Genomic DNA, 110,731 nt, shown 5'->3' with positions numbered 1-110,731 from the left:
GTCGTGGACCATCGAGAAGGGGATGGTGAACTCGACTTGCTTCGCGCGGTGGTGACCCGCCGAGTACGTCGCCGACCCGATCTTCGGGACGAACGCGGTCGTCTCCTCGACGCCGCCGTAGGCGACCCCCTCGCGCTCGAGCCGTCGAGCGAACGCGTCGTCCAGATCGGGGTTGTCGTCGTGCATCTGGGCGTACTCGTCCTGGGGGTCGAACTGGACGACCGCCGGGCCGACTTGGCGGCCGTCGGGCATGGGGTAGGTCCGTTCGTCCGCGAGGAACTGCCGGAGGACGTTCTTCGCGCCGTGGGTCTTCCCCGATCCGGTGCCGCCGGCGATCAGGGTGTGTCTGTACACGAGCGGATCGCCGGAGTCGTAGTCGTCTTTCAGCCGGTAGTCGATCGTCGGCGGCGTCGCGGCCGTCCGCACCTTCTCGCCGCCGACCGAGAGGTGGCCGAGAAAGACGCCCTCGTCGGGAATTTTGAGCCCGGTCTTGATCTTCTCCGTATCGTCGGCCGTGCGGATCACCGTCTGCGGTTTCGGCACGCGGTCGGTCATCCGCCGTTTGAGCTCGTCGTCATCCTGATACAGGACGGCGACCGGCTCGAGCGAGGCGACGAACTTGTAGTCGGCCTCCTCGATTTCGTCGGTACGCATCGCTCGCCGGGCGTGGATCTCCGTGGCGTCGTCGGCGTGGTACTGCTGGGCGTACTCGAGGGCGGTGATCCGACAGAATAGCGTCTCCCCGTCGGGGTAGGGGGCGAGCAGATAGCTCCCGATACGGATCGACGATCGGTTACCTCGGGTGACGTACGCCCGCAACGCGGTCTCCTCGCCGTCCTCGGCGACGCGCAGGCCCTGGGAGACACAGAGGGCGCCTATTCCGACGTCGTCGCCGTGGGGTTCGACGGCCGTCCGCTCGAACTCGTCGCTCACGCTCGCGTCGTCGACCCTGCTCGAGTCGGTGTTCGTCACGTCCTCGGCCTCGCTCGAGCCGGCGCTCGCGGTCGACGACGGCGACGAGTCGTCTGAATCGGCATCGAATTCGCCGAAGTCGCCCAGATCGGTCATACTCATGTAATCCGACCGGTTCCTAAAACGCGTTTCCCTCCCGGTCGGACGAACGTCACTCGAGGCAGATGGTCGTCACTCGAGGCAGATGGTCGTCACTCGAGGTCGATAGTCGTCTTCGTCGACTGCTCGAATCCGATTTGACCTGCGAGGGCGCCCACAGCGCTCTAGGCGTCGATTAGCGCCGATCGTACGAACTGCTGTCAGTCAGTACCGGCGACACTGAATCGTTGTTTCGTCGGTAAACAGTTACGCCGATCCGTATCAGGCGTAAAACGGGACCTCTTCTGCGAGGGTGACGAGTTCGGATTCGCGGTCGTACTCGAGGACGCCGAGGTCGGCGAGCGCGGGAAGGTGATTGTGGTGGAGGGCGATCTTCGATTCCGTCGTGTCGCCGAGACCCGCGGTTCCGTGGCCGGCGAGGGCGGCCGCGAGTTGCTCGAGCGAGACCGGGCGGTCGGAGGAGTCGAGTTTCGTGAGGAGGTGGATGCGGGCGGGGTCGAGCAGTCGATCGAGCGACTCGTGACCGTAGGCCGCGATCAACGCCTCGAGTGTGGGCGTCCGAATCGGCGGTTCCTCGACGAGTTCGACGCCGTCGTCGACGCTCCAGTCGACCAGTCCGTGATCGGCGAGACGAGGGAGATGATTGTGGACGAGATCGATCCGGACCTCGTGGCGGGCTTTTCCGACGGGGCCGTCGACGGACTGTCTATCGATCAACTCCGTCGTCAGGTCGGCAAGCGAGCGGCGAGTACCCTCCTTGAGGACGTCGAGGAGATAGAGACGGCGCGGGTGGCTGAGGATTTCGTATCGCTCGGCCGGCACGCTGTCGAGGGGGGCGCTGTCGCCGCCGCGGTGAACGTCCGAACTCATTATCGATACACACCAGTGCAACGAGGATAAGCCCGTTTCCAAAACGATTTGGGTCGGTAATTCGATGAAAACTCCCGTAGTCCGGGAATACCCGGTTTTGAACGGTGTATTGTGGCGATAAATGATTATATTACCTGGCCGAGTTGCTCGCCACTCACTGCTCGCGCGTCGTCGCTCCGAATCGCCCTTCGTGCGATCGGGCCATCCGTGATCGAATCGGGCGGGCCGAAACTGCCGCGGTCCGTCCGTATCGCCGTTGCCGGATACCGTTACAGTAACTCGTTTTCGGCGTCACCGCGATCCGGAGCGGTTGGGCCGGGAAATCGGGACAGCAAACCGTCTGACTCGTTCCATCGCTCGCGTTCGGTCACGGGCTTTTTGCGTCCTGAGACCGTACGATTACGCATGCTCATCGTACGCGGTCTGGCGGGCGGAACCGACCTGACCGGAACACTGTACGAACGGGGTGAGCAGGCACCCTCGTTCCGTGGCGCGCCGGACGAAGACGCCGCGTACGTCTGGGTCTGCGACGAGTTCTACGAGGTCTCGAGCGGAGGCACGGTCCAGGTCGTCGACGATCGGGAGATCAATCTCGCGTTCGAATCCCCGATGCCCCGCGGATTCGACACCCGTGAGCAGGCCCTCGAGTGTGCCAAAGAACACATCAGGACGCAGTTCGCCCGGATTGGCCTCGACCCCACACACGTCGAGTTCGAAATCGAGGACGGGAGTATCGAGGCAGAAAACTTCGGGTGACGGCGGGCGCTAGGCCTCCCAGCGGAGGTCGTCGTAGTTTCGTCGCTGGCTCGTATCGAACTGCGTCTCGAGGGTCTCCCGGAGTGATCGCTTCTCCGAGCGGCCGATTCGTGCGAGTTCGTCCGCCTTCGCGACGATCGTCGGTGGCCCGTGGGCGACGGCGACGTCCTGAAGCAACTGTCTCGTCAACCGCTCGCGCACCTCGGGGTCGCGGGTGAACGCGTACGGCGCTTCGATCCGGTAGACGAGGTCGTCCCGTGGGTCGTAGACGACGAAGAACGTGACCTCGTACGCCGCCGGCTCGAGTCGACGCTCGACGCCGAGTGCGTCACCCTCGATCGAGAGCGGTCGGTCGACGCCGCCACGCGAGCGAAACCAGTTCGTGTACGAGAGTGCGGACGTCTCACGCTCCCAACGGTCGCCGTCGACGTCGTCGACGTACTCGCCACGCTCGAGTAAGCGGGTGAACATCGCCGTATCGTCGGCCCAGGGGACGCTAACGTCGACGCTTCGGTCGGACTTCAGCGTCCGCGTGATGACTCGCGTCGCGGGGTTCTTGACGAACCCGACGAGCGGCACGTCCCGTTCGACGAAGTCCTCGACCAATCGTACGTAGTTCTCGAGGACCGTCGTCGGCCGCGGATCCTCGAGTAAGAGGTCGGCCAGGTCGGGGTGCTGGTCGGTCCAGCGAAGCAATCCGCGGGGATACAGCGGGCCGTCGAGGACGAGCAGATCGGTAACGTCCTCGGCGTGATCCAGGGCGTGTCTACTCTCGGCGAGGTACAACGCGAGCGCGTGGACGACGCCCTCGGCGAAGCGGGGGAGCTGTGGCACCTTCACCGCCCGACTTCGACTGTACCCCGCGTCGAACTTCCCCCACGCCTCGTCGACGGTCATCGTCTCGTCGTTCGAGTGAACCGTCATCACGGTGGTCCGCGACCGGTGTAACTCGAGGTCGGATGGCGTCGAACTCATCGCCGCCTGGGCGATGTCGATCACGAGGCCGTTTTTGAACGTCGTCGGGTTGATCGTCCCCGCGTCGAGGCCGTGCTCGGTCGGGAACTCGGGCTCAGCGAGTGCGATCTCCTCGCAGTCGACGAGCCGACGCGTTTGCTCGTCGACCGGCTCGAGGATCGTCCGCCCGTCCGAACGAAGCGGGTCGAGAAACTCCGCCCAGACGGTCTCGGCGAACGCCCGGCGGTCGCGCTCGTCGGCCCCGTGGTCGATCCGTCGCGCCAACTGGGCGATGCCGTCGAAGTGGACCGGATCGAGAGTCATGCCCCATGGCTCCCAGCGCACCCGCAAAAATCCAGCGCCATTTCGCCGGCGCACGATTCGAACTCGGCGCGCCGTCTCTTCGAGCGCAGTCTCCGGTCGGCCATCGGTCGTCTCACGAGCACGAACGGCTCTCGACGATCGCGTACGTGTCGGGTTCCGGATTCTCTCCCTCGAGTTCGATCGGCTGATGCGTGTAGGTCACGGTCACGCGCTCGACCGCCACGTCGTGTCGTTCGTCGACCCGTTCGCAGACTGAGGCCGCGAACTGCTCCTTGCGGACGTCGCTTCGGTCGAGCGCGACGAGGTAGCGGCGCCACCGGAAATCGGGAACCGTTTCGGCGGCGTCGGGCGGCGGCGCCGTCCAGTGTTCCGACGCGCCGAGGACGTCGAGTTCCCCGCCGTCCTCGAGGTCGGCTGTGACGGTGTACCAGCCGTAGCTCGCGGTCGGATCGGGTGCGAACATCTCCCACTGGTGTTCTTCGGGGTCCGCGGCGTCGACCGACTCGAAGACGGGTGCGTACCCGAACGTTCCGAGCGTCCACACGACGATACCGACGAGGACGCAAGCGTGGACGACGGGCCCAGCCCGCGTGCGGACTCGTCCGAGCGCTCTGCGGACGCGATCACGGTGGTACTGGCCGGGAACGCGGTCGGTCGGCCCGTGGAGACGCTCGAGCGTACCGGCTCCGGCCAGCGCCCCCCGGCCCGGGGTGCCCGGCTGGAGTGCCGTTGCCCATCGCCGCGCGTCGGCGGCCCCCAGTTTCGCCTGCCACCCCGCTTGTCGCGCCCTCGGGGGGAACCGCTTGCTCGCGGCTCTGGCCGCCGCCGTCGCGACTCTCGTGACGGACTCGAGGCCGTCCCAACCTCGCCGCGGGAGAAACAGCAGGATCGACGCCGCGAGAAGCGGCGGAAAGAGGCCGACCGCGACGGAAAGCGCCATGCCGGCGATTGTCCCGAGGAAGACGGCCACGTAGCCGATCCGGAACCGCCCCGCGAGGACGAACAGTAGCGGCGAGCCGACCAGTAATCCGAGCCAGACGTACGTGGCGACCGCGAGCACAATCGGCTGTGCGGCGAGGTAGTTGCCGAGCAGGATCGTCACGTGGTCCTGTGCCAGCGCGTAGGCCAGCGCGTCGCCACCGAGCCACGTCTCCCCCTCGAGTTTGTGGACCGCGTTGTTTGCGAGGAGGCCGACGACGTAGAGCAAGACGGCCGCGGTCGCGGGCGTCGCGACGGGTTCGGCCGGTTCGTCAGACCGACCGCCGGTCGCCCACCGGGTGCCGAGCGGGAGAAACACCGCCAGGAACAGCAGTTCGCGAAACAGTCTATCCCCGCCGTTCAGGACGTAGGGATTTCTGACGTGAACCGAGACGACCAGAATCACCGCGAGGCCGGCGGCGAGTCTGGGTCGGTAGCCGACGATCAGGGCGACCGCTAGGAGCGCCGTCGCGGCGAACAAAAACGCCTGGAACGACGCCCCGCCGGACAGCGCGTGAATCGAGTAGACGCCGTCTAGACCGTACGCCTCGAGAGCGACGTCCCTGGGCAACACGCCGTCGTCCGTGTAAAACGCCCGCAGGTGGCGAGCCCGGTGAAGCACGTCGAACAGGAGGACGATGCCGAGCGCGATGCGGAACGCGACGAGCGCGCGCGGATCGATGCCGAATCGGCGCTCGAGCGCCTCACGGAGGCGTCTCGACCGGGTGCTCGACAGCGGGGAGGGGACCATAGTGGGGCGGATGAGCGGGTGTGGGTGGAGGCGGGTGGGTTGGGGCGAGCCGAGTGGCGTTCGAACGGGCGGGTCGTGCCCGTTCGAGGGCCGTATGGAGGGAGTTCGCCGTCGTTCCCAAAGTCTTCAATAAGGTGCCATATATCTTGTGTATCGTCTGACTCGACCGATCGTCCGTATCGTTCGCCTCTCCCGTAGCGATACGACGGCTGTCGCGCGTGCGGCCGGAAGCCGACCGCCGCGTTGCGTACAGCCGACAACGATAGGTAATTAGGCGAGGATGGGCATCCCTCGGATATGGAAGCTGCGCTGATCGTACTCGACGGCTGGGGACTCGGTACCGGCGACGGCCGGAACGCGGTCGAGGCGGCCGAGACGCCGAACTTCGACCGACTCGCGGAGACGGGTGCCTCGGGCCGCCTCGAGGTGGCCGGTCGACGCGTCGGTCTGCCGGACGGACAGATGGGCAACAGCGAGGTCGGCCACCTCAACATCGGTGCTGGACGGGTCGTCTACCAGGAGTACACCCGGATATCGGACTCGATCGCCGACGGATCGTTCCGGGAGAACGACGCGATCAACGCGGCCTTCGACGACGCGCGCGACCGTGATGGGCGCGTCCACTTCCTCGGTCTGGTCAGCGACGGCGGCGTCCACTCCGACCAGGACCACCTCCACGCGCTGATCGAACTGGCGGCCGACCGCGGCGTCGAGGCGGTCACCCACGCCATCACCGACGGCCGGGACACCTCCCCGACGGGGGGTCGGAAGTACCTCGAGACGCTCGAGGAGGTGATCGACGAGTACGGGACGGGTCAGGTCGCCACCGTCTCCGGGCGGTACTACGCGATGGATCGCGACCAGAACTGGGAGCGGACGAAACGCGCCTACGACGCGATCGTAAACCGGGAGGCGGAGTACGAGGCGGCGTCGGCCCTCGAGGCGGTCGAACAGTCGTACGACCGCGGCGAGACCGACGAGTTCCTCGAGCCGACGCTGATTCGCGAGGCGCATAGCGCCTCGGATGGCGACCGACGAAGTCGTGAGCGGGACCGACCGGCGCTCGAGGACGGCGACTCGGTCGTCTGGTTCAACTTCCGGTCGGACCGTGCACGCCAGCTCACCCGAATGCTCGCGGATATTCGCTCCGAAGACTGGACTGGCCAGTTCGAGACGAGTCCACCGGACGTCGAGGTCGTGACGCTGACCCAGTACGACGAGACGTTCGACCTCCCGGTCGCCTATCCGCCGAACCAACCGAAAAACGTCCTCGGGGAGGTACTCGCCGACGAGGGCAAGACGCAACTGCGGATCGCGGAATCCGAAAAGTACGCCCACGTCACCTACTTTTTGAATGGCGGCCGGGAGGTCGAGTTCGACGGGGAGATCCGCGAGATCGTCGAGAGCCCGGACGTGCCGACCTACGACTTGCAACCCGAGATGAGCGCGCCCGAGGTGACGGATACGGCGATCGCTTTCATCCAGGGGGAGACGCGACCGGAGGAAGCGTCTCTGAACGGCGAACGAGGAGGGACGATCCGCGAGCGAGGCGATCCGGACGTGCTCGTGCTCAACTACGCCAACCCCGATATGGTCGGCCACACCGGCGACTACGAGGCCGCGATCGAAGCCGTCGAAGCTGTCGACGAACAACTCGGCCGCCTGGTCGACGAACTCGAGTCGGCGGGTGCACACGTCCTGATCACCGCTGACCACGGCAACGCCGACGAGATGGGAACGGAGGCGGAGCCACACACCGCTCACACGTACAACGACGTGCCGTTCGTCTACCTGGCTCCCGGAGCGAGCTCGGGGACCGACCTCGAAAACGCGAACGGGGAGGAACGACCCGTGAGCGACGGAACTGATGGGGGCTACACGGTTCGCGAGGGCGGCACGCTCGCCGACCTCGCGCCGACGCTCCTCCGAGCGATCGGCGTCGATCGACCGCCGGAGATGACCGGCGAGCCGTTACTCGAGTGACGGCGGGGACGACGGAACCCGGTCGAACCACGGACGGTCGTTCCCGGCGACCGGTCGGACGGTCGTTGTTCGATCGACCTACCGTCGGTGAAACGGTTCTCCTCGCTGGTGTAACTGTCGGCCGACGGTGGGAGTGGACGGCCCCGACTTTAGGCGAACAACCGACCGACGGGACCGCAATTCGCTGGGTTCGTCGTCCGTGCTGATGGCCACAACACCAAAGAGCGTGTATTCAGAGGTCTGACCTATATGTTACCGTTCCCCTGGCCCGTGGTCGGATCGGTGCTCGCGGGGATCGGAACGGCGGCGGTTCTCGGCTATCTCTGGCAACATCGCGGGAAACCCGGCGCAAACTGGTTCCTGTTGACGCTCGTGGCACAGACGTCGTGGTGTCTCTCGTACGGATTGTCGTTGCTCGTCTTCGATCTCGCGGTCCGGTGGCTGTTCGAGGTTGCGTCGTGGATTGCAATGGCGTGGATCGGACTGACGTTTCTGGCGTTCGCACTCGAGTACACCGGCCGTGGCGCGTTCGTCCGCACCCCCTGGTTCGGTGCGTTGACCCTCGTTCCCGCGGTGACGACGGTACTCGTCGTGACCAACCCGGCACACGGTCTCGTCTGGACCGGATTTCAGTTCGATCCGGCGTTCGGCGCCGCGACCGTCTCCTACGAGTTCGGCATCTGGGCGTACGTCGCGATCCTCAGTGGGGCCCTGTTCGCTTCGTTCGGGGTTCTCCTGTTGGTCGAGACGGTCGTCAACTACGGTCCGCTCTACCGGTCGGAAGCGCTCGCGGTCGCGATCAGTACTGCTCCGCCCGGGATCGCCGTCCTCGTCTGGCTGTTCGAACTCGGACCCGCGACGCAACTCAACCTCGCGCCGATCATGTTCCTCCCCCACGCAGTGTTGGATGCGTACGCCTTCGTCGGCGGGCGGATGTTTACGTTCAATCCGACGACCCGTCGGGCGGCCGAACAGTCCGCGATCGAGGAACTCGAGAGCCCGTTCGTCGTCGTCGACACCCGACACCGGATCGTCGATCTGAATCCCGCCGCCGAGGCGGCGTTCGACGTGACGTCGCCGGCCGTCTTGGGCGAGCGCCTCGAGAGCGCGATCGACTTCGACGTCGAACTGACCGCCGGCGATCAGATCGTCACCGCCGCCGGCCCCGGCGGTTTCCGGGAACTGGCCGTTTCGATCTCGGAGCTTCACGATCCCTCCCAGCTTCGCGTCGGCTACACGATTCTCGTCCAGGACATCACCGGGCAACGGCGACGGGAACAGCGTCTCGAGATTCTCAACCGGATCCTCCGACACAATCTGCGAAACGACCTGAACGTCGTCGAGGGATACCTCGACATTGCGGCCGACCGGACGGACGACGAGGAGATACGCGGAACGCTCGAACGGACTCGGGCGAACGTCGCAGACCTGGCCGATATGGCGGAGAAGGCGTGGGCGTTCGAACAGGCGCTCGACTCGATGGAGGAGTCGTCGTCGACGGTCGTCGTCGAGGACGTCCTCACGGAAATCGCGACGGAAGCCGAGGCGACGACGGCGGGGCGCGTCGAGATCGACGTTCCAGGGGACCTCGTTCTATGGACACAACGGGAGCTGTTCGTTCAGCTGTTCGAGAACCTCGTCGAAAACGGGATCGAACACGTGGAAGCCGACGCGCCGGTCGTCACCGTCTCTTTCGAGGGGATCGTCGACGGCCGGATGGCGGCCGTGGCGGTCAACGACGACGGTCCGGGCATTCCCGACCACGAACTATCCGTTCTCGAGCGGGGCGAGGAGACGGCCCTCGAGCACGGGAGCGGACTCGGCCTGTGGCTCGTGACGTGGTGTGTGCGGATGCTGGGCGGCGATCTAACGTTCGAAACCGAGGACGGAACGACCGTTACCGTTCATCTGCCGACCGTCGCTGAACCGATCGATCCGCCGTCGACCGGGTCGTTCGAGGATCCGCCCCACTCGCAAACTCGAAGCTATAGTAGTCACTGAACGTCATTGCACACCTGATCGCCAGACGAGCGCGGTTCGGAGCGAGCGCGGTTCGGAGCGAGCGCGGTTCGGAGCGAACGGAGTGAGCGAGAACCGCGTCAATGCGAACGGGGAGGAACGACCCGTGAGCGAACGGAGTCGTTCGAACGATCAGCGGTCGTTCGTGATGACGAAAATCTTCGATTTTCGAACCATGAGCGAGAACCGCGAGAATGCGAACGGGGAGGAACGACCCGTGAGCGAACAAAGTGAGCGAGAACCGCGGGAAAGCGAACGGGGAACGAACGTGACCCGTGAGTTCGGCGACCAGTGTGTGAATCGCTTCAGTTGTTACTATAAACGAGGGCCGGGGAACTCCCGGAAGTCGGTTGATCGTCGCCGAGACGATGGCCGAACCGGTTGGCGAACGACGCTACTATTATGTCTGCGTAGCTGAAACGCCTCGGTATGAGCAACGGAGGGTCACTCATGGCCGCCGACGACGAGGAGTTCGTTCGAAAAGTGATGTACATTATGATCGTCTGGACCATCGTCGTCGTTCTTGCGGGCGTCCTTCTGGTCGCCCTTCGCGATCCATTCGCCGGAATCTTTGCGTTTGCCGGTTTGCCAGTGTAATCACCACCCTCGAGGCGGTTTGCCACCCGTCAGTTCCGGTGTGGCCGTAACTCGTCCCGCGAGATCGCCCGCCCCGATTGCGGTTTCGCTGTCGTTCACGACGCCGGTCTGGCGGTCCGTATAGCCGTTATCTTTATCGTAATTTGGCCGACCTTTCTTACTATCACGAGAGTTGGATGGAGCGAAAGATGCTGATCGCCATCCGTGCAGTGGTCTTTCGCGGGTCGAACGCCGTGGACATGGTGCGTTCGACCGCGAGACGAGGCCGGGGGCATGGTTTCGTGACTGGTGGCGCGAGCACCCGCGAGCTCCGTCGCTCGAATCGGCGACGACGTATCCGACGTCGGCGATCCGACGGTGGGGCCTGTATCGCGGCCTCACACCCCGCAGTTCGACTGTCGAGGGACGGTCACTCCGGACCCGTTCGGCACATCGGAGGTGTGAGATGAACCGCGAGTCTCCACAGGAATCACACGATGATCGATCCGGCGGGACGGGGAGGCCCTGGCGCCCGTTTCACGTCGTCTCCGTCAGTGCGCTCGGGGCTAACCGAAAACGGATCGCCGAGGAACTCGAGTCGACTTACGAACTGCAAACCGCCGACTCGGCATCGGCCGCTCGCGACGCACTCGACGACGAGACGGAGTGTCTGATCGTCGGGTCCGATCTGGACGACGACGGGGTAGTCGACCTCCTCGAGTACGTCCGCGATTCACACTCCGACGTCTCGGTCGTCTACTTCGCCGCGTCGCCGAAGCCGGCCGTGCTCCGTACGTTACTCGACGTCGAGACCGTCGAACTCGTCTCGAGGCGACAGGAGGGGCCGATCGACGATCGCGACGCGGACCGCCTCCGAACACAGGTCGACGAGTACTATCACAGATCGATCTCGGACATCAGGGAGACCGTCTTCGAAATTTCTCGGTCACTGATGGGTGCCGCGCCGGACGAGACCGACATCGAAATCGAGTGGGGGCTCCGGCTCGTCGGCGAACAGCTCGACGCGGATCGGTGTCTGGTGTTCGAATGCGCCGAGGATACGCTCGATCCAACCCACGTCTGGGACCGTCACTCGGAGCTGTCGGTCGACCTCGATCCCGTCTCGCCGTCGGCGTTTCCCGGTTTCGACACGCTCTCGAAGTCGTTCGATCCCTACGCCGTGCCCGCCGAGGTCGACGATCTGGATTTCGACGTCCCGGACGGGTTCGTCGGCAACCTCGGAACGCCAGTCGACCGAAGCGAGACCACTTCGCCGGACCCTAACGATCATCAGTACTTGCGGGAACGAAACCTGGAGTCCTTGCTCGCCGTTCCGATCGTCGTCGACTGGGAGCTGATCGGCGTTCTCGCCGTCGAACAGGAGGCCAGACGACCCTGGCCCCGTTCGTTGCGCCAGCAGGTACTGACCCTCGGCGAACTCGTCGGCTACACGCTCGATCGCGAACGACGCAGACGTGAACTCGCCCGACAGAACGAACGGCTCGAGCGGTTCGTCTCGGTCGTCAGCCACGACCTGCGGAACCCGCTCAACGTTCTTTCGGGGTACGCCCAACTCATCGAGGAGACGGGCGATCCGACACACATCGAGGACGTCTCCGTGGCCGCGAATCGCATGGAAACGATGATCGACGACCTGCTGACGCTCGCTCGACAAGGTGGCGGCCTCGAGGAGCGTCGGCCGGTCGACCTCGAAAACGTGGCTACAAAGGCCTGGGACGCCGTGGAGACGGCGGATGCACGACTGAAAACGAGGGATCTGGAAACGGTCGACGGCGATCCGGGCCGGCTTCAGCAAGCGTTCGAGAACCTCTTTCGAAACGCCATCGAACACGCGGGAACCGAGGTGACCGTCTCGGCGGTCGGGACGGACGACGGGTTCGCCGTCGAGGACGACGGCCCCGGGATTCCGGCCGAACAGCGCAACCGAATTTTCCGAGAGGGGTACACCAGCGGCGACGGCACGGGTCTGGGGCTGTCGATCGTCGAGACGGTCGTCGACGCACACGACTGGTCCGTCTCGGTTGGAGAGAGCGCCGACGGCGGTGCGCGGTTCGCGTTCGTCACGATCGACGATTCCGACACTCGAGGCCGTCTCGGCGCTCGTTCGGAGACGGTTCACGACGCGTCGAAAGATACCATCCACGACGCGTCCGACGAGCGCTCGAGTGGGCCCGGATGAGTCACACCGAAACCGATCGCAACAACGTTTTACTCCCTCCCCTGAGTGGGACACAGATATGAGCGACGATCCAACCGACCACGAGTTCGCGACCGACAGCATCCACGCCGGACAGGAGGCCGATCCGACGACGGGTGCACGCGCCCCACCGCTGTACCAGACGACATCCTACGAGTTCGAGGACACCGACCACGCCGCCGCCCTGTTCGGTCTGGAGGAAGCCGGCAACATCTATTCGCGCATCATGAACCCGACGAACGCGATGTTAGAGGAGCGCATCGCGACCCTCGAGGGCGGCGCCGCCGCACTCGCGACCTCGTCGGGGATGGCCGCGTTCGACCTCGCGACGTTCATTCTGGCGGACGTCGGCGACAACATCGTGAGCGCGTCGTCGCTGTACGGCGGCACCTACACCTACCTCACCCACACCGTCGCGAAACGGGGCATCGAGACGAAATTCGTCGACACGCTCGACTACGACGCCTACGAGGAGGCCATCGACGACGACACCGCGTTCGTCCACCTCGAGACGATCGGCAATCCGGCGCTCGTCACCCCCGACATCGAGCGCATCGCCGACATCGCACACGACCACGACGTGCCGCTGTTCGTCGATAACACCTTCGCGACGCCGTATCTGTGCCGCCCGCTGGAACACGGCGCGGATCTCGTCTGGAACTCGACGACCAAGTGGATCCACGGCGCCGGTTCGACCGTCGGCGGCATCCTCGTCGACGGCGGCTCGTTCCCGTGGGACGAGGGCAATTATCCCGAGATTACCGAGGCCAATCCCGCCTACCACGGCGTCAACTTCTACGAGACGTTCGGCGACGCCGCATTCTCCGTCGTCGCCCGAACGCGGGGCCTGCGCGACCTGGGCAACCAGCAGTCGCCGTTCGACGCCTGGGTTACACTCCAGAAACTCGAGTCGCTTCCCCTGCGCATGGAGAAACACTCCGAGAACGCCATGGCCGTCGCCGAGTTCCTCGAGGGCCACGACGCGGTATCGTGGGTCAACTACCCCGGCCTCGAGAGCCACGAGACTCACGGGAACGCCGAGAAGTACCTCGAGGGCGGGTATGGCGGCATGATCACGTTCGGCCTCGAGGGCGGGTACGATGCCGCCGAAACTGTCTGTAACGAGGTCGAACTGTTCAGCCTGCTGGCCAACGTCGGCGACGCGAAGTCGCTGATCATCCACCCCGCGAGTACCACACACCAGCAACTCACCGAGGAGGAGAAACTGGCGAGTGGCACCACGGACGACCTCGTCCGCATCTCAGTCGGCATCGAGGACGTCGACGACGTGATCGCCGACCTCGAGCAGGCGATCGAAACGGCCAGCTGAGACGGTCTGCTGTCCGTCAGGTTCGGTGGCGTTGCCTCGTTTTCACCCACCTGACACCTGCCCCCGGCGTTAAGGTCCCGGGGTTCGACCACTTCGATATGGCCACAGGGCTACTCACGTCAGCGGCAGCGGAGCAGATCGTCACGACCTGTCGAACGGCTATCGGCGACAGCCTCCGGTCGGTCACCTACTTCACCCGCGACGACTTCGAGCAGGTCTACCTCCGTGAGGATCTCGAGCGCGATGCGGATCTCTCGACGTTCATCGGCCACGAGTGGCGCGGGTTCAAGACGGCCCAGACCGCCTACGAGGGCACCGAACTCGGCGACTACAACTACACCATCCGCGTCTTCGATAACGGCTTTCTGATCCGAGTCACCTCCGAGAGCGACGGCGTCTTCGTCACGACCGACGGCCTCACGGTCAAGGACTTCGAGGAGGTCGCGACGGCGGTCAACTCGTTTCTCGAGAATCGAGAGAGTTCCCGAGAGTAACGACTGATACGGTTTGCTGTCGGTCAGTTCCGGCCCAACCGTGACCCGCACGGGTCGCGGTTGGGCCGGGAAATCGGCACAGGAATCCGTCTGAACCCGTTTGTACACCGATCGCACACTGGCCTGCGACCGGATTTACACTGACTGTCATACCGCGATGGCGTTGGCTTACGATCGGAGAGCTTCGTCTCCTCGCTCGAGCCGCGATTTGCTCGTCTCGTCCGATGGCTGAACTATCGCTTCGCGTACGCGTGCTTTCCCCGTTTCGCGTCGGTTCTCGGGGACGTGCCGTTCGCCGGGTTTCGTCTCGACGGCTCGCTCGGAGGCGCCACCGATCGGCAGGCCGGAACCGAGTTCCCCGTCGATTCCGAGAAGACGTGCGAAGCGGCGACGTTCGGCGGCGTGTCTGTCGATGGACATGCCAACGAAACACGTCGATATCCGTTGTAGTTATACGGGGCGTTTTCGACGGAAACCGACCACTGTGCGATGAAACGATCCGAAACGGTTCCGGACACCCAATCGCCGTCCGCTGATCTCTTCGCCGGATCGGGACAAACGTAACACCCTTTTCGCTCACGGCCGTTCTGTCCGATAATGACTCCCCTTCCGACGTCGGTCGAACGCGCACTCGAGGACCACGACGCGTTCGCACCGTCCGACGACGGCTACGAACTCGAGACGACCGTCTTCGAGACCACCGTGACCGCGACGGAGACGGACGACGAACGTGACGGCCGGTTTTCGGTCCTCGTCACCCTGCCGACGCTCGACACCGCCGTGGCGAACGAGACCGTCGCACCCGTCGTCGATGACGGCTGGTTCGACACCTTCGAGCGCCGCCTCGCAGACGTCTTTACCGTCGCCCACGCGAGCACCCACGACGATCCGATCGTCGAACGCGACGGCGACGAGGTTCGCGTGACACTCGAGTACGCCGCCTGGAACGCCCGCGAGGGCGTCGAGGACGCCAAGGTGCTCGTCGAGTACGTCGAGGGGACGTTCGCCCAGGGGATCGTTCCCGGTTACGAGTACCGCGGCGCGGCGGCGACGCTGCTCGAGAACGCCCAGAACCGCGGCCAGCAGGCGGCCGAAGGCGACGGATCCGAGAACGGTCGGGGTGGCAGTGGCGGTATGCCGATGTGACTCGTTGGCTGAACCACGAGAACGGAGTTTTCTGGCCGGGAGTGCGCCGCGAGCATTGCGAGCGGCGCACGACCCGGGGAAGGGCAGGCAATTAATCGAATCTCACCGCGAGCGAAACCGCAGGCTGAGCGAGCGGGCCGACGACCGATGTGAGTGACTGGAAGGAACGAACGGAGGGGGGAGTGTTCTCGTGAACGGAGTGAACGAGAGCTCGGGAGGCGTTTACGCCTCCCGGTGCTTTTCATCGAAACTAAGCGGAATCGAAGATTCCGCGAGGTCCGAGAGAGCTTTGCTCTCTCGAGATTTTACCGAGGGTGCGCCGAAGGCGCACCCGCAGAGCAAAAGTTCGTCTCTAGTCCATCGCGATGTACGTCTGGGTGTCCTCGATACCGTCGATTCCTTGGATCTGGGTCGCCGCGATGTTCTTGACTTCCGCCGGCGTCTCGACTCGTGCCTTCGCGATGATGTCGACGTCGCCGGCGACGATGTGGGCCGACTCGACGCCGTCGATCGCTTCGATTTCGTCCCGCAGTCGATCCGCCTCGCCCGTGTTCGCTTTGATCATGACGAATGCTGTAACCATCAGTTGACACCTCCTGTGCCCGCGTTTGCCGTCGCACGCTCCGCGCTCTCGCCGACGAGCAGTTGTCTGACGTCGCTCAACACGTCGAAATCCGCCAGCACGACGATCCTGTCGCCAAGCTCGAGGGACTCGTCGGGGGAGGGAATCTCGAGATCGGCACCCTCTTTTCCGAACGCGAGGACGGTCGCGTCGGCGGGAAGTTCCAGTTCGCCCATCGTGTAGCCGTTTACCGGCGCCGCGTCCGTGACGGTCAACTCGACGACCTGCAGGCTCGGCGCGACGTCGGCAACCGCGCGGATGGTCCCGCCGAGCAGGGCGTTTTTGGCGCCGATCGCGCCGAGACGTTCGGGGTAGATTACCTCGTCGACCTCGTCGGCGTACTTGCGGTAGATCTCCTCGCGGTAGCCCTCGTCGATGCGCAAGACCGTCCGACAGCCGTAGTGTTTGGCGATCATGCAGGCGGTGAAGTTCACGTTCAGATCGCCCGTCAGCGCACCTAACACGTCAGCGTTCGCGATACCGGCGTCCTCGAGAATCGACTCCCGCGAGCCGTCGCCTTCGACGACTGGAAACTCCTGATTACGGGCGCGTCTGATCCTCGCTTCGTCGCGTTCGATCAGCGTCACCTCGTGGCCTTCGTCGCGCAGGACGCGCGCCGTCCGCAGACCGACCCGTCCAGCGCCGATAATCACGAACCGCATGGAAACCGATACGCCGCCCCCCGTCAATAAGTTTGCCCCGGTGTGACACACTCGGTGCGCGCTCTCGGGCAAAGGCTTTAGTCGTGCCAGGGAGTACCACACCAGCGACCGATGGTTCACGCGTTCATCATGGTGAAGACGGCCGCCGGAAAGTCCGAAGGACTCCTCGAGGCGATCAGAGAGATCGAGGCCGTCTCCGCCGCCCACATCGTCGCGGGCAACTACGACATCATCGCGGAGGTCGACGCCGACGAGGTCTACGACGTTCTCCAGGCGGTTTCCTCGGGCGTTCAGGGCCTCGAGGGCGTGACCGACACGAAGACGTACATCGCGATGGATTAGCGCCGATTTCTCGGCCGGAATCACGCCGCCGCTCATACGGATTCCTGTCCCGATGTCCCGGCGGTGAGTCGAACTGTGTGAGACGAGTCTCGGTGGAAGAGTGCAGCGAGTCCACCGCTGCAACCGCCGCCCGGGACGCGGTTGGGCCGGAACTGACCGACAGCAAACCGTCTCACTCGAACTCGAGATCGTCCGTCCTGCGGTCGGCGACGAACGTCTCGAGCCAGCGATTTTGGGCCTCGAGCCGTGGCGGGCGCTCGTCGTACACCGGATCGAACACGTCTGCCGGATCGGGATCGGGCGTCGTTTCGGCCGCCTCCACCGCCTCGTCGATCTCCGCGTCGGCCGCCTCGCGGATCGACTCGACGCGGTCGTCGTCCAATACGCCGTGTTCGCGGAGATACTCCTCGTAGCGCTCGAGGGGATCCGCGGTGCGCCAGGCGGGACGGTCCGCGTCGTCCGCGCGGTACCGGGAGGGATCGTCGCTGGTGGTGTGAGCCCCCTGGCGATAGGTCAGACTCTCGACGAGGACGGGTTCGCCCGCTCTGGCGGACTCGAGGGCGTCCGCGACGACTTCGCCGACGGCGAGGGGATCGTTTCCGTCGACGCGGACGCCCTCGAAGCCGTAGGCGTTGGCCTTCTGAGCGATCGTCTCGCTCGCCGTCTGGCGCTCGCGCGGGAGCGAGATCGCCCACCCGTTGTTCTCACAGAAGAAGACGACCGGTGCGTCGAACACGCCCGCGAGGTTGAGCCCCTCGTGAAAGTCCCCCTCCGACGTCGCGCCGTCACCGAAGTAACAGCACACCGCTTCCCCGTTGTCGGCGTAGCTCGCGGCCATTCCGAGCCCCGTCGCGTGGGGGATCTGCGTGGCGATCGGAACCGCCTGCGGGAACACGTTCAGGTCGTGGTCAGAGACGAACTCGGGATGGCCGCGGCGAAAGCGGAGGACGTCGGCCATCGGCACGCCGAAGGCGATCTGCATCGCGTTCGATCGGTAGGTGGGAACGAGCCAGTCCTCGTCGGCGAGCGCGTGGGCCGCCCCGACCTGCGAGGCTTCCTGGCCGCGAAACGGCGGATAGCCGCTCATCCACCCACGCCGCTGGAGGGCGATCGCCCGTTCGTCGAATCGCCTCGCCCGGACGACGTCGCGGTAGACGTCGAGCGCGTCGGCCGTCGAAAAACGGGTCTCCTCGAGGTCGTACTCGCCGACGACGCGGTGCATGCCGGGGAACACACCGGCGACCGTCAAATCGGTTGTGCTGCGAGTGGCTCACCGTTTCCGACTCGTATCGCTCCTCCCGACTCGTATCGGTTTTCGTGGATCGTATCGGGGGGCTGTGTGACTCGACCGAGACGGACAGCCTCGGCCGTTTCGCTACTCGTCCTCGAGCGCCGCCTCGAGTTCGTTCACGACTCGATCGAGGACGTCGTTCGGCGATTTCGTCGCATCGACGCAGACGAACCGATCCGGCTCGCGCTGGATCAGCCGTTCGTAGTTCTCTCGGACCGACGCGAGGTACTCGGCGCGTTCGAACTTGTTCGTCGTTCCCGCCCGTTCGGCGGCCGTCTCCGGGTCGAGGTCCAGGAAGATCGTCAGGTCCGGCGCGATCGAGATCGGCTCGTGGACGTCGACGACGTACTCGAGGGGGTCGTCGAGTCCCCGCTTGCTCGCGCCCTCGCGCCACGCCTCGAGCGTCGCGCCCTGGTAGGCAAAGCGGGAGTCGGAGTATCGATCCGAGATCACGAGATCGCCGCGATCGAGGGCGGGTTCGACTACTCTCGAGAGGTGAGCGGCGTGGTCAGCGGTGTAGAGGAAGAGTTCCGCGAGCGGGTCGGCCTCGTCGTCGTCGATCGAGCGGTAGACGGCCTCGCCGTACCAGGAGTCGTCCGTCGGCTCCCGCGTGAACGTCGCGTCCGGAAACCGGTCGCGGAGGGTCTCCCAGACCGTCGTCTTGCCGCTTCCGTCCAGCCCCTCGAGCGTGACGAGCATGTCCGAACCTCGTCGGTCCGGGTACATGTATCGTACTGTTCTCGATTTCCGGTTTCCGCTCGACCGTGGGTTCCCGTGCCCATTTTGCCGTCTCTCGAGTACCTATTTATCGCTCGAGCGTCAGATTACGCGTATGAGAGTCCTCGTCGCTGGCGGCACCGGCTTCATCGGATCGAACCTGTGTGCGGAACTGAACGACCGGGGACACGAGGTGACGGCGCTCTCCCGAAATCCGGACCGGGACGGTCTCCCGGACGAGGTCGATCTCGCGATGGGTGACGTGAGTGCCTACGATTCGATCGCCGAGACGGTCTCAGAACACGACGCGGTCGTCAACCTCGTCTCGCTCTCGCCGCTCTTTCAGCCACCGGGGGATACGAGCCACGAGGAGGTCCACCTGCGGGGAACGGAGAATCTCGTTCGAGCGGCCGAGAGTGGCGGCGCCGATCGGTTCGTCCAGATGAGCGCACTCGATGCGGATCCGAACGCCGACACCGAGTTCCTCCGCACGAAAGGGGAAGCCGAGGAGTACCTCAGAAACTCCGATCTCGCGTGGACCATCTTCCGCCCGTCGGTCGTCTTCGGCGAGGGCGACGAGTTCGTCGGCTTTACGAAGACGCTGACGACGCCGTACGTGACGGGACTGCCTGGCGGCGGACGAACCCGGTTCCAGCCGATCTGGGTCGGCGACCTCGTCCCGATACTGGCCGACGGCCTCGAGGACGAGCACGTCGGCGAGATCTACGAGGTCGCCGGACCGCAGGTACTCACCCTGGCCGACGTGACCGAACTCGCGTACGACGCGGAGGGGAAGTCCGTCACCGTGCTTCCGATCCCCATGCCGTTCGCGAAAATCGGACTGAGGCTCGCCGACCCCGTCCCGTTCGTCCCCTTCGGGCCGGATCAGGCGCGCTCGCTTCGGATCGACAACACCGTCGCGACCAACGATGTGACGGCATTCGGCGTCGACGAGGCCGAGTTGACGACGCTCGGCTCGTTTCTCGGAATCGACTCGAGTGACGGCGTGTGACTGCCGATCGAGAGCATCTGACCGCCCACTGAGACAGTTTGGTGTGCGGATTTACCCAACCTCCGGATCGCGGTTGGGCCGGAACTGACGGATAGCAGACCGTCTGTGGCCGCTCGAGTGACGTACGTGTCGCCGCGGTCGCGCTCGCTCTCACCGGCCGAAACAATAATATAAAGAACAGTACTCGAGACGATATATTATTGTTTACATATTTGGGTTGCCGGTCGAAAATCGATGCAGTCTTCGGGTTTCGAGTAATCTGAAATTATGCGAGAAATTCACATCATCAAAAGACTTATAGTCTTAATCGCTCTGGTCCAATCCAACGGAGCCCCCTGACAAACAATGAAGCTGGCGATGATCGGATTCGGACAGGCCGGTGGCAAGATCGTCGATCGATTTCTCGACTACGACGATCGAACGAACGGCGGGATCGTCCGGGCTGCGATCGCGGTCAACTCCGCGAAAGCAGACCTGATGGGTCTCGAGCGCATCCCGCAGGACAATCGCGTACTGATCGGCCAGGCTCGCGTGAAGGGCCACGGCGTCGGTGCGGACAACGAGCTCGGCGCGGAAATCGCCGAGGAGGACATCGACGAGGTCCAGAACGCGATCGATCAGATCCCGACCCACGAGGTCGACGCGTTCCTGATCGTCTCCGGGATGGGTGGTGGTACCGGCTCCGGTGGCGCGCCGGTGCTGGCAAAACATCTGAAGCGAATCTATACGATCCCCGTCTACGGGCTCGGCGTCCTTCCCGGAACGGACGAGGGTGGTATCTATACGCTCAACGCCGCCCGTTCGTTCCAGACGTTCGTCCGTGAGGTCGACAACTTACTCGTCTTCGACAACGACTCCTGGCGACAGACAGGCGAGTCCGTCGAGGGTGGCTACGACCAGATCAACGAGGAGATCGTCCGGCGGTTCGGCATCCTCTTCGGTGCCGGCGAGGTGACCGGCAACCAGGAGGTCGCCGAGAGCGTCGTCGACTCCTCCGAGATCATCAATACGCTCTCGGGCGGTGGCGTCTCGACCGTCGGCTACGCGAGCGAGGGCGTCGAACTTACGACCGGCGGCGGCCTCCTCTCGCGGTTTACGGCCGACGACGGCGGCGACGACGATCTGGACGCCGCGAACACGACCAACCGGATCACGAGCCTCGTCCGAAAGGCCGCACTCGGTCGGCTCACGTTACCGTGTGAGATCGAGGGGACCGAACGCGCCCTGCTCGTACTCTCCGGGCCCTCGGAGTATTTGAACCGGAAAGGCATCGAGCGCGGACGCAAGTGGCTCGAGGAGGAAACCGGGAGCATGGAGGTTCGTGGCGGGGACTTCCCGCGCGACGAACCGGAGGTCGCGGCGGCGATCTTGCTCTCGGGCGTCACGAACGTCCCGCGGATCAAGCGCCTCCAGCAGGTCGCGATCGAGGCACAGGACAACATCGAGGACATCCAGGCCGAAAGCGAGGAGAACTTAGAGGAACTCGTCGAGGACGACGAGGACGAACTCGAGCCGCTGTTCTGAGCTCGAGTGGCGGCGAAGACCGCCTGAACGCCGTGTCGGGGGGCACGACGTCGTGGGTTGTGTGATTTTTCTCCCGGTCGCACTCGACGAACGACCGTCACGGGACGTCGATTTTGTCCTCTGTAGTCGTCGTTTTCCGTCAATGCACTCCGGCTCGCGAACTGGCGGCCACACCGGTCGTGCTGGCCGCTTACAACCTTCTCCCGGAGACTGACTCATTCCAGCCGATTCCCGGGTGGCCAACAGCGAGGGGTGTGGAATGACGTTCAGTGGCTACTCTCGCCCGAGCCGACGGTCTTTTGAGCGCGTGCGGGTAACCCTCGCCGAGATGCAGGTCGTCGTTCCGTTCGCCGCCGAGACGCCGAAGACCCGCCTCGAGGACGTACTCACGCGTTCCGAGCGGGCACGGTTCGCTCGAGCCATGCTCGCGGACGTCCTGGCGGCGATCGATGCGACCGGCCACGTACCGACGATCCTCTCGACCGCGCCGCTGTCGTTCGAGGACGAACTCGAGTCGGTTCCGCCGTCGATTTCCGTCGACGTCGACGACCGTCCGCTGACCGAGGCGGTCGACGCTCGCCTTCCGGAAGCGGGAGACGATCCCGTCGCCGTCGTCATGGCCGACCTCGCGCTCGCGACGCCCGCCGCCCTCGAGTCGCTGTTCGGCGTCAGTGCGGACGTCGCGATCGCCCCCGGGCGCGGGGGCGGGACGAACGCGCTCGTCGTTCGTCACCCGTCGTTTCGGGTGGACTATCACGGCACCTCTTATCTCGATCACCGCGAGATCGCCCGCGAGGCGGACGCGTCACTCGAGGCGGTCGATTCGTTCCGACTGGGCACGGACGTCGACGAACCCGCCGATCTCGTCGAAGTGCTGATTCACGGAACCGCTCGCGCGCCAGCGTGTCTCCGCGAACTCGGATTCGATCTCGAACACGACGAGGGTCGGGTGGGTGTCACACGCACCGAGGAGTCCACCAACGAGTCCTGAACGACGGTTTCCGCCCGGTCACTCGAGGACGGCGCCCGTCCCCGGTCGATCCAGTGTCTCGAGGTCGATCCGGCCGTCGGGCATCGGAACTCCCTCGACGGGATCGTCGGCGAGCAACAGCGCGCCGTCGAGGTCGGCGTAGTCGAGCGCCGGCGCGAGGTGACAGGCCGGGGCGATCGAGGCGTCCGACTCGATCATACAGCCGAGCATGACGGAGAGACCGTGGGCGCGGGCGGCGTGGATCATTCGCCGCGCCTCTAGGAGGCCGCCACACTTCATCAGCTTCAGGTTCGCGACGTCACAGTGGTCGGCGATCCGTGGAATATCCGCCAGGGTCACGCAGGACTCGTCGGCCGCGATCGGCACCGGCGAGCGCTCGTAGACGAACCGCAGACCCTCGGGGTTCTCCGCCGGAACGGGCTGTTCGACGAACTCGAGGTCGAACTCCTCGAGGCGCTCGATCGTCGCGACGGCCTCGCGGGGCGTCCACGCCTCGTTCGCGTCGACGAACAGCCGGGCGTCGGGCGCCGCCTCACGGATCGTTCGAACGATCTCGACGTCGCGGTCGGTGCCGAGTTTGACCTTCAGCGTACCGTAGCCAGCGTCGACTGCCTCCTCGGTTTTCTCGCGCATCGTCTCCGTTTCGTCGAGACCGATCGTAAACGACGTCTCGAGCGTCTCCGCCGGGTCGTACCCCCAGTACCGGTACAGCGGAACCTCGAGGCGTTTCGCCACGAGGTCGTGTAACGCGATGCTGATCGCCGTCCGCGCCGATGGGTTTCGATTCACTCGCTCGCGCATTCGGCGCTCGATCCGTGCGAGTTGGTGGGGATCGCCGACGTCCTCGACGACTTCGAGCAGATCGGGGAGAACGGCTTCGACCGTCGCCGCGGTTTCCCCGTAGTGTGAGGCCGGCGCCGCGGCGCCGAGGCCGACCGTCCCCTCGTCGTCGGCGATTTCGACGGTGACGACCTCGGTCTCGGTCGTCGTCCCCCGCGAGATGGTAAACGGGCGGTCGAGCGGGAGCGATCGTCGCTGGAACTCGGTCTCGAGACTCATCGCAGTACCTCGAGCAGATCGTCGGTTCCGAACCGAATAACGTCAGTCACGGGTGCGTCGAGTTCGGCGGCATACCCTTCGAGGGCCGCTCGAGCCGCGTCGTCGTCGAGTCCGGCGGTGTTGAGTGCGCCGGCGACGATCCGCGCCTCGCTGACCGGCGCGGCGAGGTCCTCGTAGAGATCGACGTAGCTCCGGATCGGCGGGAGCGGAAACGACTCGTAGCCGTGGATCGCTTCCCGGCCGGCGTCGTGACAGAGGACGAGCCGATCCGGCATCGCGCCGTGGAGGATGCCACACGTGACCGCCGAGTACGCCGGGTGGACGATACTCCCCTGGCCCTCGACGAAGAGGTAGTCGTGCTCGTCGCCTTTCTCTAGGATCATCTCCTCGACCGACCCCGCGGTGAAGTCGCTGACGACCCGATCGACCGGGTTCCCCCAGCCCTCGATCATGATTCCCGTCTGTCCCGTCGGGATCACCGCGGCGTCGTACCCCGCTTGGCGAGCGTCGCGAGCCAACTCCATCGTCGTCGTCATCTTGCCGACCGAGCAGTCGGTGCCGACGGTCAGGATGATCTCGGCGCCGACGTCGCCGGCGACGCCGTCGCTCACCGCCAGACCGTCCGGCGGTCGACGCACGTCCCGCAGTTCACAGCCGTTGTCCGCGGCCAGCCGGGCGAACTCTTCGTCCTCCGAGAGGAAGTAGTGGAGGCCGGAGACGACGTCACAGCCGTACTCGAGGGCCGTCCTGACGTCCGCGCGCCAGCTCTCCTCGAGGCCGCCACCGATCGGGGCGATCCCGATCAGGAGCGCATCGACGTCGGCGGGATCGAGGGCGTCCATCCCGGCGACGATCGGCGCGTCCTGGACGTCCGAAACGAACGATGAAACCTGCTCTCCCGGATTGTCGCGGTCGAGAATCGCCACGACGTCGTCGTCGGCGTATCGGAGGATACCGAGGGCCGTCTTGGCGCGGTCGGGAAACTGCTCGTGAGCCAGAATTGCAACGCGCATACCCACGGTACAGACGGAGCGATCATAAAGAATCAGATACACTCGGGCGAACCACTCGTCGGCCTTACACGACCGACGAGACGCCCGTTCGGATCACGGAATCAACAGAGCCGTCGTCCAGAACGAATCGACCGCGTCCTCGAGTGCCGATTTCGGACTCCCGGTCGCGTCGACGGCGGCGGTCGCGTCGGGCTCGAAGCTCGACTCGTCGACGAGCGTCTCGACGACGCCGCGCTGGCCGACCAGGTACAGTGGCTCCTCTGGTGGGCGCTCTCCGACGTACTCCGCGAGGGCCTCCCGACAGCGCTCGAGGTGGTCGTCGATCTGATCGTCGCGGATTCGCTCGAATCGCGCCTGTGAGAAGCCCCCCTTCGAGTGGCTTCCTTTGACGTCGCTCTCGAAGCCCCGGTACTCGATTCGTTCGTCGCCGTCGTAGACGCCGAGCGCGAACAGGTCGGCACGGACGAGTGCCAGGGCGTAGCGTCCGGTCGGCAGGAACCACTCGCGCTCGAGGTCGAATCGATCGTCCCACTCCGGTTCGACCGTCGGCACGACGGGCGGTTTCAGGGCGACCGAGACGAGACCGGCGTCGTCGACGCAGTACAGACACGGTGTGGCATCCTCGAGGAGGGCGACGCGCTCACCGAGGACGCCCTCGAGACCGACGCCGAGATCGCGAACCGCCTCGTCGGCGCCGATCGTCGCCGTCAGCGCGCCTTCGGGGCCGGTTCGAAACGACGAGAGCCGATCGACGGCCTCGGCGAGTTCCGCCCCGCCGATCCGATCGCGTCGTCGAAATTCGAGGTCGACGTCGTCCTCTCCGGCTCGCTCGAGTTCTCCCTCCAGTTGTGCGATTCGGTCCTCGAGACGGTTGATCCGCTCTTCGGCGTCCTGTCTCGCCGTCGTCGCCTCCGCGCGACGATCGGACTCGGCCTCGTAGCGCTTTCGCAGTCGCTCGTTTTCCTCCTCGAGTTCGTCGATGCGCTCTCTGAGCGATGCGCGTCCGAGCAACTCGTCGACGTCGAACATCCGGCCGTAGACGCGAAGCGGAGCTACTTTTAGGTTCCGGGGGAGCGATCGAAACTGTCGGCTTCAGCCGAGCCGGTGTCATCGTCCCGAGACGCCGTCGCGTCAGCCCGCGGTCTCGTCGTCGTGAGACGAGTCATATCCACCCGGTTGCAAACCCCCGGCGAACTCGAGTAGCTGTCGGGCGCGCTCGCGGCGGGCGAGAAACACCTCTTGGAGCGAGGGCGGGTTTCGAATCCGGGTTTCCTCGAGCATCGACTCCGGGACGGCGAGCGTGTTCGACGGAACGGCGTCGTCGCCGTGAACCGGGAAGTGGGTGGACTCGAGTTTCATCACCAGCGGCGCGTCGAGGCGCTCGACGCCGTCGCCGGTCGCGTACACCTCCTCGTTGATGCGTTCGTGTTGCGCTCGATCCATGACCACACTATCCCCGTCCGTTGGGGTCACGTACAATCGTCCGAGATAGTAGCTTCCGGAGAACACCTCGAACATGCTAACTAGGCACACGGTCCGGGACGGGATAACTATTTGCGAACAGATTTAAACAGTATCGCTATCAGTGTACTCGTTTCGAAACTCGTTGGTCCGCTCGGCCACCCGATCCGGCGCTCGAGTCGAGCATCCGTCGGATACGATAGCGTATCGGAAACGGTAAACGTCTCGTCTTCTCCAATCGGCAAACCAGCGATGATTTGGATTCTGTCACTATATATCGAGAGAAGATTATTGAATAAAAAGTCGTGAACGAAGCATGAACGCTTTTGAATACGCTCGTTTGTCGGCACGTTCGTGTAAACGGTTCGAACGACTGTCGCTCTTTTTACGTCGTTCGTGGGGAGCTATCTTCGATGAGATCCTCTCGGGTGATCGTCCTCCTCGTGATTGCGGTGGTGTGTGGGTTGACGGCCGCACCGGCCGCCGCCGGTGATTCTACGCCCCCACCTCTCGATTCGACGTCGAACGAGAGCACCGAACCCGGCGGAAACCTCTCCGTTTCGTCGTTCATGCAATCGAGTGCTGCCGACGCCGAGAATTCGGTCGAATCCGGCCTGTTCGAGACGAAATACGAGAACACAGAGGGTGAGGAACGGGCGGCGCTCGTCGCGGATCGAACGGCCGCCCTGGAGACACAACTCGAGGCGCTCGAGGCCGAACGCGAGGTACTCGAGGAGGCCGACGAGAACGTTTCCACCGGCGAGTACCGGGCGCGGGCGGCGAAACTCACTATCGGAATCGCGGCGCTCGAGCGCTCGCTCGAGCGAACCATCCCGCGAGCGAACGAAACGGGCGTCGACGAGAATCGACTCGTCGATCTCCGATCGAACGCCTCCGAACTCTCGGGCTCGGCGGTCGCCGCCGATGCGCGGGGGATCGCAGGACTTGGCCAGTTCGACGATGGTCCACCGGGACTCGCCGGCGACGGAAACTGGACGCCACCCGGCCAGAACGAATCGGCTCCCGGAAAAGACGGAAACTGGACGCCACCGGGACAAGCAGAGAACGAGTCGGTCGGCTCTGATTCCGCTCTCGACGCCGAGTACGACGATCATCCGGCCACCGGCTCGGACGGTGACTCGAGTTCGCCCGCCAGCGATACCGACTCGAGCGACGGAACGGCGGAGTCGGACGCCAACGCCGGCTCGGGTGACGACGATTCGAACGCCGGCGGGGTGGCCGACGACGTAACCCCGTCCGATGATACGGACTCAGCTGGCGACGCGATCCCGTCAGAAAACACGAACTCGGCCGACGATTCGATCCAACCCGGCGACGGCGGTCCACCGGACCGCTCCGGCGAAAACGAGAGGCAGGATGCTGATGCCGGCTCGAACGACACGTAGGTGTCCCGCGCGATCGACTTCGCTCGAGCAGACACCCTTTTCAGCGCCGACACCATACGCTCGCTCGATGGACTCCGCCGCGTTGTTGGATTTACTGGGAAACGAAAACCGGAGACGAATCCTTCGACTGCTCGCCCGGAAACCGTGTTACGTAACCGAGATTTCCGATTATCTCGGCGTGAGTCCTAAAGCGGTCATCGAACACCTCCGGAAGCTCGAGGAGGCGGGTCTCGTGGAGAGTCGGGTCGACGACCAGCGCCGAAAGTACTTTCACATCGCCCGGAACGTCCGCCTCGAGGTCAACGTCTCTCCGTACGGATTCGCGAGCAAGAGCGCCTACCCCGAAAACAGTAGCTTCGACATCACGACCTGTCGACACCTCACGCTCGACGTCTCCTGGGACAACGCGGACGAACTCGACGATCTGTTATGCACGCTCGAGGACCTCGAACAGCTCGAGAACGAACTCTCACTCGCCCAGCGGTGGGTACAGGGGCGACTCTGTGACGTCCTAGACGACATCTCCGAGACGGTCGGCGCCGGACCGGAGAGTCGAATTTACGCGGATCTCCTGGCGAGCGTCCGATCGGAACCCAAGTCCGTCGGCGACCTCAGCACTGACATCGGAGCCTCTCGTGACGTCGTCGCCGAACTGCTCGAGCGAATGGCCGACGAGGGGGTCGTTCGCCGAACGGAACGGGGCTGGGAACTGACGACGAATGCCTGATCATTCGACAACCTAAGATCGATCTTGGTGACCTCTCGACCATATTCTGGACCGATCAGCCGGTCGGACCTACTATAAAACCGCAAAATAGGTTTATGTCTTGACAGGCCGTATACATTGTCGGTGTTCTCATGAACTCAGTGACAGCAACCGACGAATCGTACGGCTACTCCCTCGAGCGCGGATGGCGGACGCTCGCCATCGCGGGCGGTGTGATCGGCCTGATCGGCCTCCTCGCGGTTGCGTTTCCGGTGGTTACGGGCCTTTCGGTAACGGTAGGACTCGGCCTTCTCCTCGTCATCGGCGGGATCGTCCACGGCGCACACGCGTTTACCGCACGCGGGTGGAGCGGCTCGCTCTGGCAGGTCGCCCTCGCCGTCGTCTCGATCGTTGCGGGGGCGATCTTGCTCGTGAACCCGGTCGTCGGGCTCGTGACCCTCACGATTCTGGTGATCGCGTACCTGCTGGTCGACGCCGTCGCCGAACTGTGGATGGCGATGCGAATGGACGACCAGCCCGGACGGGCGTCGGTTGCGGCGAGCGGGATCCTCTCGCTCGTCCTCGCCGGCCTCCTCTGGATCGGATTTCCCGCCGACGCGTCCTGGGCGATCGGCGTCCTCGTCGGCATCGGCCTCCTCGCGACCGGCCTCTCGATGGTCGTCGTCGCGATCACCGGTCGAAACGCGGCCAAATCGGCATCCGCCGCGACCGAACCGCGAAGCGCGTGAGTCTCACCCCCTCGCGCACCCAACACCCGTTCTCGACCGACGTACTGACAGCAAGCGGATGCGACGATCGTCGTCGAACGTCATCTCCTCGTGCTTACGAACTGTGGTCCTCACTGCACGTCTTGTACACCTGATCGACAGACGCATCGACGATCAGTGTGTGATACGGTCTGCTGTCAGTCATTTCCGGTGCGACTGTGACCCGTCCTGCGGTCGCACCGGTACATCGTTACAGCAAACCGTATGAATCGTTTCAGTTGTTACTATCGTTCCGGTAGTACCGACTCGCGTCGTGTCCGCTCGAGACGAACGCGACGGTGCGGTCTATCCCCCAAACACCGAATCGAAGAACTTCCGTTCGGCGGTTCGGAGGTGCTGGTTGAACGTCGCTGGCGCGATTCCGAGCCGGTCGGCGATCTCTTCGCCGGTACTCTCACGCGGCCAGTCGAAGTAGCCGGCGAAGTAGGCCGTCTCGAGTGCGGCCCGCTGTTTTTCGGTGAGTTCGTTCTCGAGCACGCCGGGAGTGCTCGCGTCGCTTCGATCGCTTCGCTCGGTGGTCCGCTGTGCGAGGTAGGTGGCGTCGGGGCGCTCTTCTCTGATGATTTCGATCATTTGTCGAGTGTCTCGCCCACGCGGGAGTTCGACGACGAAGCGGAACTCGCCGTCCTCGATCGTCGCGGAGTCGACTCGTCCGCCGTGTGTCGCGATCGACTCGAGCAACGACATCGCGGCGGGTGCGACGAGTTCGAACTCGAACTCGTCGCGTCTGACCGCCAGGAATCGAACGTCGTCGACGCCTTCGGCGGTCTCGACCACGTCGCGGAACGTCTCCTGTGAGACCTCGTGAGCCGAACCGTAGGCCAACAGCGTGTCGTCACCGCGGATCAGCTGTTCGATCTCGACGCGACAGGACTCCTCCTGGGAGAGTGCGATCAGCGGCTCGGCGAGTTCGTCGACTCGGAACTCGAGTTCGACGACCGCGTCGCTGACGAGTGCGTCCCGGCGCTCGATCGCCGTGATCGCGTGGGCGATGATGTCGCCGATGCGGGCGAGAATCGTCGTCTCGGGGCCGGTAAACGCTCGTGGCGACGACGAGTAGACGTTCAAGACGCCGTAGACGAGATCCTCGTGGACGATGGGGATCGCGACCGACGACTGATATCCGCGTTCTCTGGCCTCCTCGCGCCACGGCTCGTACTCTGGGGTCGTATGTACGTCGCTCATGACCTGGACCGATCCGGTCCGGATCGCCGTTCCCGAGGGTCCCTGTCCGGCCGGATCGTCCTCGTTGACCGTGATCTCGACGTTCTCGAGGTAGCCGTCTTCGACGCCAGCGGCCGCCTTGGGAACCACGCGGTCACTGCCGGGATTGACGCCGCCGATCCAGGCGAAACGGTAGGCATCGGATTCGGCGAGACGGTCACACACCCGTTGCTCGAGTTCGGCCCTCGTCTCCGTCGTGATCACGGCGTGTGTGATGTCGTGTCCGATCCGATTCAGCCGGTTTAGTGCCTCTAACTGCTCGCGTTGTTGGCGGCGTTGGCGTTTCTGTCGGGCCCGCTCGATCGCGTGGTGGATCGTCCGGACTAGCAACTCGCTCGTCACCTCGTCTTTGACGAGGAAGTCCTCTGCGCCTCGTTGAATCGCTCGAACACCGACTTGCTGATCTCTGAGTCCGGTCAACACGACGATCGGCGTCTCGTCACCTCGCTCGGAGACCGTCTCGAGCGTCCGCAACCCCTCGCTGTCCGGGAGGTTGAGGTCCAACAACACGAGATCGACCGGATCGGATTGTAACCGATCGAGACCCTCCTTGAGACGCGTCTCGCGGACCGTCTCCGGCGGCTGGTCGGCCGATTCGTCGGTACTGACGCGCTGGGCGAGCTCTTCGGTGTTTTTGAGCATCTCCTCGATCAGACGAGCGTCGCCCGGATTGTCCTCGATCAGTAGAATCTGGAGCCCTTCCGCCCGTCGCTCGGTTTCGGTCTCCTGGCTCTCTACCCCGTCGATTCGCTCGGCCGTGTCGGTTCGTGTATTGGAATCGTTCACGACCGATCGACCTCGGGTGGCAGTCTGACGACGGAGAACCAGAACTTCTCGAACGCCCGCACGGCGTCGATGAACTCGTCGGGATCGACCGGTTTCGTGAGGTAGGCGTTTGCGTGTAGCTCGTATGACTTGACGATGTCCTCCTCGGCGCGAGAACTCGTCAGAACGATCACCGGGATCGACCGGAGATTTCGATCCTTCTTGAGTTCCTCCAGGACCTCCTCTCCGTCGGTCCGCGGCAGGTTGAGATCTAACAGGATGAGATCCGGACGCGGGGCGTCCTCGTAGTCGCCTTCCCTGGCGAGAAACTCGAGGGCCTGATTCCCGTCGGAGACGACGTGAAGGTCGTTCTCGATCCGCCCCTGTTTGAACGCCTCCTTCGTTAGCCGAACGTCTCCTGGATTGTCCTCGACGAGAAGGATCTGTGCTCGCTCGGGCGTAGTGTGTCCGGACGTGCTCATGAGTTATCGTGTATCGATCCCGGTCGTAGACGTCTGTACCGTCGGGAGACACCGATACGCCCGTACGCGCGGTCTCCCTCCCAGCGAGTCGAACGCGTCCATGAATCGATTGCCATTCAAAAGTCGATTCCGAGGTATAAATGTGGTGCCATATGTTCGGTTTGTGGACACTCTCCCCCGCTGGAAACTGGCGGTACAGCAAACGTCTCGCGGGTTCTGTCGTTCGGGACGGGGGCCTCACTCGCCTCGTCCAGATTACAGCGGACCGTCTCGCTCGTGAAACGCCGTCAGTGGGACGTCCCGTCCGTCCCGCAGGGCGGAGCGGACCCGGCGTCGGTCCCACCCGAACGGCGAGACGACGCTCTCGCAGGCGCGGACTATCGCCGTCGCATACCACTCGGCGTCGTACGCGGTTGGCTCCTCGAACGGAAGTCGAACCCGACCCGGGCCATCAGTGTCGTCGTCGACGACGACGTATCGGACCGATTGACCCGGCGAACGCTCGAGCCCCTTCGACTCGTAGCGCTCGAGCGCCGCGACCGATCGCGTCCGCCGGTCGTAGGCCTCGAGCGGCTTCGAAACCCGGTTCGTAACGACGAGATCCGCGGGATCGACCGACCCGGATCGAAGCTCGCCAAGCCGTCGATCGAGCGCGTCACAGACGGCGGCCGGCTCCCGTTCCCGGTCGAGGACCTCGATGAATTCGCGTTGACTCTCCGCGACGAGCGCCGGCGTGCTCCGCTGGCGACACTCGAGTCCTCGGATCTTGTAGCCGCCGCCGTTTCGCTTTCCGAAGTACTTCGTGAGCGCGCCCGCAGGCGCGGACTCCGCTGTCGTCCTCCCCGCGGAACTCTCTCTCGTCGTTCCCTCCGAGGTACTCGTCCCCGTTGTCCCCTCTGGGGCCCCCATCCTCGCGGCCGAATCGCGACGGGGAACGAAACAGACCCACTCGTAGCGCCCGTCGTGTTCGAGTTCGATCCCGACGGCGTCGGTGATCTCGGCCGCGACCTCGTCGATCGGCGTCGGTTCGTCCACTCGAGGAGTCACCCAGAGGCTGTCGACGATCCCGTGAACGATCCGCCAGCCGGCGTCCTCGAGGTGCCGTTTCGCCTCGAGTGCGATCTCGCGGGCGTAGGCGTTGATCGCTTCGTGACACTCGATCCGTCCGAACTTGGCGTTTCGGTACCCCTGGTAGCCGAAACAGGAGACGAGCACCCACTTGATCGCGCCCGACTCGCCGCGCAGGCGGGCGGCTTCCTCCTCGGGCGGATCGGCGGCCAACCGCCGCTTGCGCGCCGCCCGGTCCTCGAGCAGGGGCTCGAGAACGGCGGGGAGAAACCCGTCGTCGCGACAGACTCGGTACCCGAGTTCCGGGACGCGGTGTCCCTCTCCGCCGAGTCCGTCGTTTTCCTCACCGGTCCCAGAACGGGGGTCGTCCCGACATCCGCAGTCGACTGTCTCGGGGCTCACGTTGTGCTCACAGATGATCCGCGGATACAACGACGCGAAGTCGATCTCGTGGACGTCCTCGTGGAAGCCGACCTCGGGCGCGAACGTGAACCCGCCGCGGTCGGCCGCGTGTAGCGTCCGGACGTCGGTGAACCGCTCGGGTTCCCACTTGTTCCAGGGCGCGAGGACTCCCCGGTCGCGAGCCAGCCGAATCTGCCTCGAAGTCAACAGCGTTCCGATGCTTCCCCACGCCGCTTCCTGTACGGGCCGGCCCGTCTTCTCGACCATGTACTCGAGTCCGGCCAGTCCCGATTGGTGCCAGAGAAAGCTGTTCGACTCGTCGACGATCGCCCGGCCCGGAACGCGATAGCGCGCCGGGGAGTGGCCCACGCGCCCGTAGCTCTCGTAGGTGTTCTCACCCGCCAGCCGCGTCCACCCCGGGAGACGCCCGAGGTGAAACCCCTCGAGTCCGTGTTCGGTCGCCCGCTCGTCGAGAAGCGGGATCAGCTCCGCGTGGCTCACCACGAGGACGTCCGGATCGTCGCACTCGAGGCGGTCCTCGAGCGTTCGAAGCACGCCGACCGCGTCCGCCTCGCCGTTACCGACCGGTTCGCCTTCGACCTGTAACGCCGAGACGTCGCCGTCCCCCAGCGCCGGTTCCGAGAGTTCGATCGACAGCGTTCGAAGATCACGACCTGGATTGGGATCGATCCCGCAGTCGAGACAGTACCTGAACCCGGGTGACAGATCGACGTCGAAAAGCCGGAACGTCCCCGGTGCGTACGCCTCGCGCTCGTAGACGCCGCGGATCTCGCGGGCTAACGTCCGCACCTCACCGACGCGCTCGAGGTCGACGCGGAGCATCCGGCTCCGGTCGCCGGCGTGGGCCTCGTGAAGATCCGTCGCTAGGCGCTCACACCCCGTCGCGACGACTTTGGGATCGGACTCGAGGCGCTCTCGCAGATTCGAGAGCGCACCGTCGGGACCCGACACGGACAGCGACGGCTGATAGTCAGTGACGAGCCGGAACTCGGCCCCGGCGTCGGTCAGCGTCCACTCGCGGACGGTGTCACCCTCGAACTCGAACGTGTACGGACTCATTCGCTCTCGTCCTCTCGCGTTCCGTCGCCGTCCGTCGGGTTCCATGCTCTACCCGTTCCGCCGCCGTTCGCCGGGCTCCCACCTTCTCGCGTTCCGCCGCCGTTCGTCGGGCTCCCACCTTCTCGCGTTCCGCCGCCGTTCGTCGGGCTCTTGCCCGAACCGCATCGACACGCACACTCCTCGCGAAGCCGACGCAACTCGGCTTCGTGGGCGAGCAACAGCGACAGCACGAGCGCCCGTTCCGGATCCGGCGGGTTCGCGTATCCGGCCGCGTCCGCGAATCCGCGGGCGCGGTCGAACAGCCGATCGAAGTCCGACTGGTACTCCCGGCGCAACGCCCGTCGCATCGGCTCCCACTCGGACTCCAGCGCCCGAATCGCGTTCCGGTAGGTGGGGTTCGTCCGCCCCATCAGGGAGTCACCTCGAGCAGTCCGCGATCGTGGGCGGCGACGACGGAATCCAGTCGGTCGACGGTTCCGCAGACGTCGGCCCAGTAGGGAATGGTCGTCTGCCACCAGTCCCCGTGCCAGTACCCCTCGGTCGCGGCGTTCCCGTCCGGCCCGACCAGGCGAAGTCCTTCGCGCGTGTGCAGGCACTCGATCGTCGTCCGTGCGTACTCGCCGACTGTCGACGCCCGCTCGTCGTCGGCGCTCGTGACGACGACGGGACAGCCGAGTACCTCCCCCAGTTCCGACAGCGTCTCGAGCGTCGATGCGACCAGCTCCTCGCGTTCGTACCCGGGAACGTCGGAATCGTGGTAGAGCGAGGCGACGTTCGGCGCGACGATCAGCTCCGTCCGCGGGTCGGCCCGTCGGACGACCTCACGGACCAGCGAGTGGTGCTGATAGGCGGTAAACGCCCGCGCGACCCGGAGTCCGGAGAGCGTGCGGGCGCTCGAGGCGCAGTCGTATAGGACGTGCGTCGAGGCCGTATTGCGCGCGTCGATCCAGTAGGCCGTCCGACCGGATGCATCGGCCAGCCGGCGAGAGACGAGTCGATGAACGACGGTCGACCGCGGTTCGGACGTCTCGAGCAGTACCAGTCCGTATTCGTCGCCGAGCGGTTCCCCGCACACTGTGGAGTCGGACATAGACTGGTGGTCGACGGAACGGCACATAAGCGACGGTGTGCGGTTTCCGATTTTCCGAAACGAATCGGATCGGTCGAATTCAGCGGCTCGAGCCGCCCTCTCGTGGATATCTGTTCACTTTCCGAAATTCCGAAACGTGGTGTTCGTCGTGAAGTAGCTTTCGCCGAGGTGTTCACTCGCCAACTCGTCACGATGTCATATCGTCGTCGCCTGCCTCTTTCCGAGCGAACCACGATGAATCGAACACGCGAAACTGTTCACTTGCACGGACCCGACCGCTTCGCCGACTTCGACACCGACGAGATGCCCACCACGTCTGTCTCCGCCGACCGATGAACGCCGAACTCGCTCTCGCTCGCCGGAAATTCCTGGCGACGGCGACGATCGGTTCCGCGGCGGGGGTCGCCGGCTGTACCAGCCCGACCGCCCGCGAGTCAGGTGACGGAGCCGACGACGGGCGGTCCGCATTGCGGGCGGGGAAACGGCGCGTCATGCTCTTCGGATCGACGCACCTCCAGCACACGGACGACGGCGACGGCGGAAACGTCTTCGCGGTCGATCCGGGTGACGTCCTCGGGGAGGACCGCCAGCGGGAACTCGCCGATCTCGCCGGTCGGCTCGCGGAGTGGGAACCCGAACGAATCGCCGTCGAGTGGCCGTCCGCCGAGCAGGAGGCCCTCGACGACGCGTACGCGAGCTATCGAGACGGTGACCTCGGGTCGCTTCCGGAGCGCCTGGATCCGACCAGCGAGATCGTCCAGATCGGGTTTCGGCTGGCCGACCGTCTCGATCACGAGCCGCCGGCGGCCGTCGATTATCCACAGAACCTGACCGCGTTGCTCGATTCCGAGGAGACGCCGCCGTCGCTCGAATCGTTGCTCCCGGACCCCGCCGACGTCGCGTATCCCCTTCCCGCACTCGAGGAGACGATCGCCGAGGATCAGCGACTACTCGACGAGGGTACGTTGCTCGAGTATCACCGTCACCTCAACGATCCCGACCGGGCGCGGTGGAACGACGAACTGCTCTTTGCCGCGGCGTTCGAGGGAAGCGATCTCGGCGAGTACGCCGCGACGAGTCTGTTGACGGCCTGGTACCAGCGCAATCTCCGGATCACGACTAATCTCTGGAACGGCGTCGACGACGAGCGGGTGTTGCTGGTGATCGGCGCCTCTCACGTTCCCGGCCTCCGGCACCTGTTGACGTTCGCGCCGATGTTCGTGCCGGTATCACCACTGCCGTCTCTCGAGTAACTGGTCCGGCCGTACCGATGCATCGGCGTTCGACCGCACGGTGTTCGACTACGACCGACACCCGACCGCAAGGACGAGCGGTCCGAGACCGGCGAGACGCACTCAGCTCCCGCCAACCTCCTCGTCGACCACCCGGTAGGTCCGACCGCGGCGCTTGCCGACGGCCTCGATCAAATCGTAGTGGACCATCTTGGTGAGGTAATTTCGGAGCGTCCGTCTGGTTTTGGGTGTTTCGACCCGGCGTTCGTACGTGGCGTAGAGCTCGCCCGGCTCGATCTCGCCGGCGTCGGCGATCACGTCGTACAACACCCGCTGGTGTTCGATCAATCCCTCGAGCGTTCGTCGTCTGACGGCCGTCCGCCCGGTCGGAATCGCCGCTTTCAGGACGGTATCGGTGATCGACCTCTGGCTCTGGCGTTCGGCCCGCAGGGCCGCCGACCGGAGGATGCCGATTCCGACGCGGGCGTCACCCGAGGCGGCATCGGCGATCGTTCGCAACTGTTCGTCCCCGATGACGTCGGGCTCGAGCGCTTTCTCGGCTCGTTTCTCGAGGATCGCCGCCAGCTCGTCGGTGCCGTACCTGTCGAACCGGACCCTCGAGCCAGCGCGAAGTCGCGAACGGACGCGGTCGTCGAAGCCGGCGAAGAGTTCGTCCTCGCGGTTGGCGATCATCACGAGCGAGACGTGAGAGAGCCGATGTAAGTCGTACAGGGCACCCGTCTCCTCGAGCTGGTCGACTTCGTCCAGAATAGCGACGACGGGACGGTCGTCCGTCGTCGATAGCCGACCGAACAGTTCGTCTTTCGGCGTCGATCGGTGGACGTCCGTCGTCCGTCCGACCGACTCGAGGATGCTGTACAGTACTCGAAATCGTGTGTACTCCTGCCAGCAGTTGACGTAGGCGACCCGGACGTCCGGCTCCTGTGTACACAACTGGGTCAGTGCGTATCTGGCGATACAGGTCTTGCCGACGCCCGTCGGCCCCAGCAAGAAGGCGGGGTCGGGTCGCCGACCGTACACCAGCGGCTCGAGGGTCTCCGAGAGGAGATTCACCTCGTCGTGGCGGTGAACCACCTCGCTGGGCACGAAATCCTCGCGCAGGACGCGGTCGTCGACGATCACGCCTCGAGGGTTTCTCGGCGACCTCCTTAAGCCTCGCCGGGCCGTTTCCGAAACTTCCGATAGATTTGCTATCGTCGAATGTGGTTTATGGACTCGCCCGGTCCGGTGGCAACAGAAGTCCTGGCCTGACTCAGTGGAGAGCTGGCTCGAAACCCACACGATTGGAGCTTCCTACCGTTTGCGAGTGACCTCTTGCTATCGCGGCTGTCTTCCGTTTGCACTCTCGCTTGCGAATCAGCGCTCAGCACGAACTGATTTGCACTCGAGTGTGAGCGAGAACATTCGTTTCGACGGCGACTGTGATCTGCTCGAGGGCTGGGAATCGCACTCCCCATCGACAAACAGGGTGACACTGTCAGGGGGTCTGGCCTCGAGGCCGTCTTCGGGTAGTTCGTTCCTGCTATGCGGAAACCCCCCCCTCTTGCGTGCCGTGGCGCCCCCGGTCACGTACTCACCGTATCGACTTCCCGATACACTCCTCGGGTAGTCCAGAACTCTCGCCCACGGTTTCCACCGGCCGCCGTCGCGGTTCTCACTCCCTCCGGTCGTTCACGGGTCGTTCCTCCCCGTCTGCTCACGGGTATCTTGTGCCCGTTCGCATGGTTCGCGGGATCTTCGATCCCGCGCTATTCACAGTCGCGGTTCTCACTCCCTCCGGTCGCTCACGGGTCGTTCCTCCCCGCTCGCCGTCGCGGTTCTCACTCCCTCCGGTCGCTCACGGGTCGTTCCTCCCCGCTCGCAGTCGCGGTTCTCACTCCCTCCGGTCGCTCACGGGTCACGTTCGTTCCCCGTTCGCTTTTCCGCGGTTCTCGCTCACTTCGTTCGCTCCGAACCGCGCACGCTCCGAACCGCGCACGCTCCAAACCACCTTTCAGCGTGCGATCTGGTGTGCGATTGCGTGCATGTTTACAAACCGTCGCCTGCGGGAATCTCCCGTGTTCGTAGCTCACTCACTCTGAGTATCTACTCTACGCGCGCGGACGATCCCCCTCGCCGTGTCGGCCAGTCTGATACCCTCGCTCTCGCGGGAATCCCTTCTCGAGAGCCACTCGAGGTAAAAATCCCAAGCGAGGACACTGAAAACTACCGACGATCGATTCCGTGACGTCAGTCCGTGAGTCGACGTGGTCTCCCATCCGCGTTTCCTGCCCTCACACCGAGTCGTCGCAGGTTCGTTGGCGGTATCGGTTCCCCCGGCTCGTCCCCCAATTTCGACCGGAACGGGAGTCGATTGGGGGTGTCGTCGTTACTCGGATCGGCCGTGTAACGGCTGTGGGAATCGGGAGTTCGTAATTGCGACCGTCACCACCCACGCCAGTGTCCCCATCGATCACCTCCGTCGCCGTCTCGAGTCCACTCTATGCGACGAACGGTGTCCCAGGCGTCATCTCGTGGGTTTCGGTGTGCGTTTCGCACCTGGTAAATCGTATAGTGCGATATAAAATCGGTGTTCGCGAGGGATCGAATCCTCGTGACGGTCACTACGTTCGGCGGGTCGCTTCTTCGGACGAGCGTCGAACACCGTCGCTCGAGGATGCTGGCTATTGTCGCCACTGAAGGTCAATACACACCGGATCGCACGAGGGGAGCGCGGTTCCGAACGAACGACGTGAGTGAGAACCGCGGCTAGTACGATCGGTGTCAAACAGTTTCATACGGTCTCCGATGAGTCTGTACCGGTCGATCGCACAACGGCGAACGATCGACCGACAGTCAGTCATCGCAGACCGTATCAGTTGTTACGATATATCAGCCAAAAAAGTCGATTTCGTCCGAAATACCGAGGTCCTCGTCCGCACTACTGAGATCCGGATCGACCCCGATCATCCGCCCGACGATCGTATGGAACTGTCCTCCGTTCTCTTTGTCTCGGAACGAATCGTAGTGACTACGTGGAGAGATTTCGATATCTTCGTAGCCGGTCGGTGTGGGACCGTCACAGCCAACTCGACCGGCCGCCCGCGACCACTCCGCGGCTTCGAACCCAAACCGGAGCACGTCATCGTTGGGATAGTAATAGTTGAACGTTCGATATCGGCCACTTGCCGCATCGAACTCCGAACGCACGCTCGAGATGTCGTCACCGAACTCTCCGTCGGTCGACACCGACTCGTCTCTCACCGCGGCGCTCACAAGGTGGAGGCTATCGACGTAGGTTCCTTCGTCGTCGTAGATCGACGATAGTGACGAGAGTGCGACGAGTGCGCCGAGGGAGTGGGCAACTAAGTGAATTCGTTCGATCCCGCGCCTGCGAAGGTCGGCGACCGCGGCCGCCAACGCTGGACCGTTCGACCTCGCGACGTCCGTCCCGACGTACCAGTGGCCGTCGGTGTTCGAGGGCCAGGAGAAGCCGACCACCGCGGCGTCTACGAACTGGTTGTCGTCGATGCTCTCTTGGACCCACTGGAAGCGCTCGACGCTGTGTTCGAACGTGTTCTGCCAGCCGTGGACGAAGAGAATCGCCGTCCGCGTGTCTCTTGGCAGGCCCCGACCTGTGCCGACGGGGCGGATATCGGAGTCGGTGTAGCCGTCTTCCAGCCCGGAGGTCATCGTGAACGTGTTCCACCAGTAATACCCCCGGGTAGAGTAGTATCCGTAGAAATCGGCGTCCTCACCAGCGGCCCTGCTTCCGTCCGATCCGTCTCGTCGGCCGCCATCGTTGCGTTCGCCCGCGGTTCTGCGCCCGTTCGAATCTTCTCGCCGGCGTTCGTTGGTGTTCACCCCCGCAGTCTTCCCTCCATCCGAGTCGTCTCTCCGACGCCGGCCGTCGTCGGATCTCGCACCCGATGCGGTCGCGGCGAGTCCACTCGTGATCCCGGCCGCGAGCACGGACCGAAGAACCGCGCGTCTACTCGCCTCGCCTCCTTTCATACGAGTGTTGTTTCTCGAATCCCGATATAGATATCGACTCGTACGGTTTATTGTCCGCCAGTTCCCTGGTGGCCAGGACTCGTTCCGGGTTGTTCCGGCTGATCCCGAGAAGTGATCAGTCTCAGTGACCAACCGCCTCGAGATGATCGGCTGCGACCCGTTCGGGGCTCGAGCCGTCCTCGACGACGCGTCTCACGAGTTCGCGTAGTTCTGCCGTCGATTCCAACGTCTCGCCGAGGGCGTCGAGTGACGATTCGAGGGGCGGTATCTTCTCGAGGGTATCCCGTCTAACCAGTGGAACGGGTGTGTACGCCGGGAAGATATCTAGATCGTCCGCAAGCGTCACGAGATCGAACATCTCCGGCTGTGGATCGGTCGCGTAGCCGATACAGACGTCGACGTCGCCACGTTCGATCGGATCGTAACGCTCCGCGAACGCGTCGACGGGAACCGTCTCCACCTCACGCGTCGCGTCGGCCTCGATCCCGTAGCGTTCGACGACGTTCGCCATCGCGTCGCTTCGCATCGTGAACTCACGCGTCGACGAAAACCGAAGCGACGCTTCGTCGTTGATGTGTGTTGCTAGCTCCGAGAGCGATCTGACACCGGCCTCTTCGGCCCACTCTCGGCGGGCAACGAATCGGTAGGTGTTGTCAACTTCTGCAGGTGTGAGCGCCGCGACGGAGCTCTCCTCGAGCGCCGCGGCGACCGCTTCCGAGAGCTCCGTCCTCGACTTCGATGCTGCGTCCGCAATCTTCGAGTGGACGTCCCCCGGAAGATCGGGTGCCACCTGGTACGCGTACAGAGTCCCCGTGTACTCCCAGTATGCGTCGATCTCGCCGTCGAACAACGGCTCGAGTACGCCACGAGTATCCGTACTCTGCCACCGGTCGCGCGATGGCTCACCGCCGGTGGCCTCGACCGTCGCGACGATCAATTCGCCGAGAATCTCGTTCTCGACGAATCCCTTCGAGCCGACCGAAACGGAGTGACGCTCGCTCGCGGATCCGCCGTCCAGACAACCGCACGCGACGGCTGGAAGTGCGGCCCCGCCTCCCCTCAGAACGTCGCGTCTTCGAATACCCATTATGTGTCGGCCCATCGAACCGGTGTGTCGAGATGCAATTCGACCCGTGATCGATATGCAACGGATACTAGACGCCGTTCTGTGGAAAATAGCCCGTCCATGCTCGTTCAGGATTTTCTACTCGTATAGCATTTCCTATAGTAATCGTCGAACTGATTCTCCCCGATCACACTCGAGCGGCCAGAACTAGTCGTGCTGGTCGCTGATTTGCGATCGGTGTACAGATCGTTTCAGCTGGTACGATATCACGGTCTCGTACGGTCAGCGGTCGTATCCGCGTTCGAGCGTCGTGAGGGCGGCTACTTGATTCGACGCCACCGAAGCGAAAACGGAGGTTCGGATTTATACGGACCCGGTGTGAGTCGCCCCCATGCGCGTTCTCATCATCGGGGGGACGGGACTGATAAGCACCGGAATTACGCGAGAACTGATCGAGGCGGGACACGAGGTCGTCTGTTTCACCCGCGGTGAAACGGACGCGTCCGTCCCCGACTCAGTCACTTTCCTCTCGGGCGATCGAAACGATCGTGGGGCACTCGAGCACGCCGCACGAACGGTCGATCCCGACTGCGTCGTCGACATGGTGTGTTTCACGCCCGAGCAGGCCGCCACCGCGGTGGACGTCTTCGCCGGCGACATCGACCAGTACGTCTTCTGCTCGACCGTCGACGTCTATCGGCGGCCGCTCGAGTCGAATCCCGCGACCGAGACGGCACCGCGCGAGTCCGATGTCGACGCCGACCCGGTCAGCGAGTACGCCGCGAACAAGGCCGCGGCCGAAGACGTCTTCTTCGACGCTCACGCGGCGCTCGGTACCGAAGACGGCTTTGCCGCGACGATTATCCGCCCGTGGAGCACGTACGGTGAGGGCGGCCCGGTCCTCCACACCTTCGGGACCGGAACGTACTACGTCGACCGGATACGCCGGGGCAAACCGATCGTCGTCCACGGCGATGGCACCTCCCTGTGGGGCCCCTGTCACCGCGACGACGTCGCTCGATCGTTCGTCGCCGCCGTCGGAAACGAGAGGACCTACGGCGAGGCCTATCACGTGACCAGCGAGGAAGTCATCTCGTGGAATCAGTACCACCGCCGGGTGGCGAGCGCACTCGACGCTCCGGAGCCCGAACTGGTCTACGTTCCGACCGATCGGCTCCGTGCGGCGCTCCCCGATCGAACGAACATGCTCGTCGATCACTTCCAGTTTAGCACCGTCTTCGACAACGCGAAAGCCCGACGCGACCTCGAATTCGAGTACACGATCGGGTTCGAAGAAGGGATCCGACGGACGGTCGCCGACCTCGAGGCGCGCGACGCAGTCGATCCCTGGGACAGCGGGATCGACGACGCCGTCGTCGACGCCTGGCGCGCCGCGGGCGACGAGTTCGTCGCCTCGGTGAGGGCACTCGAGGGCTAACCCGCGTCGGGTGCGGTCCGTACCTTCTTGCCGGTCGCCGATATACCACCTCGCATGGAAGAACTCTCGCTCGGCGTTCCCGAGCCGATCCTCGAGCGATTGCCCCCGGAGGACGAGACCGCCGCGACCGACATGCAGGAGGCGGTCGCGGGCTGGGAGCGACGCCTCAACGAGGCGATCGACGAGGCGGACGACGACCGGGACGCGGCCAAGCAAGTCCTCGAGGCGATCGACCGATTCGAGCAGCGGTACCAGACGTACGACGAACTGGTGCCCGAACTGCGCGCGTGGGGTCAGTCCCCGATCTACGCGCTGGCGTGGCGAACGCTGTACGCTGACGTCGTCGCTCAGCTGTACGACCACGACGACCTCGGGGAGCACCTCGAGCGAGAACGGAACGCGCGACTGGTCCAGGACGGTATCAGACTGCAAGATCTGTAACCAGCGCCCGACTCCCACGCGTCTCGGCGGTTCGATCGGACCCACCAGGCCGAGCGCTCGAGCGGCCGACGAGTGTAGGCACCAAATAAATCTCGGCCGGCGGTGTCGTCGATCCATGGCCTCGATCCCCGAGGAGTTTCACGACCTGTTCGAGAAACGAACGTTCGCCCACGTCGCGACGTTGACCGACGACCACGATCCACACGTGACGCCGGTCTGGATCGACTACGACGTCGACGACGACCGACTGCTGTTCAACACCGAACGCGACCGTCGGAAGCTTCGTAACATCGAATCGAACGCCTCGGTCGGTCTCAGTATGATCGATCCGGACGACCCCTACCGCTATCTCTCGGTCATCGGTACAGTCGACGAGACCACGACCGAACACGCTCGAGAACACATCGACGAACTCTCCCGGCGCTATCTGGACGACGACTACCCGCACCCGATCGAAAGCGAGCGCGTCATCGTCCGCATCCGGCCGGACGAGGTCATCGTCTGACGTGCGTCAGACGTACGTCTGCCAGGCGTCGGAAAAGAATCCTCGGGCTTTTTAATCCGGTTCGTTGGACGCCCGATATGGGGCCCGGGGAGTCAACCAGCGTCAAGATCGCCAAGAAAGTTGCCGCACACGACGGAACCAGTCCAAGCGACCTCGAGCCGCCGCTGTACGCGGCGGTCGACACTGATGCGCTGGACGCGCTGTTCCGTCCGTCGACCACGCGCGGATCGGATCTCTGTCTCGAGTTCACCTATCGGGGATACACGATTTCGGTCACTGCCCCCCAGGAGGTCGAGGTCGAGCCGAGACGCTCATCCGCCGAATCGCCCTCCGACTGATGGGAATTAACTGGATTCGGTCGTCCGCTTTCTTTCGTGGATACGATTAGCTGTGTCTGTGCGTGACTATTGCGATACGAGAGCTAGTGGGTCGGTACAGATGTCGAACACGGGAAAATTCCCGTCCTCGCGTCGTTCGGACGCCGTGGACTACGGCGAGGTACGCCAAATCTGCCGAAATGTAATTCTCGACGGCTCGAAAAGACCGACGAGCGCTTCGGTGTCGTACCTTGTTTACCCCGAGTTTCTACCCGTGTAGCAGTCGTATGTGCTGGCTCAGCGATCCGAGTTCCCGAAACATTCCAGTCCCGAACTGCTGAGTAGCGCGGTATGCGTTCGGTCCGGATACGTCGTAACAAGAATTACTCTTCTTCTAGATGCTCCAAGAGCCTCGTTCGTTCTTTTTCTCGAATCGCGATAGCGATTCCCTCATCTGGTTGGTCGGCTAACATTTCTTCGAAGAGGTCTTCTACCCCCGAATCGAGATCGACCACGTCCTCGTCAGTAACGAGTACTGCCCGCTCAGCATCTCCAACGATCATCGCACCGTCTCCAAAATCAGCTAACTCCGTTGGAATCTCATCTGAGTCCGCTGCTGGTTGAATATCTGTATAACCATCGGCATATGTGTACCCATATCCGGACTCGTATCCGTCATTATCTTGATTTTCTGGTGCCATGTTTGATGATTCTACATCTTCGAATAAATAACAAGTTCGTCATTTCATTGTCAGTCATCACCACTGACTGAACGCCACCCGACGGCCGTGAGAAGGAGAACCCCGCCGATGAGGACGAAATCAATCACTACTGGAACTGGAAGCGGCTGTATCAGTTGCGGTGGTGTCCCGATCATCGAACGGAGTATCGCAATGACGAAGAACAGAATCCCTGCAAATGCACTCCACAGGCCACGTATGAGGCGCTGAGCCTTTTTCTCGAAGAGTTCCTTATTATTCCGAATATTTCCGTTATACGTTGCAATCACCTTTTCGTAGTGATCCTCAATGTCTACTGTTTTCTTGACTGTCTGCTCGTCGGGTATTACTCCTGCCCTTCGTTTTTCAGGCACGTAGACGAGAATACAATACCAGAGGCTAACGAGGAAACTGAGCAACGTCGCAATTAGAAAAACAGTCACTTGTAATTCCTGAAATAGAGCGAATGCAGTGACAATTGCCCCGATAATCAGCTGATTAAACCTGATTATGTCCATTGCTCTATTGTTAAAATTATCAAATACATCAGATTGATAGTCTGAATACGATTTGAGGAGATCTGTCGACGATTGGTAAATGATTGCCCGTTGGTCTTCGGTCGCGGTTTCACCCATGGCAGTTTGTCTGGCAATATCCAATGGTATAATTCTCGGGTGGGTCGACGCAAATCACGAACAGATGCGAGACGTCGCGCTCACTGCGTTCGCACGCTGCGACTCGCGTGTTCGAACTGCAGGGTTCTATAGTAGCCACTGCAGGTCTTGCACACTTGATCGCCAGACGAAAAGCGCGGTTCGGAGTGAGCGCGGTTCGGAGCGTGCGCGGTTCGGAGCGAACGGAGTGAGCGAGAACCGCGGGAATGCGAACGGGGAGGAACGACCCGTGAGCGAGTGAAACGAGCGAGAACCGCGGAACGGCGAACGGGGAACGAACGTGACCCGTGAGCGAACGAAGTCGTTCGAACGACCAGCGGTCGTTCGTGATGACGAAAACCTTCGATTTTCGAACCACGAGTGAGAACCGCGGAATAGCGAGCGGGGTACCCAGTGACCCGTGAGCTCGGCGATCAGTGTGTACATCGTTGCAGTCGTTACTATATTTCTCCGCACCGCAGACCGTTCGCTGTTGCTCACGGGTTTGTGATGCGGGGAGAAAGTGGGCCGGCGCAGATTACGAACCACGGTCGCTCGTTTCACTCGCTCCCTGATTCGAATCTTCGCCTCTTCACGATTCTCCTCGCATTCGTGACTCGTCGCTTCGCTCCTCGTCAATGGAATGCGGGACGAATAGTGGGCCGGCGCAGATTCGAACTGCGGTTACGGCCACCCGAAGGCCGAAGGATACCAGGCTACCCCACCGGCCCGCACTCAAACGTGAGTCCGTCTGCGGGTTTAACGGTTCCGAACGCACTCATCTGGTGAGAGCACGCCGGCACGAAGTGCGGTTATCGATCCACGCCAACCGGCGGAAACGAACTCGAGTCCCACCGTCTAACCCACCATCTACCAGCGCTCGTAGCCGTCCGTATCCAAAAAGTGATGTGCGATCGTGATCGCCTGATCGGCGTGTAACAGTTTGGGGCCGAGTCGAACTCGTCGGTCGGTCGCCGCCTCGAGCGTCCGACGCTCGTCGTCGGTAAAATTTTGGTGATCCGAGAGGACGAAGATCGGATTCTCGAGGTCCTCAACGCCGACCGCCGGGTCGCCGTCTTCGTGTAATTCGACGATCGGTCCGTCCTCGTCGACGGACTCGAGCGTCTCCTCGAATCCGCGCCGGTAGAGTTCGACGCCCGGACTCGGTTCGGCGGGGAGCGCACCGATCGCTTCGTCGCGGTGCTCGAGTGCGTTCCGGACGAGGGCGGCGGTGCTCCGTTCGTCCGGGTTGAGCCGACGGAGGTCGGAACCGTCGAACGTGATCGTGAGTTCGTCCTGAGCGACGAGGTGGACGCGGACGTCCGAACGGATGCCGTGGGAGGTGACGAACGAGGCGGTGATCGATCGACAAAGCGCGTCGAGGCGGCCGGCGCCGCCAGCGAGGTCGTCCAGCGAGAAATCGGGATCGGTGGGTACCTCGTGGCCGACGAGTACGAACTGGCGCATACCCGGGCTACGGACGGCGGGGGGATAGCCGCCACGATTCCGTACGGTCCGTTCGATCGCAACGATATCCGGCCCCGTCCCGATCGACTACTCGTCTCGAGACAAAACGCGGCCGTCGCGTTCGAACAGCGCCCGCACGTATCCCACTCCGGGCGCTCCGTCGCGGTACCAGACGAACGCGGCGACGAAGAACAGTCCGAACTGGAACAGTTCGTAGGGTCCCATCGCGTAATAGTTGAGAATCGCGTCCAGCACCCCATCGACCGGTTCCTCGGGCGGTTGTTCGACCAGCGGCCAGAGGAGGAACTCGGTCCCGGCGAGGTCGCCCGTAAGCACCGACGGCGGGACGTCGGCCAGGAGGTGTGAGAGGTGACCAACGACGAACGCGACGCCGACGTCACGAGCGTCGAAGCGGACCGCCAGTGCGTAGACGGCCGGAATCAACACCGCGGCGAACAGAAGCGAGTGACCGAGTGTGCGACCGCCGGGAAGGACGTCGAACGTCCACGCGAGCGGTTTGTCGATCAGATCGGGGAGCTGTGAGCCGATCGCGAGGGCGATCGCCGGGAGCGCCAGCGGCGGACGATCGTACTGGTAGTGAGTGTAGGCAGTGTACAGGAGATAGGCGACGGCGAGGTGTCCCCAGGGCCACATCGCTCTCCGATTCCGCACGGAGGCGGATAAACCGATCGCCGTCTTTCGGGGCCGGCCGATCCTCGAATCACACCCGCGGATCGAAACCTGTAACGGAGATGGTACGGCACAGGCAGGGTCAACCGTTACCCCTCCCCCAGCCGGGTGTGGTGATATGGCGAAATCACAGCCGGCGCAGACCGACCGACAGGGACGCCAGCTACTCGCGATCCTGGAGGGCCGGTCCTGTCCGTCCTGTCCGGACGGCGAACTCGAGCGGGGGACGTACAAGGACAACAGGGCCGTCGTCTGTGACAGTTGCGGTACGCCCCAGGCGCAGGTCTGGACCCCTTCGTAACCGGACCTGAGGGCCGATTTCTGCTCGGTCGGACGTCCCATCGGAGTTCTCCGGCCGAATAACAGTCAACCCAACCGCGCGTCGGTGATCCGCAATCGGCCCCGAGAACCGTCCCACTCGCGTTCGTACTCGAGATCGATCCGCCGGTCCATGTGCGGCCCGTCGACCACCAGGGTCTCAGAACCACCTTTTTTCCGCTCGGGTCGACGGAGTCGACCGCTCGCGCAAAAAATCTGGACCAAAAAAGGCCGCTCGTTCGCTTCGCTCACTCACGGACGAGCCGTCAGCGTAACTGCGCGTCGGTGATCCGCAATCGGCCCCGAGAACCGTCCCACTCGCGTTCGTACTCGAGATCGATCCGCCGGTCCATGTGCGGCCCGTCGACCACCAGGGTCTCGAACTCCCCACCTTCACCGAGAATATGAACGCCGTACTCGTCGTTCAATTCCTCGAGTTCGGCGAGTGCCTCGCGATCGAACGTTCGTCCGAGCCAGGAGTCGTCTAGCCCGTAGGCGGCAACCTGGACGATCTCGATCTCGAAGCCAGCCTCGAGCATCGAGTCGGCGAGTTCCCGTGGATCTTCCTGCCACAGCGGCGCGAACAGCTCACACTCCAAGCGCTCACACATGGCCTGAATTCGGTTCGTCTGGTACTCGCTCTCTACGGCGCCGGCCGTCACGCCCGTGATTCCGCCCTCGAGATCCTGCTCGAGCGTTTCGAGGGCGGTTTCGAGGGGCTCGAGTTCGTCGTCACCCTGGGCGCTCGAGTCCGTCACCGAATCGGCCTCGAGGTCGCCCGGATCGACGTCGACGAGTTCGATATCGACGCTTTCGGCGGCGAGTTCGGCGAGTTCCGTCGCGGGAACGTGGTACATGTACGAGTCGTCGCTCGGATGAACGGTGACCAGTCGCCGAACGTCGAGGTCGTCCTCGAGGGCGCGGTACAACGCCCACGAAGAGTCCTTTCCGCCCGAAAAGAGGCTCACCCAGGCCCCGTCTGCGTCGCTCATAGTTGAGCGTACATCTACGGGGGTAAATGGGTGACGAGTCACGCTGTCCGACGGAGACGCCGGCTCGGCTCGTCGGTGATCGGGAATCCGTCCGGGACGTACGGGCGGGTCGGAACCCAACCCGTCTCACTCGGGCTCGTTTGGCTCTGGTTCGTCACTCGAATCCATCTCGACGTCCGTGGGTGCATCCGCATCTGACTGTGGATCCGTGCTGTCGTCGACGATTTCGACGCCCGCTTCGTCGTCTCCGCCACTCGACGACCTACTTGTCGGTGGGCCACCATCCGTCAGACCGGACGTCTCACCGGATCCGTCGGACAGTTCCGTATCGTTTCGCCCGCTAAGCGACGCGGCGAGTCGAGCGCCGACGAGGCTGACCGCAACCGCAACGACGACGTACAGCGCCAACCGCTCGCTCGCGGTGACGACGATTGTCTCGACCGGGAGGATCCCGTGACCGGCGATTTCGACCGGATCGATGAGCCCCTGTTGCTCGAGGAAGTACGCGGAGAAACCACGGACGACGAGTCCGACCGAGAGCACGACGAACGGCAGGTTGAGAAACGAACGCCGGATCGGCTCCTCGCTAATTAATTCGTCGAGGACCCGGCCAGCACTCGCGGTGAGCGCGGCCACCGCAAGCCACGGGATGCTGTCGAACGTAAACTGCATCGCCGGAATTACGACGCCCGACTGATCCTCGAGACTCGAGACGCCGAGCCCTCCTGCAAAGAGACCGACGAGGGTCAGTCCGGCGGCGGCGACGTAGGTGACGACCGACACCTGTCCGGAGTAAAGCGACTCTCGAATCTGGTGGGCGGCGCCGGTGAGAATCTCGTCGATGCTAAAGCCCTTGTAGAGCAAGAAGAGACCGATGACGGTGGTGATCGCCGCCGCTCCCTCGGCGGTGCCAAACCGCATCGCGAGGAACGGAAAGACGAGTAACGTCAGTCCAAGCGGTACCAGCACGGTCTGGCGCAGTTCCTCGTCGGCGAGAAACTGCTTGAGTAGGTAGTACGTCGACTCGATGTCCCGGGCCTGCCGGACGACGACCCGATCGACCGAGTCGACTCGTACCCGGCTCTCGACGACGGGGACCAGCCGCTCGTCTTCCGCGCTGTCGATGACGACGACTGCGGACTCCGGCTCGTACTCGGCGATGAGATCGTCGAGCTGGCGGGCGACCGCCCTGTCGGCCGAGACCATCGACTCTCGGTCCCCCGAGACGACCGCCACGACCGCCTCCTCGTCCTCGTCGCGGAGGTTCTGGGCGACGCGAAGCGTCTCGAGCAGGGAGTTGACCCCCGAATCCTCCGGATCCGCGAGGCCGATATCCGTCACGAGCGCGCGAACTGCCTCCCAGCCGACGATCGGCGAGTGAAGACCGGTCTTCCGGCCGACGTCGTCGGTCCGGTCGAGACAGACGACCAGCGTTGTCACGGTACCCGTTCCTTTCTGTGTGACGATAAAACCACTTACTCGTTCGGGATGGGTCCGCCGAGCGGAACCCTCGAATCGCCGCAGTACGCGGTGATCTATAGTAGCCATTGCAGGACTTGCACACCTGCTTGCCAGACGAAAAGCGCGGTTCGGAGCGAGCGCGGTTCGGAGCGAACGAAGTGAGCGAGAACCGCGGGAATGCGAACGGGGAGGGACGACCCGTGAGCGAAGTGAGCGAGAACCGCGGGAATGCGAACGGGGAACCCAGTGACCGTGAGCTCGGCGATCAGTGTGTACCTCGTTTCAGTTGTTACTATCGCTCGAGCGGTCGGGCGCGTCGACCCCGACGAGAAAGTGCCGTCGGGTGGTCGGTATCAGCCAGACAGTAACCCGTTTCATACTGTCGGATAATAGTCCGTGAGAAGCCGGTCGCGAACTCGCGGCCGTCACCACCGGAGACGGTCGCGGTAGCGCACCGGGTCTTCAAATGGTTCTCCCCGATAGTATCAGGACCGCAGTCGGAACTCCCTCGGTCCGGCCAGTCCGGCGATACCGGCTCCAAATGCGTAGGCAACCGATCGTGCGCCGGCGCCCATGCGAGCGACCAGCGGCCGTTCGGGTTCGAACTCCTCGACGGTCACCTCCTCCGTCTCGAGGCGCTCTGCGAGCACCTCTTCGACGTCTCGGCGGGTGCCGAGTTCGTCGACCAGTTCCAGTTCGTGAGCCGATTCGCCGAGGTAGATCCGTGCCTCGGTGTCACGGACGAACTCCGGCTCGAGGTCGCGCCCGTCGCTGACGCGCTCGACGAACGTCTCGTAGTAATCGTCGATCACGCCCTGTAGATACTCACGCTCGTCCTCTTCGAGCTCTTTCAGGGGGGTGCCGGCGTCCTTGTACTCGCCGGCGGCGAGTCGTTCGTACGAGAGGCCGACTTTCTCGGCGAGTTCGCTCGCGTTCACCCGCGAGCCGATGACGCCGATCGAGCCGACGATCGACCCCTCGCGGGCCCAGAGTTCGTCACAGCCGCTTGCGATCCAGTAGCCGCCGCTCGCACAGACGTCCGTGGTGTAGGCGATCGTCGGCCCCTCGAAACGCTCGGCCGCGAGCCTGATGTCGTCGCTCGGGACGACCTCGCCGCCGGGCGTGTTGAGCTTCATCAGTAACGCCTGGACGTTGTCGTCGTCGTTCGCCCGATCGATCTGTTCGACGATATCGTCCGCCGGCGTCGCTCGCGGACTCGAGGGGAGCGCGCCGCCGCCACCGTCGCGCGTGATCGGCCCCTCGACTGCGACCTCGGCGACGTCGTAGCCGGGAAACAGCGAGCCGGCGATGCTTCCGGCGATCTTGACGCCGACGAGCAATGCGGCGAGTGCGAGGACGACGCCGAGTAGCTCCGCCACCGTCTCCGGATAGACGACGAACAGTCCGACGCCGAGGACGGCAAACAGCACCGTTCCCGACAGAACGATCGCGAGCCGACCGATTCCAGCCTTACTGATCATCGATCACACCTCGAGTCATACCATCGTCTCCGCGTGCCGACCTGTTAAAAGAGTCGTCTGTCGCATCCTCCGACGGCATCGCTCGATATCGGCTTGCCGAAAATCGAACGGAAGACGAATCGAAGAGACGACCGTGCTTACAGGAGCCCGGTCTTCTGGAGCTTCATCAGGTCCTCGGTGTCTAAGGTCTCGCCTTCTTTGAACTTCTGATAGATCTCCTCGGCCTCCTCTTTGGCCTCCTCTTTTTTCTTGTCGCGTTCGGACTTGCGCTCTTTCTCTTCTTTCTTGTCCAGTTCGCGCAGTCGCTTCTGGACCCGCACGAAGTCCTCGTGGTGTTGGTCGGCGGCCTCCTGGGCCTCGACGAACGAGTCGTGCATGTCGTCGGCCTCGTCGCGGATGTCGTCGGCCTCGCGGTAGGCCTCGATCATCTGGTTGTGGTGTTCCTGGGCCTTGTCCGCGAGTTCGGTAACCTTCTGGTGGTGTTTAGACGCCTCGGAACGAACCTCCTCGGCCTCCTCGACGAGTCCTTCGAGGTCCTCGTTCTGGTCGAGTTTCTGCTTTCGCTCCTCGTACTCCTCGCGTTTGGACTCGATCTTCTCGATGAGTTCCTTTTCTTCCTCGCTCGAGAGGACCTCCGTCTGCTGTTTGAACTCGAGTTGCTCGATCTCGTCCTCGAGCTGTTCGAGATCTTTGCCCTCGTCGAGTTCCATGTCCGACTTGAGCTTCTCGACCTTGTCGAACAGTTCGTTGGCCTTCGCGTTGAGCTCGTTACGTTTGTCCTTGTGTTCTTGGACCTGCTCGTTGAGCTCGTCGCGTTGTTCGCGGTGTTCCTGGGCCTCGTCGACTTTCTCGCGTGTCTTCGCGTTGAGATCGTCGCGTTTCGAGGCTCGCTCGGAGGCCATCTGGTTGAGATCGTTTCGCCGATCTCGAAGCTGGCCGGCCATCTTGATGAGCTGTCCTTTCGATTTGTTCTCGAGGTCGTCTTCCGTCAGTTCGATGTTTTTCGATTCGTCTACCATGTGTTATTCAAACCTCTGTGCCATACCCGCACCGGGGTGGTCGGATCGATCCTCGACGCATCCGTCGATCGGTGAGAATGCGTCGGCATCGTCCGAACAGAGCGAGCGCTCGGGATCTGCGAAATCTCGGTGAATAAGATTTCCTGTCATCGATCGTCGAGCGATACGCGCCCCGGTGGCGTTCTGGTACTCGGGAATACTGTCGCCTGTAATTTAAATGTACCGATCGAAGAAACCGTGAAAACCGTTAGCAGACGCCTCGTCGGCCGTGTTGGATACTAACATGCTGGTGCGAACGACATATAAACGATTACACGAAACTGACTCAGCTTTTTTCGGGCGGGGTCACCGATCGAGACGAGAACCCGTTTCGGGACAGCGCTGTCCTCGGGATCGAGTGTGATACGGAGTGCTGTCACGAGTAGTGTACCGATTTACCGGTTGTCTCGCGGGACGGGTCGCGATCGCACCGGAAATGACTGACAGCAGACCGTCTCAGAACAGGTTCTCGAGACGGTCGTCGGTGAGCTGGTCGACGTTCTCGTCGGGCGCCCGTGTCTCGGTCTCGTTTGCCGCCTTCGCACGCTCCATGAACTCGTCGAGGCGGGCCGAGCGTTCGGCGCCGCCGAGTAAGACCAGTGCGCCGAGGCGCTCGCTCTCGATCGGGAAGTCGCCGCCACGAACCTGCATGCTGTCGGTTTCGTCTTCGACCCACCGGCGGGCCCGCTCGACGCCCTTGCGGGGGATACGCTCGGGTTCGCCGGCGATGACAACCAGCGCCGAGTCGGCGGCCGTCGCGGCGGGCATGCTGGTTCCGGTCAACAGCGCCTGTCTCGTGACGGTCATCGTCACCTGGATGTTCTCGGCGCTGTCCTCGCTCGCGACTTCGCTTGCATACCCCAGCACGGAGACGCCACCGGAGCGAAGCGTGTTGATGACTTCACTCGAGTCGACGACGCTCTCGCCGACGCCCTCGGTCGCTTCACCCGAGGCGAACAGGAGGCCGACGCGTCGGGCGATCTTCTCGTTGATCGTCTCGAAGGCGCTCTCGACGCTTTCGCCCTGTTCGTGCCAGGAGTCGTTGTCGATCAACAGCGTCGAGTCGGCTTCGCGGAGCAGTGTCTTCAGCGAGCGACCGGCGTTGGCCTGGTACAGCGCGCCTTCGTTCCGGCCCGGGAGGACGCCGAGGGCGTAGACCGGAACGTCGTAGACGCGCTTCAAGTGGTGGACGAGGACGGGTGCACCGCCGCTTCCCGTCCCGCCGCCGAGACCGGCGACCACGAAGATCGCCTCGGCGCGGGAGGTGACGCGTCCATCCAGGTTGCCAAGCACCTGCTGGATGTCCGACTGCATGATCTCGGTTCCGAGTTCGTTGTCGCCGCCGACGCCGTGACCGCTTACGCGATCCGCGCCGATCAACTGCGTATCGACGAACTCGAGGGAGTGGAGGTCTGGTTCAGCGGAGTTGACGGCCAGGGCACCTTGAACGGCGTCGAAGCCCATGTTCGCGTCGAACCGGGTGAGCCGTTCGGTGACTTTCCCACCAGCCTGACCGACCCCGATCAGGGCGACTTTCATACAATTCGTCATACGCGTGAGGCAAGTTGAACGTTCCGATGGGGGGCGCATGCTATCACGGAGCGTAGATCTCACCGATCGATCCTCACTCAACCGCCGACGAGTGCGATTGCCGAATGGTAACCCACTTGTGGGCGAACGCTGTCGGTTTCGGTATGTTCTACGAACAGCGAATGGCCGTTCCCGACTCGCCCGCCGAACTGCGAGCGGAGTACGACTCGGATCTCGAGGCAGTCGTCGAGACCCACGGCCCGGATACCGTCGCCGCGGAAACCGGGATCGACCGGACCGTCGTCGACGTACTCGCCGCGGAGGACTCTCCCGACCTCTCACTCGAGGACGCGGCCGAAATCCAGTCGCTCGCCGAGGGTGCGCCCGATCCAGAGACGATCGTGACGATGGCCTGTGAGCACCTGCTTCTCGGCATGTCCACGGCGGTCCTCGACGTCGATGCCGTCGAGAGCGAACTCGAGATAGACCTGGGCGCAAAGGAGATCCAACAGAAGATCGAACGCCGTGCGCCGATGTCACTCGAGGAGTTCGTCCACGTCCAGTACGTGATCGCCGACAACGCGCCGTGAACGGTAGTTCGCTCAGCCGGTGTCATACGGTCTGCTGTAAATCGTTACCTGCGCAATCGCAGACGGGTCGCGGTTGGACCAGCAAATCGTGACAGCAATCCGTATCAGTATTCCTGCCAGTCGATAACGGAAACGTCGTCGATCCGTTCGAAGTGGGAGACGTTCGCGGTCAGAACGGGTCGTTGCTCCACCCGAGCAGTCGCTGCGGTATAGACGTCGTGGAGGTCGTGAAGCGGACGTCCGCGTGACTTTAGATCCGCGATGATGTCCGCGCCAGCGGTCGCGATCGCACGGGTTATTTCGATCACGTCGAATCGAGCAAACAGTCGATCCAGGTCGTTCATCGCTTCTTGACGATCCGTTTCCGTCTCGTATTTCAGGTTCGCTCCGAGTCGAAGTTCGGTCACAGTGGCTGTGCTAATCGCGTGCCTTCCCTCGTCGTCCAATCGGGAAACGCGTCGATCCACGCCGCCGCGATCGATATCGACGAGCACCGACGTGTCACAGAGTTTCATCCTCGAGCCTCGACAGTGTTCCCTGGCTCATACGTTCGATCTCGTCTTTCACCTGGTCGTAAATTTCTTCGTCGAGTACGCCCGCTCCGGTAACGTCGGCCAGTCGTCGACCGTCGTCGAGCGTCTCTTCGATCACCTCGCTAAAACTTCGATCTCCCTTCTCACGCTTTAGTTCCCGGTAGACGTCGTCCGAAATCGCGATGTTCTTGCTCATGGGTTATGTATGGGTACTCATACGCAAAAAGATGTTGTCGCTCGCGGTCGAAACGATCTCGAGCGACGATACTATTGTCGTCCGTTCCCGACTCGACGTATGAACGTCGCCATACTGGGATGTGGTCACGTCGGTCTCGAGCTGGGCCGCCAGCTCGACGCACGCGGACACGACGCGATCGGGGTTCGACGCTCCGGGGAGGGGATCCGGCAGATCGAGGATGCCGGATTCGAGGCCGTACAGGCAGACGTTACCGACCGCGAGGCGCTGGCGGCGGTTCCGGACGTCGACGCGGTCGTCTTCATCGCGAGTAGTGGCGGTCGCGGTGCCGAGGCGGCCCGCGAAATCTACGTGGACGGCCTCCGGACGGCGATCGAAGCCTTCGGCGAACGAGAGAACCCTCCCGATCGGCTGGTCTACACCTCCTCGACGGGCGTCCACGGTGACCACGACGGCGACTGGGTCGACGAACAGACGCCACTCGAGCCGACGACGGAGAAGACCACGGTGCTCGCCGAGGCCGAACGGATCGCCCTCGAACTGCCGCCCGAGTACGGCTACGAGGGAACCGTCGCGCGCTACGCCGGTCTCTATGGACCCGGCCGATACCGCCTCGAGCGCTACCTCGAGGGACCTGTCACGGAGGGGTACCTGAACATGGTCCACCGCGACGACGCTGCCGGCGCAGTCCGCTATCTCCTCGAGGAGGACCTCGCGCGCGGGGAGGTTGTCCAGGTCGTCGACGACGAACCCGCCGAAAAGTGGGCGTTCGCCGACTGGCTGGCCGACGAGTGTGGCGTCGACCGACCACCAAAGCGAACGAAAACCGAACGCCTCGAGGACGACGAGCTTTCGGAGGCCGCCCGTCGCCGGATCCTGACGAGCAAGCGGTGTTCGAACGAGAAACTCCGGGAACTCGGCTACGAGTTCGCCTATTCCACGTTTCGGGAGGGGTATCGCGACGCGATCGACGCGTACGTCGGCTAATACGTGACGTCTCGGTACGGAAGACGGTCGGCTCCCAGGACGCGAACGTGTTACATCACGGACTGGTTGACGCTGTCGATCGGCCGAAATCAGGGGAAAATTCTTGGTATTTCAATATAAGTGTCCGATATGTACTATCCCGGGCCCTCGAGGACCGTCGCGTTCGCCGACGTGGACGCGTCGTCGCTCGAGGGCGTCGTGGACACGCTCACCTCTCTCGAGCCGCTGGTTCTGTCGCTTTTGATCCTCGGCGTCGCCGCGCTCGTCCTCGGCGTCTGGTGGCTGGTCCGCTGGTTCCGTCGTCCGCCGGGTGGCCGTCTCAGACGAGTGTTGGCCGGCTACGACGACGTCTCCGTACTGATGCATCCGAACCCCGATCCCGACGCGATGGCGTGTGCGATGGGCGTCGCCACCATCGCCGACTCGGTCGGCACCGACGCGACACTGCAGTACCCCGGCGAGATTCGCCACCAGGAGAACCGGGCGTTTCGAACCGTTCTGGGCCTGGACCTCGAGAGCGTCGAGTCGAGTTCCGACCTCGCCTCGGATGCGGTCGTGCTAGTCGATCACAACACGCCGCGAGGCTTTACCGGCGCCCAGACCGTCGAACCCATCGCAGTCGTCGACCACCACCCTGGAAACGGGACGGGGACGAAGTTTACCGACGTTCGAACGGAGTACGGCGCGGCGGCGACGATCGTCGTCGAGTACGTCAGAGAACTCGATGCGATCAAGGAGACGGACGAGAACGACGAAAGTGGGGACCTCGAACTCACCCAGGAGCTGGCGACGGGGCTTCTGTACGGTATCCTGGCCGATACGAACCACCTCACGAACGGCTGTTCGAGCGCGGAGTTCGACGCGAGCGCCTACCTCTTCGAGGCGATCGACGAGGACCTGCTCGAGCGAATCGCCAACCCGCAGGTCAGCGACGACGTGTTACAGATCAAAGCGACCGCGATCACCGAAAAGCGCGTCGAGGGTCCGTTCGCGATCTGTGACGTCGGCGTGATTTCGAACGTCGACGCGATCCCGCAGGCGGCGGACGAACTCATGCACTTAGAGGGAGTGACGGCGGTCGTCGTCTACGGCGAGAGCGACGGAACGATCCACCTCTCGGGTCGATCGCGCGACGACCGGGTTCACATGGGTGAGACGCTCCGCCACGCCGTCAGTGACATCCCGATGGCGAACGCCGGCGGCCACGCGCGGATGGGCGGCGGTCAGCTCTCGGTCGATCACATGCGGGGGATCGGCCCGTCGGACGGGATCGACAAGGCCGAGTTCGAAGAACGGCTCTTCTCGGCGCTGTCCGGCGAGCGGTAGCAGTCGACCGTCACACGAGTCCGCCGAGTTACGATGGTTGTGCCAGGTTCCCACACTACCCTAACGTCCAAGCACCTCTCGGACGACCTCGGCTCATGAACGAACTACCGGCGGACGCCATCTACGATCTGACGCGTCCGATGGAGGTCGCAGTATCGCCTGACGGGAGTCGCGTCGCCTTTCAGGTACTCGAGTACGACCGCGCCGAGAACCGTCGACGGAGTTCGGTGTTCACGGTACCCGCTGACGGCAGCCGAGAACCGCACCGTCTCACACGGGTCTCCGACGGAACGACGGTGAAGTGGAGTCCCGACGGCGCTCGATTGGGCGTCGTGATGACGCGGACGCGTGATGCCGAACTTCAGGTTGGAAACGACGAGTCCGGTGGCGATCGGGTGGACGATACGGGCGATGATTCGAGCGGGACGGACGACGACGGTCGGGGTGGCGGCGGGGACGAACCCAGCCAGCAGTTGTGGGTGTACGACCTCGAACGCGGCGGTGACGCTCGCCAGGTCACCGACCACGACGAGGGGATCCGCGACTTCGACTGGGGACCCGAGGGCGAGCGCGTGGTCGTCTCTGCCCGCGATCCGACCGCCGGGGACGACGCGCTCGTCCAGCGCCGCGATGGCGATCCGATCGAGATCGACCGTCTTCAGCACAAGTTCGAGGGCGTCGGGTGGCGGGATCCGGTGTCGACTTCCCTCTTCGTCGTCGACCTCGAGAGCCGCGACCGTCGACGACTGACTGACGCTTCCAGCGGTGGTATCCTCGAGCCGTTCCAGGAGCTCCAGCCTACCTGGCATCCCGTGGACGACCGGATCGCATTCGTCGCCAACCACGGTGACGATCCGGACGATACCTACGCACAGGACATTCACATCGTCGACGCTGAGAGCGACAGGACGGAGCGACTCACGGCCGGGGAGTACATGGTCGGCGAACCGACCTGGAGTCCCGACGGTGGTCGGCTCGCCTTCCCTGCCAGCGACCCGACCAACTGGTACGTGCCGACGGACGTGTGCGTCGCCGACGCCGACACCGGCGAGTACCACGTTGTCACCGAGGATCTGGACCGGGATCTGGTGTGGTTCGAGGGGCTCGTCTGGCTCGACGACGAGCGCTTGCTGACCGGGATCGGCGACGAGGGGTGGTCGCGCTTCGTCCGCCTGTCTGCAGATGGCGGCCACGACCGCGTCTACAACCACCAATCACGCGACGCGTCCCTTCTCCAGTTCGACACTGACGGTGAGACGATCGCGTTCGCTCGACAGCATCCGCGGAAGGGCATCGACCTCTTCGGAGTGGATGTGGGTGCCCTCGAGACACCGGGCAACGAGTCGGACCCGGCCCGTCGGTTGACGGAGCTGAATCCGGACCTGGTCACCGACTACGACCATCCCGAACTCGAACGCCTCACCTTCGAGGGTGGCAGATCCGACGACGTCGAGGGGCTCGCGTTCTATCCGCCGGCATTCGACCCCACGGATCCGAACGGCGATCGGCCGCTGTTGATATCGATTCACGGCGGGCCCAGACGCTACGACGAGCCGCACTTCGACTTCGACACCGCATTCTGGACGACGCGGGGCTACGTCGTCTTCAAAGTGAACTACCACGGGTCGACCTCGTACGGTCGAGCGTTTTGCGAACGACTCGAGGGCCAGTGGAACGATCTGGAGGTGGATGACGTCCTCGCGGGGGCCGACGAACTGATCGAGCGCGGCTGGGTCGATCCCGACCGGTTGTTCGTCACTGGCTTTTCCAACGGCGGAAAAACCACCGCTCAGATCCTCGCCAAAAGCGACCGGTTCGTCGCCGGCGCCGCCGAACACGGGATCTACGACATGCGTTCGGCGTTCGGAACGAACGACACCCACAAGGTGTGGGAAAACGAGTTCGGGCTCCCGTGGACGGATCCCGACGCGTACGACGCCGCGTCAGTGATCACGGATATCGACGACATCGAGACCCCGCTGTTGGTGACCGCTGGTGAAAACGACCTGCGATGCCCGCCCGCACAGGCCGAACAGCTGTACGTCTCGTTGAAGAAACGCGGAATCGAGTCCAAACTCATCGTCTATCCCGATACGAATCACGTCCATTACTTCGTTGCCGGTCCGGATCGCGCCACCCACCGACTGGAGACGCTATCGGCGTGGTTTGAACGGTTCGATCCTACCGTCGAAAACGATATCGACAACAGCGATACTAATTGCGGGTGACCGGAGATCCGTTCGTACGCGTCGCTCACGGACGTGAACTGCAATACGCTCGGAAAAGCTACACCCCGAACGACGCGTCGCTCGCGTGCCGTAGCCGGTAAGAGTGCGGGACTCGACGTCGTTATCGGATCTCCTTCCACTCCTCGGCGCAGTCCGGGCAGATCCGGACGGTTTTGATCTCCTCCGGATCGTTCTCCGTCTTCAGGGGCTTTTCGCACTCGCTACAGACGAGGCGATCGTAGGTGTCCTTCTCGAGTTCGCCTTCGCGTAGTGCCTTCCGGACTGATTTCATGTTCACCCTGTAGGAAGGTAGGGGAGAAAAAGACCGGGGCTTTCTGCCATTTCGCATAGAGTACCCGATAGCTCTTCGATTCCAGTGCCTCGTTCGCCGGAGTCGTGGCCGTTTTATCGGTGGGGCCGAACACACCACCGATGGAGTACGTCCAGGAGCGAATCGCGACGCTCCACGACCTGGGTGGGGGCCGACACGCTCCCGATAGGTCCGGTGACCTCGAGGGGATGCTCGCCGACACGGTCGTCGTCGTTCCGATGATCGACCGGGAGTGTCAGAGCCCCGCGGCCGAGCGCGTACTCGGCGAACTCGAGACGCTCGACCCGGCCGCCGTCTTCGTCCCCGTTCGCGCGCCGGCCGAACGCATCGGAACGTTTCGCGAGTGGCTCGAGTCGTTTTCGTTGCCGATACAGTTGCTCTGGTGTAACTCGCCCGCCGTCGAGACCCTGCTGGCGGAGTCCGGGCTGTCGGGCGCGTTCGGGAAGGGGCTCGACGTCTGGCTCGCGCTGGGGCCGGCGGCCGACCGCGGCGAGTTCGTCGTCGTTCACGACGCCGACGCCCGGAGCTACGAGGCCGACCACGTCCGGCGACTCCTCGCGCCGCTCTCGCTGGGATACGAGTTCTCGAAGGGATACTACGCCCGCGTCGAGGAGGGACGGCTCTACGGCCGCCTCTTTCGGCTGTTCTACGAGCCGCTGATCGCCGCAGTTGCGGCCGAACACGACGACCCGATCGTCGACTACCTCGAGGCGTTCCGGTACGCCCTGGCCGGCGAGTTCGCCGCCAGCGCGTCACTGGCTCGACGACTGCGAGCGCCACGCGCCTGGGGGCTCGAGGTCGGGACCCTCGGCGATGCGTTCGACCACGCTGGCTTTTCCGGCACCGCCCAGGTCGACCTGGGTCGACACGTCCACGACCACCGCGCGGTCGCCGGTGAGACGGGACTCGAGGGGATGAGCCGCGAGGTCGCCGCCGAACTCTTACGGATCCTCGAGGAGCGCGGCGTCGACCCGGAGTACGAGACGCTTCCCGAGCGATACCGGGACGCGGGCGAGCGACTGATCGACGGATACCGAGCCGACGCGGCGTTCAACGGGCTCGCCTACGACGTTACGGGCGAACGCGACCAGCTCACTCGTTACGCCGAGTCGATCGACGAGCCGGGTCCCGACCGGCGACTCCCACCGTGGACGGACGCCCCGATCGAACCCGATGCGGTGCTCGAGGCCGCCCGTCCGTGGCTCGAGGGAGCGATCGGATCGACGGTGGGTGACTGATATCGTCGTCGTGGAGGCGATAGTGCCTACTATAGTAGCCACTGCAGGTCTTGCACACCTGTAGCCAGACGAAAAGCGCGGTTCGGAGTGAGCGCGGTTCGGAGCGAGTGAAACGAGCGAGAACCGCGGAACGGCGAACGGGGAACGAACGTGACCCGTGAGCGAACAGAGTCGTTCGAACGACCAGCGGTCGTTCGTGATGACGAACATCTTCGATTTTCGAACCATGAGTGAGAACCGCGGAATAGCGAGCGGGAAACCCAGTGACCCGTGAGTTCGGCGATCAGTGTGTCAATCCTTTCAGTTGTTACTATCGAAGGTTTGTGGCCACCCGATGCCCCGCCCGGCTCGAAACACCGACTCGCCGACCGGCCAACCGCCGTCGGCGCTATCAATCTTTATCAGCGAACCACCCGTTGGGGGCGGTATGAACGCGACCGCCGACGAACTGGCCGGCGTGGTCGACCTCTTCGGCGGACTCACTCGAACGGAACTCGAGCGCGCGCTCTCAGAGGCGGCCTACCGTGCGGACGGCCGGTCGGTCGACGATGCCGCGCTCGCCGAGGCGATCGCGGGCGCACTCGAGTCGTTCGCACTGGTTCGCTACGAGCGCTCGGGCGATCCGTCGCCGCTTCTGGTCGCCGGACCGACCGCGTTCCCGTCGGTCCCCGACCACGCCGAGGACGTCCCCCACATCCTCGGGATCGATCGTCGCCGGCTCGACCGAGCGACACTCGGCGAATCGGCATCCGAACGGTTCGTCGAGGCGATCGACGAGGCGATCGAACGCGGCGACGAGGATCGACTCGAGTACCTGATCGACGTCAGCTACGACGTCGAGGCGTGGGCGCCCGTCGACCTGGCGGCGGATCGAGAGCGACTGACGGAGGCGCTCGAATGAGATGAGCCGTCTCGATCTCGATCCCGTCGCGGCCCACCTGCCGGTCGAAATCGACGATCAGCCGTACGACGCGGCCGTTCTCGCGCCGGTCGTCGATCGAAACGGCGAGGATCACCTCCTGTTTACGCGCCGAGCCGACCACCTCGGCGAGCATCCGGGACAGATGAGTTTCCCCGGCGGGGGCGCCGAGTCAGTCGACGACTCGATCCTCGAGACGGCGCTCAGAGAATCCCACGAGGAGATCGGCCTCGACCCCGAGGATGCCGAAGTGGTCGGCCAGCTCGACGACATTCGAACGATCACGGAGTACGCCGTCACCCCGTTCGTCGTGCGCATTCCCGACCGGGAGTACCAGCGCGACGGTAACGAAGTCGCCGAGATCGTCGTTCTTCCCCTCTCAGGGATTCTCGATCCGGATAACTACGAGTACGAACGGCGCGAACATCCCTACTACGGCGAGATCGTCGTCCACTACTTCCACGTCGACGGCTACACCGTCTGGGGTGCGACCGGTCGGATCCTCGTCCAGTTGCTCGAGCTCGCTACGGGGTTCGAGGCTCCCGAGCGCATGGATCGTTCGCAGGTCTGATACGGATTGCTGTAACGATTTGCCGGCGCGACCGCAGGACGGGACGCGGTCGTGCCGGCAATGACTTACAGTAAACCGTATGTTGGCGGAGTGGGTCGGCGGGCGTTATCCGATACGGCCGACCGGCGAATGCTGGAACGGACCACCCAGAGGTAAGTATGATCCGAACACACGTGCCACTATGATATCGAAACGAGGTCGCGTAACGAACTCTCGGGATATCCGAACGCGAGGGCTATCTGGCGTCTCGTCGCCTGGTTCAGTATGACCGAGAACGAGGATCTCGAGGGGGAACTCGCGGTCGGCGCCGACGCCTTTACCGATCGGGGGGCGGGCTCGAGCGTCGCCGTCGTCGGCGCGGGTGCCGTCGGCGCGACGGCCGCGTACGAACTGGCCCGCGAGGGGGCGGACGTGACGCTGTTCGATCGGGGAACGGTCGCGAGTGGTGCGAGCGGACGGGCCGCGGGAATCTGTTACGACGCCTTCGCGGATCCACTCGACGCCGATCTCGCCGGCGAATCGATCGAGCGCTTCAGGGCGCTGTCGGGCGAGGAGACGTTCCCGTTCGTGGAGTGTCCGTACGTCTGGCTCGCACGCGAAGGCGACGACGAGCGCGCCGATGCCGTTCGGGAGGGTGTCGAGCGGATGCAAGAACACGGCGTCGTCGCGCTTCGAGCCGACGCCGACGCGCTCGCGGATCGCTTTCCGTCGCTTCGAACCGACGACGTCGCAGTCGCGGGGATCGCCGGCGCGGCCGGCTACACCGACCCGGCCAGGTACACGGCGTGTCTCGCGGCGGCCGCCACCGGCGCGGGCGCGACCCTCGAGACGGAGACGCCGGTCGCGGTTCGGCCCGACCCCGCACGGATCGTCGTCGACGGTGCGGAACGCGAGTTCGACGCCGTGCTCGTCGCGGCAGGTGCACACACGAAAGGCGTGCTCGCGGACGCGGGAATTTCGATCGCGATGAAACCGTATCGAGTGCAGGCGCTCGTCGCCGACGCCGACCTCACGGAACCGATGTGTTACGACGCGACGGGCGACTTCTACGTTCGCCCCCACGCGGAAGGGATTCTCGCCGGCGACGGAACCGAAGAACGCGAGGCCGATCCGGACGGCTACGATCGCGACGCGGACCCGACGTTTGCGACCGACCTGATAGAGCGGGTCGCCCACCGGTTTCCCGACGGCTCGTTCGAGCTCGAGCGAGCCTGGGCCGGGCTCTGTACGGCGACGCCGGATCGGGATCCACTGGTCGGCGAACTCGAGTCGGGACTGTACGTCGCGACCGGATTCCAGGGGGAGGGGATCATGCGCGCTCCGGCGATCGGCGCGCGGGTCGCCGAAGAGATACTCGGCGGGGACGGAATCGACGCCTACGACCCGATCCGGTTCGACGGCGACGAGGACTTCGACGTCACGGAGGGGATGACGTTCACGTTCGAGGAGTAACGAGAGTCCGCACAGACGAAACGCTGTACCGATTTGGGTCGGAACTGGTCGCGGTCGTATCGGAGCCGACGGACAGCAAACCGTCTCGTACGGATTGCTGTCACTGTTTAGCGGCGAAATCCCAGACAGACCGAGGTTTCGCCGCTACTGACTTACGGCAGTCCGTATCAGTCCTCGACCGCGACTCCGTCACCGGTGGAACTGGACGTCTCTGTGGCTCCAGAGACGCTCGGCCCGTCGACGCTCTCGGATTCGTCCGTTTCGTCGGATTCGATACGCGAAGCGCCTTTCGGAATTTCGATGCGGATCGTTCCGTTCTCCGAGAGGGTCGCGGTCCCGGCGTCCGGTTCGACGATCGCGTCGGGCGGCAGTTCGGCCTCGCCGTCGAGGGTCATCCCGCGACCGGGAAAGCGCATGCGGTACCCTTCGTGGAACTCGCGAAATCGATCGATTCGAACTCTGACGTTTCCTTCGTGGTATCGTACCTGTACGTCGTCGGGTTCGGTCCCGGGGGCGTCGAAGACGACGAGATACGACGAGTCACCCTCGAGGACGTCGACGGGAAGCGGCCGATAGTTCTGGACGTGGCCGTTCGCGCGGCCGATCTGTCGGTACAGGCTGTTGCCGACCGCGGCACCAAACTCCTCCAAACTCACATACGCTCACCTCCGGAGCGGGTGGCGTTCGTCGGCGCGACGTCGGGTGCGAGGGCGCGAGCGGATCCGAGAGACATACTCGAGTATCCCCCTACGACCCGCGCGTTCATATTGGTTTTGATGTGGGGAAATTAACGTCTGACGAGGCGGCGTGGCCGACGAGCCTTGGGCTCACAGTTCGACCGGTTCAAGAGAGTCGGTCTCGCCGCAGACCGGACACGACAGCGCCGAGACCTGGAAGTCGTCGGGAACGTCGTAGGTGTAGTGATTTTCGAACAGGTCGAGAAAACAGTCGTCGTCCGTACAGCGAATCTCCTCGGTCGGTGGCATATCCGATCCGACGGCCTCCGGGTATATCAACGCTGGGAGGACGGCGACTCGCGTCCCGCCCCGTCCCGTCCGTTCCCCGATGTAGTCACCGTTTTACCGCTCGAGGCGCTACCTCGAGCCATGACCGACCCCGAAACGCTGTCGGTGACGATCGTCGACGGCTACGTCGACGAACCCGCTCACTTCGGGGTGCCGCCGTACATTTCGACGTACCCGCGATACGCGGCGGGAGCGCTCGTGGACGCGGGCGTTCCGCGAGAGCAGATCACCTACCACACGATCGACGGCCTGCGAGACGAACAGCGCCGGTGGCGCGACGTCGACGAGGCCGACCTGCTGATCTACCTCGGCGGGATGACCGTCCCCGGCAAGTACGTCGGGGGAACGCCAGCCGAACCGGACGAGGTTCGAAAGCTCGCTTGGACGGCGAACGGGACGAGCATGATGGGTGGCCCCATCAAGTTCGGCGTCGGCGACGCCAACGAGGGAGCGACCGAGACCGAACGCCAGGATCTCGACTTCGACTTCGTCGCGAAAGGCGACGTCGAGGCCGCCGTCTACGACCTCGTCGAGAGCGGCCTCGAGGGGTTCAACGATCGGATGCGCGACGTCGACGAGGTCTCGCGGTGGGCCCAGGATGGCGCGTTCGTCGTCGAACAGCACCCGAACCATCCCGACTACCTCATCGCAGAACTCGAGACTTCCCGGGGCTGTGCCTACCGGTGTTCGTTCTGTACGGAGCCGCTGTATGGCAACCCGGAGTTCCGGCCGCCGCCGACGGTGGTCGGCGAAGTCGACGCGCTCTCGAATCACGGCGTCCGCAACTTCCGGATCGGTCGACAGGCGGATATCCTCGCCTACGGCGGCGATGGCGAGGCGCCGAACCCCGACGCACTCTCACAACTCTACAGCGGTATTCGCGAGGTTGCACCCGATCTCGAGACGCTCCATCTGGACAATATGAACCCCATCACGATCGTCGAGTGGCCGGAGCGGAGCCGCGAGGGGATCCGGATCATCGCCGAACACAACACGCCCGGCGACACGGCCGCCTTCGGCCTCGAGTCCGCCGACCCTGTCGTTCAGGAGGAAAACAACCTGAACGTCAGCGCCGAGGAGTGTTTCGAAGCGGTTCGGATCGTCAACGAGGCGGCCGGCTGGCGGCCGGCTGGACCGGGGGAACCGGATCATTCCGCCGGCGCGAGACGGGCTGAGGGAGCCACACCGACGAACGGAGGCGACGCACCGCGTCGCTTGCCCAAGCTGTTACCCGGTATCAACCTCTTACACGGGCTCAAGGGTGAACGCGAGGAGACCTACGAACGCAACCGCGAGTTCCTCGAGCGAGTCTACGAGGAGGGCTACATGCTCCGACGGATCAACATTCGACAGGTGATGTCGTTTGCCGGTACCGACATGTCCGAGACGGGTGCCGAGATCGCAAACGAGCACAAGAAGCTGTTCAAACGGTACAAACGCCGGGTTCGAGAGGAGATCGACAACCCGATGCTCGAGCGCGTCGTCCCGCCGGGGACCGTCCTGCCGGACGTCCACCTGGAGTACCACCAAGACGGGAGGACGTTCGGCCGCCAACTCGGAACGTACCCGTTGCTCGTCGGCGTCCCGGGTGAGCGCGAACTCGGGCGAACGATCGACGTCGCGGTCGTCGATCACGGCTATCGCTCGGTGACCGGGGTCCCCCACCCACTCGACCTCAACGCCGCCTCGCTCGACGAGCTAACGGCGATCCCCGGCGTCGGCGACCGGACGGCCGGTGACGTCGTCGTCAACCGTCCGTACGACTCGGTGGCGGACGCCGGTCTCGATCTCGAGGTCGATCTCTCGCGGTTCGCGACGGTTCACCAGTCCGGTCGAGCCGACTGACTCGATTACTGACGGGGACGAATCCGTTCCCTGCTCGAGATGGTTCCGTTCCTTCTTCGGGGTGGTGGCTGTATCACGGCCGTCATCTCTCGACTGCTCGAATCGACGGTCGATATCGAAACGGCGGTGCGTACGGCAGGTGAACAGCGGCGCCGAAACGGCGGAATCTCGGTCGGCGACTGTCGATCGGTCGGTAGTTCTATTACGGAGGGGGATCTGAGAAGATATTGAGGGTCTACCTGTGGAAATATCTGAAAAACTCCTGTGTCTGTTCAGTACGGAGGTCACGGCTGAGGAGGATCGGTACGTTATCGAGGTACCACGTCAGGAAGTCGAAACTGGCGACATCGATCCGGGGGAGGTCTACCGCGTCGCACTCATTTCTCGAGCGGAGGACGGTGCCGACGAATCGTCGTCGGCGACGAGCCCACCGAGTGCGCCGTCGGAGCCACAGCCGCCGGTCGACGTCGGAGAGACGCGGTACGTCGAGATCGAAGACATCGGCAAGCAGGGAGACGGAATCGCCCGCGTCGAACGGGGGTACGTCATCATCGTCCCCGGCGCCGAAGTCGGCGAGCGCGTCAAGATCGAAGTCACCGAAGTCAAGTCGAACTTCGCCGTCGGCGAGATCATCGAAGAAACGTTTTAAAACCAGTTTTTGCGTCCGGGAGAACGACACACGCCGCGTGTCGTCCCTTCGATTCCGAGCCTACTGGCTCGGAATCGTCTCGCGGAACGTCTCCGGATCGTCGTGGAAACAGTCACCGACGACGATCGCGTCCGCGCCGGCCTCGAGAATCTCCGCGGCTCTGTCGGCGCTGTCGATCCCGCCGCCGTACAGAAGCGTCGTTTCCTCGAGGTAGCGTGAGGCCGCTTCGACGTCCGCGGGTCCGCCGTAGGTGCCGGAGTACTCCACGTAGAAGATCGGGAAGCCGTAGAACGTCTCCGTCGCGAGCGCCGCACCGGCGACCTGTTCGGGCGTCCACTTCGACTCGACGCCAGCGCGGTCGGCCGCCGCCGACTCGAGGTGCTGGACGACGTACCCCTCCCCGAACAGCTTCGAGGCGAGATCCGAGACCGCGTCGGCGCCTTTCGACGCGAGGAGATCGCCGACGACCGGCACGCTCGAGCCGACGACCTCGTCCGGTTTGCGGCCGATTTCGGTGAACAGGTCGACGTGTTTGCCGACGAAGTGTTCCCGATCGCCGTTGTAGACGGCGGGGATCGCGAGCGCGTCGACGGCGTCGATCGTCTCTCGGGAGACGTGATCGTCGCTATCCGGCTCCTGACACACCGGTACCGACGGCAGGTGGGCGTCGACCGCCCGGATCGCCTCGAGCGTGTTCGACTCGGTGACGCCGTCGGAGCCGCCAACGAGGACCAGATCGGTTCCCTCGAGTACCTCGAGATCCGAGGGAAGCTCCTTGGCCGGGTCGACTTTCGTCACGTGAGTGATCGAATTCCAGTCGATGTCCATGATCGACGTTCGGAGAACCGGGTTAATTTCCTATCGGTCCGATACCGGCGACGCCTGGATCGCTCCAACGTCGACGATCGGGCCGCTCAAACGCTGACGACCGGATCGATTGGCCACAGGAATCGACGACTCATCGCTCGAGCGGCGTGCCGTCGGCCCGCTTTGCCCCCTCGGAGTCGTGGACGACGATCTCACCAGGGTTGGGGTTGGCCGGTTCGTAGGCGTCCCGGAGGGCGATCGCCTCCTCGCGTTCGCGGATCGCTCGCCCTTTTAACGCTCGTGCGAGATCCTCGGCGTCCGCTCGGGGGATCTCGCGGCCGAGTCCCTCACACTCGTGGGTGCGGACGACGCCCTCCTCGTCGGCCGGTTCGCCCATCGACTGGCCCTCCTCGGCGAGATCACTCTCCGAGGCATCCGCCGACTGTTCGCTCGAATCCCCGTCGAGGGCGACGCTGAACGGATACGTTCGACAGATCAGCGGCCGATCGTCGTGGACGGCACAGGCGCCGACGCCCGCATCGGCTTCCTCGTAAAACGTACAGTCACCACAGCCGTCGGTCCGGAGCGCCCACTCGAGCGTTTCGCCCTCGAGGCCGTCTTCGCCCTCGGCGAGTCCGTACGGCATGGGTCTGGCGACGTCTCGCCACTCGCGGTCGGCGCTCGAGGCGGTTCCGAGGTCGGCGCCACTGGCGTTCGACGTTCCGCCGTTGCGGTCCGCAAGCGTCGACTTCGCCACTTCGCCATCCGCTGGCGATTCACTGTCGTCGACGAGGATCCGGATCTCGTCGGGGAACACCGTCGCGGTGTGTTCGTCCTCGCCGTGGCCCGTACAACAGTCGCCACAGCGGGTACACTCGAAGCCGATGGACTCGATCGCGTCCGCGAGGTCGGTGACCGAGAGCGAGCGGGCGTCGGCGAGTTCGGCCTCGAGCGATCGCACGCGAGGCGGTAGGGCACGGACGCGCAAAAGGCGGTCGATCGCGTTCGCGGACTCGACTGCGGGCCGCCGTCGATGTGGAACCGTTGTCGACGCAGAACCACCGTCGATGTGGAACCGCCGTCCGCGAATCGGGCGCTCGAGTCCGACGTTTGGCGTCGGAGTACGTTACTGTGTGTGTCGGGATACGTTCGAGTATGGACGCCTCCTCGCTACGCGTGCGGTACCACTTCGTCGGGACGGTGATCGTCGTACTCGTCGTCGGCGCGTACCAGTACTGGCAGAGCGGAATCGACCCGGGATTTCTCGCCGGCGTCGCGGGTATCTACTTCGTTCTCTCGCTCGCGATCGATTTCGCACAGAATCGATAACGTCGGTTCACGACCGTCGTTCTCACTCTACAGGACGGCCACGCTGATCTCCCGCTCGACGACGCCGCTGAGACGGACCGCCGTCGGTCAGTTCCGGCCCAACCCAGGACGGACGCGGTCGTGTCGGTACGTCGTTTACAGCAGACCGTATCAGGAATCCTCGTCCGCGACCTCGTCCGCGACCTCGTCCTCGTCGGTCGAGTCGTCGGGAAACTCGTAGGTCGCGATCTCCGTCGAGTCACAGACCGGACACTGTTCGACGGCCTCGTCGAACTTCGATCCGCAGTGGCGACACTCGTGGAGTACCGCGTCCTCGTTCGGCGCGTCGTCTTCTCGCTGGAGGAACTCGGGAATGAGTCTGTCGACGGGCATCTCAATCGGCCCGGGAACTCGGCTCCCCGTTCGGAACCTGGAACCCCTCGAGTGTGGGTTCGTCGGTTCCGTCGGGCGAGAACACCGTGACGACGTCGTGGGGTCGGATCTCGGTGTCGCCGTGTGGGGTGATGACGGCGTCGTCGCGTTCGATCGCGACGACCAGCGTTTCGTCCGCGAGCGTTCCGTCCACGGCGGCCTCCTCGAGCGTTTTCCCGGCGATCGGAGCCTCCTCGTAGACGGTCACCTCGACGATGTCCGCGCCGCCGGTGAGGCTGATGTAGTCCGCAAGCGGCTCGAGCCGGCGGCCGTCGGCCGGGCCGTACGGCGTGTACGGAAAGTCGTGTTCGTTCTGGAGGAGAAACTCGTCTTCGATCTCGACTTCCAGGTTCTCGAGTTCACGGCCGATTCGTCGAAGGTCGCTCGTGTCGGTGCCGACGGCCAGGACGTGGAGGTTCATCCGGCCGCCCATTAGCTCCCGGACGTTGATGATGCCGGGGATCGTCCCGATCTTGCGGGCGACGCCCTCGACGTCGCCGAAGGGTGCGTGACACAGAAAGAGGTTCATCAGCGAGCCGTCGGCGTGTTCGAAGTCGACGGTCGCGTGATACCCCTCGATGATGCCGTGTTCCTCGAGTTGTGCAATTCGGTTGCGGATCGTCGCCCCGGAGACGCTCACCTCCTCGGCGATCGCCGGAGCGGACGTGTTCCGAGCGTCGGCCATCAGCGCGTAGACGATTCGCCGATCGATCTCGTCGAGCCGATAGCTTCCGCCGCTTCCATCGCCCATACATCCCACTCCGTAATCACGGAATATATACCTGTGGTAGTACTTATTCCGCAGATATACGGTGTGATATTCTCGGATCGAAAACGACCGTGGGGGTTCACGAGAGTTTCGCCGTACGCTGGCGAGGGGGCGAACGACGAATCCACTCGGTACGAAGGAGGGCACATCCATCGTCAGCGAACGACGGGACGTTCGTCGGCGGATCGATCACGAATCGGTTGTCTATCCCTGCATCGAGTAGCGTTTCGCAATTCAAACCCAGGTTCGTTTCCCTTTCGAAAATCCAGTCGGTGGATTTATAGATGTGACTGCGATATACGACCGGTATGAATCGTTGCGGCGGTCACGGAGTCGGCGAATCTGGCCGCGTTCGCCGTCGCGCTCGTAGCGCCATCGCTGTCGGAATCGTGGACCGAGACGCCGACAGCCGGTGTGGGGTGGAGTCAGACTCAGTCGTCGGCTCTGTCCAACCGCTGTGGCGGTGGATGCCCGGACTGTTTTCGTTCCAACCAGCAATGAATTCTACCAGCCCACAGCAAGCAGATATCCGGCGACGAGAGTAACACTATGTTTCCAAACGCGTTAGGGTCGAACCGAACGAGTGGGGCGGAATCGATGCGTGTAATCATTGTCGGTGCGGGTGCCGTCGGTCGAGCGATCGCGGCCAACCTCGAGGATTCCCACGACGTCGTCGTGATCGACCCGGACGGCGACGTCGTCGAAGAACTCACCTACTCGCTCGACGTACTCGCCGTTCGCGGCGATGGTACCGAACTCGGGACCTTACGGGAAGCCGGCGTCGAACGGGCCGATCTCGTCATCGCATCGACCGACAGCGACGAGACGAACGTCGTCGTCTGTGGCGCCGCGAAAGCCGCAAGCGACGCGTTCACCATCGCCCGCGTCAGGCGACGGACTCTGCTCGAGACCTGGGAGGGATCCCACGGCGCGTTCGGGGTCGATTTCATGGTCTGTACCGACCTGCTGACCGCACGCGCGATCTTTCGCATCGCCGGATTGCCGGCGGCACACGACGTCGACATGTTCGTCGGCGGCCTCGTGCGGATGGCCGAGTTCGAAATCGGACCCGAGAGCCCGGTCGCGGGCACGATCGTCGCCGACGCCGATCGGTGGGACTCGTTGACGTTCGCGGGAATCTTCCGGGGTGACGAGATGATCGTCGCCAGCGGCGACACCGAACTCCGCGCGGGCGATCGGGTCGTCGTCATCGGTAGCCCACATTCGGTCACGGACTTCAGTACGGACATCGTCACGCCCGATACGGAGAGCCCGGACGAGGTGGTCGTCGTCGGCGCCAGCGAGATCGGGTTCCAGACCGTCCGTGAGTTCGAAGAACACGGCTACAGTCCGCGATTGATCGAACGGGATCCGGATCGTGCCCGCGAGTGCGCCGAGGCGCTTCCAAACACGATGGTGCTCCAGAGCGACGGCACCGACGCCGAGTTTCTCGCTCGAGAACACGTCGACGAGGCCGACGTCGTCGTCGCCGCACTCGATGGCGACGAGAAGAACCTGCTCGTCTCGTTGCTCGCCGGCCGGATCGGCGTCGATCGAACCGTCGCCGTCATCGAGAACTTAGAGTACGCCGACCTCTTCGAGACGGTCGGAATCGACGTCTCGATCAACCCGCGCGAGGAGACCGCCGAAGAGATCGTCCGCTTTACGCGAGCCGATCACACCGAGAAGATCGCGATGCTCGAACACGATCGTGCCGAGGTGATCGAGATCGAAGTCGGCCCCGACAGCGCACTCACCGGCGGCCGGATCGTCGATGTAACCGACCGGCTCCCCTCGGGCGTCGTAATCGGCGCGATCTCGCGAGGCGGCGAGCTGATCACGCCCCGCGGGGGAACGATCGTCGAGCCCGGCGATCACGTCGTCTGTTTCGTCGACGGCTCCGTCCTCGAGGAGGTTCTCGAGGTAATCTGAATGCGTCGGCGCCTCCACGTCGACTGGCGGGACGGCCTGAGCCTGGTCGGGACGATTCTCGCGGCCCTCTCGCTTGCGTTCGTGGTTCCGATCGTCGTTGCGCTCGCCTACGGCGGCGAGGACCTCTGGGTGTTCGTTGTAAGCATGGTCGTGACCGCCGGGTTCGGCCTCTCGCTTCGGCGACTCGAGCCGGAACCGGATCCGGGTGCCCGCGAGGCGTTTCTCGTCGTCGCGCTCACCTGGCTGTTCGCGGCCGTCTTCGGCGCGTTACCGTACGTTCTCGCGGGGAACGGGGCGGTCGCCCATCCCGTCAACGCCCTCTTCGAGAGCATGAGCGGCTTTACGACGACGGGGGCGACGGTCATGCACGACATCTCTTTCGACACCCATTCGCGGGCGATCATGATGTGGCGTCAACTCACCCAGTGGCTCGGCGGGATGGGGATCATCGTTCTCGCGGTCGCGATCCTTTCCCAGATGGCCGTCGGTGGGGCGCAACTCATGGAAGCCGAGACCCCCGGCCCCGGCGTCTCGAAGCTGACGCCACACATCGCGGAGACCGCCCGCGTGCTCTGGCTCGCGTACCTCTTCTTTACGGTCCTCTACGTGGCGTTGCTGTACGGACTCCATCTCGCGGGCTACGCGCCGAACATGGACCTCTACAACGCGATCGCCCACGGGTTTACGACGCTCCCGACCGGCGGATTCTCCCCGGAGGCCCGCAGTATCGAGGCGTTTTCGCCGATTGTCCAGTGGCTTGTCGTCCCGTTCATGTTCGTCGCCGGAGTGAACTTCGTCCTGTGGTGGCACGTGATCTCCGGTGATCCGTGGGCTCTGCTCCGGGACAACGAGTTTCGGCTGTACCTCGGCGCGGTTACGACCCTGTCGATCGTCGGCGCGGCGATGCTGTTTTTCTCCGCACTCGAGACGCCCGAAACTGGCGCTATTGGCGGAAATATCGAGCGCTCGGCCCGCTACGCCACCTTCCAGATCGCCTCGCTGGTCAACTCTACCGGTTACGCGAACGCGGATTTCGCGGAGTGGAGCGGTCCAATGAAGGGGCTCTTGCTGTTCGCGATGTTCATCGGCGGCTCCACCGGCTCGACCGGCGGCGGGATCAAGGTACTGCGGTGGCTGGTGATCTTGAAGTCGTTGCGACGCGAGGTGTTCACGACCATCCATCCGGAAGCGGTTCGCCCGGTTCGGATGAACGGCCAGGTGCTCGACGAGGATGCAGTCCGCGGGATATACGCGTTCACCCTGCTCTACCTCGTCATCTTCTTCGTCGGGATCGCTCTGCTCGCCGTCGACGCGGCCCGGGTCGGCCTCGAACTCGAGTTGATCGACGTCGTAAGCGCCTCCATCGCGACTCTCGGGAACATCGGGCCGGGGCTGGGGGAGGTCACCGGTCCGATGGGCGGCTACGAATCGTTCCCGACGAGTTCGAAGCTCCTGATGATCCTCTATATGTGGATCGGGCGCCTCGAGATCTTCCCGGTACTCGTCTTGCTCACGCAAGCGTACTGGCGGTCGTGAGGCCGGTTCACGACGTTTCTGACGGCCGACTCGGTCTCGCCTGCGTTCCGTCCCACTCGAGACGGCCCTCCACGTCGAGCTTTTCGAGGTGACAGACGACCGTCGCCTCGGCGAGGTCGCGAACGCCGCTTACGTCCTTCTCGTAGGCCGTCTCGAGGATCTCCTCGAGCGTGCGCGAGCCGGAGTCGACGGCCGCGAGAACGCGCCGTTCCCGTCGGGCGCGGTGTTCGAGCAGTCGCTCGAGGGTCTCTCGGGGCGTCTCGACGGCGGGACCGTGACCGGGGTACAGCGTTGGCGGATCGATCGTCCATAGGCGTCGGAGAGTCTCTACGTACGCGCGCATGTCTCCGTCGGGCGCGGCGACGGCGACGCTCCCGTCACGGACGGCACAGTCACCACAGCAGATCGGTCCGTTCCGTCCGGCCTCGAGGGCGACGTGGTCCGGTGCGTGTCCGGCGGCCTCGAGGACGCGGACGGTGTCGTCGCCGAGCGTGATCGACGCTTCGGGCGAGAGCGTCCGATCCGGCGTGCGTCCGGTTGCATCCTGGAACCGGTCGACGTGGCCGCGTCTGGCCCAGACGGTCGCACCCGTTTCAGTGGCGTATACGTCGACCGCGCCGACGTGGTCGGCGTGGGTGTGGGTGAGGAGGACGTGTTCGACGCCGCGTTCGGCGACGGCTCGATCGAGTTCGTCCGTCCGTCCCGCGGGGTCGACGAGCATCGCCGGATCGCTCCCCACGAGATAGGCGTTGGTCGATCCCGTCGGCACGCGGGATTCGGTCTCGACGGGGTGGCGAGTAACGTCCATACCCCCTCACAGGTCCGGGGGAAAAAGTGCGTATCGAGATCCGATACGGGCTGTTACAACGAGTTACCGGCACAACCGCGGCCCTGGCGGCAGTTGCGCCGGTAATGACTGCCAGTAACCCGTCTGAAGCGACGACGACGCGCCTACCGCCTGAGGAAGTAGACCTGTTTGCGTGCGTCGCGGAAGCTGTAGCGCGAGCCGACGAGTTCGACGTCCTCGAGCCTGTTGAGTGCGTAGCGGACGGTCCGGTCCGGGAGCAACGACTCCTCGGCGAGTTGACCCTGCGAGAGTGGCGAGTCGGTCTCGAGAACCTTCGCGACGAGTTTCGCGCTCGGGGGGAGTTCGCGGAGTCGGTCGAGGTACTCGTCTTCGGGAAGCGGTTCTTCTGCGGCACCGATCCTGTCTTCGGCTGTACTCGTGCTCATACCCACTTCAGTGAAACAGTCAATGGTAAAGATTCCCTATATGCAAATACGAACAATCCAGTTTGTAATAGGTGTATGAATGGTGTATTAACTCAGAATCAAAACTTCGCTCGACTCGGGCTCGAGCGGCCGGCGGCGGCGCTCGGACGATCCGTCGGCGCCGACCAACCGGCGTCGTCGACCGACTCCAGTATCGTTTTATCCCCACGCTCGTGTAGTTGTGCCCAGTGTGAAAGGACAGGAGTGGTACCAGGCCGACGACGTCGCCGAGGAGTACGACGACAAACGCTTCTCGCGCGGTGGGCAGCTGATCGACCGCCGCGAAAAGGAGGCGGTCCTCGAGGCGATCACGCCGGTCGAGGATCGTCGAATCCTCGAGATCGCCTGTGGTACCGGGCGGTTTACGGTGATGCTCGCGGAGGCCGGCGCGGACGTCGTAGGACTGGACATTTCGGCGGCGATGTTACAGCAGGGACGATCGAAATCGCAGAACGCGGAGCTGTCGGGAACCCTCGAGTTCCTTCGGGGCGACGCGGGGCGACTGCCGTTTCCCGACGATCACTTCGACACCGTCATCGCGATGCGATTTTTCCACCTTGCAGACGATCCGGAGGCGTTTCTGCGGGAGATGCGTCGCGTCTCGCGCGAGCAGATCGTCTTCGACACGTTCAACCGGTTCAGTGCCCGGAGCGTCTACAACTGGGCGTTGCCGATGGGATCGCGACTCTACTCGAAGAGTGAGGTTTCGACGTTGCTCGCGAAGACGAACCTGACGCTAGTCGACGTCGAGGACGATTTCCTCGTTCCCTACGGGGCCTACCGGTCGATCCCGAACTCGCTTGCGTCTCCGATTCGAACGCTCGATACGGCCGTCGGTGGCAACCCGGTCACGGACCACTTCGCGTCCGTCTCCTACTGGAACACCCGACTTCGGTGACGGATTCGCAAGCTGTCCCGATTTACCGATGTGACCGCAGGACGGACCGCAATCGCGGCGGAAATGACCGACAGAAGACCGTACGGTGCGGTCCTCGACCTGGGGGCACCCGTCTCGATTCCAACGGCTCTCGCGATCACGGAGGAACCCACCTGCTTTTTACCGTTCGGGGAGCCTATGGTGCTGTATGGAGCTCTCGGTAGTGGTCTCGACGCTGAACGACCGAGAGCAGTTACTGTCCTGTCTCGACGCCCTCGCCGAGCGAACGCCGGACTCGAGCGAGGTGATCGTCGTCAACGGCCCGTCTTCGGACGGGACGACCGGCGTCGTTCGCGAGCGAGCCGACGTCGACGTTCTGGTCGAGATCTCCGAGCGAAACCCGAACGTTTCGCGAAACGCGGGTCTCGGCGTCGCCGACGGCGACGTCGTCGCCTTCCTCGACGGTGAGTATACCGTCGAGCCGGGGTGGTACGATGCGATCGAACGGTCACTCGAGACCGGATCGGACGTCGTTGCCGGGCCGATCACCGGCGAAACTCCAGCCGAGCGTGACCCACACACGCCTCGCTCCGTCGCCGGTCGGCGCGTTTTCGCGTTCGACGCCGACAACGTCGCGTTCGACCGGACCGTCCTCTCGGCGCTCGACGGCTTCGACGAGTATCTCGAGGTCGACGGCGAACGCGACTGTGCACACCGCATCGCCGGACTCGGATTCGACGTCGCCTGGAGCGCCGAGATGGCGGTCCAGAGCGAGTTCGGGGCCGATGGCGGGACGCCCGAACCGGAGTGGGGAACGCGGTATCGTTCGATCGCCTACCGACTCTCGAAGAACTACGGGCCGCGACCGGGCGTCCTCGGACGAACCGCGTTTCGGGCGGCTCGCGACGGTCTCTCCGGAATTCGCCGGGTTGTCTCCGGTGAGGTGACGCCGACCGACTGGTTCTCCGACGGCGTCGACGTCGTCGCCAACGCCGCCGCGGGCAACCGTGACGGACTCCGCGCTCGATACTCGGATCGGTCGGCCCGCCGAAACCCGAACGGCCTCTCGTCCAGACACGATCGGGCGGTCAGGGTGTACGACCGTCGCTGACGACTCGCGGCAGTCGACGCCTATTCGGGGTCGAAGCCGCCGGCCAACGCGTCGAGGCCAAAGAGGACGACTGCACCGACGAGCGCCCAGGTCGCGGTCGACGCCACGACGCTCGTCGTCCAGGCGTGTGTCTCCGCGATATTGTAAAGCGGCGCGGGAATCGAGCCGGCGACCAGCCCGACGAGAAAGAGCAACGTCAGGTCGCGACGACGCTCTAACGCTCGGCGGACGACCCTCGCGATCGTCAGGAGGCCGACGAACCCCCCGACGACGAACAGTACGACGGTCGTCCCCGGGTCGAGGACCGCGTCGACCGTTCCACCTCCCGAAACGAGGCGTCCGAGCGCCTCGAGAAACGCGGTCAGTTCCGCCGAGAGAAACTCGTACTGACCGATCAGGATCAGGATCAACGCGCCGGAGACGCCGGGGAGGATCATGGCGCTGATCGCGAGCGCGCCGGCCAACAGAATCAACAGCGGACCGCTTCCCGGGAGTTGGATCACGTTGCTCGCGACGAGCAACGCGAGTCCGGTACCTGCCGCGGCGGCGAGGACGTGTTCGGCCGACGCGAACTCGAGGCTTCGAAAGAGCACGACCGCCGAGGCGGCGATCAAGCCGGTGAAAAAGCCGTATAGGAGAACGGGGTGAGAGTTCGCCAGCGCGGAGACGGCGCCCGCGATCAGGGCGACGGCGGTCACCATCCCGACGCCGAGTGGGAGCAGAAACTCGAGGTCCATCTCGACGAGCGCTTCCCGCGCCTGTGGCCGCTGGGCGGGATCGTATCCCCGGAGGACGGCACCGGCGCGACCGGGTGTGAGTGCGGTGATGGCGGCGATCAGCCGGCCGTAGAAGCCGAGCAGGAGGGCGACGGTCCCGCCGGAGACGCCTGGAAGCGCGTCGGCCGTCCCCATACAGAGGCCGTAGCCGTAGACGCGTAAGATCTCGAGTCGGTCGACGGTCCACTGTGGCAAGGGATAGCCCATGGTGGTTACTCCTCGATCGGTCGCCGGTGGCCTACCGGGAGACGATCCGTCCAACTCGCGTGCATATCTCGACAATCTCGACGGACTCGCATAAACTACCTCGTTTCCTGCACGAACCGAAGATCCGACGTGTGGCTCCTCGAGTGACGTGTGAGGGTGATTTGCGACCTGTGTCACGGGGTTTTCCGTCGCTCGGCGTCGATACCGTCGGTTATTCGACGTCGATACCGCTGTCACTCGGTGTCGCGGTCCTGTCGTTCAGTGTCGCAGTTCCGATTCGGGCCCGAGCGCGTCGACGACGCGGCAGACGTTTTTCGAGAACGCCCGCCAGAGTTTGTCCTCGGAGACGTCGAGGGTCAGGATCTCCATCAGCGCGACGTCGGGGTGACAAAACGGGGCGCCGCTCCCGAAGAGCACGCGATCCGGGTGTTCGAGTAGCGCCCGCTCGAGTATGTCCCGGTGGCGAACGAAACTCGTCTCCAGATAGCAGTCGTCGTACTCCCCGAGTAAGTCGATCATCTCGTGCATGAGCGATCGCTCGAGGGGGTGGCCGCCGAAGTGAGCGACGATGACGGGAAACGAGTGCCCGAGGACGGTTTCGGCGAGGACGTCGGGCGGGGCCTCGACGCCGCCGCGGACGATCAGGGGGAGTCCGACGTCGTCGAGTACCGCGAGCAGATCTTCGTCGGGATAATCGTCGACGGTCGGATCCAGGACGAAGCCGTGAAAGCGGTCGTCGTAGGCGTAGCGTTCGACGTCGCTCGGAGTCGTGTGAAAATCTTTCCGGCGACTGACGGCGTTGTGGAGCCGTCCAGCGGCGTTTCGCTCGGATCGTTTCGTTCCGTTGATCCGGGCGAACGCGACGAAGGGCCGATCGACGCTGTGCCGTGCGACGCCGTTGTTCGGCCCAACGTAGCTCGTCTCCGACGTCGCCGGCGCGAAGACGACCGATCTGGTGATTCCCGCCTGATGCATCTCCCGCTCGAGCCGATCCGGTGAGATTGTCGGCCCTCGGGCATCCCCATCACTCGGTCCCGGCGTGAGTCGAGCGTAGACGTCGACGACCCGAAACCCGTGTTCCAGCTCCAGCATCCCACGGGTACGTTCCGCGTCGATCCATATTTTGCTACCGGCTTCGCGATCGGACTCGCGTGCCGGTGGTTCACACGGCAATCGCCAGAGGGAGTGGCATCGGTAGGGAAATACTTATATAGAAGTGCTGACGACAATGTTAGTGAGGATTCAACGATGGCACAACAGCGACGCATGGGCGGACAGCCTATGTTCATTCTGAGCGAGGACAGTCAGCGAACCCAGGGGCGAGACGCCCAGTCGTCGAACATCATGGCCGGCAAGGCCGTCGCCGAGTCCGTACGGACCACACTTGGTCCCCGCGGAATGGACAAGATGCTCGTCGATTCGGGTGGCGAAGTCGTCATTACGAACGACGGCGCGACCATCCTCGAGGAGATGGATATCGAACACCCGGCGGCCCAGATGATCGTCGAAGTCGCCGAGTCCCAGGAGGAAGAAGTCGGCGACGGGACGACCACCGCGGCCGTCGTCTCCGGTAACTTACTCGGCGAGGCCGAGGACCTGATCGAACAGGACGTCCACGCGACGACGATCGTCGAGGGCTACCACGAGGCGGCCCAGATCGCCCTCGAGGCGATCGACGAGCAGGTCCAGGAGGCAGAGGTCGACGACGAGATCCTGAAGCAGGTCGCCGAATCGAGCATGACCGGCAAGGGAACCGGCGGACTCACCGCGGAATCGCTGGCCGAGACGGTGGTCGAGGCCGTCCGCCACGTCGACGCGGAAGACGGTGTCGCCCGCGACAACGTCGCCGTCCACACCCAGGTCGGCGCCTCCTCGAACGCGACGGAACTCGTCCCGGGGATCGTCCTCGACGAGGACCCCGCCCACGAGGAGATGCCAGGCGAGGTCGCAGATGCCTCCATCGCCGTCCTCGACGTCGAACTCGAGGTCCAGACCGGCGAGATCGACGCCGAGTATGCGATCGACTCCATCGATCAACTCAACGCCGCGATCGACGCCGAGGAGGGCGAACTTCAGGGCTACGCCGAGGCGATCGCCGAAAGCGGTGCGGACGTCGTCTTCACCACCGACGGCGTCGACGACCGCGTGAGTTCGGCACTCGCAAGCGAGGGAGTCTTGCTGTTCGACGACCTCACGAGTTCGGACGCCAAAGACGTCGTCTCCGCGACGGGTGCACGCCGCGTCGGCGCGCTCGACGACCTCGAGGAAAGCGACTTCGGCGAGGCCGACCTGATCCGAACCGAGAACTTCGGCGACGACGACCTCGCGTTCATCGAGGGCGGCGCGGCCGCCGAGGCCGTCACCGTCTTCGTCCGCGGCGGCACCGAACACGTCGTCGACGAACTCGAGCGTGCGATCGGTGACGCCTTAGACGTCGTCGCGACCGCACTCGACTCCGGCGAGGTCGTCCCCGGCGCCGGCGCGACCGAGATCGCGATTGCAGACAAGGTCCGTCAGGAAGCGGCCGGAATCGAGGGCCGCAAACAGCTCGCCGTGACGGCGTTCGCCGACGCACTCGACATCGTTCCGCGGACACTCGCCGCCAACACCGGCCAGGACCCAATCGACGCGCTCGTGGACCTTCGTGCCGCCCACGAGTCCGAGGGCCGCGCCGGACTAATCACGAACGGCGAGGAGGTCACCATCGACGATCCGTTCGAGTACGGCGTCGTCGACCCGGCCGACGTCAAGCGTGAGGCCGTCGAGAGCGCGACGGAAGCCGCGACGATGATCGTCCGCATCGACGACGTCATCGCCGCCGAATAACTGCTTTCGTCCGGATTTCTTTCGCTCGTCGTTCCGCCGTTCGTCGATTTGCCGTCTATCCGGCCGACAATGTTATCTGTTAACACGTCTGATTTTTGAACGTGATGTCCGGGAAATCACTGCCAGACCGACTGACTACGGTCGACGATGCCGGACGGACGATCTACTACGACGAGGGTCGACGGACGTATCATACCTGGTGTGACCAGGACGAGTACGAGCCCGTTAGCTCGGCACTCATCGAGGCGATGGCGTCACTTCGGGACGTTGCACCGACCGACCTCGAGACGCTTTCCGGACGCGTCGACTCCGACGCGTTGAACGAAATGGTCGCCCACTGGCAGGCCGATCGCGCCGAACCCGTCGGCGCTTCGATCAGGTTTGGGTTCGCCGGCTGTCGTGTCACCGTCTGGGCCGACGGCGAAATCGTGATCGACCCCGGATCGAGCGACCTCGCCACGAACTGATACCCATTACCGGTCTGGATACGAATCCGCGGACTCCAGGACGACGCCGTCGCCGACCTCGAGCCCGAACGCGTCGTCTCCCCGCCCCCGATTGACGTCGAGTTCGACGTAGCCGTGGCTCCCGACGGTTGCCAGCCGGTCGCCAACCGGGACGGCCGCGAACGTCTGGCCGACCGGAACCGATTCGCCGTTCGCGAGCAGTCGCGACCGATTCTCGAGAAAGTCACCGGGGACGTTCGTGACGACGTTCCCGAAGCCGTCGACGACGAGGACCGCTCCGCTCGCACGGTCGTCGTCGACCGTCGCCTCCGGCAGTCGGAGATCGACGAACTCGTCGGTCGACTCGAGAAACGAAAGCGACCCGAGCGAGTCGACGCCGACCTCGTGGACGTCGGCCGCCGCCGGTGCGAACACGTCTCGGCCGTGAAACGTGTTGCTCACGGGGCCGTCGGAATCGTCGATTCTCTCCCGCTCGTTCCCACGATCGACCCCGACTTTCTCCCGCTCGTTCTTCCGATCGATTTTGGCTCTTCCGCGCTCGTTCTCATCGCTCGAGCGAGCGTGGGCGGGCACGACCGACTCGAGGGCCGACTCGTCGATCACGTACGTCTCGATCCGATCGTCGGCGAGTCGTCGGGATGCCGGGACGAGGACCCCGTTGTCCGGTCCGACGAGTGCGTGCTCGCCGGCGCGAACGACGATCGCGTCGCGGTCGGTTCCGACGCCGGGGTCGACGACGACGAGGTGGGTCGCCGGCGGAAAGTACGGAAGCACCTCCCGGAGCCAGAACGCGGCGGTTCGGACGTCCTGTCGCGGGAAGTCGTGGGCGACGTCGACCAGTTGCGCCGCCGTTCGTCCGAGAATCACTCCCTTCATCGCCGCCGGATACGGTGTCCCGAAGTCGGAAGCCAGCGTGATCATACCCCTCGTAGGCGGCCGACCGAAAAAATCGATGCGCCTCGAGCCGTCGCGTCGGGGATTCTCGTTTTGTCTTCCAGTCAGCCGTTTTACAACGGTCCGTCTACTCCCCGTTCGAATCGGAGTCGCTGACCATCTGGATGCGTTCGATGCCGCCGATTTCCTCGACGACCTCGGCGACAGCATCTGGAACCAGCGACTGCCAGTCGCCGCCGTGGATCATCCGCTGGCGGACCTCCGTTCCCTCGAGGACCTCGCGGTTGAACATCGGCGACTGGCGGATCTCGATGTTCGCCTCCCGAAACAGCTGGATGACCAACGGGTTGTTCGAGTAGGCGACGTCGAAATCGGGGCTCATGCTCTGGACGTGACTCACCCAGACGGAGTTGCGCTCTAGGTCCTCGATCGGAACCGCGTACGTTACGAGATCGGTGTCGACGAGCGACTTGGTGATCATCATGATCCGTTCGCCCGCGGTAAACGGATTCCGAACCGTATGCGAATCGTCGGCGCTCCCGATGCCGAGAACGAGTTCGTCGACGTCGTTGGCGATCTGTTCGACCATATTCCGATGCCCGTTGTGAAACGGTTGAAACCGGCCGATGTAGAACCCCCGCGTCATGCTGAACAGTGGTTTGCGGCGGCGCTTAAGCGTGGCGAGTTCGTCGCCGGCGAGAGGCGATCGCTAGGATTCTAGATCGGTCCCTTCGAGGCCGCTATGGCGCGTTTTCAACCATCGACACCATGCGCCGCATGGAGAAAGTATATCAGTCGCAATCCCTTCGAGACAGGTACTGAACAGAGTTCTATGAGTAACGATACGAACGTTGACGATCCTCCCGAAGACGCCCCTGACTCCTCTCCCAGCGAGGAGCAAGTCGTGGAGCAAGAACGCTCCGAGGAGCGTCGGGGAGATCGGTTGTCGCCCGAGGAGGAACTGGACGACGACCGGCGAGAGGATGTCGACGATCTCGAGGAGTCGACCGACGGGCTCCGTCCTGGCTCCGATCCAGATCCCGACGCCGGCGACGATCCCACGACGTCGGAGGACGAGATCGAGACCGTCGAAGATCTGGGAAGCACGGTCGAAGTCGATCCCGGCGTCGAGGTAGACGACGAGATCGCCGACGAGGACCTCCTCGGTGGACTGAAGATCGAATCGACGGCCGATATCGAGGTCCCCGACCGCCTCGTTGATCAGGTTATCGGTCAGGACGAGGCTCGAGACATCATCATCAAGGCGGCCAAACAACGGCGCCACGTCATGATGATCGGTTCGCCGGGGACGGGGAAGTCGATGCTCGCGAAGGCGATGAGTCAGCTTCTCCCACAGGAGGATCTCCAGGACGTTCTGGTCTATCACAACCCCGACGACGGTAACGAACCGAAGGTTCGGACCGTTCCCGCCGGCAAGGGTGAACAGATCATCGACGCCCACAAGGAGGAAGCGAGAAAGCGCAACCAGATGCGTTCGATCCTGATGTGGATCATCATCGCGATCATCATCGGCTACGCGATCCTCGCGATGAACATCCTCCTCGGGATCCTCGCGGCGGGTATCGTCTGGCTGATCTTCCGCTACACCTCCCGTGGCACCGACGCGATGGTGCCGAACATGATCGTCGACAACGGCGATCAGCGCACGGCGCCGTTCGAGGACGCCACCGGCGCTCACGCCGGTGCACTGCTGGGCGACGTCCGCCACGACCCCTTCCAGTCCGGCGGCATGGAGACGCCCAGCCACGACCGGGTCGAACCGGGTTCGATCCACAAGTCGAACAAAGGCGTGTTGTTCGTCGACGAGATCAACACGTTAGACGTCCGCACACAGCAGAAGCTGATGACGGCGATTCAGGAAGGCGAGTTCTCGATCACCGGCCAGTCCGAGCGCTCCTCGGGCGCGATGGTCCAGACCGAACCCGTCCCCTGTGACTTCGTCATGATCGCGGCGGGGAACCTCGATGCGATGGAGAACATGCACCCCGCGCTTCGCTCGCGCATCAAGGGGTACGGCTACGAGGTGTACATGGAGGACACCATCGAGGACACCCCCGAGATGCGCCGGAAGTACGCCCGCTTTATCGCCCAGGAGGTCGAACGCGACGGCCGACTTCCCCACTTCGAGCGCGAGGCCGTCGAGGAGCTCATCCTCGAGGCGAAACGTCGCGCCGGTCGAAAGGAACACCTCACGCTTCACTTCCGGAACCTCGGCGGGCTGGTCCGCGTCGCCGGCGACATCGCCCGCGCCGAAGACCGCGAGTTCACCACCCGCGAGGACGTCCTGCAGGCCAAAGAGCGCTCGCGATCGATCGAACAACAGCTGGCCGACGACTACATCGAACGGCGCAAGGACTACGAACTGCAGGTCACCGCAGACGGCGTCGAGGGTCGCGTCAACGGGCTGGCCGTCATGGGAGAGGACAGCGGAATCATGCTCCCCGTGATGGCAGAGATCGCCCCCGCACAGGGTGGCGGTCAGGTGATCGCCACCGGCAAGCTCAAGGAGATGGCCGAGGAGTCGGTCCAGAACGTCTCGGCGATCATCAAGAAGTTCTCCGACGTCGACCTCTCGGAGAAGGACATCCACATCCAGTTCGTCCAGGCCGGCCAACAGGGCGTCGATGGCGACTCCGCCTCCATTACGGTGGCAACCGCCGTCATCTCCGCCTTAGAGGACATCCCGGTCGACCAGTCGGTCGCGATGACCGGCTCGCTGTCGGTCCGCGGAGACGTCCTCCCCGTCGGCGGCGTCACGCACAAGATCGAAGCCGCCGCGAAGGCCGGCTGTTCGAAGGTCATCATCCCCAAGGCCAACGAACAGGACGTGATGATCGAAGACGAGTACGAGGAGATGGTCGAGATCATCCCCTGTGCGAACATCAGCGAAGTGTTAGACGTCGCCCTGATGGGCGAGCCGAAAAAGGACTCGCTGGTCGACCGGCTCAAGGCGATCACCGAATCGGCGTTCGACCAGGGCCAGGGCGCGGTCGGCTCGGCGAGCGGATCGAACCCGAGTCCCCAATAGATGCCCCAGTGGGTGACGTTCGTCGGAATCACGGGCGTCGTCCTCGTGTTGTTGCTCGTTCTTTCCTATCTCACCCAGTCGGCGTTTACCGACGGCGACGCCGACCACGCCGGTCTCGAGACCGACACCGACTCATCTCCGTCCGTCGACTACGACGATCCGCCGAACGACGCCGCTCTCGAGTCGGGCGACTCGAACGCTTCGACCGCCGGCGACGACCTCGCCCACGACGGTGATGACGCCGTTTCCGACGTATCATCCGACGACACTGCCGTCCACGACTCACCATTCGCCGGTGACGACGCCACCAGCACCGATCCGACCGGTAGGTCACCCAGTGGCGATCGTTACGAGCCGCGAGCAAGAACGCCGGCCGCCGACGGCGTCGATCCGGCGTCGCTTTCGACCGGCGCGCTTCTCGCCAACGTAGCGCTCTCCCAGGGGCTGTTCGCGCTCGTATTGCTCGGTGCGGTGCTCTATACGGGCATTCCGGCTGGTGCGCTCGGCGTCGAGTTCTCGTGGTCGTACGTCGAACAGGGAGTTCTCTTGGGGACGGTCGCGGGGATCGTCCTGTACGTCGCGAACGAACTCGGTGCGTCGTTCGCGACTCGATTCGGGTTCGATCACGACGAGCAGTTACGGGAACTGCTCGCGCCGGAGTCGACGCAGGGTTGGCTCGTCTTGCTCGTCGTCGTCTTGCCGATCATCGCCGTCTTCGAGGAACTGCTCTTTCGGGCGGCGTTGATCGGCGTCGTCTCGGCCGGCTTCGGCGTCTCGCCGTGGCTGCTGGCCGTCCTCTCTTCGGTCGCGTTCGCCGTCGGCCACGGCGTCCAGGGATCCGTCGGCATCATCGTCACCGGCCTCCTCGGGTTCGTCCTCGCGACGGTGTTCATCGTCACGGGGAGTTTCCTCGTCGTCGTGGTCGCCCACTACCTCATCAACGCCCTCGAGTTCGTCGTCCACGAACGATTCGAACTCGAGTGGGCGAGTGCTCTAGAGCGGTGAGGACAGCCGCGTAAACCGGATAGTCGTCTCATTCAAGAGGACGGACGACGACGAACACGTATGACCGGTCTCGACGAGGCTTCGGATACAGTGTATCGGGTGATCTTCTTCGGCATTATCCTCTACTTCGTCCTGTTTGGCTACGGCACGATGGCGGGCGAGGGACTGGCGATCCTCGCGGCACAGTTCGTCTTCGGCGTCGTCGCCATTGGTGTCGGGACACTTCTGTACTCCCAGGCGGAGAGTACGGAGCCGGCGATTCTCGGCGCGTCGATCTGTCTGATCGTCGGCGGTGCGCTCCAGTTTGCCTTCCTGCTCGCGCCGTTTCCGATCCTCGATCGGGCGTCGTCCGTCGCCGTCTTCGTCGGCATCGGCCTCTATATCCTCGCGATCTGGCTCGAGTGATCAGACGACCTGCTCGAAGAACTCGAGTGACGACAGTTCGTACGTCGGTTGCTGATCCCCGAACTGCCCGTTGCCGGTGTCGACCCACGCCGAGTCGAGCCCCATCGCGTTCGCCCCGGCGACGTCGGCGTGTAAGGAATCGCCGACGTGGATCGCGGCGTCGGGTTCGACGTCGAGTTTCGACAGCGCGTACTCGAAGGGGGCGGCGTCGGGTTTCGGGTAGATTCCCTCGCTCGGCTCGGTAAAGACTCGAACGTCGAAGGCGTCCTCGATTCCCAACGCGCGGAGTTTTTTCGTCTGGGTCGATCGTCCACCGTTCGTGATGAGGCCGACGTGGCCGCGTTCGCGTGCGTACTCGAGTGCCGCGACGGCGCCGGGTCGAAAGTCGACGGCCGTCGGGTCGCGCACCTCGAGATACCAGTCGGTCAGCCGGGAGGAGACCGCCGGGTCGACGTTCGCCCGATCAGCGACCTCGGCGAACAGATGTTCGTAGAACTCGCGATCCGTTTCGGCCGTCGGCAACGCCGGCACGGCCTCTCGCAGGTCGGACGGGGTACAGAACTGCTCGAGGCCGGCTCGTCGGAAGGTCCGCTCGAGCAGGGTCGACGCGTCCTGCGTGGGCTCACAGAGGGTGTTGTCGAGGTCGAAGTAGATCGCGTCGTAACCGGCCATCTATCCGGGGTTGGTACCCGACGCTTCTGAACGTTTCGACGGTTTCGCGGGAAAGGACTCGATATATACTCCGCTCGAATTCCGGGTACGTCACCGAGACGTTTCGGCAGGTGTTATTTCGATCGCGCCGGTTGTCGGTGTATGGACGTCGTCAAACGGGTACACGTCGCCCCCCTCGGCTACGAGTTCGATCGCATCGTCGAACCCATCCGGGAACAGCGAGCGGATCTCGTCTACCTCCTCGAGGACGACACAGCGGACGATCCACCGGTCTATCACGAGGGGCTCCTCGCCGAACTCGAGTCGACCGTTCCGGAAGTCAGGACGCGGACGTGTGACCTCTCGGACGTTTATGCTGTCCTCGGCGAGGTGACGACGATCGCATCGAATCACGCGGAAGACAACGTCTACGTCAACGTCTCCGGCGGCGGGACGATCCCGGCGATCGGTGCGACGATCGCGTGCATGGACGTCTCGACGGACGCACAGGCCTACTACGTCGAACCGGAGAGCTACGCTCACGACGGCACGATCGAACCGGCTTCAGCCGGACTCGAGGAGACGACGCCGATCCCGACGTACCCGATCGACTCGCCGACGACCGACCAGGTCGCGATCATGGCGTTTCTCGCCGACCCCACGGCCTGGGACGGCTTTCACGAGGATCGAACCGCACCGCCGAAAAAGAAGGATCTGATCGAGTACGCCCGGAAACGCGGCCTCTCGTTTATGGCCGATCGGCGACCGCCGGAAGAACGCGCAAGCGAGGACAAGGGCGCCTTCCGCGTCCTCGATACGCACGTTCTCGAACCGCTCCTTGAGGACGGTTGCGTGCGGATCGAACCGGTCGGTCGTCGTCGCGTCGTCGAACTCACCGAGCGCGGGGAGAACGCCTACCGGGCGTTCAGACACAAGCTCTCGGCGCTCGATTGAAACTAGTTATTCATCGCTCGCACGTTGGCGACCAGGACGACCGGCGCTGGCCGTCAGTTCCCGAGCGCGAGTGCATCGACGGAAACCGACCGCGCTATTCTCCGCGGACATCGTCGACGTCCGCGTACAGAAGCGTTCCGAGCCGTGCGAGTTCGAGGTCGGCCTCGAGCCGCTCGACGTGAGCCCGGAGTTCGTCCTCGTCGAGTCCACGTCGTTCGACGTCGTCGCCCGATTCGATCGACCGCTGTGTGCGGCCGATCAACCAGGGGGCGGCGTCGGCGAGGTACGATCCCGGTAACTCGAGTGCGTGGAGGCGGTCGCACTCGAGTGCGTCCAACAGTTCGTGTGCGACGATGAGCGTTCGGCGGAGGGCGCGAACGTCGTCGGCATCAGCGGGTGGGGTCAGGTAGCTCGCGATCGTCGCCTCGGCGTCGGCGACGCACTCGGGATCGACGCCGAAGGCGTCCGCCAGGCGCTCGTACGATAGCGGTTTGCGTCGGCTTCGCCGACTCGCGAGCCGACACGCCCCGAGGACGGACGCAGTTCGACCGTACTCGAGCGCCGCCAGGTCTCCCGCGCAGTCGAATGCGGCCCGGGCGACGTCGGCGACGTCCTCGGCCTCGAGGCGGCGAGCAACCTGCTCGATCGTCGGTGCGTCACCCGGCTCGACGTGGCGCTGACCCATACTTCCGAATTCGTTCGGCCCTGTATTATCTGCTACCAAGAAAGTAATTCAACTATCGATACTATTTCTACTATCGTTACAATACGGCGTCCTGTGCGATCCGCCACGTTCAAGCCACTGCCCTTCGACCGTCGAGATATGAGCCGATCCGTTTGGATTAAAGCCGACGACACCGTCGGCGACTGGGACGCCCGTCGAGCGCGGATCACCGCCGCGCTCGAGGCGGGCGCAGACTGGGTATTGGTCGACGAGGACGACGTCGAGCGAGTTCGCGAACTCGGCTCGATCGACGTCGCCGCGTTTCGAACCGACGGCGACGTAACGCTCGTCGACGACGCCGAGGACGACGGGGCCGCCGGCCCCGACCCCGACGCCGTCGTCGTCGGCAAGGAAGGCGAAGGCGACGCGACGATCGATCTCCCCGAGGACTTTTCCGGCTCTGCCGACCTCTCGACGCTTCGGCGCGACGACGACCTCGAGCGCGGTGCGTACGTCCGCATCCTCGGCAAGGAGTACGAAGCGTTCGCCGAAACCGCCGCACAGGAGGCCGATCACACGATCGTCATCGGCGACGACTGGACGATCATCCCCCTCGAGAACCTCATCGCCCGGATCGGCGAGGAGACGGACCTGATCGCGGGCGTGACGTCCGCGGAGGAGGCGAAGACGGCCTTCGAGACGCTCGAACTCGGCTCCGACGGCGTTCTGTTGGATTCGGACGATCCGGACGAGATCCGCGAGACGGTCGAGGTTCGCGACGCCGCCGAACGCGAGACGCTCGACCTCGACTACGCGGAAGTGATCGACGTCGAGGAGATCGGCAGTGCCGATCGCGTCTGTATCGATACCGGCAGTCTGCTCGAACACGACGAAGGGATGCTGATCGGTTCGATGAGTCGCGGGTTAGTGTTCGTCCACGCCGAAACCGCCGAGTCGCCGTACGTCGCCTCGCGGCCGTTCCGGGTCAACGCCGGTGCCGTCCACGCCTACGTCCGCACGCCCGACGGCGGCACGAAGTACCTCTCGGAGCTCAAAAGCGGCGACGAGGTCCAGGTCGTCGATACGAACGGCAACACCCGCGAGGCGATCGTCGGCCGGGTCAAAATCGAGAAACGGCCGATGTTCCGGGTCGCACTCGAGACCGACGACGGCGACCGGATCGAGACGCTCCTCCAGAACGCCGAGACGATCAAGGTCGCCGCCGGCGACGGCCGCAAGGCGGTCACCGAACTCGAGTCCGGCGACGAACTCCTGTTGTACTACGAGGATACGGCTCGCCACTTCGGGGAGCCCGTCGAGGAGAGCATCATCGAAAAATAACGGTTCCGTTCTCCGGTCGCCTGTCAACGATTCGCTTCTACCGGCTCAACGTCGGATTCGGTTTCGCCCGCGGAATCCGACTCGATCTCGTCCGGTTCGATCGGTTCGAGTCGGGTCGTACACCAGTGACAGAACGTCAGGTCTTCGTCGAGTTCTTTCCCGCACTCGGGACAGGTCGGTCCGTCTGCCGATTCGTTGCTCGCACCCGGGGGCAGTCCCATCGCGCGAAACGTCGCGTCTATCGCCGCGAACAGGACGATAAACGAGAGGACGAACTGTCCCATCGTATCGATCTCGTCGGCGACGAGTTCCATCCCTTCGCCGACGGATCCGATGGCGGTTACCTGATCGATCGATGGGAGAAAGATCACGATAGCGGAAAGATACAGGCCGGCGAACACCAGGGTTCTGAGCCAGTCCCTGATGAGGGCATGGCCTGCACCCGGCATGAGCACCGACAGGCCAGCGGCAGCCAGCGCACGGAGCCACGTCATGTGCATACGCTAGGGAAGCCGACTGGTTAACATTCCGATTCCGATGGCGGTCCGTGATCCCCGGGGTTCGACCACCGTGTGGTCTCCGAGACCGACGCGTTCTCCGCCGGGAGCGACGGTTCGCGAAACAGAATCGAGCCACATCGTTCGCACTCGACGCGGCGAGATCCCTCGAGCCGACTGCCGGTCGAAGCCGGCTCCCGAACGCCGCCGAGGGCCCCATCACAGTTCGGACAGCGGCGGGCGAACAGCCGAAGCGATCGCAACGCGAGACGCCGTTTTTCACCCGACAGCGAGCGCCAACGTGGCTCCGCGTCCGAGAGAATCGCACTCGCGGACAGATCCGCGAGCAACGCGGCCGCCGACGGCCAGCGACCGACGCGCGTTCGATCGTATCGTGCGACGAGGCCGTCCGGCGCCACCTTGAGGACGAGCCGATCCGCATCCAGACCGAGCGCCCGACTCAACTCCTCGAGGCGCGTTCCGTCCTCGCGAATTTCGACGGCGCGCTCGCGCCAGTCGCGTCGGAACGCCGGCTCGAGCGTCGGCGCCCCTGGAGTATCGAGGACCACCGCGAGCGATCGGATCAGGGCCTCCGCATCGGACGTCCCCTCGTTTCGTTTCGAGACGGCCCCGTCGTTCTCTCGTTTCAGCGTTGGGCCGTCGAGTGCCCACGCCGTGCTCGCGACACTGTTTTGCCGTTTCGAGGCAGTACCGTCTCCTGGCTTCGATTCGGTGTCCTCCCACGGGGTCGACCGGCCGACCAACGAGAGGGCGACAGAAACCGTTCGATACATGCGACGGCGATCCACCGACTCGCCCATTGGTATGCATCGGTTACCGCGGTCGAGAGCTGGCCGAATCGGCGATCGAACCCGTCGAAAACCGCTTCACTCGAGTTCGGAAACAAGCTGTGACAGCGTCTCGAGGTCGTACTGGCCGGGGGCGGTCGCCTCGGCGGGATCGACCGGCGCGTAGCCGATTTTCGAACCGTAGACCGGCGCGATCGCGCGCGTATGACTGCCCGCCTCACCCATTGCCATGGTCGCGACCGTCTGTCCCCCCGAACTGAGCAGGTGTGTGACGGCCAACACCGCGAGCGTGTCTGCACGCGTTTCGGCCGTCACCGCGAGTTTCCCGACGTCGGCGTGCTCACAGGCCTCGGTCAGCGTCTCGATCATCTCGATCTCGTCGGGCGTCCCCTCGAAATCGTGGGCCGACGCGACGACCGCGACGTCGCGCTCGCGGGCGGTCTCGAGGAGACCCTCGGCGTCGCCGGACCGACACGACTCGAGTTCGACGTCGATCGCACCGACGGCGTCGACCGCGGTCGCCTCGGCGAGCGCCTCGAGTCGCGCGCCGTCGTCGCCGACCCACCCGCCGCCTTCCCACTCCGGGCGATTCGTCGCGAGGATCGGCAACTCACCGTCGTAGGCTTCGAGCGCCGACAACGGCTCGTCCGCCAGGTCCATCCGGAACTCGACGGCGTCCGCGTATTCGCGAGCGGCTGGTTCCTCGGACAGGTCGGTGACTGCGGCGGTGAGAACGAACGAATCGAACTCTATACTCATCCCTATCGAAACTGACCTCCGCGGTCCGAAAAACTGTGTCGGTTACGACGCTTCGCCCGAATCAGGCGACGCCGAGGGTCTCCTCGGCCTCGAGGAGTTCGTGGTACCGGTTCCGGATCGTCACTTCCGAGATGTCAGCGACGTCGCTGACGGCGGCCTGGGTCGTCTTCTCGTTCGTGAGCAGGGCGGCGGCGTACACCGCGGCGGCCGCGAGGCCGACCGGCGACTTGCCCGAGTGGACGCCCTTCTCCTTGGCGTTTTGGAGCAGACCACGCGCGCGGTGTTCGGCCTCGTCGGAGAGATCGAGTCCCGAGGCGAATCGGGGGACGTAGCTCTCGGGGTCGGCCGGCTGGACCTCGAGTCCGAGTTCACGAACCACGTAGCGGTAGGTGCGGGCGATCTCGTTTTTCTCGACGCGGGAGACGTCGGCGATCTCGTCCAGACTGCGGGGGACGCCAGCCTGGCGGGCGGCGGCGTAGACGCATGCGGTGGAGACGCCCTCGATGGAGCGGCCGGGCAGGAGGTCCTCGTCGAGTGCGCGTCGGTAGATGACCGATGCGGTTTCACGGACGTTCGTTGGCAGACCGAGTGCGCTCGCCATCCGGTCGATTTCGCCAAGCGCCTGTTTCAGATTGCGTTCCTTGGAGTCCCGGGTTCGGAAGCGCTCGTTCCACTTGCGCAGACGTTGCATCTTCTCGCGCTGGCGTGAGCCAAGGGAGTTGCCGTAGGCGTCTTTGTTACGCCAGTCGATGTTCGTCGACAGTCCCTTGTCGTGCATCGTGTTCGTCGTGGGCGCGCCGACGCGGGACTTCTCGTTTTTCTCGGCGGCGTCGAAGGCGCGCCACTCGGGGCCGCGGTCGACAGAATCCTCCTCGACGACGAGGCCACACTCCTCGCAGACGGTCTCGCCGTGTTCGTCGTCGACGATGAGATTTCCGGAACACTCCGGGCAGGCGACGTCGTTCTGTTCGTTCTCCGTTTGTTCGTCGGTCGTTTCGTGTTCGCTACGCCGTACTCTCGTGTTCGATGGTGCGTTGGTCATACGATGGCATCGGCTGTCCGGACAACGTGTCGCAAAAGCCCGGACAGATTCGTTACCTACTGGGTTCAGAGACTCCGGATATAACGCTTACGAAATCATCCCCGATCACCGTCCGAAAACCGGTTATTCGGCGGAGTTGGTATGGGAAACCAAAACATTCAAGCGGTGAGTTCGATTCGAACCGAGGATTCCAAATGACGACCGCTCCAACGGCGAGTATGCACGTCGTCGTCGGCAGTGAGAATCCCGTCAAACGCGAGGCAACCACTCGAGCGCTCGAGCGGTTCGGGCCGGTCGTCCGTACGGTCTCCGTCGACTCCGGCGTCGACGAACAGCCACGATCAGTTGCGGAGACGATCACCGGCGCGGAAAACCGCGCTCGGCGCGCGCTCGAGGCTTGCGAGGCCGACTACGGGGTCGGTCTCGAGGGTGGCGCCGCCCGATTCGAGAACGCACCCGGACTCTTTCTCATCATGTGGGCCGCGGTGACCGACGGCGACCGACTCGAGCGTGCGAGCGGTCCGTCGATCCGCCTCCCCGACCCCGTCACCGAGCGAATCGCGGCCGGCGAGGAACTCGGGCCGGTGATGGACGACGTTCTCGGAACGGACGGCATCGCCGAGGGTGAGGGTGCAGTCGGCGCCCTCACCGGCGGAGTGGTCGACCGTTCGGACGCACTCGCGAGCGCGGTGACCTGCGCGTTCGGCCCGTTCCGAGCGGATCAGTACCGAGACTCGTGAGTTTCGAGCAGACCAGTGCCGAGTCTCGTGACCGCTCGTCCGCGGATTCCACCCATCTAACCCCTTTTTTCTCCCCGAAACGGTCATCGATTCCTGACTCTCGCCAGATTGGACGCATTAGCCGGCCGTACCAACTGATCGTTTCCTTCCGATTATTGTTCCATTACTACGGCACAAAATCGCCAGACTGCGGCCTGTTAACTGCACGTACCAAACCCCCTAAGGGTGTCCCAGTCGTCTCTGGAGACATGAGCACTGCAATGGCCCCCGACCTCACGAGCAAACAACGTCAGATTCTCCAGTACCTCCGGGAAAATGGCGCGACGAAGACGTACTTCAAATCGCGGCTCATCGGGCAGGAACTCGGCATGACGGCCAAAGAAGTCGGCTCCAACATCACGGCGCTCCAGCAGGGCGACTACGACGTCGAGATCGAGAAGTGGGGCTACTCCTCGAGCACCACGTGGAAGGTCAACGTCTAGTATCGCCGCCTGATACGGTCTGCTGTCAGTCATTTCCGTGCGACCGCAGGACGAGTCGCCGTTACACCGGTACATCGTTACAGCAGACCGTATGAGAGACCAACTCGCCTCGCACACGCCAGCCGCGTGAGAACACTGTGGGAAGCCAAAGCGTGGGTCCCAACGGATCGATCTGTCGCTCGTAGAAATCGTCACTCGTTTCCGTCGTACTCGAGAAGCTGATCGGCGTTCCGGGCCAATGTAGTCGAGCGTTCTCCGAACGAATCAGCGTGACGGACGACGAGCAACAGGATCGTCTCCGGCCGTTCGACCGCGTACCCGTCCTCTCGGGAGAGCAAGCCGGCGTCCTCGAGTTCGCCTGCGTACTTGCTGACCGTCGGTGGGGAAACCCCGAGCGACGTCGCCAGATCGCCGGCGGTCGCGTCGGGGTCGAGCAACAGTTCGATCAACATTCCGCGTGGGGTCTCTCGACGCAGGTATCCCAGGGCGTGTCTTTCGAACTCGTCGAACCGCCCCGCGAGGACGAACCGCTTGTAGTCGCCGTCCTCGTAGCTTTCGACTACGGCGTGGTCTTCGAGACGGCGGAGGTGGTGTTGGGTCTCTCCAGTCCCGAGCTGGAGGTCGTCCCGAATCTTCGAAAAGTGCGCGCCGGGCGTCGTCGAGAGATAGCCGACGATCGCATCACGCGCGTCGCTTTCACCCGTATCTGCGGATGCCGATTCGGCGAAACCGGCAAGCGGAGCGCCGGTGCCGATTGCGGCGAATCGGCGGAGGGTCGCTCGCTTCTCGTCGTCGACCCCGTCGGGCGTCGTCATAGCTACCTACTGCCCGAAAAGAGACCGTGGGTAAAACCGGTTTCGCTCCACTTCGTTCATCGAAACCTTAAACTCGCTGAATCTTAGGTGTCCGTTGGAACGTCCTCAAGTCGATCGTTCGATCCGTCGGCCTCCTCGATGACCGCTTCGGGGTCGGCGATCGACGCGGTCTGTTCCCCTTCCTTGATCGCCTGGGCTTCCTGTTCCATCGCCTCGACGTCCATCTCAGCTTCGTGATCGATCTCACCGATGATCTCGGCGATGTCGTCGAGTCCGATCAGTTCGCGGGTCTCGTCGTCGAAGCCGAGGCTCTCGAGTTGGTCGCCGTCTTCTTTGACGTCGCTTCCCGAGAGGTGTTTGCCGTAGCGCCCGACCATGGAGGTGAGTTCCTGGGGCATCACGAACGTCGTGGACTCGCTCTGGCCGATCTCGGTCAGGGCGTCCATCCCCTTGTCGATGACCGCGCGTTCGCCCATCGATTCGGCGGAACGAGCGCGCAGGACGGTCGAGATCGCATCACCCTGTGCCTCGAGGATCTGGCTCTGTTTTTCACCCTGGGCGCGGATGATCTCGCTCTGTTTGTCACCTTCGGCCTTCTCGACGGCACTGCGGCGTTCACCCTGGGCCTCCAGAATCATCGCGCGGCGCCGACGCTCGGCGGAGGTCTGTTTCTCCATCGCCTGCTGGACCTCCCGCGTCGGATTGACTTCGCGAACTTCGACGCTCTCGACGCGGATCCCCCACTCGTCGGTCGGCCCCTCGAGTTCGCGGCGAATTCGCCTGTTGATCTGTTCGCGCTTGTTCAGCGTTTCGTCGAGTTCCATGTCACCTATCACGGCACGCAGGGTGGTCTGGGAGAGGTTTACGACCGCCTTCTTGTAGTTGTCGACCTCGAGGAACGCCCGCTTGGCGTCCATCACCCTGATGTAGATGACTGCGTCGGCGGTCACCGGCGAGTTGTCTCGGGTGATCGCTTCCTGGCGCGGGACGTCTAACGTCTGCGTTCGCATATCGTAGCTGTAGGTCCGCGAGACGAATGGCGGGACGACGTTGAACCCCGGTTCGAGCAGTTTCCGGTACTCGCCGAGTACGGTCAACGCCTTTTTCTCGTAGGCGTAGACGATCACGACGGAGCTTCGGAGGACGGCGACGACGACGAGCAACACTAACAACGCGACGAACAACCCGACGGTCGGTGCGAGAAACTGAAGCGGGACGGGGGTCATAACCGTACAGCCGTCCGCTCCGACAATAAGTATTTCCTTCTGACACTTGTGGAAAGAACCACCCTCGACGGCTCCGCGCGCTCGAGCAGTTCACTCGATCGGATCTCACCTTTAAAATTAATCGCCACGGACCAAACGCGGCTTCACGCGGTCTGCTGTCCGTCAGTTCCATCGCAACCGCATCGTCGGTTGGGCCCGGTAAACCGGTACAGAAAACGGTCTCAGCGCGATCAGTCGCGTTGGGCGTCGTCGACGTCGCCGAGTGGCGCCTCGGAGCCGCCGTCGGTCTGTTGGAACTCCTGGTCCATCTCCTCGATCACTTCGTCGGGATCCGAAATCTTTGCCGGATCTTCACCTTCCTTGATCGCCTGGGCTTCCTGTTCCATCGCTTCGACGTCCATCTCGGCTTCCTGGTCGATCTCGCCGATGATCTCGGCGATGTCGTCGAGTCCGATCAGTTCGCGGGTCTCGTCGTCGAAGTCGAGACTCTCGAGTTGGTCGCCGTCTTCTTTGACGTCGCTTCCCGAGAGGTGTTTGCCGTAGCGCCCGACCATGGAGGTGAGTTCCTGGGGCATCACGAACGTCGTGGACTCGCTCTGGCCGATCTCGGTCAGGGCGTCCATCCCCTTGTCGATGACCGCGCGTTCGCCCATCGATTCGGCGGAACGAGCGCGCAGGACGGTCGAGATCGCATCACCCTGTGCCTCGAGGATCTGGCTCTGTTTTTCACCCTGGGCGCGGATGATCTCGCTCTGTTTGTCACCTTCGGCCTTCTCGACGGCACTGCGGCGTTCACCCTGGGCCTCCAGAATCATCGCGCGGCGTTTTCGCTCGGCGGAGGTCTGTTGTTCCATCGCGCGCTGGACGTCTTTCGAGGGGTTGACCTCGCGAACTTCGACGCTTTCGACGCGGATCCCCCACTCGTCGGTGGGTTCGTCGAGTTCGTGGCGGATTTTCGCGTTGATCTCCTGGCGTTTGTTCAGCGTGTCGTCGAGTTCCATGTCACCCAACACGGCACGCAGGGTGGTCTGGGCGAGGTTCGAGACTGCCTTCTTGTAGTTGTCGACCTCGAGGAACGCCTTCTTGGCGTCCATCACTTTGATGTAGACGACTGCGTCGGCGGTCACCGGCGAGTTGTCTCGGGTGATCGCTTCCTGGCGCGGGACGTCTAACGTCTGTGTCCGCATGTCGAACCGGTAGGTGTTCGAGACGAACGGCGGAACGAGGTTGAACCCCGGCTCGAGAAGCTTGCGGTACTCACCGAAGACGGTGAGTGCGCGCTTCTCGTATGCGTCGACGATTTCGACCGCGCTGAGTAACGCGGCGAGAACCACGACGAGAGCGAGCGCACCGAGGAATAACAGTGCACCGCCCAGTGCCTGCATGGGGAGCAGTTCTAGGACCATATATCGCCCTTATGCCGGTGACGGGAAAAGCGTTCCCTTATTTGACAGACATATTGGAACAGTAATGGATCGGAGACGGGCCGTCGACGAGGACAGTCGCCAAAAGTCGTTCGTTCCCTCGAACGTGTGGATACGAAGGCGTGTCGTCGCTCGAGAGGGGGTCAACTCGACTTCTCTGTTTCGCGTTCGGCCGTCGCGTCCGTCGACGCGTTCGTCGATTCGTCGGCGTCGGCGTTGGCATTGGCGTCGGCGGAGGAGGGTTCGGCCGCCGCATCTTTCGCGAGTGCACGATCGATATCGTCCTCACCGATCGAACCCAGGGATTCGACCGTGAGTACGTTTCCGCCGCCCGGGTCGAGAACGATGATTTCCTCGCCTTCCTCGATCGTTCCGCTGGTGGTTCGAGCGCTGTAGTACGGCGCGAACCCGCCTTCGTCGAGTTTCACCTCTCCATTTCGAGTCGTAACCGTCTCGGTGACGTATCCGGTCGTCCCCGCGAGCGAGCCTGAATCTTTCGTCTGTGGCGTTCCCTTGCCGCCGTAGAAGTCGAACTCGCGGTAGACGTACGTCGCGGCCAGTCCGATCAACAGTGTCAGCCCTGCGAGGACGAACGGGCTGAGTGGCCACGGGAAGAGGACGCCGATCAACCCCGCCCCTACGAGGGCGACGCCGATGACGATCAGGTGTGCGCCGGGCGATAAGGCCTCCAGCGCCATCAGTATGAGTCCCACCGACAGGAGCACCACCGGCATGTTATCGAGGAAGACCTCGAGCATGATTGAGGCTAAGGGCTCCCCCGGTTAAATGTTTATTGCGCCTCGGGGCCGTCACGATTTCAGCGCCCTCCGTGGAGAGCGAGGAGCCGACCTTCGCGACCGTGTGTGCGGTTCACTGACTCGAGCGTATTCTGCCATCCGGAATATTAATATAATTTGAATTTCACCAGTATATATGGATCTGACGCGCCGAACGATGTTGGGTGCTACTACCGCCCTCGCAGTGAGTACGCACGCTACGGCCGCTTCGTCCGGATCGGCGGAGATGGATGACGCTCGACCGTACGGTCACGGACCGTACGGGATGTCCGCTTATCCTGCGGCGGCACCCGATGTTCCAGAGCCGTCGCTGGCACTCGAACACGTCGTCTGGCGTTCCGGGAGGATCGACGGCCAGTTCGATGTCGTTGCAACCGTCGAAAACGATGGCGAGACGGCAACCGAGGGAGACGTTACCACCGCGGTGGTCGACGACGACGGTACCGTCGTCTACCGAAAAACGAAATCGCTCGAGGTCGACAGTGGAGGGAATGCCACGATCTCGTTCGAAGACATCCTGAGCGGCCTCTCCGAGGGAGAGTATATCTTTTCTGTTTCTTTGGATGGGGTCGATGATTACTTCGAGAGTCGGGTGAAAGTTACCGACAGCGGTTACGAGACTGACGACGAATCACCCGACGACAACGTCGATATGGAGTATCTCGTCGATCTCCGTGCTGGCGGCGACGGTAGAATAGGCGGTCCACAACTCGAACAAGCGATTATTGACTTTTTCGCCGACGAAATCGGTGGACCGACACTCGAGTCCGTCATTGTTGCGTTCTTTGAAGATTGACCGCCGTCTTCGATCGTGGCGACGATAATCGATAATTTCGCCGTGACGGTTATAATAATCGTCGAACTGGTTTACTGACCGCCCGAGTACGAGCGAAAGTCAATGACGGAACGAGACTACTATCAGCTACTGCCCGTTCGTAATCGTCGTGTGCGCGCCGATCAGCGCGCCCGCGAGGTCGAGGTCCTCGAGTCGCGTCCCTTCGTCGATGATCGATCGTCTGATGTCGCCGTTTTCGACGGTCGCGTCCGGGAAGATGACCGCGTGCTCGAGATTGGTTTCCTCGAGCGTGACGCCGTCCATCACGTGGACGTTCGCGCCGATCGTTGCGTTCTCGAGGGTCGCCGACTCGGCGACGAGTGACTCTCCGTCGAGGTGCCAGGCGACGGCGTCGAGATAGCTTTCGGGCGTACCGATATCGAACCACGCGCCCTCGAACGTGTAGGCGTAGGTCGGTTCACGGTTCTGGAGCCACTGGACGAACCAGCCCGGTTCGTCCGGGTTGTTCCCCTCCTCGAGGTAGGTGGGAAGCAAGGAGAGTGCATCCCGGGGGAACGCATAGCAGGCGATCGAGACGAGGGTACTCTTCGGATCGTCCGGCTTCTCCTGGAAGTCGACGACGCGTTCGCCCTCGAGTTCGACGAGCCCGTACGATTTGGCCTTTTCACGCGATCCGACGTCGTAGGCGGCGAGCGTCGGCGCGTCCGTCCGCTCGAAGTAGTCGAGAAAGTCGGATACGGCGAAGCTGATGAGGTTGTCTCCGGCGATCACGAGCAAGTCGTCGTCGATCCCCTCGCGGTCGATCAGCTGGGCGAGCGCACCGACGACGCCGAACTTGTCGTCTTCCTCGGTCGTCTCCTCGATCGAGAGTCGGGGCTTTTCGAACTCGCTGTCCGCGAGGTGAGACTCGAACTCGGCGGCGAAGCGTTCGTTCGTGCTGACGTACACCGCGTCGATCCGCTCGTCCGCCTCGAGTTCCGCAAAGATTCGGTCGACGACGGTCGAGTCGCCGATCGGGAGGAACATCTTGGGCCGATGTTTCGTGATCGGCCACATTCGGGTCGCGTACCCGCCCGCAAGCACGACGGCCTTCATGAAGTTAGGTTCGGGAGCGTGATGTAAGTTACTTCCCCTTTCGTGAACAGAACAGTCGTATACCTCCGCGCTCACTTCGTAGGTATGCGTGAAGCCGACGAAACGACGCGACAACGACTCGCCGACGCCCTGCGTCGAGAGGCGGCAACGCCGAGCGAACTCGCGGCGACGTTCGATCTGGTGCCACACGCCGTCGTCAACCACGTCGAACACGTTGCACGCTCGGTCGACGGCGGCGACGAACAGCTCCTCGTCGCACCCCCGACGTGTCGCGATTGTGGATTCGACGACTTCGATCAGCTACTCAATCTCCCGTCCCGGTGTCCGTCGTGTAAGAGCGAGTCGATCGCCGAGCCGACGTTTACGATCGAACAGTAATTGGATGCGAACACTCACGCGGGCCGTCATCTGTCCGAGCGATTCGACACTAATATTTACGTAGAGGGAGACGAACCAGTAGGATCTCTCGAACGGGTGTCGTCGCTCGCGGCTGGCTGACGACCGCCGATTTTCGCGTCCGTTTCCGGTCGTCCGGCATCCTGTTTGAGGGGTTGGAGAATACGAATGACTGCACCGTCTCACCCGACGTTCGATCGTACCGAGTTCGTACTCGCAGTCCTCGAGTGGCTCGAGGGCCAGGAGAACTCACCCGAAGCGGTCGACGAAAGCCTGGAGCTTCTCGCCGACGGGCGTCGTCGCTCGTTCGTCCGAGTCATGCAGACCTACGGGGAGTCGCTTACGCTACCGGACGCCGCCGAGGAGGTTGCCGTCCGCGAAACCGGGACGCCCGTACCGGAGCTATCGGCCGAACACGTCGCCGACGTCTACATCTCGTTGTACCACGACCACCTGCCACGGTTGGTCGACGCTGGCTTGCTCGAGTACGATCAGGAGCGCGATCTCGTCTCACCCGCGGCGATTTCGTGATCGGTGTCTGACGGAGCTTTATCACTGCGACCGACCAACGCCGGCTATGGTCTCTCTTCTGATCTACGGCTCGTACGGCTATACGGGGACGTTGATCACCCGCGAAGCCGTCTCGCGGGGGATGTCCCCGGTCGTCGCCGGTCGCGACGGGACGAAGGTAACACGGCAGGCCAACGAACTCGGCCTCGAGGGACGTGTCCTCGACCTCGAGACGAGCGATCTCGTCTCTCACCTCGAGGCGTTCGACGCCGTATTGAACTGCGCCGGCCCCTTCGTCGATACGGTCGATCCGCTGGTTTCGGCGTGTCTCGAAGCCGAAACGGACTACCTCGACGTCACCGGCGAGTTCCCGGTGTTCGAGCGACTGCGCCAGCGCGACCAGGACGCTCGAGCGGCCGGAGTGACGCTGTTGCCAGGAGTGGGGTTCGACGTCGTGCCGACGGACTGTCTCGCGGCGTTTCTCCACGAGCAACTGCCGTCGGCCGACCGGCTCGCGTTAGGCGTACGCGCCGACGCGTCGCCCTCGAGAGGGACCGCGCTGACCGTGCTCGAACTGGCCGGAGAACGCGGTGTCGTTCGACGAAACGGTCGGCTCGTCCAGGTCCCACCGGCGTTTCGAACCCGCGAGATCGACTTCGGTGACGGACCCGAACACGCCGCGACGATCCCGCTCGGGGACGTCGTCACCGCCCCCTGGCACACCGGGATCGAGTCGGTCGAGGTGTACGCCGCGATGCCCTCGGGAGCCTCGATGGCGATGCGGGCAACCGACCCGTTTCGCCGCGTGCTCGAGGTCGGTCCCGTTCGAGCCGCGTTACGCCACGGGATCGACGCCGTCGTGACGGGGCCCGGCGATCGACGGCTTCGCGAGGAGACCGTCAGCGTCTGGGGGGAAGTTATCGACCAGTCGGCGGAAGACGACGCGAGTCGTCGAGCGAGTGCGCGTCTCCGCACACCCAACGTCTACGCGCTCACCGCCGACGCCGCTGTGTCGGCTACTGAACGCCTCCTCGCGGGAACGAATCGATCCGGTTTCGATCCGGTTCCACCCGGGTTCCAGACGCCCGCCAGCGCGTTCGGCGCCGAGTTCGTCCTCGAACTCGAGGGAACCGACCGGGAACTCCTCGAGACGCCAGACCAGGACGATCCGGACCGGACGGCACTCGAGTCCGAGGGCTGACGATTGGATTGCGTCGTCGCTCGATGCTGGCCGGGCGTGCTTCCACGCTCGTCCATCGTTTCGTTTACGCCAACTCCGCGTCCGTCGTCGGCTGACGATCCGGTAAACTGGGAGGTGAACAAGACGGGTGTCGAATCGGTATGATCGACCCGACGGTACTCGCGCTCTATCTGGTCGCCGCGGGGGCGATGATCCTCTCTCCCGGGCCGGACACGATCTACGTCCTCACGCGGAGTTTCGGCGAGGGGAGTCGCGTCGGGTTCGCCTCGGCGGCCGGCACCAGCGCGGGAGTCGTGGTCCACACGCTCGGGGCGGTCGTCGGCCTCGCCGCGCTCTTTCGGGCCTCGAGTACCGCCTTCCTCGCCGTTACGTACCTCGGTGCGGCCTATCTCGTCTTCCTCGGCGTTCGTACGATCCGCGACGACGGGCTCGTCGTCGCCTCCGCCGAACGAGGGGATCCTGGGGCGACTGCGGCCGACTCGAGTTCGTCTCACCCGTTTCCGGAGGCGATCACCGTCAACGTCCTCAATCCGCAGGTGGCGCTGTTCTTTCTCGCGTTTCTCCCACAGTTCGTCGGTGATCGGCTGGTCGAACTCCAGCTATTGCTCTTAGGCGGGCTGTACGCGGTGCTCACCATGCTCTATCTCGGATCGGTGGCGCTCGCCGCCGGTCGACTGCGACGGTTGCTCGTGTCCCGCCCCCGCGTCGCCGACGGCGTTCGGTGGGCGTCCGGACTCGTGCTGGTCGCCCTCGGGCTTCGGTTGTTCCTGTTCGGCTCGTGAACTGCTCTGGATGCTGTTCGGAGTCGGCGGCCGCTGTCAACTGACGCTCTGAAGGTGCCTAACGCATCCGGGCAACTGGGGGTGGCGCTTCGAAATCCTCGCCAGTGATGGGTGCTAACGGTCGTGTTGAGTATACAGCGCGAATGCCACACGAGATTCGGCTCGATTTCGGAGTGTCAACCGCTCGACGGACCGTGGCTCTGTTGGTCCCGGACACCGACTGTCCCCCCCAACAGAGCTACACTGTCGTCCGAAACTGGTGCCCACACCGGAACGTCTCCAACCTACGGCCAGCCCGCTGGCAGTTCGTTCCGGTTTGCGATCATCAACTCGACGAGCGGTGCAATCTCGGCGATCGTGATGTTCCGAGCGTCTTTCTGGAGCAAGAACAGGATCCCGCGATCGACCTCGTCGATTGCGACTTGGTTCATGGGTTTGTACAGACCTGCTACCTGTATGAATCTTCGTCCGCGTTGTGCGGATCCACACCGGTGGTATCCCACACGGCGACGGTGGCGAGTTTGAGCTGATCAGACCACGAACAGGACTGTGAATTTTGCACATTCGGGGCGTATACTCGAGAAAAACGTCATATCCGGGGCAACATTAATGTCTTATCACAACCGTAGAGTCGGTAATGGATTCACACGTTCCGTCGTACCGGGTCGTTGAAACGGTGGCCCGGAAGGAGGGCGTCTCACCGACCGAGTTATCCCCACCCCTGTTTAGCGTCGTCGATCCGGATGCGCTTGACTCGCTCGTCCAGGCAGGTTCGGACTCGAACCCCGAAGAGGTGGAAATCGAGTTCACCTACCTGGATTACGTCGTTCAGATTCGCAACGATCCCACAGTGAGCATCTCGGTTCGTGATGGTGATGCATCGATGGACAATCCCGACTCTGTACCCGACCGGCGAGCAAGCTTCGAAGAGTGACCTCTCGGAACTCCGTCTTCTCATACGGTTTGGTGTAACGATGTACCGGTGTGACTGCAGGACGGGTCGCGGTCGCACCGGAACTGACTGACAGGAGACCGTATCAGGTGGGGACGGCTACGCAGAGCGAAGTCCCAACGAGTCCGTAATTGAACCCTGCCCAGCGCGGCCGCATACGGATTCCTGTCCCGATGTCCCGGCGGTGAGTCGAACCGGATGAGACGAGTCTTGGTGGAGGAGTGCAGCGAGTCCACGGTTGCAACCGTGACCCAGGCGGCGGTTGCGCTGGAACTGGCTAACAGTAAACCGTATCAGTAACAGGTCTCCTCGACGCGTTCGTCGTACAGCCTCGAGAGGCGATCCGTCACCGGGCCGCCACCGATCTCCGTCCCGTCGAGGCTCGCGACCGGCCGCAGTTCCCAGGTCCGGTTCGTGAGAAACGCCTCGTCGGCCTCGAGCACGCCCACGAGGTCGTACCGGCCCTCTCGAGTCGGGACGTCGGCCTCGGCGGCCAGCTCGAGGACGGTTTCGCGGGTGATCCCCGGGAGCACGTCGCAGTCGGTCGACGGCGTCAGGAGCGTTCCGTCCCGGACGAAAAACAGGTTACTCGTTGCCCCCTCGGCGACGTTCCCCTCGAGGTCGGACATGAGCGCTTCGTCGGGGAGGGCGTCGTCGGAGGTGGCCCCGTCGGTCTCGCGCTCGTCGGCCGTCGATCGAAGCTCCGTCCGCGCGAGGATTCCGTTGAGGTAGTTGTGGGTCTTCGCACCGGCCGGAATCGCCTCCTTGGGGACGCGGCGGGTGTCGACCGACCGGACGACCGCCGGTTCGTCCCAGACCGGTTCGCCCTCGAGCCCCCCGCGGGGGAGCGGTTTGACGTAGATCACGACCGTCGGATCGACCTCGGGGCGGGGCGTCAGCTTCCCGGGCTGGACGCCGCGGGTGATCGACAGCCGGACGTAGGCGTCCGCGAGGTCGTTCGCCGCGAGCGTCTCGTCGATCCGCGTTCTGAGGTCGTCCGCGGAGAGGCCGTACTCGAGCGAGAGTGCGGCGCAGGTACGCTCGAGGCGCTCGACGTGGGCGTCCCAGCGGAAGATCGATCCCCCGTAGGCCCGTATCGTCTCGAAGGCGGCGTCGCCGTACCGAAAGCCCCGGTCGTCGACGCTGACGGTCGCCTCGCTCGCGGGCTCGAGGTCGCCGTCGACGTGGTACAGTGGGTCGTCGGTCATGGATTCGGTCGGGATCGGTTCTACACGTTCGTCGCTCCCACGGTACTATCAAACCACTGCTCGAGTTACCGAGAGATAGTCGAGACGAGATGCGTCGTCGTGGGCGGCAGTATCGTCCGTCCGAGCGTCGCGTACCACCTCGCCTAGCGAACGCGCCCGCACCGGTCGACGGGTGTGGAGAACTGGCATCACGACATAGACCATTAGAGGGCTACTTTTGTCGAATATGATTGTGATGGCAAAAGGGGGTGAATACGAGACCCAACGTTGGCCGAATCAGTTGAAATGCGGAGGGTGAGAAACGCTGAGAATACGTCTCAATCGGCCGGTTCGATATTCTGGTTCACGTGGAAGACGTTATCCGGATCGTACTTGGCCTTGATCTCTTGCAGTCGCTCGTAGTTGTCACCGTAGGTGGCCCGAATCCGATCTGGGCCCTCTTCCATCATGAAGTTGAGGTACGATGCGCCCGCCGAATGGGGGTGTAACGCTTCCCAGTAGTTACGGGCCCATTCGGTGATCCGCTCGCGGTTGGCCGGGTCTCGGTCGACGCCAGCGATGACCATCGACCAGGTCGCGTCACGGTAGTTCCACGCGGTTTCGTCCTCGGCGACATCGTGGACGGCACCGTCGATCGGATAGAGGTGCATGGTCGACTGTGCTGTCGGCACCTCCGCGAAGCGTTGGTGTTCAGCTACGATGTCGTCGGTTATCTCGCGAACGAAGTCTCCTTTCCAGTACCATTGGTCGCCAGCTGGGTAGAGATCGTCGAACATGCTCTGGAGCGCTGGATAGGGGATCGGCCCGACGTGCTCGAACAACGGCTCAGCGACGTCACGCGCCGGTTGAACGACGGTATCGGCTTCGTCTTCCGGCCCCGTGTAACACCACAGTAACCCGCAAACGTTCTCCCCGTGGATCGCTTCCGGGAAGGGCTCGCCCGGTACTTCGGCCGTCAGGTAGAACGCGTAGACGTCTTCTGGAGCCTGTGGAAGCCACTCGCGGTACCAGCGCAATGTCTCGTCCAGCTTCTCGATCGGCCAGAGCATCGGTCCAGCGATCACCGTCTCGACGGGATGTAATTGGAACTCGAAGGAGGTGACGACGCCGAAGTTGCCACCACCGCCGCGCAGTGCCCAGAACAGGTCCGCGTTCTCGTCTTCGCTTGCATGGACGAGCCGGCCGTCGGCCAGCACGACGTCCGCACTTCGCAGATTGTCGATCGTCAATCCATATTTACGGGTCAGATAGCCGTGGCCACCACCGAGGGTCAAGCCGCCAACGCCGGTCGTGGAGACGACGCCGCTGACCGTCGCCAGCCCGAACGCATGGGTGGCGTGATCGACATCGCCCCAGGTGCATCCGGCTTCGACGCGCACGGACTTCGCGTCGGGATTCACACGGATACCCGTCATTGCCGACAGATCGATGACCAACCCGTCGTCGACGAGAGCCAATCCCGGCCCGCTGTGACCGCCGCTGCGAATCGCAATCTCGTAGTCGTGTTCCTGCGCGAACGTCACGGATGCGATCACATCCGCGATATCGGTACACTGAGCGATCAGTCCGGGCCGCTTGTCGATCATCCCGTTATAAATCGCTCGAGCGTCGTCAAAGGCCTCGTCGCTGGGTCGAATCAGTTTCCCTCGATGTGTCTCTTGTAATCGTTCGATTGCTGCCACACCGCTGTCTCTTGGTGACGTTGCCATTTTCTGACCTCCTACGCCCCATCAAGACCCCCTGAGTCCCGACTCCGTGTTAGTGAGCGCTAGTCCTCGTAGGACGAGTGTGACGTTATACGTTACCATGTAGCAATGTCTGTGAAGATCGGCCGTTGGAACGCGCTGTAATTCTTCGACAGTCCCGTCTGGGAACCGAATCTCGACCTTCCAATTGGTGGCGCTCGGCCGACTCATACGGTTTGCTGTACCGATTTACCGGTGCGACCGCAGGACGGGTCGCGGTCGCACCGGAAATGACTGACAGCAAACCGTATCACTCCCGTAGAGACACGGTAACTGTCACTCGGACAATGAGCCGGTCTTTTTCATCGACATCCTTCGCTAGGTCGTACCGGTACTCGACGTCTTCCACCTCGAATTTCTTCTCGGAATCGTACTCGAGACCGTCATCGTTGACGCCGTCGATCTCACCGAGCGAGACGGCACACCCGACGTCCGGAATCGCAACCGGGTCCTTCTCGAAGAACTGCGCTTCCAGTTCGCCGGTAGCGCTGTTCAGAAACTGGAGGATGTGATACGCCGGGCTGAATCCCTTCTCGAGGTCTCGTTCGATCATCAGCTATCGACCATCCCGACCGCTCTGGCTACAGTACGCACGCTCTCGATATCGTCGTCGGAATCGTCCTTCTCACTGGCCGACGTTTCGATCGTCGACAGTAACTTTTCGACGGCGTCGTCGCCGGTTGCGTTGTCGACGAGATCCGGCTCGAACCGGACCAGTTCCGTGTGAGCCAGCCAGCACCTCCACGATTTCGCTCTCCGTGTTGAGCGTGTAGACCGCGTGGCCGTCCCGGTACTCGGTTTCGACGATGTCGAACGACTCGAGGACGTCCTTGTTCCGGCTGAACGTCGACTCGTCGATCCCGGCGAGTTTCGAAATGTCGGCCGCCGTCAGTTCGACGCCCGGCCGTCGAAGCAGGACGTCCAGCACGCGAACCCGACCTTCGGTCTCGAGGAGGCGTACAAACGCCGAGTTGTCGGTGTACGACCGTGGACGTTGGTCACTCATCGGTGGTCTCGAGGAGACGGCTACCACTTTACTGCGGCCCGGTCAGCGAATTCATGACAGTCGCCTCGATGCGCTGGAGATGTTCAGCGACGGTTCCGAGGGCGATGTCCAGTTCCTCGGCCAGGTCCTCGTGGGTTGCCCCCCGTGGACTCTCGTAGTAACCCAGTCGGACTGCAGTGTCCAACACCAAGTGCTGTCGGTCCGTCAACATCGCCATGGGGTCCGAGTGATCCCCCCGGTAGTCACCGACTCGTTCGAGCGTCAGATCGACACCGTCCGGGAACGCTGCGAAGAACTCGCTGAGAACGGTCTCAGGACCGAATACAGTGAGTTGCACACCACGCGTGTCTCGGGTGGATCTGATCGGCCACGAGATGACAACCGCATGGTCGGACAGAAGCGACATCAGTTCGTCGAGGAGCGGCGCAGTATCGTACTGGAGATACGTGATGCCGTCAGTCGTGTTCGGAATCGCAAACTGTTCGACCTGTGGACTCGTCTCGAACAGCGTCGCGGCGCGGTTCATATCACCCCGGAACTGGCTCAGTTCGGCGTACGTTCCGCCGCCGATTGGGTTGATGTAGTACGTTGCCTCGAGGTGGACATTCGGCTCAGCCGCGATGGCACTGTTGACCGGCATCAACTCCGTGTCGTTCCACCGAATCAGTACAGTTGCATATCTCATAGTTCCGTTCTCGAGGTCGTCTTTGCCCCATCAG

General features: G+C 63.7%; 114 protein-coding genes and 1 tRNA gene (1 of these 115 running past the window's edge). 51 read left to right on the top strand and 64 right to left on the bottom strand.

The window, feature by feature from the left end; translation table 11 throughout:
- Together AB7C87_RS20485 and AB7C87_RS20480 are read right to left on the bottom strand one after the other, a co-directional pair.
- Positions 1 to 1,068 carry the 5' portion of an ATP-binding protein gene (locus AB7C87_RS20485; RefSeq protein ID WP_369731368.1) on the bottom strand. 783 nt of this gene lie to the left of the window's left edge, so 1,068 of the gene's 1,851 nt are visible here — the first part of the coding sequence; the start codon lies at positions 1,066 to 1,068; the stop codon falls past the left edge of the window.
- A 264-nt stretch (positions 1,069 to 1,332) separates the two neighbouring features.
- Positions 1,333 to 1,941 carry a DUF7344 domain-containing protein gene (locus AB7C87_RS20480; RefSeq protein ID WP_369731367.1) on the bottom strand — a complete coding sequence of 203 codons (609 nt, stop codon included), beginning with the start codon at positions 1,939 to 1,941 and terminating at the stop codon, positions 1,333 to 1,335.
- Positions 1,942 to 2,346: 405 nt separating this feature from the next.
- On the opposite strand from AB7C87_RS20480, the gene AB7C87_RS20475 reads away from it, so the two are divergent.
- Positions 2,347 to 2,697, top strand: coding sequence for a DUF7113 family protein (locus tag AB7C87_RS20475; protein ID WP_369731366.1), 351 nt, complete (start codon positions 2,347 to 2,349; stop codon positions 2,695 to 2,697).
- A gap of 9 nt (positions 2,698 to 2,706) precedes the next feature.
- Here AB7C87_RS20475 and AB7C87_RS20470 read toward each other — a convergent pair whose 3' ends face one another.
- Both AB7C87_RS20470 and AB7C87_RS20465 read right to left on the bottom strand, forming a co-directional pair.
- Positions 2,707 to 3,975 carry a DNA double-strand break repair nuclease NurA gene (locus tag AB7C87_RS20470; RefSeq protein WP_369731365.1) on the bottom strand — a complete coding sequence of 423 codons (1,269 nt, stop codon included), beginning with the start codon at positions 3,973 to 3,975 and terminating at the stop codon, positions 2,707 to 2,709.
- Between the two features lie 112 nt (positions 3,976 to 4,087).
- Positions 4,088 to 5,704: an HTTM domain-containing protein gene (locus AB7C87_RS20465; RefSeq protein WP_369731364.1), complete on the bottom strand. Its 1,617-nt coding sequence runs from the start codon at positions 5,702 to 5,704 to the stop codon at positions 4,088 to 4,090.
- A gap of 297 nt (positions 5,705 to 6,001) precedes the next feature.
- Between AB7C87_RS20465 and gpmI the strand changes: the two genes are divergently transcribed.
- The 6 genes from gpmI (at position 6,002) to AB7C87_RS20435 (ending at position 14,324) form a co-directional block, all read left to right on the top strand.
- Positions 6,002 to 7,687 (top strand): 2,3-bisphosphoglycerate-independent phosphoglycerate mutase, encoded by a 1,686-nt coding sequence (gene gpmI / locus AB7C87_RS20460; protein WP_369731363.1) that lies wholly within the window; start codon positions 6,002 to 6,004, stop codon positions 7,685 to 7,687.
- A 249-nt stretch (positions 7,688 to 7,936) separates the two neighbouring features.
- Entirely contained in the window at positions 7,937 to 9,688 is a 1,752-nt protein-coding gene (locus tag AB7C87_RS20455; RefSeq protein ID WP_369731362.1) for a sensor histidine kinase, read from the top strand.
- 447 nt (positions 9,689 to 10,135) lie between these two features.
- A complete protein-coding gene (locus AB7C87_RS20450; RefSeq protein ID WP_369731361.1) occupies positions 10,136 to 10,303 on the top strand; it encodes a hypothetical protein in 168 nt (55 codons plus the stop codon).
- A gap of 445 nt (positions 10,304 to 10,748) precedes the next feature.
- On the top strand, positions 10,749 to 12,482 hold the full coding sequence (locus AB7C87_RS20445; protein WP_369731360.1) for a GAF domain-containing sensor histidine kinase: 1,734 nt from the start codon (positions 10,749 to 10,751) through the stop codon (positions 12,480 to 12,482).
- A gap of 58 nt (positions 12,483 to 12,540) precedes the next feature.
- A complete protein-coding gene (locus AB7C87_RS20440) occupies positions 12,541 to 13,830 on the top strand; it encodes an O-acetylhomoserine aminocarboxypropyltransferase/cysteine synthase family protein (RefSeq protein ID WP_369731359.1) in 1,290 nt (429 codons plus the stop codon).
- A 98-nt stretch (positions 13,831 to 13,928) separates the two neighbouring features.
- A complete protein-coding gene (locus AB7C87_RS20435) occupies positions 13,929 to 14,324 on the top strand; it encodes a DUF7522 family protein (RefSeq protein ID WP_369731358.1) in 396 nt (131 codons plus the stop codon).
- Between the two features lie 168 nt (positions 14,325 to 14,492).
- Here AB7C87_RS20435 and AB7C87_RS20430 read toward each other — a convergent pair whose 3' ends face one another.
- Positions 14,493 to 14,744 (bottom strand): hypothetical protein, encoded by a 252-nt coding sequence (locus tag AB7C87_RS20430; RefSeq protein ID WP_369731357.1) that lies wholly within the window; start codon positions 14,742 to 14,744, stop codon positions 14,493 to 14,495.
- Positions 14,745 to 14,921: 177 nt separating this feature from the next.
- Between AB7C87_RS20430 and AB7C87_RS20425 the strand changes: the two genes are divergently transcribed.
- On the top strand, positions 14,922 to 15,470 hold the full coding sequence (locus tag AB7C87_RS20425) for a DUF5813 family protein (RefSeq protein ID WP_369731355.1): 549 nt from the start codon (positions 14,922 to 14,924) through the stop codon (positions 15,468 to 15,470).
- Between the two features lie 352 nt (positions 15,471 to 15,822).
- Here AB7C87_RS20425 and AB7C87_RS20420 read toward each other — a convergent pair whose 3' ends face one another.
- Together AB7C87_RS20420 and AB7C87_RS20415 are read right to left on the bottom strand one after the other, a co-directional pair.
- Entirely contained in the window at positions 15,823 to 16,053 is a 231-nt protein-coding gene (locus AB7C87_RS20420) for an Lrp/AsnC family transcriptional regulator (RefSeq protein ID WP_369731354.1), read from the bottom strand.
- Entirely contained in the window at positions 16,053 to 16,754 is a 702-nt protein-coding gene (locus AB7C87_RS20415; protein WP_369731353.1) for a potassium channel family protein, read from the bottom strand. Before AB7C87_RS20415 ends, AB7C87_RS20420 begins: the two co-directional genes overlap by 1 nt.
- A gap of 111 nt (positions 16,755 to 16,865) precedes the next feature.
- On the opposite strand from AB7C87_RS20415, the gene AB7C87_RS20410 reads away from it, so the two are divergent.
- Positions 16,866 to 17,096: an Lrp/AsnC ligand binding domain-containing protein gene (locus AB7C87_RS20410; protein ID WP_369731352.1), complete on the top strand. Its 231-nt coding sequence runs from the start codon at positions 16,866 to 16,868 to the stop codon at positions 17,094 to 17,096.
- Positions 17,097 to 17,268: 172 nt separating this feature from the next.
- On the opposite strand, the gene pdhA is transcribed toward AB7C87_RS20410, so the two are convergent.
- Together pdhA and tmk are read right to left on the bottom strand one after the other, a co-directional pair.
- Entirely contained in the window at positions 17,269 to 18,318 is a 1,050-nt protein-coding gene (pdhA, locus tag AB7C87_RS20405) for a pyruvate dehydrogenase (acetyl-transferring) E1 component subunit alpha (protein ID WP_369731351.1), read from the bottom strand.
- Between the two features lie 153 nt (positions 18,319 to 18,471).
- Positions 18,472 to 19,086 (bottom strand): dTMP kinase, encoded by a 615-nt coding sequence (gene tmk, locus AB7C87_RS20400; protein ID WP_369731350.1) that lies wholly within the window; start codon positions 19,084 to 19,086, stop codon positions 18,472 to 18,474.
- 133 nt (positions 19,087 to 19,219) lie between these two features.
- On the opposite strand from tmk, the gene AB7C87_RS20395 reads away from it, so the two are divergent.
- From AB7C87_RS20395 to cofC, 3 genes are all read left to right on the top strand, one after another.
- Positions 19,220 to 20,116, top strand: a complete 897-nt coding sequence (locus tag AB7C87_RS20395; RefSeq protein ID WP_369731349.1) for a complex I NDUFA9 subunit family protein — start codon at positions 19,220 to 19,222, stop codon at positions 20,114 to 20,116.
- Between the two features lie 345 nt (positions 20,117 to 20,461).
- Positions 20,462 to 21,640, top strand: coding sequence for a tubulin/FtsZ family protein (locus AB7C87_RS20390; protein ID WP_369731348.1), 1,179 nt, complete (start codon positions 20,462 to 20,464; stop codon positions 21,638 to 21,640).
- Between the two features lie 328 nt (positions 21,641 to 21,968).
- Positions 21,969 to 22,631, top strand: a complete 663-nt coding sequence (cofC, locus tag AB7C87_RS20385) for a 2-phospho-L-lactate guanylyltransferase (RefSeq protein ID WP_369731437.1) — start codon at positions 21,969 to 21,971, stop codon at positions 22,629 to 22,631.
- A gap of 18 nt (positions 22,632 to 22,649) precedes the next feature.
- Here the strand turns inward: cofC and AB7C87_RS20380 are convergent, their stop codons facing one another.
- The 4 genes from AB7C87_RS20380 to AB7C87_RS20365 form a co-directional block, all read right to left on the bottom strand.
- The gene (locus AB7C87_RS20380; RefSeq protein ID WP_369731347.1) at positions 22,650 to 23,690 is read right to left on the bottom strand and encodes a dipeptide epimerase; all 1,041 of its coding nucleotides are present in this window, start codon (positions 23,688 to 23,690) and stop codon (positions 22,650 to 22,652) included.
- The gene (locus AB7C87_RS20375) at positions 23,687 to 24,703 is read right to left on the bottom strand and encodes an N-acetyltransferase DgcN family protein (protein ID WP_369731346.1); all 1,017 of its coding nucleotides are present in this window, start codon (positions 24,701 to 24,703) and stop codon (positions 23,687 to 23,689) included. Before AB7C87_RS20375 ends, AB7C87_RS20380 begins: the two co-directional genes overlap by 4 nt.
- Before the next feature lie 93 nt (positions 24,704 to 24,796).
- Positions 24,797 to 25,732, bottom strand: coding sequence for a Vms1/Ankzf1 family peptidyl-tRNA hydrolase (locus tag AB7C87_RS20370; protein WP_369731344.1), 936 nt, complete (start codon positions 25,730 to 25,732; stop codon positions 24,797 to 24,799).
- Between the two features lie 102 nt (positions 25,733 to 25,834).
- Positions 25,835 to 26,221 (bottom strand): DUF5802 family protein, encoded by a 387-nt coding sequence (locus AB7C87_RS20365; protein ID WP_369731343.1) that lies wholly within the window; start codon positions 26,219 to 26,221, stop codon positions 25,835 to 25,837.
- A gap of 356 nt (positions 26,222 to 26,577) precedes the next feature.
- Here AB7C87_RS20365 and AB7C87_RS20360 point away from each other — a divergent pair, with 356 nt between their 5' ends.
- The 3 genes from AB7C87_RS20360 (at position 26,578) to AB7C87_RS20350 (ending at position 29,025) form a co-directional block, all read left to right on the top strand.
- Entirely contained in the window at positions 26,578 to 27,570 is a 993-nt protein-coding gene (locus AB7C87_RS20360) for a hypothetical protein (RefSeq protein ID WP_369731342.1), read from the top strand.
- Positions 27,571 to 27,637: 67 nt separating this feature from the next.
- Positions 27,638 to 28,297: an ArsR/SmtB family transcription factor gene (locus tag AB7C87_RS20355; protein WP_369731341.1), complete on the top strand. Its 660-nt coding sequence runs from the start codon at positions 27,638 to 27,640 to the stop codon at positions 28,295 to 28,297.
- A gap of 131 nt (positions 28,298 to 28,428) precedes the next feature.
- Positions 28,429 to 29,025, top strand: coding sequence for an HdeD family acid-resistance protein (locus AB7C87_RS20350; protein ID WP_369731340.1), 597 nt, complete (start codon positions 28,429 to 28,431; stop codon positions 29,023 to 29,025).
- A gap of 324 nt (positions 29,026 to 29,349) precedes the next feature.
- Here the strand turns inward: AB7C87_RS20350 and AB7C87_RS20345 are convergent, their stop codons facing one another.
- The 5 genes from AB7C87_RS20345 to AB7C87_RS20325 form a co-directional block, all read right to left on the bottom strand.
- Positions 29,350 to 31,035 (bottom strand): bacterio-opsin activator domain-containing protein, encoded by a 1,686-nt coding sequence (locus AB7C87_RS20345; protein WP_369731436.1) that lies wholly within the window; start codon positions 31,033 to 31,035, stop codon positions 29,350 to 29,352.
- A 35-nt stretch (positions 31,036 to 31,070) separates the two neighbouring features.
- Positions 31,071 to 31,535: a response regulator gene (locus AB7C87_RS20340; protein ID WP_369731339.1), complete on the bottom strand. Its 465-nt coding sequence runs from the start codon at positions 31,533 to 31,535 to the stop codon at positions 31,071 to 31,073.
- 255 nt (positions 31,536 to 31,790) lie between these two features.
- The gene (locus tag AB7C87_RS20335) at positions 31,791 to 34,085 is read right to left on the bottom strand and encodes a DNA polymerase domain-containing protein (protein ID WP_369731338.1); all 2,295 of its coding nucleotides are present in this window, start codon (positions 34,083 to 34,085) and stop codon (positions 31,791 to 31,793) included.
- Positions 34,082 to 34,495: a DUF8156 family protein gene (locus AB7C87_RS20330; RefSeq protein WP_369731337.1), complete on the bottom strand. Its 414-nt coding sequence runs from the start codon at positions 34,493 to 34,495 to the stop codon at positions 34,082 to 34,084. The genes AB7C87_RS20335 and AB7C87_RS20330 overlap by 4 nt, the downstream gene beginning before the upstream one ends.
- Entirely contained in the window at positions 34,495 to 35,175 is a 681-nt protein-coding gene (locus AB7C87_RS20325; protein WP_369731336.1) for a hypothetical protein, read from the bottom strand. Before AB7C87_RS20325 ends, AB7C87_RS20330 begins: the two co-directional genes overlap by 1 nt.
- Before the next feature lie 332 nt (positions 35,176 to 35,507).
- Here AB7C87_RS20325 and AB7C87_RS20320 point away from each other — a divergent pair, with 332 nt between their 5' ends.
- On the top strand, positions 35,508 to 36,428 hold the full coding sequence (locus AB7C87_RS20320; protein ID WP_369731335.1) for a DUF5694 domain-containing protein: 921 nt from the start codon (positions 35,508 to 35,510) through the stop codon (positions 36,426 to 36,428).
- Between the two features lie 102 nt (positions 36,429 to 36,530).
- Here the strand turns inward: AB7C87_RS20320 and AB7C87_RS20315 are convergent, their stop codons facing one another.
- The 3 genes from AB7C87_RS20315 to AB7C87_RS20305 all read right to left on the bottom strand — a co-directional run bounded on the left by AB7C87_RS20315 (position 36,531) and on the right by AB7C87_RS20305 (position 41,508).
- Complete coding sequence (locus AB7C87_RS20315) at positions 36,531 to 37,550, bottom strand: Cdc6/Cdc18 family protein (RefSeq protein WP_369731334.1); 1,020 nt, start codon at positions 37,548 to 37,550, stop codon at positions 36,531 to 36,533.
- 1,749 nt (positions 37,551 to 39,299) lie between these two features.
- On the bottom strand, positions 39,300 to 40,421 hold the full coding sequence (locus AB7C87_RS20310; RefSeq protein WP_369731333.1) for an alpha/beta fold hydrolase: 1,122 nt from the start codon (positions 40,419 to 40,421) through the stop codon (positions 39,300 to 39,302).
- A gap of 121 nt (positions 40,422 to 40,542) precedes the next feature.
- Positions 40,543 to 41,508 carry an ABC transporter substrate-binding protein gene (locus AB7C87_RS20305; protein ID WP_369731332.1) on the bottom strand — a complete coding sequence of 322 codons (966 nt, stop codon included), beginning with the start codon at positions 41,506 to 41,508 and terminating at the stop codon, positions 40,543 to 40,545.
- A gap of 370 nt (positions 41,509 to 41,878) precedes the next feature.
- Here AB7C87_RS20305 and AB7C87_RS20300 point away from each other — a divergent pair, with 370 nt between their 5' ends.
- From AB7C87_RS20300 to AB7C87_RS20285, 4 genes are all read left to right on the top strand, one after another.
- Positions 41,879 to 42,925, top strand: coding sequence for an NAD-dependent epimerase/dehydratase family protein (locus AB7C87_RS20300; RefSeq protein WP_369731331.1), 1,047 nt, complete (start codon positions 41,879 to 41,881; stop codon positions 42,923 to 42,925).
- Between the two features lie 54 nt (positions 42,926 to 42,979).
- Positions 42,980 to 43,366, top strand: a complete 387-nt coding sequence (locus tag AB7C87_RS20295; protein WP_369731330.1) for a DUF7971 family protein — start codon at positions 42,980 to 42,982, stop codon at positions 43,364 to 43,366.
- A 115-nt stretch (positions 43,367 to 43,481) separates the two neighbouring features.
- Entirely contained in the window at positions 43,482 to 43,871 is a 390-nt protein-coding gene (locus AB7C87_RS20290) for a pyridoxamine 5'-phosphate oxidase family protein (RefSeq protein ID WP_369731329.1), read from the top strand.
- A gap of 77 nt (positions 43,872 to 43,948) precedes the next feature.
- Positions 43,949 to 44,209, top strand: coding sequence for a HalOD1 output domain-containing protein (locus tag AB7C87_RS20285; protein ID WP_369731328.1), 261 nt, complete (start codon positions 43,949 to 43,951; stop codon positions 44,207 to 44,209).
- Positions 44,210 to 44,571: 362 nt separating this feature from the next.
- Here the strand turns inward: AB7C87_RS20285 and AB7C87_RS20280 are convergent, their stop codons facing one another.
- From AB7C87_RS20280 to AB7C87_RS20260, 5 genes are all read right to left on the bottom strand, one after another.
- Positions 44,572 to 44,889 (bottom strand): hypothetical protein, encoded by a 318-nt coding sequence (locus tag AB7C87_RS20280; protein WP_369731327.1) that lies wholly within the window; start codon positions 44,887 to 44,889, stop codon positions 44,572 to 44,574.
- 50 nt (positions 44,890 to 44,939) lie between these two features.
- The gene (locus AB7C87_RS20275) at positions 44,940 to 45,542 is read right to left on the bottom strand and encodes a hypothetical protein (protein ID WP_369731326.1); all 603 of its coding nucleotides are present in this window, start codon (positions 45,540 to 45,542) and stop codon (positions 44,940 to 44,942) included.
- A gap of 676 nt (positions 45,543 to 46,218) precedes the next feature.
- A tRNA-Pro gene (locus AB7C87_RS20270) sits at positions 46,219 to 46,291 on the bottom strand.
- A gap of 139 nt (positions 46,292 to 46,430) precedes the next feature.
- A complete protein-coding gene (gene trmY, locus AB7C87_RS20265; protein WP_369731325.1) occupies positions 46,431 to 47,027 on the bottom strand; it encodes a tRNA (pseudouridine(54)-N(1))-methyltransferase TrmY in 597 nt (198 codons plus the stop codon).
- 87 nt (positions 47,028 to 47,114) lie between these two features.
- Complete coding sequence (locus tag AB7C87_RS20260) at positions 47,115 to 47,681, bottom strand: metal-dependent hydrolase (RefSeq protein ID WP_369731324.1); 567 nt, start codon at positions 47,679 to 47,681, stop codon at positions 47,115 to 47,117.
- A 154-nt stretch (positions 47,682 to 47,835) separates the two neighbouring features.
- Here AB7C87_RS20260 and AB7C87_RS20255 point away from each other — a divergent pair, with 154 nt between their 5' ends.
- Entirely contained in the window at positions 47,836 to 48,018 is a 183-nt protein-coding gene (locus tag AB7C87_RS20255) for an HVO_A0556 family zinc finger protein (protein WP_369731323.1), read from the top strand.
- A 65-nt stretch (positions 48,019 to 48,083) separates the two neighbouring features.
- Here AB7C87_RS20255 and AB7C87_RS24275 read toward each other — a convergent pair whose 3' ends face one another.
- From AB7C87_RS24275 to AB7C87_RS20230, 6 genes are all read right to left on the bottom strand, one after another.
- Positions 48,084 to 48,287: a hypothetical protein gene (locus AB7C87_RS24275; protein WP_502260715.1), complete on the bottom strand. Its 204-nt coding sequence runs from the start codon at positions 48,285 to 48,287 to the stop codon at positions 48,084 to 48,086.
- A gap of 14 nt (positions 48,288 to 48,301) precedes the next feature.
- Positions 48,302 to 49,027, bottom strand: a complete 726-nt coding sequence (locus tag AB7C87_RS20250) for a diphthine--ammonia ligase (RefSeq protein WP_369731322.1) — start codon at positions 49,025 to 49,027, stop codon at positions 48,302 to 48,304.
- A 126-nt stretch (positions 49,028 to 49,153) separates the two neighbouring features.
- On the bottom strand, positions 49,154 to 50,467 hold the full coding sequence (locus AB7C87_RS20245) for a DUF373 family protein (protein ID WP_369731321.1): 1,314 nt from the start codon (positions 50,465 to 50,467) through the stop codon (positions 49,154 to 49,156).
- 506 nt (positions 50,468 to 50,973) lie between these two features.
- Complete coding sequence (gene sppA, locus AB7C87_RS20240; RefSeq protein WP_369731320.1) at positions 50,974 to 51,969, bottom strand: signal peptide peptidase SppA; 996 nt, start codon at positions 51,967 to 51,969, stop codon at positions 50,974 to 50,976.
- A 137-nt stretch (positions 51,970 to 52,106) separates the two neighbouring features.
- A complete protein-coding gene (locus AB7C87_RS20235; protein WP_369731319.1) occupies positions 52,107 to 52,988 on the bottom strand; it encodes a coiled-coil protein in 882 nt (293 codons plus the stop codon).
- A gap of 495 nt (positions 52,989 to 53,483) precedes the next feature.
- On the bottom strand, positions 53,484 to 54,566 hold the full coding sequence (locus AB7C87_RS20230; RefSeq protein WP_369731318.1) for a tubulin/FtsZ family protein: 1,083 nt from the start codon (positions 54,564 to 54,566) through the stop codon (positions 53,484 to 53,486).
- A 155-nt stretch (positions 54,567 to 54,721) separates the two neighbouring features.
- Between AB7C87_RS20230 and AB7C87_RS20225 the strand changes: the two genes are divergently transcribed.
- Positions 54,722 to 55,147 (top strand): DUF5791 family protein, encoded by a 426-nt coding sequence (locus AB7C87_RS20225; RefSeq protein WP_369731317.1) that lies wholly within the window; start codon positions 54,722 to 54,724, stop codon positions 55,145 to 55,147.
- A 104-nt stretch (positions 55,148 to 55,251) separates the two neighbouring features.
- Here the strand turns inward: AB7C87_RS20225 and AB7C87_RS20220 are convergent, their stop codons facing one another.
- On the bottom strand, positions 55,252 to 55,662 hold the full coding sequence (locus AB7C87_RS20220; RefSeq protein ID WP_369731316.1) for a type II toxin-antitoxin system VapC family toxin: 411 nt from the start codon (positions 55,660 to 55,662) through the stop codon (positions 55,252 to 55,254).
- Positions 55,649 to 55,876 (bottom strand): antitoxin VapB family protein, encoded by a 228-nt coding sequence (locus tag AB7C87_RS20215; protein WP_369731315.1) that lies wholly within the window; start codon positions 55,874 to 55,876, stop codon positions 55,649 to 55,651. Before AB7C87_RS20215 ends, AB7C87_RS20220 begins: the two co-directional genes overlap by 14 nt.
- 99 nt (positions 55,877 to 55,975) lie before the next feature.
- On the opposite strand from AB7C87_RS20215, the gene AB7C87_RS20210 reads away from it, so the two are divergent.
- The 3 genes from AB7C87_RS20210 to AB7C87_RS20200 all read left to right on the top strand — a co-directional run bounded on the left by AB7C87_RS20210 (position 55,976) and on the right by AB7C87_RS20200 (position 60,417).
- Positions 55,976 to 56,863 carry an NAD-dependent epimerase/dehydratase family protein gene (locus AB7C87_RS20210; RefSeq protein ID WP_369731314.1) on the top strand — a complete coding sequence of 296 codons (888 nt, stop codon included), beginning with the start codon at positions 55,976 to 55,978 and terminating at the stop codon, positions 56,861 to 56,863.
- 129 nt (positions 56,864 to 56,992) lie between these two features.
- Positions 56,993 to 58,189, top strand: coding sequence for a DHH family phosphoesterase (locus AB7C87_RS20205; protein ID WP_369731313.1), 1,197 nt, complete (start codon positions 56,993 to 56,995; stop codon positions 58,187 to 58,189).
- 95 nt (positions 58,190 to 58,284) lie between these two features.
- The gene (locus AB7C87_RS20200; RefSeq protein WP_369731312.1) at positions 58,285 to 60,417 is read left to right on the top strand and encodes a S9 family peptidase; all 2,133 of its coding nucleotides are present in this window, start codon (positions 58,285 to 58,287) and stop codon (positions 60,415 to 60,417) included.
- Between the two features lie 121 nt (positions 60,418 to 60,538).
- Here AB7C87_RS20200 and AB7C87_RS20195 read toward each other — a convergent pair whose 3' ends face one another.
- Positions 60,539 to 60,709: an HVO_0758 family zinc finger protein gene (locus tag AB7C87_RS20195; protein ID WP_369731311.1), complete on the bottom strand. Its 171-nt coding sequence runs from the start codon at positions 60,707 to 60,709 to the stop codon at positions 60,539 to 60,541.
- Between the two features lie 140 nt (positions 60,710 to 60,849).
- Here AB7C87_RS20195 and AB7C87_RS20190 point away from each other — a divergent pair, with 140 nt between their 5' ends.
- The 4 genes from AB7C87_RS20190 to AB7C87_RS20175 all read left to right on the top strand — a co-directional run bounded on the left by AB7C87_RS20190 (position 60,850) and on the right by AB7C87_RS20175 (position 64,928).
- On the top strand, positions 60,850 to 61,986 hold the full coding sequence (locus tag AB7C87_RS20190) for a glycosyltransferase family protein (protein WP_369731310.1): 1,137 nt from the start codon (positions 60,850 to 60,852) through the stop codon (positions 61,984 to 61,986).
- Between the two features lie 427 nt (positions 61,987 to 62,413).
- On the top strand, positions 62,414 to 62,887 hold the full coding sequence (locus AB7C87_RS20185; RefSeq protein ID WP_369731309.1) for a DUF7109 family protein: 474 nt from the start codon (positions 62,414 to 62,416) through the stop codon (positions 62,885 to 62,887).
- A gap of 1 nt (position 62,888) precedes the next feature.
- Positions 62,889 to 63,476, top strand: coding sequence for an NUDIX hydrolase (locus AB7C87_RS20180; RefSeq protein WP_369731308.1), 588 nt, complete (start codon positions 62,889 to 62,891; stop codon positions 63,474 to 63,476).
- A gap of 264 nt (positions 63,477 to 63,740) precedes the next feature.
- Positions 63,741 to 64,928 carry an NAD(P)/FAD-dependent oxidoreductase gene (locus AB7C87_RS20175; RefSeq protein ID WP_369731307.1) on the top strand — a complete coding sequence of 396 codons (1,188 nt, stop codon included), beginning with the start codon at positions 63,741 to 63,743 and terminating at the stop codon, positions 64,926 to 64,928.
- Between the two features lie 167 nt (positions 64,929 to 65,095).
- On the opposite strand, the gene AB7C87_RS20170 is transcribed toward AB7C87_RS20175, so the two are convergent.
- Entirely contained in the window at positions 65,096 to 65,584 is a 489-nt protein-coding gene (locus AB7C87_RS20170) for an Hsp20/alpha crystallin family protein (RefSeq protein WP_369731306.1), read from the bottom strand.
- 171 nt (positions 65,585 to 65,755) lie between these two features.
- Complete coding sequence (locus tag AB7C87_RS20165) at positions 65,756 to 65,914, bottom strand: DUF7559 family protein (protein WP_369731305.1); 159 nt, start codon at positions 65,912 to 65,914, stop codon at positions 65,756 to 65,758.
- Between the two features lie 120 nt (positions 65,915 to 66,034).
- On the opposite strand from AB7C87_RS20165, the gene AB7C87_RS20160 reads away from it, so the two are divergent.
- Together AB7C87_RS20160 and AB7C87_RS20155 are read left to right on the top strand one after the other, a co-directional pair.
- Positions 66,035 to 67,798, top strand: a complete 1,764-nt coding sequence (locus tag AB7C87_RS20160) for a radical SAM protein (protein WP_369731304.1) — start codon at positions 66,035 to 66,037, stop codon at positions 67,796 to 67,798.
- A gap of 241 nt (positions 67,799 to 68,039) precedes the next feature.
- Positions 68,040 to 68,447, top strand: a complete 408-nt coding sequence (locus AB7C87_RS20155) for a TRAM domain-containing protein (protein ID WP_369731303.1) — start codon at positions 68,040 to 68,042, stop codon at positions 68,445 to 68,447.
- Positions 68,448 to 68,507: 60 nt separating this feature from the next.
- On the opposite strand, the gene AB7C87_RS20150 is transcribed toward AB7C87_RS20155, so the two are convergent.
- Together AB7C87_RS20150 and AB7C87_RS20145 are read right to left on the bottom strand one after the other, a co-directional pair.
- Positions 68,508 to 69,275 (bottom strand): geranylgeranylglyceryl/heptaprenylglyceryl phosphate synthase, encoded by a 768-nt coding sequence (locus tag AB7C87_RS20150; RefSeq protein ID WP_369731302.1) that lies wholly within the window; start codon positions 69,273 to 69,275, stop codon positions 68,508 to 68,510.
- Positions 69,276 to 69,405: 130 nt separating this feature from the next.
- Positions 69,406 to 70,215 (bottom strand): YkgJ family cysteine cluster protein, encoded by an 810-nt coding sequence (locus AB7C87_RS20145; RefSeq protein WP_369731301.1) that lies wholly within the window; start codon positions 70,213 to 70,215, stop codon positions 69,406 to 69,408.
- A gap of 194 nt (positions 70,216 to 70,409) precedes the next feature.
- On the opposite strand from AB7C87_RS20145, the gene AB7C87_RS20140 reads away from it, so the two are divergent.
- Positions 70,410 to 70,583, top strand: a complete 174-nt coding sequence (locus tag AB7C87_RS20140; protein WP_369731300.1) for a hypothetical protein — start codon at positions 70,410 to 70,412, stop codon at positions 70,581 to 70,583.
- Between the two features lie 150 nt (positions 70,584 to 70,733).
- On the opposite strand, the gene AB7C87_RS20135 is transcribed toward AB7C87_RS20140, so the two are convergent.
- Together AB7C87_RS20135 and AB7C87_RS20130 are read right to left on the bottom strand one after the other, a co-directional pair.
- Entirely contained in the window at positions 70,734 to 70,955 is a 222-nt protein-coding gene (locus AB7C87_RS20135; RefSeq protein WP_369731299.1) for a hypothetical protein, read from the bottom strand.
- 1 nt (position 70,956) lies between these two features.
- Entirely contained in the window at positions 70,957 to 71,745 is a 789-nt protein-coding gene (locus AB7C87_RS20130) for an Lrp/AsnC family transcriptional regulator (RefSeq protein ID WP_369731298.1), read from the bottom strand.
- A gap of 615 nt (positions 71,746 to 72,360) precedes the next feature.
- Between AB7C87_RS20130 and trkA the strand changes: the two genes are divergently transcribed.
- Positions 72,361 to 73,695, top strand: coding sequence for a Trk system potassium transporter TrkA (gene trkA / locus AB7C87_RS20125; protein WP_369731297.1), 1,335 nt, complete (start codon positions 72,361 to 72,363; stop codon positions 73,693 to 73,695).
- The gene (locus AB7C87_RS20120; RefSeq protein ID WP_369731296.1) at positions 73,696 to 75,231 is read left to right on the top strand and encodes a TrkH family potassium uptake protein; all 1,536 of its coding nucleotides are present in this window, start codon (positions 73,696 to 73,698) and stop codon (positions 75,229 to 75,231) included.
- A gap of 7 nt (positions 75,232 to 75,238) precedes the next feature.
- Here the strand turns inward: AB7C87_RS20120 and AB7C87_RS20115 are convergent, their stop codons facing one another.
- Both AB7C87_RS20115 and AB7C87_RS20110 read right to left on the bottom strand, forming a co-directional pair.
- Complete coding sequence (locus tag AB7C87_RS20115) at positions 75,239 to 76,039, bottom strand: MBL fold metallo-hydrolase (protein WP_369731295.1); 801 nt, start codon at positions 76,037 to 76,039, stop codon at positions 75,239 to 75,241.
- A 143-nt stretch (positions 76,040 to 76,182) separates the two neighbouring features.
- Positions 76,183 to 76,464, bottom strand: coding sequence for a MarR family transcriptional regulator (locus tag AB7C87_RS20110; RefSeq protein WP_369731294.1), 282 nt, complete (start codon positions 76,462 to 76,464; stop codon positions 76,183 to 76,185).
- Between the two features lie 229 nt (positions 76,465 to 76,693).
- On the opposite strand from AB7C87_RS20110, the gene AB7C87_RS20105 reads away from it, so the two are divergent.
- Together AB7C87_RS20105 and AB7C87_RS20100 are read left to right on the top strand one after the other, a co-directional pair.
- Positions 76,694 to 77,401 carry a class I SAM-dependent methyltransferase gene (locus AB7C87_RS20105; protein ID WP_369731293.1) on the top strand — a complete coding sequence of 236 codons (708 nt, stop codon included), beginning with the start codon at positions 76,694 to 76,696 and terminating at the stop codon, positions 77,399 to 77,401.
- 187 nt (positions 77,402 to 77,588) lie between these two features.
- On the top strand, positions 77,589 to 78,491 hold the full coding sequence (locus AB7C87_RS20100) for a glycosyltransferase family 2 protein (protein ID WP_369731292.1): 903 nt from the start codon (positions 77,589 to 77,591) through the stop codon (positions 78,489 to 78,491).
- Between the two features lie 20 nt (positions 78,492 to 78,511).
- Here the strand turns inward: AB7C87_RS20100 and AB7C87_RS20095 are convergent, their stop codons facing one another.
- Positions 78,512 to 79,474, bottom strand: a complete 963-nt coding sequence (locus AB7C87_RS20095) for a DUF368 domain-containing protein (RefSeq protein WP_369731291.1) — start codon at positions 79,472 to 79,474, stop codon at positions 78,512 to 78,514.
- 258 nt (positions 79,475 to 79,732) lie between these two features.
- Positions 79,733 to 80,566, bottom strand: a complete 834-nt coding sequence (locus tag AB7C87_RS20090) for an amidohydrolase family protein (RefSeq protein ID WP_369731290.1) — start codon at positions 80,564 to 80,566, stop codon at positions 79,733 to 79,735.
- 189 nt (positions 80,567 to 80,755) lie between these two features.
- Between AB7C87_RS20090 and thsA the strand changes: the two genes are divergently transcribed.
- Positions 80,756 to 82,300, top strand: coding sequence for a thermosome subunit alpha (thsA, locus tag AB7C87_RS20085; RefSeq protein ID WP_369731435.1), 1,545 nt, complete (start codon positions 80,756 to 80,758; stop codon positions 82,298 to 82,300).
- 104 nt (positions 82,301 to 82,404) lie between these two features.
- Positions 82,405 to 82,767, top strand: coding sequence for a HalOD1 output domain-containing protein (locus tag AB7C87_RS20080; RefSeq protein ID WP_369731289.1), 363 nt, complete (start codon positions 82,405 to 82,407; stop codon positions 82,765 to 82,767).
- A gap of 6 nt (positions 82,768 to 82,773) precedes the next feature.
- Here AB7C87_RS20080 and AB7C87_RS20075 read toward each other — a convergent pair whose 3' ends face one another.
- Together AB7C87_RS20075 and AB7C87_RS20070 are read right to left on the bottom strand one after the other, a co-directional pair.
- On the bottom strand, positions 82,774 to 83,688 hold the full coding sequence (locus AB7C87_RS20075; RefSeq protein ID WP_369731288.1) for an SAM hydrolase/SAM-dependent halogenase family protein: 915 nt from the start codon (positions 83,686 to 83,688) through the stop codon (positions 82,774 to 82,776).
- 100 nt (positions 83,689 to 83,788) lie between these two features.
- On the bottom strand, positions 83,789 to 84,307 hold the full coding sequence (locus tag AB7C87_RS20070) for a nicotinamide-nucleotide adenylyltransferase (RefSeq protein WP_369731287.1): 519 nt from the start codon (positions 84,305 to 84,307) through the stop codon (positions 83,789 to 83,791).
- A gap of 186 nt (positions 84,308 to 84,493) precedes the next feature.
- On the opposite strand from AB7C87_RS20070, the gene lonB reads away from it, so the two are divergent.
- Genes lonB through AB7C87_RS20055 form a run of 3 tightly spaced genes read left to right on the top strand, consistent with a single transcriptional unit; the run spans position 84,494 to position 88,120 of the window.
- A complete protein-coding gene (gene lonB / locus AB7C87_RS20065) occupies positions 84,494 to 86,710 on the top strand; it encodes an ATP-dependent protease LonB (protein WP_369731286.1) in 2,217 nt (738 codons plus the stop codon).
- Entirely contained in the window at positions 86,711 to 87,715 is a 1,005-nt protein-coding gene (locus AB7C87_RS20060) for a CPBP family intramembrane glutamic endopeptidase (RefSeq protein ID WP_369731285.1), read from the top strand.
- A 60-nt stretch (positions 87,716 to 87,775) separates the two neighbouring features.
- Positions 87,776 to 88,120 carry a hypothetical protein gene (locus tag AB7C87_RS20055; RefSeq protein WP_369731284.1) on the top strand — a complete coding sequence of 115 codons (345 nt, stop codon included), beginning with the start codon at positions 87,776 to 87,778 and terminating at the stop codon, positions 88,118 to 88,120.
- Here the strand turns inward: AB7C87_RS20055 and AB7C87_RS20050 are convergent, their stop codons facing one another.
- On the bottom strand, positions 88,121 to 88,792 hold the full coding sequence (locus tag AB7C87_RS20050) for an HAD family hydrolase (protein ID WP_369731283.1): 672 nt from the start codon (positions 88,790 to 88,792) through the stop codon (positions 88,121 to 88,123).
- 141 nt (positions 88,793 to 88,933) lie between these two features.
- On the opposite strand from AB7C87_RS20050, the gene AB7C87_RS20045 reads away from it, so the two are divergent.
- Positions 88,934 to 89,725, top strand: coding sequence for an HFX_2341 family transcriptional regulator domain-containing protein (locus AB7C87_RS20045; protein ID WP_369731282.1), 792 nt, complete (start codon positions 88,934 to 88,936; stop codon positions 89,723 to 89,725).
- A gap of 94 nt (positions 89,726 to 89,819) precedes the next feature.
- Here AB7C87_RS20045 and AB7C87_RS20040 read toward each other — a convergent pair whose 3' ends face one another.
- Positions 89,820 to 90,410 (bottom strand): hypothetical protein, encoded by a 591-nt coding sequence (locus AB7C87_RS20040; protein ID WP_369731281.1) that lies wholly within the window; start codon positions 90,408 to 90,410, stop codon positions 89,820 to 89,822.
- A gap of 138 nt (positions 90,411 to 90,548) precedes the next feature.
- Here AB7C87_RS20040 and AB7C87_RS20035 point away from each other — a divergent pair, with 138 nt between their 5' ends.
- Positions 90,549 to 91,730 carry a 3-dehydroquinate synthase II gene (locus tag AB7C87_RS20035; RefSeq protein WP_369731280.1) on the top strand — a complete coding sequence of 394 codons (1,182 nt, stop codon included), beginning with the start codon at positions 90,549 to 90,551 and terminating at the stop codon, positions 91,728 to 91,730.
- A 23-nt stretch (positions 91,731 to 91,753) separates the two neighbouring features.
- On the opposite strand, the gene AB7C87_RS20030 is transcribed toward AB7C87_RS20035, so the two are convergent.
- From AB7C87_RS20030 to AB7C87_RS20015, 4 genes are all read right to left on the bottom strand, one after another.
- The gene (locus AB7C87_RS20030; RefSeq protein WP_369731279.1) at positions 91,754 to 92,224 is read right to left on the bottom strand and encodes a DUF7575 domain-containing protein; all 471 of its coding nucleotides are present in this window, start codon (positions 92,222 to 92,224) and stop codon (positions 91,754 to 91,756) included.
- Between the two features lie 26 nt (positions 92,225 to 92,250).
- On the bottom strand, positions 92,251 to 93,021 hold the full coding sequence (locus AB7C87_RS20025) for a DUF8054 domain-containing protein (protein ID WP_369731278.1): 771 nt from the start codon (positions 93,019 to 93,021) through the stop codon (positions 92,251 to 92,253).
- A gap of 93 nt (positions 93,022 to 93,114) precedes the next feature.
- Entirely contained in the window at positions 93,115 to 93,795 is a 681-nt protein-coding gene (locus AB7C87_RS20020; protein WP_369731277.1) for a type I 3-dehydroquinate dehydratase, read from the bottom strand.
- A 61-nt stretch (positions 93,796 to 93,856) separates the two neighbouring features.
- Positions 93,857 to 94,837, bottom strand: a complete 981-nt coding sequence (locus AB7C87_RS20015) for a transcription initiation factor IIB (RefSeq protein WP_369731276.1) — start codon at positions 94,835 to 94,837, stop codon at positions 93,857 to 93,859.
- A 218-nt stretch (positions 94,838 to 95,055) separates the two neighbouring features.
- On the opposite strand from AB7C87_RS20015, the gene yjjX reads away from it, so the two are divergent.
- Positions 95,056 to 95,577, top strand: a complete 522-nt coding sequence (yjjX, locus tag AB7C87_RS20010; RefSeq protein WP_369731434.1) for an inosine/xanthosine triphosphatase — start codon at positions 95,056 to 95,058, stop codon at positions 95,575 to 95,577.
- 248 nt (positions 95,578 to 95,825) lie between these two features.
- The gene (locus AB7C87_RS20005) at positions 95,826 to 96,059 is read left to right on the top strand and encodes a DUF7123 family protein (RefSeq protein ID WP_369731275.1); all 234 of its coding nucleotides are present in this window, start codon (positions 95,826 to 95,828) and stop codon (positions 96,057 to 96,059) included.
- Between the two features lie 191 nt (positions 96,060 to 96,250).
- On the opposite strand, the gene AB7C87_RS20000 is transcribed toward AB7C87_RS20005, so the two are convergent.
- The 4 genes from AB7C87_RS20000 to AB7C87_RS19985 form a co-directional block, all read right to left on the bottom strand.
- The gene (locus AB7C87_RS20000; RefSeq protein ID WP_369731274.1) at positions 96,251 to 96,874 is read right to left on the bottom strand and encodes a winged helix-turn-helix transcriptional regulator; all 624 of its coding nucleotides are present in this window, start codon (positions 96,872 to 96,874) and stop codon (positions 96,251 to 96,253) included.
- An 83-nt stretch (positions 96,875 to 96,957) separates the two neighbouring features.
- Positions 96,958 to 98,100, bottom strand: a complete 1,143-nt coding sequence (locus AB7C87_RS19995) for an SPFH domain-containing protein (protein ID WP_369731273.1) — start codon at positions 98,098 to 98,100, stop codon at positions 96,958 to 96,960.
- Between the two features lie 230 nt (positions 98,101 to 98,330).
- Positions 98,331 to 99,506 (bottom strand): SPFH domain-containing protein, encoded by a 1,176-nt coding sequence (locus AB7C87_RS19990; RefSeq protein ID WP_369731272.1) that lies wholly within the window; start codon positions 99,504 to 99,506, stop codon positions 98,331 to 98,333.
- 161 nt (positions 99,507 to 99,667) lie between these two features.
- Positions 99,668 to 100,282 (bottom strand): NfeD family protein, encoded by a 615-nt coding sequence (locus AB7C87_RS19985; RefSeq protein WP_369731271.1) that lies wholly within the window; start codon positions 100,280 to 100,282, stop codon positions 99,668 to 99,670.
- 175 nt (positions 100,283 to 100,457) lie between these two features.
- Between AB7C87_RS19985 and AB7C87_RS19980 the strand changes: the two genes are divergently transcribed.
- Entirely contained in the window at positions 100,458 to 101,117 is a 660-nt protein-coding gene (locus AB7C87_RS19980; RefSeq protein WP_369731270.1) for a hypothetical protein, read from the top strand.
- Between the two features lie 126 nt (positions 101,118 to 101,243).
- Here the strand turns inward: AB7C87_RS19980 and AB7C87_RS19975 are convergent, their stop codons facing one another.
- Positions 101,244 to 102,212, bottom strand: coding sequence for a nucleotidyltransferase family protein (locus AB7C87_RS19975; protein WP_369731269.1), 969 nt, complete (start codon positions 102,210 to 102,212; stop codon positions 101,244 to 101,246).
- A gap of 84 nt (positions 102,213 to 102,296) precedes the next feature.
- On the opposite strand from AB7C87_RS19975, the gene AB7C87_RS19970 reads away from it, so the two are divergent.
- The 4 genes from AB7C87_RS19970 (at position 102,297) to AB7C87_RS19955 (ending at position 105,101) form a co-directional block, all read left to right on the top strand.
- Positions 102,297 to 102,590, top strand: a complete 294-nt coding sequence (locus AB7C87_RS19970) for a transcriptional regulator (protein ID WP_369731268.1) — start codon at positions 102,297 to 102,299, stop codon at positions 102,588 to 102,590.
- A 186-nt stretch (positions 102,591 to 102,776) separates the two neighbouring features.
- Complete coding sequence (locus tag AB7C87_RS19965) at positions 102,777 to 103,139, top strand: DUF7344 domain-containing protein (protein ID WP_369731267.1); 363 nt, start codon at positions 102,777 to 102,779, stop codon at positions 103,137 to 103,139.
- Positions 103,140 to 103,185: 46 nt separating this feature from the next.
- The gene (locus AB7C87_RS19960) at positions 103,186 to 104,319 is read left to right on the top strand and encodes a saccharopine dehydrogenase family protein (RefSeq protein ID WP_369731266.1); all 1,134 of its coding nucleotides are present in this window, start codon (positions 103,186 to 103,188) and stop codon (positions 104,317 to 104,319) included.
- A gap of 140 nt (positions 104,320 to 104,459) precedes the next feature.
- On the top strand, positions 104,460 to 105,101 hold the full coding sequence (locus tag AB7C87_RS19955) for a LysE family translocator (protein WP_369731265.1): 642 nt from the start codon (positions 104,460 to 104,462) through the stop codon (positions 105,099 to 105,101).
- Positions 105,102 to 105,385: 284 nt separating this feature from the next.
- On the opposite strand, the gene AB7C87_RS19950 is transcribed toward AB7C87_RS19955, so the two are convergent.
- Positions 105,386 to 105,532, bottom strand: a complete 147-nt coding sequence (locus AB7C87_RS19950; RefSeq protein ID WP_369731264.1) for a winged helix-turn-helix transcriptional regulator — start codon at positions 105,530 to 105,532, stop codon at positions 105,386 to 105,388.
- Positions 105,533 to 105,738: 206 nt separating this feature from the next.
- Here AB7C87_RS19950 and AB7C87_RS19945 point away from each other — a divergent pair, with 206 nt between their 5' ends.
- A complete protein-coding gene (locus AB7C87_RS19945; RefSeq protein ID WP_369731263.1) occupies positions 105,739 to 106,035 on the top strand; it encodes a HalOD1 output domain-containing protein in 297 nt (98 codons plus the stop codon).
- 311 nt (positions 106,036 to 106,346) lie between these two features.
- On the opposite strand, the gene AB7C87_RS19940 is transcribed toward AB7C87_RS19945, so the two are convergent.
- The 5 genes from AB7C87_RS19940 to AB7C87_RS19920 all read right to left on the bottom strand — a co-directional run bounded on the left by AB7C87_RS19940 (position 106,347) and on the right by AB7C87_RS19920 (position 110,697).
- Positions 106,347 to 107,261, bottom strand: a complete 915-nt coding sequence (locus tag AB7C87_RS19940; protein WP_369731262.1) for an aminotransferase class IV — start codon at positions 107,259 to 107,261, stop codon at positions 106,347 to 106,349.
- 317 nt (positions 107,262 to 107,578) lie between these two features.
- Positions 107,579 to 108,970 (bottom strand): FAD-binding oxidoreductase, encoded by a 1,392-nt coding sequence (locus tag AB7C87_RS19935; RefSeq protein ID WP_369731261.1) that lies wholly within the window; start codon positions 108,968 to 108,970, stop codon positions 107,579 to 107,581.
- A gap of 286 nt (positions 108,971 to 109,256) precedes the next feature.
- A complete protein-coding gene (locus AB7C87_RS19930; protein WP_369731260.1) occupies positions 109,257 to 109,559 on the bottom strand; it encodes a hypothetical protein in 303 nt (100 codons plus the stop codon).
- Positions 109,560 to 109,631: 72 nt separating this feature from the next.
- Complete coding sequence (locus AB7C87_RS19925) at positions 109,632 to 110,012, bottom strand: winged helix-turn-helix domain-containing protein (protein ID WP_369731259.1); 381 nt, start codon at positions 110,010 to 110,012, stop codon at positions 109,632 to 109,634.
- Between the two features lie 28 nt (positions 110,013 to 110,040).
- The gene (locus tag AB7C87_RS19920) at positions 110,041 to 110,697 is read right to left on the bottom strand and encodes a helix-turn-helix domain-containing protein (protein WP_369731258.1); all 657 of its coding nucleotides are present in this window, start codon (positions 110,695 to 110,697) and stop codon (positions 110,041 to 110,043) included.
- Positions 110,698 to 110,731: the final 34 nt, after the last annotated feature.

This window comes from Natrarchaeobius versutus, assembly GCF_041205745.1.
GTDB classification, from domain to species: domain Archaea; phylum Halobacteriota; class Halobacteria; order Halobacteriales; family Natrialbaceae; genus Natrarchaeobius; species Natrarchaeobius versutus.
Note: the sequence above shows the minus strand (reverse complement) of the source record. Positions and strands in the feature narration are given on the sequence as shown.

Bases quoted from the DNA above. Each gene is read 5' to 3' on its own strand.
- AB7C87_RS20290 (WP_369731329.1), top strand. From the start codon at position 43,482: ATGGCCTCGATCCCCGAGGAGTTTCACGACCTGTTCGAGAAACGAACG.
- AB7C87_RS20235 (WP_369731319.1), bottom strand. From the start codon at position 52,988: ATGGTAGACGAATCGAAAAACATCGAACTGACGGAAGACGACCTCGAG.
- AB7C87_RS20160 (WP_369731304.1), top strand. From the start codon at position 66,035: ATGACCGACCCCGAAACGCTGTCGGTGACGATCGTCGACGGCTACGTC.
- thsA (WP_369731435.1), top strand. From the start codon at position 80,756: ATGTTCATTCTGAGCGAGGACAGTCAGCGAACCCAGGGGCGAGACGCC.
- AB7C87_RS20480 (WP_369731367.1), bottom strand. From the start codon at position 1,941: ATGAGTTCGGACGTTCACCGCGGCGGCGACAGCGCCCCCCTCGACAGC.
- trkA (WP_369731297.1), top strand. From the start codon at position 72,361: ATGCGTGTAATCATTGTCGGTGCGGGTGCCGTCGGTCGAGCGATCGCG.
- AB7C87_RS19935 (WP_369731261.1), bottom strand. From the start codon at position 108,970: ATGGCAACGTCACCAAGAGACAGCGGTGTGGCAGCAATCGAACGATTA.
- AB7C87_RS20450 (WP_369731361.1), top strand. From the start codon at position 10,136: ATGAGCAACGGAGGGTCACTCATGGCCGCCGACGACGAGGAGTTCGTT.
- AB7C87_RS20005 (WP_369731275.1), top strand. From the start codon at position 95,826: ATGAGCACTGCAATGGCCCCCGACCTCACGAGCAAACAACGTCAGATT.
- AB7C87_RS20285 (WP_369731328.1), top strand. From the start codon at position 43,949: ATGGGGCCCGGGGAGTCAACCAGCGTCAAGATCGCCAAGAAAGTTGCC.
- AB7C87_RS20295 (WP_369731330.1), top strand. From the start codon at position 42,980: ATGGAAGAACTCTCGCTCGGCGTTCCCGAGCCGATCCTCGAGCGATTG.
- AB7C87_RS20370 (WP_369731344.1), bottom strand. From the start codon at position 25,732: ATGTTCGACGTCGACGAGTTGCTCGGACGCGCATCGCTCAGAGAGCGC.
- AB7C87_RS20080 (WP_369731289.1), top strand. From the start codon at position 82,405: ATGTCCGGGAAATCACTGCCAGACCGACTGACTACGGTCGACGATGCC.
- yjjX (WP_369731434.1), top strand. From the start codon at position 95,056: ATGCACGTCGTCGTCGGCAGTGAGAATCCCGTCAAACGCGAGGCAACC.
- AB7C87_RS19955 (WP_369731265.1), top strand. From the start codon at position 104,460: ATGATCGACCCGACGGTACTCGCGCTCTATCTGGTCGCCGCGGGGGCG.
- AB7C87_RS20305 (WP_369731332.1), bottom strand. From the start codon at position 41,508: ATGGGTATTCGAAGACGCGACGTTCTGAGGGGAGGCGGGGCCGCACTT.
- AB7C87_RS20045 (WP_369731282.1), top strand. From the start codon at position 88,934: ATGGACGTCGTCAAACGGGTACACGTCGCCCCCCTCGGCTACGAGTTC.
- AB7C87_RS20455 (WP_369731362.1), top strand. From the start codon at position 7,937: ATGTTACCGTTCCCCTGGCCCGTGGTCGGATCGGTGCTCGCGGGGATC.
- AB7C87_RS20230 (WP_369731318.1), bottom strand. From the start codon at position 54,566: ATGAAAGTCGCCCTGATCGGGGTCGGTCAGGCTGGTGGGAAAGTCACC.
- AB7C87_RS20380 (WP_369731347.1), bottom strand. From the start codon at position 23,690: ATGAGTCTCGAGACCGAGTTCCAGCGACGATCGCTCCCGCTCGACCGC.
- AB7C87_RS19980 (WP_369731270.1), top strand. From the start codon at position 100,458: ATGGATCTGACGCGCCGAACGATGTTGGGTGCTACTACCGCCCTCGCA.
- AB7C87_RS20115 (WP_369731295.1), bottom strand. From the start codon at position 76,039: ATGGACGTTACTCGCCACCCCGTCGAGACCGAATCCCGCGTGCCGACG.
- AB7C87_RS19995 (WP_369731273.1), bottom strand. From the start codon at position 98,100: ATGACCCCCGTCCCGCTTCAGTTTCTCGCACCGACCGTCGGGTTGTTC.
- AB7C87_RS20060 (WP_369731285.1), top strand. From the start codon at position 86,711: ATGCCCCAGTGGGTGACGTTCGTCGGAATCACGGGCGTCGTCCTCGTG.
- AB7C87_RS20150 (WP_369731302.1), bottom strand. From the start codon at position 69,275: ATGGACATCGACTGGAATTCGATCACTCACGTGACGAAAGTCGACCCG.
- AB7C87_RS20220 (WP_369731316.1), bottom strand. From the start codon at position 55,662: ATGAAACTCTGTGACACGTCGGTGCTCGTCGATATCGATCGCGGCGGC.
- AB7C87_RS20130 (WP_369731298.1), bottom strand. From the start codon at position 71,745: ATGGGCGATGGAAGCGGCGGAAGCTATCGGCTCGACGAGATCGATCGG.
- AB7C87_RS20055 (WP_369731284.1), top strand. From the start codon at position 87,776: ATGACCGGTCTCGACGAGGCTTCGGATACAGTGTATCGGGTGATCTTC.
- tmk (WP_369731350.1), bottom strand. From the start codon at position 19,086: ATGCTCGTCACGCTCGAGGGGCTGGACGGAAGCGGCAAGACGACGGTC.
- AB7C87_RS20355 (WP_369731341.1), top strand. From the start codon at position 27,638: ATGGACTCCGCCGCGTTGTTGGATTTACTGGGAAACGAAAACCGGAGA.
- AB7C87_RS20210 (WP_369731314.1), top strand. From the start codon at position 55,976: ATGAACGTCGCCATACTGGGATGTGGTCACGTCGGTCTCGAGCTGGGC.
- AB7C87_RS20195 (WP_369731311.1), bottom strand. From the start codon at position 60,709: ATGAAATCAGTCCGGAAGGCACTACGCGAAGGCGAACTCGAGAAGGAC.
- AB7C87_RS20475 (WP_369731366.1), top strand. From the start codon at position 2,347: ATGCTCATCGTACGCGGTCTGGCGGGCGGAACCGACCTGACCGGAACA.
- AB7C87_RS20135 (WP_369731299.1), bottom strand. From the start codon at position 70,955: ATGCCCGTCGACAGACTCATTCCCGAGTTCCTCCAGCGAGAAGACGAC.
- AB7C87_RS20015 (WP_369731276.1), bottom strand. From the start codon at position 94,837: ATGACCAACGCACCATCGAACACGAGAGTACGGCGTAGCGAACACGAA.
- AB7C87_RS20410 (WP_369731352.1), top strand. From the start codon at position 16,866: ATGGTTCACGCGTTCATCATGGTGAAGACGGCCGCCGGAAAGTCCGAA.
- sppA (WP_369731320.1), bottom strand. From the start codon at position 51,969: ATGATCAGTAAGGCTGGAATCGGTCGGCTCGCGATCGTTCTGTCGGGA.
- gpmI (WP_369731363.1), top strand. From the start codon at position 6,002: ATGGAAGCTGCGCTGATCGTACTCGACGGCTGGGGACTCGGTACCGGC.
- AB7C87_RS20280 (WP_369731327.1), bottom strand. From the start codon at position 44,889: ATGGCACCAGAAAATCAAGATAATGACGGATACGAGTCCGGATATGGG.
- AB7C87_RS20340 (WP_369731339.1), bottom strand. From the start codon at position 31,535: ATGAGCACGTCCGGACACACTACGCCCGAGCGAGCACAGATCCTTCTC.
- AB7C87_RS19990 (WP_369731272.1), bottom strand. From the start codon at position 99,506: ATGGTCCTAGAACTGCTCCCCATGCAGGCACTGGGCGGTGCACTGTTA.
- AB7C87_RS20040 (WP_369731281.1), bottom strand. From the start codon at position 90,410: ATGGGTCAGCGCCACGTCGAGCCGGGTGACGCACCGACGATCGAGCAG.
- AB7C87_RS19940 (WP_369731262.1), bottom strand. From the start codon at position 107,261: ATGACCGACGACCCACTGTACCACGTCGACGGCGACCTCGAGCCCGCG.
- AB7C87_RS20250 (WP_369731322.1), bottom strand. From the start codon at position 49,027: ATGAGCGACGCAGACGGGGCCTGGGTGAGCCTCTTTTCGGGCGGAAAG.
- AB7C87_RS20120 (WP_369731296.1), top strand. From the start codon at position 73,696: ATGCGTCGGCGCCTCCACGTCGACTGGCGGGACGGCCTGAGCCTGGTC.
- AB7C87_RS20070 (WP_369731287.1), bottom strand. From the start codon at position 84,307: ATGACGCGGGGGTTCTACATCGGCCGGTTTCAACCGTTTCACAACGGG.
- AB7C87_RS20310 (WP_369731333.1), bottom strand. From the start codon at position 40,421: ATGAAAGGAGGCGAGGCGAGTAGACGCGCGGTTCTTCGGTCCGTGCTC.
- AB7C87_RS20365 (WP_369731343.1), bottom strand. From the start codon at position 26,221: ATGTTCGAGGTGTTCTCCGGAAGCTACTATCTCGGACGATTGTACGTG.
- AB7C87_RS20435 (WP_369731358.1), top strand. From the start codon at position 13,929: ATGGCCACAGGGCTACTCACGTCAGCGGCAGCGGAGCAGATCGTCACG.
- AB7C87_RS19925 (WP_369731259.1), bottom strand. From the start codon at position 110,012: ATGAGTGACCAACGTCCACGGTCGTACACCGACAACTCGGCGTTTGTA.
- AB7C87_RS19920 (WP_369731258.1), bottom strand. From the start codon at position 110,697: ATGAGATATGCAACTGTACTGATTCGGTGGAACGACACGGAGTTGATG.
- lonB (WP_369731286.1), top strand. From the start codon at position 84,494: ATGAGTAACGATACGAACGTTGACGATCCTCCCGAAGACGCCCCTGAC.
- AB7C87_RS20360 (WP_369731342.1), top strand. From the start codon at position 26,578: ATGAGATCCTCTCGGGTGATCGTCCTCCTCGTGATTGCGGTGGTGTGT.
- AB7C87_RS20035 (WP_369731280.1), top strand. From the start codon at position 90,549: ATGAGCCGATCCGTTTGGATTAAAGCCGACGACACCGTCGGCGACTGG.
- AB7C87_RS20090 (WP_369731290.1), bottom strand. From the start codon at position 80,566: ATGCTGGAGCTGGAACACGGGTTTCGGGTCGTCGACGTCTACGCTCGA.
- AB7C87_RS19960 (WP_369731266.1), top strand. From the start codon at position 103,186: ATGGTCTCTCTTCTGATCTACGGCTCGTACGGCTATACGGGGACGTTG.
- AB7C87_RS20395 (WP_369731349.1), top strand. From the start codon at position 19,220: ATGAGAGTCCTCGTCGCTGGCGGCACCGGCTTCATCGGATCGAACCTG.
- AB7C87_RS19975 (WP_369731269.1), bottom strand. From the start codon at position 102,212: ATGAAGGCCGTCGTGCTTGCGGGCGGGTACGCGACCCGAATGTGGCCG.
- AB7C87_RS20350 (WP_369731340.1), top strand. From the start codon at position 28,429: ATGAACTCAGTGACAGCAACCGACGAATCGTACGGCTACTCCCTCGAG.
- AB7C87_RS20420 (WP_369731354.1), bottom strand. From the start codon at position 16,053: ATGGTTACAGCATTCGTCATGATCAAAGCGAACACGGGCGAGGCGGAT.
- AB7C87_RS19950 (WP_369731264.1), bottom strand. From the start codon at position 105,532: ATGAACCAAGTCGCAATCGACGAGGTCGATCGCGGGATCCTGTTCTTG.
- cofC (WP_369731437.1), top strand. From the start codon at position 21,969: ATGCAGGTCGTCGTTCCGTTCGCCGCCGAGACGCCGAAGACCCGCCTC.
- AB7C87_RS20030 (WP_369731279.1), bottom strand. From the start codon at position 92,224: ATGACGTGGCTCCGTGCGCTGGCTGCCGCTGGCCTGTCGGTGCTCATG.
- AB7C87_RS20025 (WP_369731278.1), bottom strand. From the start codon at position 93,021: ATGTATCGAACGGTTTCTGTCGCCCTCTCGTTGGTCGGCCGGTCGACC.
- AB7C87_RS20390 (WP_369731348.1), top strand. From the start codon at position 20,462: ATGAAGCTGGCGATGATCGGATTCGGACAGGCCGGTGGCAAGATCGTC.
- AB7C87_RS20190 (WP_369731310.1), top strand. From the start codon at position 60,850: ATGGAGTACGTCCAGGAGCGAATCGCGACGCTCCACGACCTGGGTGGG.
- AB7C87_RS20175 (WP_369731307.1), top strand. From the start codon at position 63,741: ATGACCGAGAACGAGGATCTCGAGGGGGAACTCGCGGTCGGCGCCGAC.
- AB7C87_RS20200 (WP_369731312.1), top strand. From the start codon at position 58,285: ATGAACGAACTACCGGCGGACGCCATCTACGATCTGACGCGTCCGATG.
- AB7C87_RS20430 (WP_369731357.1), bottom strand. From the start codon at position 14,744: ATGTCCATCGACAGACACGCCGCCGAACGTCGCCGCTTCGCACGTCTT.
- AB7C87_RS20440 (WP_369731359.1), top strand. From the start codon at position 12,541: ATGAGCGACGATCCAACCGACCACGAGTTCGCGACCGACAGCATCCAC.
- AB7C87_RS20470 (WP_369731365.1), bottom strand. From the start codon at position 3,975: ATGACTCTCGATCCGGTCCACTTCGACGGCATCGCCCAGTTGGCGCGA.
- AB7C87_RS20095 (WP_369731291.1), bottom strand. From the start codon at position 79,474: ATGGGCTATCCCTTGCCACAGTGGACCGTCGACCGACTCGAGATCTTA.
- AB7C87_RS20275 (WP_369731326.1), bottom strand. From the start codon at position 45,542: ATGGGTGAAACCGCGACCGAAGACCAACGGGCAATCATTTACCAATCG.
- pdhA (WP_369731351.1), bottom strand. From the start codon at position 18,318: ATGCACCGCGTCGTCGGCGAGTACGACCTCGAGGAGACCCGTTTTTCG.
- AB7C87_RS20325 (WP_369731336.1), bottom strand. From the start codon at position 35,175: ATGTCCGACTCCACAGTGTGCGGGGAACCGCTCGGCGACGAATACGGA.
- AB7C87_RS20225 (WP_369731317.1), top strand. From the start codon at position 54,722: ATGTTCTACGAACAGCGAATGGCCGTTCCCGACTCGCCCGCCGAACTG.
- AB7C87_RS19965 (WP_369731267.1), top strand. From the start codon at position 102,777: ATGACTGCACCGTCTCACCCGACGTTCGATCGTACCGAGTTCGTACTC.
- AB7C87_RS20100 (WP_369731292.1), top strand. From the start codon at position 77,589: ATGGAGCTCTCGGTAGTGGTCTCGACGCTGAACGACCGAGAGCAGTTA.
- AB7C87_RS20020 (WP_369731277.1), bottom strand. From the start codon at position 93,795: ATGAGTATAGAGTTCGATTCGTTCGTTCTCACCGCCGCAGTCACCGAC.
- AB7C87_RS20140 (WP_369731300.1), top strand. From the start codon at position 70,410: ATGGACGCCTCCTCGCTACGCGTGCGGTACCACTTCGTCGGGACGGTG.
- AB7C87_RS19970 (WP_369731268.1), top strand. From the start codon at position 102,297: ATGCGTGAAGCCGACGAAACGACGCGACAACGACTCGCCGACGCCCTG.
- AB7C87_RS19945 (WP_369731263.1), top strand. From the start codon at position 105,739: ATGGATTCACACGTTCCGTCGTACCGGGTCGTTGAAACGGTGGCCCGG.
- AB7C87_RS20050 (WP_369731283.1), bottom strand. From the start codon at position 88,792: ATGGCCGGTTACGACGCGATCTACTTCGACCTCGACAACACCCTCTGT.
- AB7C87_RS20465 (WP_369731364.1), bottom strand. From the start codon at position 5,704: ATGGTCCCCTCCCCGCTGTCGAGCACCCGGTCGAGACGCCTCCGTGAG.
- AB7C87_RS20335 (WP_369731338.1), bottom strand. From the start codon at position 34,085: ATGAGTCCGTACACGTTCGAGTTCGAGGGTGACACCGTCCGCGAGTGG.
- AB7C87_RS20425 (WP_369731355.1), top strand. From the start codon at position 14,922: ATGACTCCCCTTCCGACGTCGGTCGAACGCGCACTCGAGGACCACGAC.
- AB7C87_RS20300 (WP_369731331.1), top strand. From the start codon at position 41,879: ATGCGCGTTCTCATCATCGGGGGGACGGGACTGATAAGCACCGGAATT.
- AB7C87_RS20000 (WP_369731274.1), bottom strand. From the start codon at position 96,874: ATGACGACGCCCGACGGGGTCGACGACGAGAAGCGAGCGACCCTCCGC.
- trmY (WP_369731325.1), bottom strand. From the start codon at position 47,027: ATGCGCCAGTTCGTACTCGTCGGCCACGAGGTACCCACCGATCCCGAT.
- AB7C87_RS20445 (WP_369731360.1), top strand. From the start codon at position 10,749: ATGAACCGCGAGTCTCCACAGGAATCACACGATGATCGATCCGGCGGG.
- AB7C87_RS20320 (WP_369731335.1), top strand. From the start codon at position 35,508: ATGAACGCCGAACTCGCTCTCGCTCGCCGGAAATTCCTGGCGACGGCG.
- AB7C87_RS19985 (WP_369731271.1), bottom strand. From the start codon at position 100,282: ATGCTCGAGGTCTTCCTCGATAACATGCCGGTGGTGCTCCTGTCGGTG.
- AB7C87_RS20185 (WP_369731309.1), top strand. From the start codon at position 62,414: ATGAACGCGACCGCCGACGAACTGGCCGGCGTGGTCGACCTCTTCGGC.
- AB7C87_RS20180 (WP_369731308.1), top strand. From the start codon at position 62,889: ATGAGCCGTCTCGATCTCGATCCCGTCGCGGCCCACCTGCCGGTCGAA.
- AB7C87_RS20205 (WP_369731313.1), top strand. From the start codon at position 56,993: ATGTACTATCCCGGGCCCTCGAGGACCGTCGCGTTCGCCGACGTGGAC.
- AB7C87_RS20110 (WP_369731294.1), bottom strand. From the start codon at position 76,464: ATGAGCACGAGTACAGCCGAAGACAGGATCGGTGCCGCAGAAGAACCG.
- AB7C87_RS20375 (WP_369731346.1), bottom strand. From the start codon at position 24,703: ATGCGCGTTGCAATTCTGGCTCACGAGCAGTTTCCCGACCGCGCCAAG.
- AB7C87_RS19930 (WP_369731260.1), bottom strand. From the start codon at position 109,559: ATGATCGAACGAGACCTCGAGAAGGGATTCAGCCCGGCGTATCACATC.
- AB7C87_RS20260 (WP_369731324.1), bottom strand. From the start codon at position 47,681: ATGTGGCCCTGGGGACACCTCGCCGTCGCCTATCTCCTGTACACTGCC.
- AB7C87_RS20255 (WP_369731323.1), top strand. From the start codon at position 47,836: ATGGCGAAATCACAGCCGGCGCAGACCGACCGACAGGGACGCCAGCTA.
- AB7C87_RS20165 (WP_369731305.1), bottom strand. From the start codon at position 65,914: ATGCCACCGACCGAGGAGATTCGCTGTACGGACGACGACTGTTTTCTC.
- AB7C87_RS20215 (WP_369731315.1), bottom strand. From the start codon at position 55,876: ATGAGCAAGAACATCGCGATTTCGGACGACGTCTACCGGGAACTAAAG.
- AB7C87_RS20330 (WP_369731337.1), bottom strand. From the start codon at position 34,495: ATGGGGCGGACGAACCCCACCTACCGGAACGCGATTCGGGCGCTGGAG.
- AB7C87_RS20415 (WP_369731353.1), bottom strand. From the start codon at position 16,754: ATGCGGTTCGTGATTATCGGCGCTGGACGGGTCGGTCTGCGGACGGCG.
- AB7C87_RS20075 (WP_369731288.1), bottom strand. From the start codon at position 83,688: ATGATCACGCTGGCTTCCGACTTCGGGACACCGTATCCGGCGGCGATG.